Source organism: Butyrivibrio sp. XBB1001 (assembly GCF_000424505.1).
Taxonomy (GTDB): Bacteria; Bacillota; Clostridia; order Lachnospirales; family Lachnospiraceae; genus Butyrivibrio.
In genome coordinates this window covers 288,358-403,700 of the sequence record NZ_AUKA01000002.1, presented here as the reverse complement: position 1 = coordinate 403,700, position 115,343 = coordinate 288,358, and the positions used below count along the sequence as shown (strand labels likewise).

The window sequence follows — 115,343 nt, the reverse complement described above, 5'->3', positions numbered from 1 at the left end:
AAAAGAAATAATGGCCTTTCTAAAGAAAAGTTCCTCTGCCACAGGCTTCATCACTATCATCATAAGTGCATAAAAGAATGTTGGAAGCAGGTCGTTTTTAGTAATGATATTAACTGTTCCATCCCTGACAGTAGAAAAATAGGGCTGAATAAGCTTGTGATTGATATCATTGCACAGCATTAGTCCTATAAAAGTTATAAGTACAGGCAACCAGAATCTCTTTATCCTGGTAAGATTTCGCGCAAATTTGCGAAATGAAAACTGCTTGTGAAAATAATAAAAATATACAAGAAGGCCAAGATAAAACACAAAAAACAGGTGAAATGACTGTTTCGGTAAAATGGTCGTAGCTATTACAAAAAGCAGTTCCCATGCAAGTGGTATATATAAACGTTTCAAAGCAAACTCCTTTTATCTGTGATTCCACACACCCCATTTATTATATAAGTAGGCCTTGGCAAGGTCAAGGTAAACAGCATTTTCTCATAGCTCTTCAAGCTCAGATGAAACCTGCTCCCACTCATCATAAAGGCCAGCGAGCTTATCCTGAATCTCTGTCTGTTCATCACTAAGCTTACGCAGTTTGGCAAGATCGGTACCGATAGAAGGATCTGCAAGGAGCTCGTTTATCTCAGCATCTCTGGATTCACATTTTGCGATGTCTTCCTCGCACTTTTTAAGGGAATTCTCGAGCTTGCGGCGCTTTGCCTGGATTTCCTTCTGGGCTTTCCAGTCGAGAGCCCCCGTATTAGAGGTTTCTGATGCACTTACTGTTTCATCACTAAGTCCGCTAGTGGCACTTTCTGCATACTTGTAGCTTCCATCAGCAAGAGAAGCGTTTCCGACATTGCTGTTCTGGCCAAAGAGGCGCTGCATCTGCTCATCTACATGCTCAATATAATAGTCATAGTTTCCGATGTAGTTAACAAACTGGCCATGAGTAAGATCTAGAATTCTGGTAGCTGTACGATTTATAAAGTAACGATCATGGCTGACATAAAGTACAGTTCCTTCATAGCCTGAGATTGCAGTCTCCAGGATTTCCTTGGAAGTAATATCAAGGTGGTTGGTAGGCTCATCAAGGATAAGGAAGTTAGCATCTGATAGCATGAGCTTGGCAAGAGATACTCTTCCCTTCTCACCACCAGAAAGGTCACCAATTCTCTTAAACACGTCATCTCCAGTAAACAAAAAAGCTGCCAGAGTATTGCGAATCTCAGTATTATTAAGAGTTGGGTAAGCATCTGATATTTCTTCAAATAAGGTCTTCTCATCATGAAGTACATGGTGCTCCTGATCGTAGTATCCTATCTTAACCTTAACTCCAAGTTCAATCTCGCCTGCATCAAGAGATTCCACCCCGTTAATGATCTTAAGAAGGGTTGTCTTACCACTTCCGTTATCTCCTATTATGGCTACGTGCTCGCCCTTTTTAACCTCAAAATCAAGGCCGGAAAAGAGTTTCTCACTTCCAAAAGCTTTGGAAAGACCAGTAGCTGTTAATACGTCATTGCCACTCTCGCAGGAAGGCTTAAGTGAAATCTTCATGCGGTCATCAATGGTTACAGGCTTATCTAATACCTCTATCTTTTCAAGCATCTTCTCGCGGCTCTCAGCCCTCTTTATTGATTTTTCTCTGTTAAAGGACTTAAGCTTTGTGATGACTTCTTCCTGATGTTTTATCTCAGCCTGCTGCTTCATATAGGCTGCCCACTGGGTCTTACGCAGCTGCTCTTTTTTAACAGCATAGGTACTGTAATTTCCGACAAAAGAAGTTACCTTGGTATTTTCTACCTCGACAATTTTGGAAGCTATCTTATCAAGGAAATATCTGTCATGAGATACAATAAGAACTGCTCCCTTGTAGTTTAAAAGATAGTTTTCAAGCCACCTGATTGAATTCATATCAAGGTGGTTAGTAGGCTCATCTAGGATTATAAGATCAGGCTTTTGAAGAAGAAGTTTGCCAAGTGCTACTCTTGTCTTCTGACCTCCAGATAAGGTATTTATCTTCTTGTCAAGTTCCTCATCTAAAAAGCCAAGGCCCTTGGCAACGCCTGTGACTTCACTCTGCCAGGCATATCCAGACTGTCTTGCAAACTCATCATGCATTCTGGTATATCTATCCATGAGGGCATTAAGTTCATCACCAGTTACATGCTTCATCTGCTCTTCTGCCTGCCTGATGCTGTTCTCAAGGTCGATGATATCTCTTTTTACCTCGACAAGTTCTTCATATATAGTCTTCTCTGTATCTATGTTCTGATTCTGGGCAAGATACCCCCAGGTAAGGTCCTTGGAAAAAGTAACTTCTCCGTCATCTGCAGACATTTCACCGATAATGATCTTTAAAAGGGTTGTCTTACCAGCGCCATTAATTCCGACAATAGCTGCCTTCTCATCCTTTTCCATATGGAAGGATGCGCCCTTTAATATATCTTTTCCATCAAATGATTTGGTTATATTGTGAACTGAAAGAATCATAATATCTAACTCCAAAAAAATGTCTTAGTTGCTTAATCAAATAAGCAACTAAGACATTTTAGCATGTTCATAACTTTATGTAAAAAATAAAATTTGCAATATCACAGGGTCTCAAACTCTGCAGCGATTGCATCCAAAAACTCCTCAGATCCAAGCTTGACCGGATCAGGAAGAGATGTGATAAGTGCAAGGTCTCCTGTCATGCGGCCAGACTCTATTACAGAAAGAGTTGCCTTCTCAAGCTTGTTTGCATACTCAACAAGTTCAGCTATGCCATCAAGCTCGCCTCTCTTTCTAAGAGCTCCCGTCCAGGCAAAAATAGTAGCTACAGGGTTAGTTGATGTAGGCTCTCCCTTTAGATACTTGTAATAGTGTCTCTGAACTGTTCCATGAGCTGCCTCATACTCGTAAACCCCAGTTGGAGATACTAAAACGGAAGTCATCATAGCAAGTGAACCAAAGGCTGAGGATACCATATCGCTCATAACGTCGCCGTCGTAGTTCTTGCAGGCCCAGATAAATCCGCCCTTGGACTTCATGACTCTTGCTACTGCATCATCAATAAGTGTATAGAAGTATGTGATTCCGGCTTCCTCAAAGTCTTTCCTGAACTCTTTTTCAAATACTTCATCAAAGATTTCTCTGAATCTTCTGTCATAGGTCTTACTAATAGTGTCCTTGGTTCCAAGCCACAGCTCTTTTTTCTCAGAAAGAGCATACTTAAAGCAGGCTCTTGCAAAGCTCTCAATTGAAGCGTCCTTGTTATGGATACCCTGGATGATACCTGGCTCCTTGAAATCAAAGATTGTCTCTCTTATCTCTTGGCCATCAGCACCTGTAAATAAGAGTTCTGCCTTACCAGGCCCTGGAACTCTTATTTCAACATTTTTGTAAACATCGCCATAGGCATGTCTTGCAAGTGTAATAGGGCTGACCCAGGTTCTGACATTTGGCTCAATACCCTTTACCATGATCGGAGTCCTAAATACAGTTCCGTCAAGAATAGCTCTTATGGTTCCATTTGGACTCTTCCACATCTTCTTAAGTCCATACTCTTCTACACGCTCGTTATTAGGAGTAATGGTAGCACATTTAACTGCTACGCCATATTTAAGAGTTGCATTGGCACTATCTACAGTTACCTGATCATCAGTCTCATCTCTATGCTTAAGACCAAGGTCATAATACTCGCTCTTAAGGTCAACATATGGCAGGATAAGCTTATCCTTGATCATCTGCCACAAAACTCTTGTCATCTCATCCCCATCCATCTCAACAATGGGCGTAGTCATCTGAATCTTACTCATTCCATTCTCCTTAGTCGTTTTATCTATACTCACTCGTACATATCAAGAAGTCCCTGATCTAGCATATTTTCAAAAGCATTTATCATATGCTGATGTGCAAGCTCTTCAGCCTTGTCAGGGTTATTTTCCTTAATAGCCTCCATGATGTACTTGTGCTCTACGTTTGAAACAGCACCACGGCTGCTTGATAAAGTCTTTTTTCTGACTCTCCATACATACTGGTGGTAATCCTTCAAAAGGTGCTCAAGCATCTTGGAATTACATGATTCGTATAATATGGTGTGGAATCTGTTATCAAGTTCAGCCATCTGATTCATATGGCCCCTTGCAGCATGAAACTCAGCAAGATAAAGAGTTTCCTCCATCTCATCAAGCTGCGCCTTTGTTATATTCTCACAGGCCCATCTTGCGCACAGACCTTCAAGTCTTGATCTGATCATGTAGATATCCTTGATATCCTTGACCTTTATGCCTGTAACATAAGCTCCTCTATTGGGAATGATCTGAATAAGTCCCTCAAGTTCAAGCTGTCTGAAAGCCTCTCTTACAGGAGTTCTGCTGACGCCAAGTTCCTCTCCAATGGCAACCTCTCTAAGCTCCTCATGGTCCTTGTATTTGCCATTTAAGATATCATTTCTTATGGTGTGAAATACTCTTCCTCTCAAAGAGTATTTATCCATGGATTCGCCTTTTACGTCGTCTTTAATATCACCTTTGATTTCTTTGTTCTCCATACTTCCTCACAGCCTTATCGGCTTACAATTTCTCCTTCTTTTACAATAATGCCAAGTTCCTCTGAAACCTTGTCTATCTCTCTGACAAGCTCTGCATCAGTCATAACAGTAACTCTTCCGCCATCATATTCTGCATCAACCCACTCTTTTATCTTAGAAACAAGTGGAGATGTCTTAGATAGTGCATGTTCCTCACGGAGTTTGTAGTGAACATTGATCCAGTGAGCAATACCTGCAAGTCCTGATGTATTTGAAACAGCACTTACTGGAGGTCTCTTTAAGAATTTCTCAGTATCAAAAATATTATAGATCTCCTCATTTTTAAGAAGACCATCTGCATGAATACCAGCCCTTGTAACATTAAAGTTCTTGCCTACAAAAGGCGTATTTGCCGGAACTGTAAAGCCTATCTCTTTTTCATAGTACTCAGCAAGATCTGTGATGACTGTGGTGTTCATGCCATTTAAAGTACCCTTAAGCTGGGCATATTCAAATACCATAGCTTCAAGAGGGGTGTTACCTGTTCTCTCGCCAATACCAAATAGTGAAGTATTAACAGAACTGCAGCCATAAATCCAGGCCGTAGTAGAATTGGTAACTGCCTTGTAAAAATCATTATGTCCATGCCACTCGATAAGTTCACTTGGAACACCGGCATTAGTATTTATAGCATAAATGATACCCTGAACGCTTCTGGGAATAACGGCGCCTGAGAAGTTAACGCCATATCCCATGGTATCGCAGGCTCTAACCTTGATAGGAATCTTATATTCATCCTTGAGCTTCATAAGTTCCAAACAGAAAGGAACCACAAAACCAAAAATATCAGCTCTTGTTATGTCCTCAAGATGGCACCTGGGGCTTATACCATTATCAAGGCAGGCTCTTACAATACTAAGATAGTGGTCGAGGGCCTGTCTTCTGGTCATCTTGAGCTTTAAGAAAATATGATAGTCGGAGCAGCTCACAAGGATTCCTGTTTCCTTCATCCCAATTGCCTTAACCAGCTTAAAGTCCTCTTCTGATGCTCTGATCCAGCTGGTAACCTCCGGGAATTCATAGCCTCTTTCCATACATTTAAGAGCAGCATCTCTGTCACTCTTACTATATAAAAAGAACTCACTCTGTCTTATCATTCCATTAGGGCCGCCAAGCTCATGAAGCATATCATAGATATGAACAATCTGATCTGTTGTATATGGTGCTCTGGACTGCTGACCATCTCTGAAGGTTGTATCGGTTATCCATATTTCCTTGGGCATATTGTGGGGCACGATTCTGTCATTAAAAGGAATCTTAGGTACCTCTTCGTAAGGAAACATATTTCTAAATACATTTGGTCTCTCTACGTCATCAAGAATGTACATATGCTCTTCAATCTGTAAAAGATTGTTCTTGTCATTCATGGTGACAGGACGATTCTGGAAAGTATTATTCTCCTGCATAGCAAAATCCCCGCTATTTCGACTAATTGTTCTATTTGTATAATTGTATACAATCATATCATCAATGTCAACGTGACAAAATTAAGCATTTGGCCGCATAGAAAAAAGGTGGGATGCTTAAATTCCCACCTATCTCTGTACTATATTTCAATATTTATTTTTTCTGGAAAAATACTTCTTCATATTTTCTATCGGTTCAGGCTTGGCATAATGATATCCCTGAATATAGTCAAAGCCTCTCTCCATGCTATATTGACTCTGGGACTCATCCTCAACACCCTCAATAAGAGTGACAAATCCATTTTTCTTAAAGACTTCTATCATATAGCTCATGATGTCATCCATTCTATTGTCATCAAGAGACTTATACAAAAGAGCTTTATCAAACTTGATAGTCTTGACCGGGCAATTCATTACTCTCTCAAAAGACGAATAACCAGTACCAAAGTCATCTAAATAGAACTGAATTCCCGAGTTTGTCAGATAATGCATGTTGTCATTTGCCCTGTCAAAATTCTCAAACATAGCAGATTCTGTGATCTCAAACCTTATCTTAGAAACATCAAAGTCATATTTTTCTATGATTTCCATAAGGTCATCGTTTACATTATCCTGGGATATCTCTCTTGAAGAAATGTTTATTGATATAGCATCAAAGTCATAATAATCTGAAAAACTCTCAACAGCTTTACATACCTTATCAAGTACGATACAGGTAATAGCATGTATAGTACCTGAAGCTTCTGCTATAGGAATAAACTTATCAGGACTTATTATCTGATTTCCAATTTTAAGCCTGGTAAGAGCTTCAGCTACCCTGAAACTGCCAGTTTCTACACTGTAGATAGGCTGTGCATATACAAGAACTCTCTCATCTTCAAGATCAAGTCTGTTTCTGATATCCTCCAAAGCTACTGATATCTCATAATTTTCCAGGAAGTCATCATAATCTATTGGTTTTATCACATAGAAATGGCTACTGTTCTGATCCTTAAATCTCCTTGAAACAAATTCAAAAAACTGCCTGCACTTTGTAGGGGTGCCAATATCCTCCGGAACTTCGCCGGATACGATAACATAGTTAAATGGAACATAAAAGTCAGCTTTTGCTCCATCAAGCACCCCTCTTATACTGTTGATCACACTAAGAAACTGTTTCTCATCTCTGGCTTCAATAAGATTTACATACTTGCTCTCTGATACTCTGAATATCTTAAAAGCAGGCTTTATAGCTTCCATAGCCCTGCAAATAGCAATCCCTTTCAGAAAAAGATCATCAACCAAGTCTCCAAAACTCTCTACATTGGGATATTTAAGATCAACATAGCAAATGTACATTTTTCTTTTGCCAATGTGTTTGTCAAGATATGCCACAAGTCCATACACATTTTGACTTCCTGTAGTTTCATCATAAGGATTTGAATGAAACAGAATATACCCTAAGGTAAACACCGGAACATAAGAAAGCGCAGAATAAACAGTATGGAACAGGCCTACACTCAATATCTGACTGGCCAAAAGGACTATTTCTACAGGAACTAGCGTAATAACGCAGTACCAGATAATTCTTGCCACATTGGGTCTGTTGCTGATTGTTGCATTCATGCAGACTATAGCACAAACAATTCCTGCAGCACTATAAAATCTTACAAAGTGAGTAATGTCTATTCCGCCAAGCTCAAGACTATAGAGCCTTGTGGCAGCAATCTCTACAATAACGCCAATAAAATAGATAGCAGACAACAGGCTATACATCATAAGAAATTCCTTGCGCTGCCTTCTGCGTACAATGGACATCATATTCACGTAGGAAAAAATAAAATAAAGAATCCCATTGTATAAAACAAGGAATAACAATAGCTGAAAAATAAACAAGAAGCTGTTGTAATACTCATCTGGATTATTGGCAACAAACAGAATTGATATGTGCACAAGAATAGATACTATAGACAAGATTGTCCCTCTGAAAACATATTTATAAACAAATGTTTTCTTGGGGCTTGTATATAGCATTATCAAAAGAATCAGACCTGCCATGACAAGTCCGGCTATCTCACCTATGTAGTTATAGGGAATAAAAAAATTCTCTTCCATAGGATAATATTATCACAAAACCTTATACCGTATATAAAAATATTATAAAAAGTATTTTTGAAAGTAAGAAAAAAGAGGGCCCGCGTAAAACGCGAAGCCCTCCCAAGTGGGTTCTTAAATTATTCTTCTGAATTAGCTGCAGCAACCTTATCAGCTCTTGCCTCAACCTCTTTAGCCTGAACATCTGAAGGAGCCTGCTCATATCTGTTGAACTGGTATTCAAAGTCACCACTACCACCAGTCATGGAACGAAGCTGTGTACAGTATCCAAAGAGTTCCATCATAGGAACCTCAGCCTCTATAACCTGTTTACCTGTAAGTGAAGGGTTCATTCCAAGAACTCGTCCTCTTCTCTTGTTAAGATCTCCCATTACATCACCAGTGTAAGAATCAGGAACTGTAACTTTCAAAGATACAATAGGCTCAAGAAGAACAGGAGTTGCATCCATAAAGCCCTTCTTGAAGGCATTTGAAGCAGCTACCTTAAAGGCCATTTCTGATGAATCTACAGGATGATAAGATCCATCATACAAAGTTGCCTTAACGCCAACTACAGGATATGCAGCCAGAGGTCCACGCAGAACTGACTCCGCGATGCCCTTTTCTACTGCCGGGAAGAAGTTCTTTGGAACTGCTCCTCCAACTACTTCCTGATCAAACTCATAAGGCTTAGTCACATCACCAAGTGGTGCGAAACGCATCTTAACATGTCCATACTGGCCATGACCACCAGTCTGCTTCTTGTACTTGTACTCTACATCAGAGTTCTTGCGGATTGTCTCTCTAAAGGCAACCTTAGGCTTTGTAAGATCAATAGCTACCTTATATACGTTAAGGAGCTTACTCTGGATAACCTCAAGGTGCATATCGCCCATACCATACAGAAGTGTCTGGCGGTTCTCAGCATCGTTTACAACCTTAAGCGTCTGGTCCTCAGCTGCGAGCTTGGCAAGAGACTGTGCAATCTTATCAATATCGCTCTTGTTCTGAGCGTGATATCTCATGTAAGTATATGGAGTTGAAATATCCATCTTGGCGTAAGTTACAGGATTTGCCTTAGTTGAAAGAGTATCTCCTGTAGCTATATCAAGCTTTTGTAATGCACCAAGGTCTCCGGCATGAAGCTCTGGAACTTCAGTAGCCTTGTTACCCTGAAGGACATAAAGCTTACCAATCTTGACTTCAGCATCCTTGGATGCAACAAACATTACATCATCTGGCTTAATGACACCTGAACGGACCTTGATAAGTGAATACTTACCAATAAATGGATCGATCATTGTCTTAAATACAAAAGCTGTCTTGGGTTTTGAGAAATCAAAGTCAGCCTCAAATATCTCATTAGTGTTAGTATTGATACCAGCCATCTTGCGGTTCTCCGGGCTAGGCATATACTTAACGATATCATCAAGAAGTGTATAAATACCCTGACATAATGTGCTGGATCCCATTTCAATAGGAACGATTGTTCCATCACAAACATTAGAACGTACTGCAGCTCTTATCTCAGCTTCTGAGAAGGTATCGCCATTAAAATATCTGTCCATGAACTCTTCAGATGTTTCAGCAACTGACTCAAGAAGTGTATCTCTGCAAAGCTTTAGGTTTGCCTGGTTATAATCAGGAACCTCGCACTCTACAACCTCTTTGCCTTCCCATCTAAAGCCCTTTTCCTGTATTACGTTAACATAGCCGACAAACTTCTCATTCTCACGGATAGGAAGATTAAATGGAGCCATCTTCTTGCCGTATTTATCGGTCATATCCTGCACAACCTGTCTATAGGAAACATCATCTATATCCATGTCTGCTACAAAAACCATACGTGGTAATTTGTATTTCTCACATAATTCCCATGCTCTTTCGGTACCTACCTCGATACCTGCCTTACCAGATACGACAATGATTGCCGCATCGGCAACACTCATAGCTTCTTCGACTTCACCGACAAAATCAAAGAATCCAGGAGTGTCCAGAAGATTGATCTTGTGGCCATCCCACTCAAGAGGAATAGTTGATGTGCTGATTGAAATATGTCTCTTCTGCTCTTCCTTATCGAAATCACTAAGAGTATTTCCATCCTCAACCTTTCCCATTCTGGATGTAATACCTGCTAAATAAGCCATTGCCTCAGAGAGACTTGTCTTACCTGCTCCGCCATGGCCCAGCAGCACTACGTTTCTAATCTTGTCAGTTGTGTAAACGTTCATATCCTGTCCTCCAGTCGCAATAAATTGGGTATTTAATGAGAATATCGAGACAATAGATGCATAGACAGCCCTCTGCAGAATCAGACCGCTGTTATGCCATTTGAACAATATAGATCCTCGCCCCAAACAAATCTCATAAACATATTTTACTAAATATAGTGCACATATACAAGCTTTTTCAGCTTTTTGCACAAATTATCCCCTGTTTACTGGATTTCTTTTAACACGTTCTCCATTCCTTCATGATCAGAGGCTTCAAAGAGCTCTTTTAATCTCAAAAATCGCTCCTGATGCTCCCCAAGATCATAATCTTCCATTTCCTTAAAAAGTCCCTTTAAATAATTGTCGTTGCCCTGACGAATTCCTTCTTTTATGGCTTCATACATGCTTTTTATCAAAAATTCATTGTAATCAGCCTTCTTGGGCTCTGGCTTTTCATCTTCTTCCATAATATCATCATTATTTGCAGCAAAAATCTCGCCAAGTGGCATTTTGTAGCTTCTTAAAAGATCAAGCACTTCTCCATGATGCTCCTTGATATAAGAAATATTATTTTCTTTTCCAGCCATCTCGAGATTTTTGGCTTTCTCAGAAAGCTCCATGGCTCCAATCAGAGCCGCCGAGCTTTTGAGGGCATGAACCTTTATTGTATAGTTCTCATAATCACCACTATCGTAGTATTGTGACAACTCTTTGTCTCTGTCCTCGAGAGAATCATAGAATATTTTCAAAACGCTCTTAAAAGCTTCCTCAGAGCCACTATGTTCTATAGCTTTTTGGGAATCCAGCCCCGGAATATTGTCATACCACTTGATATCTTCAGAAGAAGTCTCAATAATATTTTCCTCTTCATTGAACTCTGCACGGCTACTTTCCGGCTCGCTTACATCATGGAAAACAAGATATTTTTCCAGGTTATAGGAATAGTCAGTCTTTTTCATGTAAATGATTCCGAAAGCGCCAGATCCGCAAGTTACAGATAATGATGCTGAAGCCTTCTGGAATATGACATTTTTAAATGGTGCGCAGCTTCTGATCTTGGCCTCAATCTTTTCAAGATTTTCATCAGTTACATCTGAATATACGACAATTACTACATCTGTATCCGGCTTTATCCTCCTTGGAATAGCAAAGTCCACATACCTGTCATAGCTGCTTATCTTGCTTCCAAGCTGCATTTTACTTACTTTAAAGACATCATTTTTTATTTCAACAAAAGGTCTTATCCCAACAGATTCCATGAACTCACTGTACTTTTTAGAAATAATCCCTCTCCTGAACAAAACAGCCGGATCATCAGAGACAAAGCTGCATCGCATATTTTTTTTAGCCTTAGATAGTTCAGACAGTATGTTAACAGGACTCATTCCCTGAAAGGCCATATTATGGGCAATTATGGCAAGAATACCCATGGCACTGGAAGTATAGCCGGAATTAAAGACAAATACATTTCCGTAGGCTTTTGATGCCTGTTTGGCCCTTTCAAATTCCTGGCTTATGCCAGGTGTCATGGCTATATAAATAATCTGGTGGGCCTTTTTAAGCTCTCGTGAAAAGAAACGCTCGAACTCCTCGACAGATGGAGGCTCAGTGACAAACTTCTTGCCGGATTTCATATATCTGATTATTTCATCAGCATCCGCTTCTATTCCGTCATAGTACTCTTTTCCTTCAGAAAGAATTTTAAACGGAATAGTATCTACCTGCACTTCCTGCAAAGTTCTCGAAGGAAGGTCACACATACTGCTTGTTGTTATAAGAAGCGGGATTTTTCTGCTGTAGCCCTTGGAAGCATTCATTTTGGTCTTGTTAAATGCTGCTTCCCTGGTCAAAACCACCTTGGATTCCGGAAGATGCGCAAGGAGCATTTCCTCAAAAAGAGCTCCTGAGATAGGCTTTAATAGATATCCGTCAAAACCGCTGGCATTGTAAAGTTCCCTGTTATCACTTCCTGCATTGGCTGTCAGAACAATCACAGGCGCATGGTTATTAAGGCCACCTCGCTGTTTTCTGATTGCCTGAAGGCACTCTATACCATCCATAAGCGGCATCAAATGATCCATGAAAATAACGTCATAGCGAACTGCGGACGTAAGAGAAAGGGCCTTTTCCCCGCTGTCAGCTACATCAACAATTATCTGAGTCTGAGCAAGAAGTTTTTTCTCAACTTCAAGATTCATTTCATTGTCATCTACAATAAGAATCCTTGCATCCGGGGCAGTAAAGCTTGCGTTGTATCTTGCCTTATCCCTCAGACTTCCGTAATTTGTTATATTGATATTTCCAACTACTGCAGGATTACTTACCTTTTGCCAAAGAGTAACTGTAAAGGTAGAGCCTTGAGTATAAACACTATTGACGGCAATTTCGCCCTCCATAAGTTCAACAAGCTGCTTAACAATTGATAGTCCAAGGCCTGTTCCTTCTATCTTGCTGTTTTTCTCTTCATCCATTCTTTGGAATGCATCAAAAAGAAATGGCAAAGACTCCTCCTTGATACCCATTCCAGTGTCTGCTACTGAAAAGACGATCCTAACCTTCTCTTCCTTTATTTCCTCTTTTTCTATATGAAGAGTAACGGTACCTTCGTTTGTGTATTTAACTGCATTATTAAGAAGATTAACCAGAATCTGCTTTATACGGACTTCATCGCCAAATAGTTCTCTAGGAAGAGTAGGATCAACCTCAACCTTAAGTCTAAGCCCCTTTTGTTCAGCTCTTAACCAAACCATGTTTACTATTTCTGAAACAAGGGCAGACACACTGTAATTGACAGGAACAATATCCATTTTCCCGGCTTCTATTTTGGAAATATCAAGAATGTCATTAACAAGTGCCAGCAGCATTTTGCCTGCTCCCTGGATGTTGGCTGCATCTTTTTTTATCTCATCCGATGCATCCTGCTGCCTTAAAATAATCTCATTAAGTCCTAAAATGGTGTTGATAGGTGTTCTGATCTCATGGCTCATGCTGGAAAAGAAACGGTTCTGAGATTTATTGAGTTCCTCAACTTTACTGGTTTCTTCCCTTGCTCTTTTGTTCTCCTCTATAAACATCCACTCCACAAACCAGACCATCAGACAGCAGATAATTCCAAGCACTATAACTGAGACCAGAATATCTATGTACATTACTTCCTGGTTGTGAACAAGTACATGATGAGGGTGGAAATACGAATCTAAAAAGAAAAGAATTGTTTCGATGGTAAGAATTGCCAGGGTTATAGGTCTCCACTTCCCATAAAGTACAAGACCAGTGTAAAGATATGTAAATATGATCCACAAAAAGCCTCCGCCTGTAAGACCACCGCCAAAGAAGAACAAAATAGGCAGAATAATCCCAATAAGGCCTATGACTATAAATCTTACGGCAACCTGGGTCTTATTTTTTCTTACAGATATCAGGGTTACAGCAGGAGCAACGATAACAGTGATAACAAGAACTATTATCTCAACGATATTTTCTCCCACCATTATGTTAAATATAAGAGCAAATAAAATGACAAAATCAGTAAGAAAAGTAAGCGCTATAAAAACCCTTTCTCTAAAACTCTGGGAAGGGTCTCTTAATCTTTCTATAATGCTCTCAAAGAATTTAAAGATCACCTTATACCTCCCTTGCGATTTGTCTTACTGCTCGTAAGTACCTGTCCCATCACTCTCTCAAAATCCACAAGGTTAACAGGCTTTGCGATAAATCCATCAAAGCCCTCACCCAGAAACATTTCTTTTGCTCCGCTTACAGCATTGGCAGTTAGCGCAACTATCTTTACCTTCTTGTCCTCGCGTTCAGCAATCTCCCTGATCCTCTTCATGGCTTCTACGCCATCCATTATTGGCATCATATGATCCATGAAGATAACATCGTAGTCGTTTTTGCCAAATTTATCTATTGCTTCCCTGCCGCTTTCCGCAGTATCAACGATCATGTTATACTCGCCAAAAAGTCCTCGTGCTACAACAAGATTCATCTGCTCATCATCAACAACAAGAGCCTTTATTCCATCAAGAACCGGCTTTTTGTAGTCATCTGTGTATATTTTCTTTATCTCATTTATATCTCCATTTATGATCTGAGCAACCTGAAGACCATAAACAGGCTTATCTACGGTAAAAATGTTTTCTTCATGTATGTCAGGAGAATCCTTGTCCTTTAATACTGCAATTGTTACCTTCTCCCTTGACAGTAGACGTATATAAGATTTATTGTCCCTGTACTCCCTGTAGCCCATAAATACATGCGTAACTTTATTGGTTGCCAGCATCTTCTTGACTTCATCAATACTAGATGCCAGATATAAATTTACCCTAAGGCCTGCTGCCAGATTTCTTGCCATATTCCTATACATCTCGACAACAGCCGGCGTAGTCTGGCTTTCAGAGGTATCAAAAAAGATAACATTTATGAATCTTACAGTTTTAATTCCAAGACAAGGAGCCGGGTCTACTACCTCCTGATAAATACTTACTCTTATTGTTGTTCCCTTGTTTTTCTCACTTTCAATACGAACAAATCCGTCCATGCACCTTACAAGTCCATATACGATTGAAAGTCCAAGGCCTATGCCGCCGGTACTTCTTGTTCTTTTTTTGTTTGCCTGATAGACGCCCTTTTGTACGCTCTCCACGTCTTTTTTAGTCATTCCTATGCCAGTGTCAGTTACTTCAATTATGAGGTTTACACCATACTCTTTCTTTAGAGCAGCTATTCTGAGGCAAACGCCACCTTCCACTGTGAACTTAAAGGCATTATCAAGAAGATGTAATATTATCTTCCTTATCTTTCTGATATCCCCCTTCATTGCAGAGGGAACGCCAGGATCAAGATCAACAATAAATTCCAGGTTCTTTTTGACATCCATGGATTTATAGTTAATTAAAATATCATTGACCACAGAAGTGATCATATATCTTTCATTTTCAAGCCTTATGTCATTTCTCTGGATTTCGCTATAATCCTGAATATCTTCTATCTGTCCCGATATTCTGATCCCTGCATTTCTTATAGATACTATATCTTTTCTATCTTCTTTTCTAAGAATCAGGTCCGTCATGCCGTTTATGACATTTAAAGGTGTTCTAAGCTCATGGGAGATATTTACAAGGAAATCCTCCATATCATGAAGATAGTCCTCTCTTCTGCCTTTTAATCTTTCAATCTCATCATCCTTTTCCCAGCTTCTTTCCATCATCCTTCTAAGCATAATGCAGATGAATACAGCCGAAAATAAGTGAAGCCCAATTCGTAATATGTCAATGATTGCATAGGAAAAAGTATCAGAGTTTACGGCAAGAACTATTTGAACTGCCATTACCAGAAAATATTCAGCAAGGATAATGCGCAAAAAACCTTTTCGTCCAAGCAGGGCTGCAACTCCCATAATAATGGTTGAAATAACATAAATACCAAAGAAATTATTAGCATGAACGCCAAGATAAAAAGCTACGATAAGTGCCATGATCAGATAGTAGTTTTCTCTGTATCTTATGTCAGCATACTGAGTAATATGCATCCACCACATGGCAATTACGCCAACCACGATAAGTGGTGGCATCCAAAATTCCCAATCAAGGATAGCATTTTCCAATATAGCACCCATGCAAAGAGCAGTAAGCACTAAAATAGCCATGATATGGACTCTGTTTCTCTCCTGATGATTATCTTCCACAATCATTCTCCCTTAGCTTTGTCCTGCTTTTCTTTTTCAAGTAACTCATATGCGTGACTTATAACAACGTCAAAATTCATGGTTCCGTTTGAACAATACACCCCTACTACATTTCCCGGACTACCTTCATCCTCTAAAAGTCTTCTTGCCATCTGAACATCATTTTCAAAATAGGTTTCATCGTTTTCAAAACCAAAAGCAGCAAAGATTTCGCCAGACAGCCTGTAAACATTTTCATCCCCAAATACATCCATCAGGTTCTTGGCGGTGATCTTTACAATTTCATCACCAATATCGTGCCCAAGCTTTGCATTAATATCTTTTAACCCATCAATCTCACACAGAACATAGCCAAAGGCCTGGGACTTGTCGAATTTATCCTTTGTAAATTCCTTTAATGCAGTGCGATTTTTGGCTTTTGAGAGATAGTCATGGTAGCTGTAATATATTATTCTGTCCTGCTCTTTTTTCTGGTTTATGAACTGAGTAAAGAAATGAGGCAGGACCTTCATGATTTCATTGACACTTGGAATCCTTTCAGCAGAAATATCTGTTAGTCCGACAAATCCAGCAATCTCATTTCCTGTTCTTAATGGGCTGAACACTGCATTTCCAATATTGTTTCTTTTCATTACCTGATAGGTAAACTGCGAAGTCTCTTTTATCTCTTCAGGATCATTTACAACAAAGCAGAGTCTGTCATCCGAAATGCCAAGCTCCCGTATTTTAGCAAATTCTTTTTCGCTGGCCGCAGCTTTTATTTCCTGAGCCAAAGGTGTAACCCCATCCCTAAACCATTCATAAGTTTCACTGATACGATTTTTTTCATCTAATTCAAATATATATGTTCTTTTGGCATCGAGCTCTTTTCCAAGATATTCAAGAAGAAGCTTTATGCTTTCAACAGGATTTTTGGAAGTAGTAGCAAACTGAAGGGATCTGTTTATAAATCTATCCCTGTCCATGGCAGCCTGGTCCATGGTCCACCAGCTGACGAACTTAAGGATCATTATGATAGTAAGGACCACCATACCAAATCTCATAAATATTCCATAGGTGTCTCTGTAATTACGAGCAAATTCCCATAGAATAATATCTATAAGCGTCAGCACAGCAAATATTGAAAGCCCTATGTTAAGGGCAAAGAAATCCGTCTTTATGCCAAGAGCTTTGCAATGAATCCGGTTTTCTATATATGCGATCATCATTAGTACAATGTCACTCCCCAAAACCACCAAAGCAAAAAATCCAACTGTATTCATCATATCCATGTCAGCCACAAATCTAAGCACAATCATCGTTGCCTCAGCGCCGACTGATACCGCAAAAGCAAGGATTGAATAGATATTCTTTTTAAATTTAGTAAAGGATGTATAGAAAACCACAAAGGGATATCCAATCATTGGAACGATAAGAGTACCAAGAGTTCTCCAGAAATAATAATGTCCAGACACAAGTTGGATAGCATTGGTATTAATAAGGCACCACAGGCCTATTATAAAAGTAGCTACAGCAAGGGAAAACACATCAAATGGCTGACGGGACTTATCAGGAATGCCAAGCCACAAAACAAATAACAATAATCCAAAAAAGACAATGAGAACCGATGCAATAAGAAGTAGTGCCCTATCATGGATAAACCACCTGATATATTCGGCAGGCTGGCCTAAATATACTCTGTAAATATGGGCTGATGAGTTTTTCTCAGTGAGCTGCTGACACTCTATTATAAAGGTCTTTCCTGCATCCTCTCTGGATATTCCAACCTTATGAAAGGCAACGCCATAGCCAATGCCCGTAATATTTTCCTCAGCCAGATATTCATAGACTCTTCTTTTGTTAAGGGACACTTTGATATTTACATTCTTTGACTCAAAGCAAATACACTCGCCATCAAACAAATATATTGGAAGCTTTTTGGACAAAGTAATAACGCCATTCTTATAATCAGAGTTTTTGACCTCAGATAGCTTATAGAGATTGCCCTCTTCATCACACCAACCACTGTCAAAATCAGTCATTTCAGGAAGATACTCTAAGCTAAATGCATCAGAAAAGAACAGTGTTCCAGCAAAAAGAACTACTGCAATTGCTACAAATACAATATTCAATTTCCGGATGGTGCTAAGGCTTTTTTTGTTTTCCTGCATATTTACTCCTAGGCATACTTACCACTATACATAATTTTAACATGTGGTATTGCGTTAAATTATAATTTATATATAAAATATTTATGCACAATTAGCTTGTACAATACATAGATTGACTTTCACACGCCACAGTGTTATAGTCTAAAGAGCATGACTTCTATAAATATGCTTGTTGAGGGGATTTGCACCTATATGAATGATAAAACTTACGGATTTATAGGCCTTGGACTTATAGGCGGATCAATGGCCAGAGCAATAAAGAGTGCTCAGCCTGATTGCACTATTATGGCCTACGCTCCACACAGAACTACAGTTGACGCTGCCAGGGCTGACGGAACAATAGATATAGCTCTTGAGAGAATTGGAGCAGAATTTTCAGACTGTGACTATATCTTTTTATGTGCCCCGGTTGAGATCAATAATGATAATCTTGAACTTCTAATGCCCTATCTAAGTCCAAAAACCACAGTTACTGATATAGGAAGTGTCAAGAACAGCATACATGAAAAGGTCAGAGAACTTGGAATCGAGGATCAATTTATCGGCGGTCACCCTATGACAGGTACAGAGCGCATAGGATACCAGAACTCCAAGGCTGCCCTTTTGGAAAATGCCTACTACATCCTGACCAAAACTGACAAGACCAAGGAGGACAGGTTAAGCGATTACTACCATCTAGTCAAGGACATGGGGGCTATACCTCTTGTGGTTCCTTATCTTCAGCATGACTTTGCCACAGCTGCCATAAGCCATGTTCCACATGTTCTTTCTGCAGCCCTTGTTAATCTGGTCAAGGACAGCGACAACGAAGATGACCTTATGAAGACAATAGCTGCAGGCGGGTTCAAGGATATAACAAGAATCTCATCCTCATCTCCTGTTATGTGGCAGCAGATCTGTAATACCAACTCAGATAATATTTCAGAACTTTTATCAAGCCTTATTGATTCTCTTGTAGATATCAAACTTGCTGTAGATGAGCATGACAGCGACAAGCTTCTTGATTTCTTTACTTCAGCCAGGTCATACAGGGAATCCTTTTCAGACTTTACAAGTGGTCCTATTCAAAAGACCTATGTTCTCCATGTGGAAATCGATGACCAGCCAGGTCGCCTTGCCAAGGTGGCAGTTCTTTTATCTGACCATTCTGTAAACATTAAGAATATTGGAATTGTACATAACAGAGAGTATGAAAGAGGAACTTTAAAAATAGAGTTCCATACCCAGAAGGACCTGGATCAGGCCCTTGACCTTTTGTCCCACAATGGTTACACAGTTGTAACTTATCACGGATGATAAATAATACCTTTGGAGGCAGCAATGATATCACTTGAAAAAGCATCTCACCCACTTAAAGGGGACGTATTTGTCCCAGGCGACAAATCAATATCCCACAGAAGCATCATGTTCGGTGCTCTTGCAGAGGGAACTACTGAAATTACAGGTTTCCTGGAGAGTGCAGATTGCCTTTCAACTATTGATTGTTTCAGAAAGCTTGGAATCATCATTGACCATAGTATGAGACCGACTAATGGCGTCCCAACTATCACAGTTCACGGAAAGGGGCTCCATGGCCTTACAGATACTTCATCTACTCTCTATACCGGAAACAGCGGCACAACTACAAGACTTATGACCGGAATCCTGGCGGCTCAGCCCTTTGACTCTGCTATAACAGGAGATAATTCCATAGAGAAAAGACCCATGAACCGCATCATCAAGCCCCTGACCCAGATGGGTGCTGATGTTTCCTCTATGATGGGAAATGGCTGTGCTCCTCTTATAATAAAGGGCCGCAGAAAGCTCCATGGCATAAACTACAGGAATCCTGTAGCTTCAGCCCAGGTTAAATCCTGTATTCTCCTTGCAGGCCTCTATGCAGATGGCGACACCGTAGTCTATGAGCCTGCCCTATCCAGAAACCATTCAGAGATAATGCTCCAGTCCTTTGGAGCTGACATACACAATGAAATTGCAAGAGATGGCAGCGCAGCTGCTATACTCCACCCTGGCATGCCACTTCATGGCATGAAGATAAATGTGCCAGGAGATATATCTTCAGCAGCATACTTTATCGCTGCTGCTCTTATGGTACCTGGTTCTGAGCTCCTTATCAGAAATGTCGGTATCAATAAGACAAGATGCGGCATCCTTACCGTTCTCAAACAGATGGGTGCTGATATAACTCTTCAGAACGTCAATGAATCAGGCGAGCCAAGAGCCGATATCTTTGTTAAATACAGTGAGCTACATGGCAATCAGAATAACAGATTTGAGATAGGCGGCAAGGATATCCCGACAATGATAGATGAGCTTCCTATGGTGGCTGTTCTTGCAGCTACAGCAAACTTTGATACTATAATCAAGGACGCTGCTGAGCTTAAGGTAAAAGAATCAGACAGAATCGCCACTGTGGTAGATAATCTGACAGCTATGGGCTGCGATATCGAAGCTACCGATGATGGCATGATAATCCATGGAGGAAAGCCGCTTCATGGCACAGATATAAATACTCATAACGACCACCGTCTTGCCATGAGCTTTGCAATAGCTTCTCTGGCAGCTGAAGGCACCACAAGAATACTTGATGATGCCTGTGTAAATATCTCATATCCTAGCTTTTTTACTGATCTTCAGAGGCTTCTGTAAATAATGTAAGTTTCTAGTTAATAACTTGGTGATAAAAAAAGTCAAAAAAATCCGCGGCATTATCTTAAACGCCGCGGATTTTTCTTTATTCCTTTATTCTTTTATTCTTTTACTGAATAGTAAATCTTTCCAGGTTTCCGTTGATGGTGTCAACAGCCTCAGAAACTGACGAAGCCGCGCTTGCCACAAGTTCTGAAGATGATGCAACACCCTTGGCTGCCTCAGTTACTCTTTCAACATTGTCAGCGATTTCCTGAGTCGATGCTGACTGCTCTTCTGATACTGATGCCATGTTTGTAGCGACATCATTAACCTTCTCCATCTGCTCAGCCATGGTAGAAAGTGTATCATTGGCTTCAGATAGCTGCTGCGTGATTTCCTTAAAGGTTGTAGCAGCTGTATTTATAGATTCAGCGCTGTTATTTATAAGCTGTGTATTAGTCTCCGATTTTTCTGACAGCTGCTGAACTCTTACGGACATATCCTTGATAATATCTGCAATCTGTTTGGTAGCATCTGCAGAGTTCTGAGCAAGCTGTCCAATCTCCTGAGCAACAACCGCAAATCCTTTTCCGGCTTCTCCTGCTCTTGCTGCCTCAATGCTGGCATTAAGTGACAAAAGATTTGTCTGAGAAGAAATGGAATTGATAAGATCTACAATCTGATTGATCTTATCTGCAGCTTCATCAACACTTGTTACAGCATCTGCCATATCCTTCATGGAATCTACAATATCATTCATTCCATTAGCAACACCTGCCATCTCATGCTGTCCGGAATCAGCCTTTGAAACAAGCTCATTCATAGTTTCTTCTATCTGCTGTTCCTTATCAGTTACATTTGCAACTGTCTGAGCCAGAACTGTAGCATTTTCAGCTACTTCATTGACAGCCTTGGCCATATTATCGATATTTTCACGTATCTGATTCATGCTGGCTGACTGCTCATTGGCTGCTCCCTCAAGGTCTTCCGCTGTACTCTTTGAAGTCTGCGCATCTCCAAATAATTTTCCTGAAACATCTTTTATCTCGCTAAGGGAAGTCCTCATGCCGGTTACAAAATGTCCCATAGCATTGTTCATATAAGCGATTTCATCATCACCTTTTGAGGATATATCTACAGTAAAGTCACCGCCTGAAATCTTTTCAATATTATCTGTAAGGCTTGTGACAGGATTCTTTATGAGTTTTCTCAAAACTATGTTGATCACTAGGATCACTGTCACTATTGCTGCCAATATAACAACAGCCAGAATAACAAGTAACCTGTAGAGCGCTGCCAGAACTTCGCTCCGCCTTGCATAAGCTACTACAAGCCAGTCAGTTCCATTTACAGGGGAAGCAACAAGGAAATAATTCTCTCCTCCTACATTAGCCTCTGTAACTTCGTGAGTTTCCTTGCCAGTTTCAGCTGCCGCATATTCACCTATAGACTTAAGAAATGGATTATCAGCTATATCGGCCACATTTTGTCCGCAAACTTCCTTATTATCTTTATATGTGAGAAGAAGCCCCTGACTAGTGATCATAAGCACTCCACCTGTATTATAGAGCTGGACGCCATCAAGTTCTTCTTGAATTCCTGACAAGAACATATCTGCAGCAAAGGCGCCCTCTCGCCCATCCTTGAGGTGTACACGCCTGATCACAGACGCACAAAGGTCTCCTGTTACTTTATCAAAATATGGAACATCGTAGTAATTAAACCAGCTATTTGTATAAGTCATAGCCTCCTTGTACATGACATTGTCTGTACAGTCCTCTATGGAGTATGTGGGATCTGCAGGATAAAGAAAGGTCTTATCGCTCAGCATCAAATAAGCTCCGGTTGGGAGAAGTGCATATCTTCCAACTGTTCCAGTAAGATATCCCATCAGAGCCTGATTTGAATCATAATCATTCTGTTCTACAGCATCAGCTACGCCATTCAAATAGTAGAAGGTTGAATTAAGCTCTTTGTTAACTTTGCTGGCATCTGCCGTAACCTCATTTTGCAAAGAGCTGTAAATAAGACTCTTGATCATAGCATAGCCAAGAACATAAGTTATGCCCTCAGCTACCAGAACAGTGATCAACAGCATTGAAACAAACAAAAGAGAAATCCTAGTGCTGACAGCCTTTGGTGATGCGCCAGCTTTCTTTTCCGTTTTATTACCCATGATATACCTCCATATCAATAATTATGGCTAAATGTAATTATTACCATTTGCGCTAACTTTGATTATACACATGAATTATTAATATAATATTAAGTATATATTTATTCGTTATTAAAAATGTCCCCCAAAAACAATACTGCAATAAAAAAACTATCAACCACAAAATGATTGATAGTTCCTACTTTTAACGCATATATCATTCTATCTGCAAGCCATTACTTACGGCTTTTTATAAATTCTATTACTTCTTCTTTTGAGGGCATAACTGAAAGGGCTCCCTTTCTTGTTGTTATGATAGAGGCTGCAGCATTTGCAAAGGTCAGGCACTCATAAAGTCCCTCTTTAGAAAGATCATCAAGGCCGTTTCTGTGTATGTAATCTATTGCACAGGCACAGAATGTATCACCAGCTCCTGTCGTTTCTATAGTATCCGGATTCTTAAATCCATCTCTCTTTACCACCATATCTTTGTACAGAGCTATACTTCCATCAGGGCCAAGAGTTGCAAACACAATAGGAATACTGTACTCTTCCTTTATCTTTTTAGCTCCTTCAAGGATATCCGTGCAGCCAGTAAAAAGCTCTATCTCATTATCTGAAATCTTCAAAATATCGCAGTTCTCAAAGCCATACTTCATAGCCTGAAGCGCAGAGTCAACGCTATCCCACAAAGGCTGCCTGTAATTAGGGTCAAAAGAGATTAAAGCACCGCTATTCTTTGCAATCTCAACTGCTCTTTTTGTTGCCCCTCTTGCAGGCTCATCTGTCATTGAAAGAGTTCCCAGGTGAAATATATCTGCATTTCTTATTAAATCAGCATTTTCATTGACTTCTTCTACAGTCAACATCATATCTGCACCTGGTTTTCTGTAAAAAGAAAAGTCTCTGTCTCCGTTTGGAAGCTTATTAACAAAAGCCAGAGTTGTGTGAACAAGGTCATCCATTACAAGGCCACTGGTATCTACACCTTGTACTTCCACTCTCGTCTTTAACATATTTCCAAAAAAGTCTCTTCCAACCTTGCCGATAAAAGCTGTATTATTGCCAAGATTCTGAAGCATAGAGAGCACATTGCAGGGTGCTCCCCCAGGGTTTGCCTCAAATAGAGGGTTCCCCTGACTACTGTCGCCACTAGCAGTAAAATCTATAAGCAGTTCCCCAAGCGCTGCTACATCTATCTTTTTCATACATTATTTCCTCTCAAGCTCATACATGGTAACATCCATAAGAAGTTCGCCAACAGCCTTAAAGCTGATGCCTTCTGCCTTAACATCTGTAAGTATGACCATGGACATTACTTGTTCCCCATTGTTAATAAAGAGTTCCATGCTGTATCTGTCAAGGACAAGTCTAAGTGATATCTCGCCCTTATTACCCGCTACTCTGCAGCGTCTCTGGTGAACGATTGCTCTTCTACTGCCAGAGTGCTTTCTGTCTATCTTTACAATGTTAAGTTCAGGATCATATTCAATAGTTGAATAAGCCTTCCCATTGTCTGCAAACCTGATCTCAAACTTCTTGTAGGAAAGGTCACTTTCTGTTGATCTGACTCTCACAGTCATATCAACGCATCTTCCCTCGATACTTGAAAGTGAGCAGCTATCTGAGATAAGGACATTTTGCCTGCTGATCCTCTTTCCATAATATTTTTCTATTTCTCTTGCAGGCCACTGAATAAGCCTATTATCTACAATTGAAATCTCCCTAGGAAGGCTCATTTGACCAAACCATGGGAAATCATCGCGTCTTATTCCGCAGGTATCCCAGTTCTGCATCCAGCCAATCATAACTCTGCGGCCGTCCTCTGTGAGTATTGTCTGAGGCGCATAGAAGTCAATTCCGTAGTCCACAGCCTGGCAGTTCTCTTCGCAGAAATCACCATCTTCATCAATGCTTCCGATCACACACAATGTTCCATTTCCGTTGTGGAACTCAAGCTCTTCAGGAAGCATGTCCTGAGGGCTTGTGAGCACAACCTGCTTGCCATCGTGACCAAAATAATCAGGACACTCCCACATAACTCCAAATCTATGATTGTTCCTGATAAGAGTCTTGTCATAGGTCCAATTGATACCATCATCACTTACAAACTGAAGGAGCTGACCATCCTTGTCCTCAGTTTTGTTGCCAACTACAATATAGTATTTACCGTTTTCACGCCACACTTTAGGATCTCTGAAGTCATACTTACCAGCGCCTTCTGGAAGCATAGTGCTGTCAATCACAGGATTCTTTTCGTACTTGTGATAGTTTCTGCCATCTCCAAAAGCAATACACTGAGTCTGATATTCATGGATGTTTCCATCCTCATCTTCCTTTTTCTGAACGCCAGTGTAAACAAGGAGCTGTCTGCCGTCTTCCATCTCTATAGCACTTCCTGAAAAGCAACCATCCTTGTCATATTCCTCATCAGGAGCAATTGCGCAAGGCAGATATTCCCAAGTCATAAGATCCTTACTAACTGCATGTCCCCAGTGCATTGGGCCCCATACAGTATCATAGGGATAATACTGGTAAAAGAGATGATACTCGCCCTTATACATGCTAAAACCATTAGGATCATTCATCCATCCGCATCTTGGTGTCAGATGAAAAAGAGGTCTAAGCTCCGGAGCTATCATCTTCTCCTTTTTTTCTTCATATTCACGTGCTTTGTTTAACTTATCACTCATAATACTCCTCATAAATCTATATTGTAGATTCTAAAAAATAAGGGAGGAGAAATAACCTCCCCCCTCTTTATTCATAGTCAAACTTCTTATTTGTAGAACTCATCAAGGTACTTCTGGTAGATTGATAAGTACTGATCAAGGCCATAAGAGTTAACCTGCTTGAGGTACTCATCCCACTCAGCATCTGTAAGACCATTCATTACGAAGTTACTTCTGCTTGAGTTGATGAAGCTGATAAGGTCTGTCTGGATTGTTGTAAGAGTTTCTGTATCCTCAGCTGTCATAAATACGTTAGGATATACATACTTGCAATTCATATCATCTGTGTAGTACTCTTTGATCCAGTCAAGACGATACTGTGCATCATCTGGGCATGTTACGTATACGCCATAGTACTCATCAAGGATAGCAAGAGGTCCACCAACACACTCAGCCTCACGAACTTCTACAGGTGAAGCTTCTCCAAGAGGAGCATGCTTTAACATCTTGTCACCATTTGAATTTGTTGAAAGCTCGAAGATATCAAACTCGTCATCCTCTCCATATGTTCCCCAGTTGTTCTGTGGTGACTGGAATGGATCATACATAAGATCAAGCCATGAGCAAACAAATGCAGGATTCTCGCACTTAGAAGTTACTACGCATCTGCCGCGGTCAAAACCTGATGTAAATGAGCCGTTCATAGGAGTTACGTTTACAACATCAGCCTTAAGTGCTGCAAGTGGAACGAAATCTTCAAGGTTATCAATGTTAGCAACGTCCCATGTAAAGCAAACACCGTATCTGTGTGACTTACCCTTAGCAACATATGTTGACCAGTCCTGTGTAAAGCACTCAGGGTCGATAAGTCCCTCTTCATAGAGCTTGTGGAGCCACTGCATACCAGACTTAAAGCCTTCCTGTGTTGCTGTGCAGATAACCTTCTTGTCATCTGTAACTGCGATATGCTGTCCTATATCGTTGTCACCATAACCTTCGCCAAAGCCATTGATAAGAAGGCTAGGATCCTGATCATTCATGATGCATGACATAGGAATGATGTCACCCTCAATACCAAACTCAGCCTGAAGTTCAGATGCATGATCCTTGAAAGCCTTAAGTACTTCTTCAAATTCATCAACCGTTGTAGGTGTCTGAAGCCCGAGGAAATCAAGCCACTTCTTGTTGATGTATGTAAAGTTATTACCTACTGTCTGGATTGCTGTCTTGTTAGAACCAAGCTGCTCGATCCAAGGAAGAGCCCAAATATGTCCCTCTGAATCCTCGCACATAGCACGGTACTCAGGATACTTATCAAATACAGCCTTAAGGTTAGGCATGTTGTTGTCGATGTACTCTTCAAGTGGAAGAATAACTCCCTGATCTGAATATCTGATCAGATCTGAGTTGCTAAAGCTTGCGTTGAATACGAAATCTGTAAGAGTATTCTTGTTGGCCATGTTGAGCTGAATCTTGTCACCCCACTGATCACTAGAAATAGCTGTCCAGTCAACATGTACGTTTGTCTCCTCTTCAAGTCTCTTGAAGATAGTTCTGTTGTTAGGTTCTGACTCAGTTCCTGATGGATAGCTGATAGTACCTGTAATAGTAACCTTATTTTCTAATGGGAAACTAAGGTCATCTGCTGAAACAGTTGCTGCCCCACTACCTGTAGCACTCTTACCGCATCCGGTGATCATGCCGGCTGTCATAGTAAGAACAAGTGCTGCTGAAAGTAACTTTGTTGTCTTCTTTTTCATTGTCCCTCTCCTTATAAATAATCTTTATTATCTCCTGTTGCCAGGGGAAGTTCTAATTAACTCTTCTCAGCCCTTAACTGAGCCAACCATAATTCCTGAGTCAAAATACTTCTGGAAGAATGGATACATTACAACAAGCGGCAAGCTTGAAATAATGATGGTTGCATATTTAAGAAGTTCTGCAAGCTGTGCTCTCTGGGCTGTGCTCTGCATATCCGCGATCATTCCAGGATCTGGTTCATTCTGGATAAGGATTGCTCTTAGTACCAGCTGAAGTGGCTGCTTGTCTGCAGAGTTAAGATAGATCATTGCATCAAAATAGCTGTTCCACATTCCTACAAACTGCCATAGTATCAATACTGCTATAAGTGGTGTACATACAGGAAGAAGAATCCTGAAAAAGAACACCAATTCATTGGCACCATCTACATCAGCAGCCTCTCTAAGTTCACTTGGAATCCCCTTAAAGTATGTCCTTGCGATGATCATGTTCCATACGCTAAAGGATCCTGGAAGAATTACTGCCCACATAGTATCAAGAAGTCCCATGTTACTGATAAGAAGGTATGTAGGAATAAGTCCGCCGCCAAAGAACATTGTGATGATAAAGATCGCATTAAAGAACTTTCTGCCCTTAAAATCATCCCTTGACATTGGATAAGCACACAAAAGTGTTATAAATACTGAAAATACTGCAAATAATACAGAGTATATAATTGCGTTTTTAAAACCAATCCATATCTGGGAGTTGGTCATAACTCTCTCATAAGCTGTAAGAGTCCATTTGCTAAAATCAAATACAATTCCCTTGTTCTGAAGAGTTATAGGATCCATAAAAGAAGCTACGATAATGTAAACTACAGGTCCTATGATTGCCATAACGAAGGCAGCAAGCAGAATATATCCAACAAGAAGAAAAATCTTATCTCCAATGGAAGCTCTTGCAAACTCGCTCTTTTTAGCCCTAACTGTTTTCTCCATTTTGCTCTTCTCCTTATAGTCCCTGTCCGTCATTAAGCTTCTCTACAACCTTGTTGACCGCTATCAAAAGAATTACATTGACGATAGTATTAAAAAGGCCTACCGCTGTTGAATAGCTGTAATCGCCATTTAAAAGACCTTTTTTATAAACATAGGTTGCTATGATTTCAGATGAAGCAAGGTTCATATCTGACTGAAGTGCATAAGCCTTCTCAAAACCAATACTCATGATGTTACCTGCCTGAAGGATAAACTGGATAACAACCATATCCTTGATTGCTGGCCATTCAACTGCCTTGATCTGCTGCCAGATATTTGCTCCATCAATCTGTGCCGCCTCTTTCAGTTCCTTGCTGGCATTTGAAAGAGCTGCTGTATACATGATGGATGCCCAGCCTGCGCCCTGCCAGATACCACTTATGATGTAAATTGGTCTGAATGCTGCAGGTATTGTCAGGAAGTTGATATTGGTGCCAAGCATCATGTTGAGTGGACCTGTAACAGATAAAAGGATTCTGACCATACCGCAGAGGACTATGACAGAAATAAAGTTTGGCATATACAGTACAAGCTGGATCTTCTGCTTGATCTTGCTGCTGGCTATTCTATTAAGAAGAAGTGCCAGGATGATCGGCATTGGGAATCCAAATAAGAGTCCGAAAACGCTAAGCTTGAGTGTATTAGCCAGATATTGCATAAAGTCGGGTGATGATAAGAACTGTTTGAAATACTTAAGTCCTACCCATTCACTCCCCAGGATTCCTTTAAATGGGTTGTATTTCTGAAATGCGATAAGAATTCCCCCCATTGGCAAGTACCTGAACACTATCGTAAGAAGAAGTGCAGGTCCCAGGAAGAACACATATAGCTGCCAGTGCTGCTTGACATAAATTAAAGTATTGTGCAGCGAATTATCTTTTGCCTTAGTGTTCATGTAACTCCTCCCAAAGTTTTACATTTGCATCATAATCATTTGCATATGTAAAATATAACACCGAGTTTTTTCGCTGTCAACATAATTATTTTACATTTGCACAATAAGTATTTACATTTGACACTTTAATTTTTACATTTTATAATGATATAGAATTGCGAGAATAACAAAGTTATGGAGCAATTCGTATATCATATATGTATCAAAAGCCATTTTTGACACATTCGAAAGACGGAGACATAATCATGGCAGCAAAGGTCACCTTACAAGATATAGCAGATGCTCTTGGAGTTTCCAGAAATACTGTATCCAAGGCAATCAACAACACAGGCGTTTTGGCAGAAGCCACTAGGCAGAAGGTACTTGAGAAGGCTATAGAGATGGGTTACAAGCAGTTCTCATATGCCAATTCATTAGGAGATATCAAGAATCCTAATATAAGCGGCAAGCCCACTGCTTCTGGTGAGATAGCTCTTTTCTCAGGAAACTTCCTCAACAATTCACACTTTGCTTCTACAATGCTTGATAAATTCCAGCACGAAATATCTCTACTGGGTTATAGCCTGACAATGCACAGAGTAGATTCCAATAATATAGAAACGCACACACTTCCACTTTCCTACAGGCCAGATAATACCAAGGCCATCGTGTGCATCGAGATGTTTGATCACTCCTACTGCGAGATGCTCTGTAATTTAGGCCTCCCTATCCTGATGATCGATGCTCCAGTTGCAAGCTATTGGAAGCCATTAAGTGCGGATGTGCTTCTTATGGACAACTTTTCAAATATCTATACAGTTGTAAATGATATGAGCAAAAAGGGAATCACGAAGATAGGCTTTGTAGGCCAGGTTACTCACTGCCGTTCCTTCTATGAGAGATTTATCGCCTTTAGAGAGGCAATGTACATCAATAATATTCCCTTTGATGAGAAGTACTGCCTCACAGAGATTCATCCCCATGGCACTGAGTATAGAGAGTACTTGTTTGAAGCTCTAAAAGGCCTGAAAGAGCTTCCGGAATTGTTTATTTGTGCTAACGACTTTGTAGCCCTTGACCTTATTTATGGGCTTAAGAGACTTGGAATAGAATGTCCAAGGGACATTAAGATATTTGGCTTTGACGATTCACCTGAATCCAAGATCATGACTCCATCTCTTTCTACAAGCCACATCCACAGCCAGATAATAGGTTACTCCGCCGCAAATCTTGTTATATCAAGAATTGAACAGCCAGATCTTAACTACCGTATCACCTATACCGAGACAGACCTGATATATAGAGAGTCCACTAAGATTGAATAAAAAAGAGGATGCAGCCAAACTAGCTGCATCCCTTTATATCATATCAATTATTCTTGTTGTGAAGCTCATCTTCCACTGTTTCGTATACGCGGATCCTCATCCTGTCTGAATCAGGCATTCCAATGAAAATTCCTCCATAGTGGAATATATCCCCTTCCTTGTTTGCCCTTGTTATCTGAAGGAAAACATGGATCTTGTCTTTGTTCCACAATGTAAGATTTGTCTCATAGTTGCTGCCAATGGTAAGCGCCCTGTCTGTGGTAAAACCAAGACCATCTCTTGAACAGTCCGTAATCTCAATCTGAGCAAGCTCGCCGTCTTCAACGCCGCCAACTTCTTTGATAAGAATCTCACCCTCAAGCTCCAACCTTTTATTTTTTCTTTTATCTTCCATATTCACCCCACTAATATGCAAATAAACTATATTTCGTTATCTATATACATAATAACGCAATATATGCATATCAGCAAGTTTAAATAACATACGAATCCTTGATATGAGTAACATTTTCTATTTATAAATCTCAAATGAGAGATTTACTTGCCGAGTACCTTATTAGTTTGCAAAAAGAGGTGTTGAAAGATATCTGTCTCCTGAATCAGGAAGAAGAACAACGATGTTCTTGCCCTTATTCTCAGGTCTCTGAGCCAGGATTGTTGCTGCCTTTAAAGCTGCACCTGAAGAAATACCAACCAGGATTCCTTCAGAAACTGCGAACTTCTTGCCCTCTGCGAAAGCATCCTCATTCTCAATTGCAATTACTTCATCATAAATCTTTGTATTAAGTGTATCAGGCACGAATCCTGCACCAATTCCCTGGATCTTGTGAGCGCCTGCCTCACCCTTTGAAAGAACAGGGCTTGTTGCTGGCTCAACTGCAACAATCTTAACGTCTGGATTAACCTCTTTTAAGAACTCACCAACACCTGTGATTGTTCCGCCTGTACCAACACCTGCTACAAAGATATCAACCTGTCCGTCTGTCTGCTTCCAGATTTCAGGGCCTGTAGTCTTTCTGTGGATTTCAGGGTTAGCTGGGTTTACGAACTGACCAAGAATGATAGCACCATCTATCTCTTTTTCAAGTTCTTCTGCCTTGGCAATTGCGCCCTTCATTCCCTTAGCGCCTTCTGTAAGAACTATCTCTGCGCCATAAGCCTTAAGAAGATTTCTTCTCTCAACACTCATTGTTTCTGGAAGTGTAAGGATTGCTCTGTAGCCCTTTGCTGCTGCAACAGCTGCAAGTCCGATTCCTGTATTACCTGATGTAGGCTCAATGATTGTAGCTCCAGGCTTAAGTTTGCCGCTCTTTTCAGCATCCTCGATCATGCTAAGTGCTACTCTATCCTTGACTGAACCAGCTGGGTTAAGGTATTCAAGCTTTGCAAGAAGTGTTGCGTCTGTAACCCCTGCTGCCTTTCCATATCCGTTAAGTTTAAGAAGTGGTGTTCCACCTATAAGTTCAAGTGCGCTTTCTTTGATGTCTGCCATTTGTATTTCCTCCCGCGTTTTTATATTTGTAAATGCTTTATGTTTGTTTTGATGTTTAAAATATACCACAGCAAATTCGGAAGCGAAATTAAACAAACCTTATCGGAAGAAATAAGTTTGGCTTATAGGCTTTAATCTACAAGGATTCCCTCTTCATCAAAGGTGTATTTCTTAAGCCACTTGGTAATGGTTCTGCCCTTTACCATCTTGCCTTCGGAGTCAAAGTATCTTGTTCCTTCTTCAAAGTCAACAAACTTGCTATTAACCACAGCGCCTCTGCCGTCTGCATAATATGTATCACCATCTACTGTAAACATGGTGTCATAGGCAACTACTCCCTCTGCATCAGCGTAGTATCTTGTGAGCCACTTCTCAAAGAAGCCAGTCACCATGTGTCCTTCTTTGTTAAAGTAATAGGTCTTATCATCTACAGTGACAAAGCTTGATGTAACCATCTTGCCATTGTCTTTGAAGTAATACTTATGTCCGTCAATTCTGGCAATACCTGTTACCTTTTCTCCGTCCTCAGTTACAAAATAAGTTGATCCCCACTTTGTTTTAAAGCTTCCCTCAAGATCCTTTTCAGGCTCTGGCTGTGGCTCTGGTTCTGGCTCAGGCTCATCAGTTCCAATTCCAAGATACTCAAGTACTGCCTCTTTACTTGCAAAGCTGTCCGTGCTGCTGTAAGTGAAATAGTTCTTTTCAATTGTGATGTCTCTGTTATCTGATAGCTGCGTGCCATTTCCATTGTTAAAGATATATGTAAGAGTTCCAGTTTTCAGGGCATCAGTTGGAACCTTGGCGCTATACCAGTTTGTACCCTCTTCTCTTGTCATGCATGTTCCTGGCCAGCCTCCGACAAGATTGTTGTACTCGCCATTTGGTCCGCCATAGACATAAAGATATACATTCTGCCAGTTTGCATCTTCTGCCATCTCGTTGTAGAAATAAACTGTAGTCTTTTCTACCTGGGCGCTTTCGCCAATTGCCTTAAGTGCCTCTTTCTTGGAGCCATATTTCTGATATGAAATGCCATTATGAAGGAAGAACCTGTTCTTCATATCAGAAACCTTCATATCATTTGTCTGTTTGCCATTATTACCGTTGTTAAAGATAATGTTCAGATCTTCACTTGGGCCTGCTGGAAGAACAACGCTATACCAGCCATCCTCATCCTGTGTAAGCTCTTTTCCTGGCCAATCTCCACAAGATGCTGCTCCCCAAGTGTATACGCAGACCTTATCCCATCCCTCTGTATTATAGAAGTATGCTGTTACGTAAGAGCCTGATACTCCAAGAGCTTTTTCAGCAGATTCCTTATCTTCAAATCTCTTTACTACAACCTGTCCCTCTGAAGCCTCAGCATCAGGGGCAAAAAAGATATCTTTTGACTCAGGAGTTATTCCCTCGATATTAACTGTCTGAGTGCCATTTCCATTGTTAAAGATGACATTGTAAGAAGTGATATCGTCATAGGTCTTGATATCAGCCCTGTACCAGCCGCCATTTTCATTTATAGCTGCGCTTCCTGGCCAGCCTCCAAAGAGCTCCTTGCCGCCATCAAGCCATCCGTAGGCATTTACAGATGCCCAGTTCTCTGTATTAAAGAAGTATACAGAATAGGTCTTAAGACCAATTGAGCTTTCTGCTTCCTCTTTTGAGAAGTAAAGGTCGCTACTCTTTGCTGTAGCGAAGGTTCCGCTCTCTTTAGTTACTTTGTAAACAGGTGAAACTGCGCTGCCATCTGCCTTTTCAAAAGTGATGTCAAACTCATCATCAAGAACAGTTACAAAGAACCAACCGTCTCCTTCGCTTACGGTAGCTGCTGTATCGCCGTTTCCATCAACTCTTGCTACTACGCTGTCCCAATTCTCTGAATTGTAGAAATATACTACCTTACCAGTTCCTTCTTCTTTCTCAGAAAGAACAACTACGCCTTCTCCCTCGATAGAACCGCTGAGCACACCATCCTTTACAAGGAATACATCATCGCTCCCCTCAACCTGGTCGCGATAAATACCATCTGCAAGATGTGTTTCTGCGCTTATGTTATTTCTATTTGTGCTGGCATTTACAAGTACAGCACCTTCCTTATTATCGCCAGATCTCTCAATCATAAGAACCTGATTGTTTCCACCAGGATTTGAAAGATATTCGCCGGCATCCCCCATCTCTTCTCTAAAAAGATTTACCGCCTTAACAATAGGAGCCTTGTAGATTGGGCTTCCTGCTGCGCCTATGATATTGTCTCCGTAAGGATTCTCAGTAGAACTGTTATTTGGTCTTGAGAAAAACAGTGGTGTTCCTGCATCTCTACTTGCTATAATAGCCCAGCCCAGGATCAGCTTGTCATCATCAATTGCTTTCCAGCTGCCCTCGCCATCGTTCATATAGTTATCATGAGACTCAACCCAGGTAACAAGCTTCTCTGTATCAGCTGTATAGGTTCTGCCTGCAACTGTCTCATCATAAATCTGATAATCAAGAACTCTGTTTACTGAAAGGTCTCCTGCAGAAAGAGCTGAACGGATGCTGGAACCATAATTGCTGGCTGTTGTTCCGCCAATATACTCCTGATAAGCTGCAAGTCTGTCATTTGTTCCCTGAAGAACCTCTCCATATACAAAAAGATCGTCGTAGTCCTTACTTCCAACTTCCTCTGAATACTCGTTAATGGCTTCTCTCATGTTAGGATAGAAAGTATTTCTGTCCTCCTGCCCTTCGTATGAAGCTGGTACAGGATCATCTGGAAGTGAAATGTGCTTGGCTGTATCAATTCTAAAGCCATCTGCGCCAAGGTATACACAGTCCTTTAAGAATTCATAGAAATACTGCTGGAAACTGATATTCTCAGTATCAACATCAGGAAGTCCGCCCATTTCATAGTAAGTAAGCTCAAGTCTGTCTGTATATCCGCCTGCAGTCTTGCCTGTCTTGTGATAAAGAGCGTCCTCGCCACCTGCTGCATCAAAGAGATCCTGAGAAATGCTGCTGTAGGTAGGTGTTGTGTGGTTTGGAAGGATGTCAACAATGACAGCAATTCCATACTCATCTGCCACATCACACATGTGCTTGAACTCATCTCTTGTGCCCAGCTGATAGTTTCCAATTACCCAGTCAGTTGGCTGATAATGGTACCACCACATACCATCAGGGCCGTGAAGATTCATGCCTGGATTGGTATCAAGACATTCGTTTATAGGAGATGTCTGGACTGCTGTATAGCCAGCATCTGCTATATCTGCCATGTTGTCTGCTATAGTATTAAAGCTCCAGCAGAAGGCATGAAGGATTGCGCCGTGCTGGATGTGGTCGCGGGTAATAAGACTGTTATCCGCTTCCTTTTGCTGTCTTGGAGCAAGTGCAGTAACTGAGTACTCCTTGGAAGGAGTGCTACTGGTAACGGAATACTCATCGCTAAGAGTATCTGAAGCTCCCGTGCTTGCCTCATCTGCAGATATTTTCTGGTCTTCTTCCGTTCCGGTCTTAGTTTCATCTGCAGCGTCTGATGTTTCTTTTGTCACATCTGTAGATGTGCCTGAACTTGCGCTTGCAGAGGCGTCTAGTTCCGCCTCTTCGCCTTCCTGGGCAGAACTTCCCAAACTTGCCGCTTCAAGTCCTTGATTTTCCTGAGGCTCCATGGCCAGCGCATTGGAAACGTTTCCAAAAGAGCTCAAAAAAATAGACAAGCTTAAACCTGCCGTAGATAGTGCTTTAATCCACAATTTTCCCCTTTTCATACTTTTACCTCCAAAAAAATAATAGCACCGATTAACTATATATCAATTATAGTTAATCGATGCTACTATGGTCAATTGTTGAAAGTCTTATAAATTCCGGAAACGTTTTTGTAAACTTTGTATAGATTATCGTTTTTCCTCAGAAAAACGATAATCGTATTGGACTAGCTCCTCGCCAAGCGAGGAGCGTATCCTGCGAAGCAGGATTCTTGCGGACATTTTCCGCTTTTGTTCGCAAGAAGTCATAGTTAACTTTTCACTTATTAAATAAAGAGACATGCATCTCCGAATGAGAAGAACCTGTATCTCTCTTTAATAGCCTCTTCGTAAGCCCCAAGTACATGCTCTCTTCCAGCAAAGGCAGATACCAGCATAACAAGTGTTGACTCCGGAAGATGGAAGTTAGTAATAAGCCCATCCATAAGCTTAAACTTGTAACCAGGATAGATAAAGATTGAAGTATCTCCGCTTGAAGCCTTAATAGTTCCGTCCTCACTAGCTGCACTCTCTATGGTTCTGCAGCTGGTGGTACCAACACAGATAACGCGATGCCCTGACTCTTTTGCCTTCATGATCTTATCAGCTGCTTCCTGAGTTACCTGATACCACTCAGTATGCATGTGGTGCTCCTTGACATTAGTAACCTTAACCGGTCTGAAGGTTCCAAGTCCAACATGTAGCGTCACAAAGGCCAAGTCCACGCCCTTTTCCCTGATCTTCTCAAGAAGATCATCAGTAAAGTGAAGGCCAGCAGTTGGCGCTGCTGCAGAGCCCTCAAACTTGGCATAAACTGTCTGATACATGTTCTTGTCCTGAAGTTTGTGTGTAATATATGGAGGAAGTGGCATTTCTCCAAGCTTATCAAGAACCTCTTCCCAGATTCCATCATAGTAGAACTTCACAAGGCGGTTTCCCTCATCTACTATGTCCATGATCTCAGCCTTAAGTATTCCATCGCCAAAAGATACCCTTGCCCCTGGGCGAAGCTTCTTGCCTGGCTTAACAAGTGTCTCCCAGACATCAGATTCTTTCCTCTTTAAAAGAAGTATCTCAACAGCAGCTCCTGTCTCTTCCTTGACTCCAAGAAGTCTTGCAGGTATTACCTTGGTATTATTAAGAACAAGACAGTCACCCGGCTCAAGATAGTTTATCACCTCATTAAATACGTGATGCTCCACCTTGCCTGAATTCTTGTCCATAACAAGTAGCTTACACTCATCCCTCTTCTCCATTGGATCCTGAGCTATAAGCTCCTTGGGAAGATCAAAATAATAATCTGCAGTTGAAAGTCCTATTTCTACATTCTCACTCATTTTCTTTGTCCTTAAACTAATATGATACAAAAAAACTGTTATACTCTATTCCACGATTTTTTTTCGCGAAGAAGAGTATAACAGTTTAATAGTTTTAAAGCAAGTTGAGGGAAAATTATAACTTCCTCTCAGTATATTTATCAGAAATAATTGCCAGGGTCGCAGAGATGTCATTAAGGGTCTGGGTCATATTCTGGATCATGAGCTGATTAACCTTGTCATCAGAAAGATCATGATTCTTCATACGTTCCTGCATCTCTTTTATTCTCTGCTGCTGAAGGGCTGTAACCTCTGATACTCTACTCATAAATGCACCACCTTTCTCATACAATTGCACCTGCCAAGGTCCAAATACTGTTAGAAATTATTGACGATAATTCGTTTTCGCATAAACAAATTATAACTCAAATATGAGCACATATGAGTGATTTTCCCTATATTTAATAATGCTTTAATAATTTGCCTGTGGGCCAAGGTAGCTCTCTGGAAGCTGATAATCTTTTTTCTTGACCACAAGCTTTTCTATGATCACACCTGGGTCTTTTGCATAAATTCTAAGCTCATTGCAGCCCTTTTTAAGGCTTACTCTCTGGCAGATACTTCTTCCGCCTCGTAATACTCCCTGAGCCCAGTCCTCATCCTGCCATTCTGTATAGTAATGATCTGATACAGCATGAACAAGCTGCGGCATATTATCTGAAACTCCCAGATAAAAGCTCAGTCTTCCGCCCTTGTGATATGGGTTTCTTGTAAGAAGGTAAAAGACAACGTCATACTCTCCCTCTTCCTCCACATCAAAAACATATGCAACGCTTGGAGCTTTCTGGAAATCTTCAAAGGTCTTCATAGGAGGAAATGCCTTTATAGCTGAGTCTTCTCTTCCAAGGTGCTCCACAACTTCAAAGGAGCCTTCCTCTGAATCTTTTTTATCTGCAAAGTCACTGGCACTTATACAGCAGTAATTGTAATATCCTCCAACTCTGCCAAGTTTCTTGCCTGTGCTGTCCTCTGCATTTTCCGAAGTTGTTGGCAGGAGGCATACAAAGTCCACGTGGGTTTCCTGTCCGTTGTCAAAAGAGATCTTGACTCTTCCCTTGGACTCGAAGATCTCGCCGCTAACATCATTTCTCATAATAGAAACGACGCTTCTTCCTGCCTCTACTCTGCCCCTTAAGTTACTGAACTTAAGGGCCTTATCTTCAGGAATGATCTCGTAGTCAAAAGAGACATCTCCCTTTGTATCTATATCAAGGAATACTCCCTTAGTGCCGGCATTAAGGAAATCATCACATACTATAGGCGCCATATCCTGCCAGTGGGCGCCCAGATGGTATCTGTCATAACCTCTAAAGCTTACAATAGCCTTGGCTCCTGAAATAGGTGATACTTTAACCGGAGCTGGATAGAACCACTCTCTGTCATCCCAGGTCCTAAAGCCTGTGTGGGCTGAGCTAAGGCAATGGTTCCACTTACCATCTGCTATCTGGTGGAACTCTTTTACCAGCTGCTTATCAAGGAATATCCTGCCCTCTATCTCATTTATATAGCTATTTGCATATACTGAGCCTCTCTTTGCCAGGGCATGGTTAAAGCCAGTAAGGATCCAGGCAACGATCAGATTAAGAGAAGCTGTGGCAGCATAGTAAACCATACTCTCGTAGGTAAGAAGCGCTTCACCCGTCAGCTCAGCTTTGAGTCTTCCTGCTGTAGCCAGGATATCTTTTACCTCAAAAAGAACTCTCTCGCTTTCTCTGAAATGAACCGGGTTATAAATAGTCTCATTCATTGTTTCCGGAGTTCTAAGGGCATTGTATCTTGTATAGCCTTCAAGAACTTTGAACATATCCTTTTTCTGGGAATCGCTGAGTCTATTTCCAAACTGCTTGTTTATCCAGAGGTAGACATAGTTATCTATCTTGTTAAGGCCGTTTATGCCCCAGGTCTCATAGTCGTAGGCAAGATCCATGAAAAAGCTAAGTGGATACTCCATCTCTTTTAGGTCGCCCACATTGACGATCCACATCTTGCGAACGCCTGCCTCATAAGCCGTTGTCATCTGCTCCCAGGTCTTAGTAAGGCGGTTGCAGTTAGTCCACTCATAGCTTATAGGCGCTCCGTGGTAGTCGAAGTGGTAGTACATTCCGTATCCACCCGGGTGCTGCCTCTCTTTTTCTGTAGGAAGATTCCTTAAGTTTCCATGGTTGTCATCACTTAGAAGGAAAATAGTATCCTTGAGTTCATCCCAGTCCTTGAGGCCCTGACAGGTCTCATCTCCGTAGTAGTAATCCTCTACTTCCTTGTAGATTGCAAGCATTCTGGGAACATTCTTTAATACTTCCGCATAGTCGGCTTCGTTCTCAGCCGCCTTAGTATAGATATTATTTCCGTCCTTGAACTGGTCAAAAAGAATCTTATCCTGAGCAAGAATTGCCTTTTTTACGACCTCTATGTTATCCTTCATGGTTGCATCTTCTGGAAGAAGCTTGGAATCTGCCTCTCCACGCATACCAATAGTTATAACGCTCTCAAAATCCTTGTTTCTCTTAACACCGTTTTCCCAAAATCTTGTTATAGCATCAGCATTTGATAAAAAGCTCCAGGAATTGTCGTCCCCGTACTCCTTGTACTGCTGCTGCCACTCATTACCTGCCCTGAAAAGTGGCTCGTGGTGGGAGGTTCCCATAATAACCCCAAGAGTATCGGCAAGCCTTGCATTTTCTATGCCAGGACCATCCTCAGAAAAGTTTGAATTCCACATGGCAGGCCACATGTAGTTACCCTTAAGTCGCAGGAGTAGTTCAAAGATTTTTCTGTAGCACTTGGCATTAACGCCACCAAACTTCTCTGTTGCCCAGTTTCCAAAGGCTGGCCACTCATCATTTATAAAGAAGCCTCTATAGTAAACAGAAGGCTCCTTGGAGACATACATATTACTGTATGCGCTGCTTGATGTGCTTGCTACAGCGCCTGTGCCATTATAAGCTGGCTGGCCAACTATCTCGACATCAAGAAATTGCTTCTTTTCTGGAATTGCGTCACCAAAATAAACAAGAGGAGAAACTCCGCACAGCTCTGATAGCTGGAACATTCCATAGATTGTGCCTCTCTTGTCACTTCCTGCAATCACCAGAAGCTGTCTAGCTACATTGTTTGCCTGTACTCCGCCTGAAATTGCCACAGCAGGCATATCAATTATCTTTATCATGAAGACTTCTCTTTTACCTCTAAGTAAAGATAAGTCAATCAGGCCTCTCTGCTCCAGTTCATCAAGATACTGGCTCTTTCCAACAGTACCTATGAAAACAGCCGTATTTCCAGAAGCCTCGCCTACTGTCCCTATAATTCTGGGAGTAATGCCTGTAACCATGCACAGATCCTCAGCTATAGTATTACCAATCTCCTTAACTCCCTCAAATGCGCTCTCTTCAATGACAAGCTCTGCCATTGCGCGTCCGTCAAATATCCTTATCATGTCCACAACTCCCCTATACTTGATTATTGAAAAACATGGATCATTATAAGGATACTTCAAAGTCTGCGCATTTATCTACTTAATGCTTGCTTAAATCTTCCCATTTAGGTTATTGTATTTCTTTTTTTCTCTTATGTTACGATTTATCCTGCTCAGCATTTTGCTATAATTATTCTTGCTTACTTCAAGCAGGAAGGAATGAATTAACAAAAATGGATAGTAAAACTATATACTTAAAAAGACAGTCTTCAGATACAATGCTTGATTTATCGCAAAAGATAATGGATGACATGCACAAAGAAAGCCCTAATGCGGAAGTTGTTGTCTACAACATAGAACATGTGGGAGAAGCAGAAGTTCTGCTTCTTGGTTTTGAAAAATACTATTATAGAATTAAGAGCTGCGCCTCAGTTGTTATCCAATGCATTCATGTTGGTGACAAGCAAGTGGCTACGGTATCTGGCCTTGGTGGCGGTACCGGAAGATTATTGATGAGCTGGGGTGTCAATGAAGACTTCGCCAATATAGCTGCAGAAGTATTAAAAGCTCATGGATTTCACTAAATCCATGAGCTCAGACTTTGTCTACAGTCTGAAAGAAAAATAATTCAAATTATTTTTCTTTTTTTGACTTTATTTCCTTCTAAGCCGCTAATATAATGGTCTCTAGAATTAATCACTTTTTGATAGAGGCATTCAAAATGAAAAAATCTATTTTTTACCTTTTATTTCCATTTATCTTAATTGGAATACAACTAATATCTCTTCTTTGCGCATTTATTGGGTATGAAATACAAAATGTAGATAGTAGTCTGTATTTTTTGGGATTTTTAATTGCTATTTTTATTTTTATGCTGGGCGGAATCATTTCATTAACTGTAAATTTATGCGGATTAGTACATCTTCATAAGCAATCAGCAAAAAATATTTTTGCACCTAAAAAATTCTATGTATTTCAGATTATTGAATTGATCTTCAGTATACTCTGGATCATATTCTCATTTGCTGCATTTTCCAGTAGCATGAGCGTTTAACAGGTTAAATAGTCCGCTCTTAATTGCGTTGTTGTCGTGATCAGCTCCAGTAATCTCGTACCAGATGTGGTCAGTACCATTAGCCTCAAGTAGCTCATGATACTGCTTGGGATAAGTGCCTACAACTGAATCTCTACTTCCACAGCAGACAATGAATACATTCGGCTCTTTAGCACCTTCTTCAAATTTCATTTCATCTTCCTGAATCTGGCCTTCATGGGTCATGAATTTATCCTGAGTAGGTACGATTCCGGGAGCTGGAGAAATCGCGCAGACATATCCAAAAAGCTCCGGCCTTTGAAGGGTTATATAAATTGTCTCCCTTCCGCCCATGGAAAATCCAGCAAGGTAGGTGTTCTCTCTTCCTGTAAGAACTGAATATTCGCTTTCAATATGAGGCATAAGGTCATTTACAAGATCATTTATAAAATTGTCGTAAGGAAGTACGCTTTTGCTGTCAAAGCCAGGCTTCTGGTCTGGATCCGATGTGGCATACATATTAGGGCACACAACGATAGTCTCATCGATATATCCGTCATAAGCCATATTTCCTACTATTTCTCTTATCTTATTGGATTTGTCCTGAGAAAAAGAATATTCGTCACCGAAGATTCCATGTAAAAGATAAAGGACTGGATATTTCTTGTCCTTACTATAGTCTGCAGGCAAGAGGATGCTGTAGCCTCTTTCCATTTTGCAGGTATCAGAATAATAGGTTCCATGCGTAAACTCGCCGTATGAAACGTTGCCCCTTGTAGCTTCAAATATTACGGGACATCGCTCCTTTATTTCATCATCAAGAACAAAGGCTGTAGCCTCAGCGCCTTCCTCTTCTTCTGTCTTAATTCCTGTGGCAAAAGAACTTAAATCTTCACTACTACTTGTTACCATTTCACTCTCCCCTTGTGTACTTGCGCCGCAAGCGCTTAACGCCGTGATCAGAAAGGCCATAAGTACACATATACTTTTTTTCTTCATGTCAATAATCCCCATTTTTAGTGCTTTTACATACTTTAATTTCCGAATCTTTCCATGCTCTCAGGATAATACTTCTGCGCATTATAATCCAAAAGTACTCCGAATTTCTCCTTACCATCAAGAATTTTAATATCAACAGTGTCGTTATTGCAAGCACGATAGTTGCTTGATAATTCCCTAATTTTGCTAATATTTAGTAAGCTTTCATTAAATTCATATAAGCCGGTGTAATAAGATTAACACCGGCCATAAGAAAGAATTTCTTTTCTATAAAACTAAACCTTTTTCTTCATTTCTGATCCATATTCCTGGCTTCTTCTTTAAGAAGTGCAAGTATTTTGGGGTTTTGCATCATCTTTATTGATTCTACTGCGCATCTGTAGATCATAGCCATTTCTCTCTGCGCGCTATCAGAAATATTGCATTTTTTCTCCAGCATTGAAAAATGCTGAATTGCCTTTTCAGCAACAGATTTCGATATAGCCATTCCGTTGCAGTAAAGAGTTCCTGTCTCGGCATCAAAACGAGACTCCTCGTACGAAGTAGAAGCAAATTGTCCCGCTCCCATAGACGCTGCAAGCTGGTTAATTAGATCTGATCTGTCTGCCATAAAAAAAATCCTCCTATATGTTTTAACATTATTGCACGTATTAATTCTACATATTTCGTCTAACAAGGAAGTAAAGTTGAAGTAAAATTTATATAAATTTTGCTTACCGGAATTACTATCCACAATTATTCATTTCTGATTCATCTCGGATTTATTTGGGAGTTATCTCGGATTTATTTTGGATTTATCTCGGATTCATTTTGGATTTATTTCGGATTTTACATCTATATAATTGTTTTTGATAAATGGGATGAGAGCAAATTTTTTCAGTACATCTTTTATTTTCCTTTTTGCAAAAAAGTTGTAGCAATAGTCCGTTATTGCGAAGCTATCAAGGTATTTTGTTACTTAAACAACAACTTTCTTTGCAATCTTGAGTAAAAAGATGTAAGAGTAATTGGATAAACAAGTGTAATATTGAAGACTCAAGCTTTTTGTTACATCCTTTAAAACATAAACCAGATACCAGATGTATTGATAATTTTTTAACGTATCCAGTTTTAAAAGAATAGAAAAATAGCTGTAAATTCAGCTGAACAAGCTTGCCAATCTTGTTCAAGAACATTATTCAAGAATAAAGAGTCGCTAGCGACTCTTTCGCGCCGAGCGCGGTTGCATTTATGCAACATTTACCTATCGCGCGAGTGCGCATCCATAGCGGAGCGTTTTTTTATTGAATAGGAAAGCAATTTCCTATTCAATAAAAAAGCCTGCCTCTGTGAGCTAATCCCCACAAAGGCAGGCTAAAACCGCAGAAAACTGCAATTATTTATTATTTATTCGCTGCGTAAATTAACAGAAAGCACCGCAATTACTTATTACTTATTACTTATTATTCATTACGGAAGTCAACGTTCTGAAGGAATGATACATATCCTCTCTTAGCTTCAAAGAGGTCAGCCTTGTCAATTACTTCCCATGGTGCATGCATGTTAAGAACTGCAACGCCAGAGTCGATAACGTTCATTCCGTAAAGAGCGAGGATGTAAGCGATTGTTCCGCCGCCACCAACATCTACTTTACCAAGTTCTGCTGTCTGGAATACGATTCCATCCTTCTCAAAGGCACGTCTGATCTCAGCGATGTACTCAGCATTAGCATCGTTAGAACCTGACTTTCCTCTTGAACCTGTGAACTTGTTAAATACAAGACCTTCACCGAGGAATGCTGCGTTCTTCTTCTCAAATGCTGATGCATATGTAGGATCAAAGCCGGCACTTACGTCTGATGAAAGCATGCATGAGTTTGCAAGACATCTCTTAAGGAGAAGATCGTTATAGCCTTCTTTTGTAAGGTTCATAAGCTCTGCAACAGCCTTCTCAAAGAACTTACTCTGCATACCTGTAGCACCTACGCTACCAATCTCTTCCTTGTCAACAAGGATGCAACAACCTGTTCTCTTAAGGTTCTTGGCCTCAAGAAGGGCACGCATTGAAGGATATGCACAAACTCTGTCGTCATGGCCATAACCCATGATCATTGATCTATCAAAACCAGCATCTCTTGACTTGCCTGCAGGAACAATTTCAAGCTCAGCAGAGATGAAATCCTCTTCCTCAATTCCATAAAGGTCATTTAAAAGTGCAAGGATTCCGCGACGAACTGCACCTGAAACCTTACCACTCTCAGCCTTTTCTTCCTTCTCAGCCTGAAGAGCATACTTCTGACCAGCTGTAAGCTTAGGATCTGTCTTCTCAGCCTTCTCTTTCTCCTTGCTCTCTACAACAAATGGTCTGTGACCAATGATAAGATCAAGGGCTTCACCCTCTACAGCCTTGGCAGCTGTCTTGGACATCTGGTCAGCAGCAAGGTGAATAAGAAGATCAGAAATGAAGAATACTGGATCATCCTCATCTTCACCAACATTAAGCTGAACTGTAGTGCCATCCTTCTTGCAGAATACACCGTGGATTGCAAGAGGCATTGCAACGAACTGGTACTTCTTGATACCGCCATAGTAGTGTGTATCAAGGTAAGCAAAACCACCATCCTCGTAAAGTGGGTTCTGCTTAACATCGATTCTAGGAGAATCGATGTGTGCGCCCAGGATATTAAGTCCCTGCTCAAGTGGCTCTGAACCAAGCTGGAACATAACGATTGACTTGTTCATCCAAACGCTGTAAACCTTGTCGCCCTTTTTAAGCTTGGTCTTACCACCAATAAGAGTATTGAGCTCTTTGTAGCCTGCTGCCTCGATCTCATTGACGATTGTGTCGATAGCCTCACGCTCTGTCTTGGAGTTGTCAAGGAAGTTCTTGTACTCATCAGCAAACTTATCAACAGCCTTAAGCTGAGTAGCATTGTAAGTAGTCCAAATATTTTTTCTGTTCATATATAAAGCTCCTTTCCATAAGATAGCCATTACTAACTAAAGTAATGGCTATTATAGCACCTATATTAATAATAATCAATTGTGTGCAATTTATTTTATAAAATCTTGATAATTATGATCTGATCTCAATGCCCATAGTAAATGACAGCTTTCTGAGCATCTTATCTACATATCCATTTATTGCATCATCAGTAAGCTCTTCATCCTTAGGAGTGAAGGTGATTGTAAATGCCATACTCTTCTTGGTTGGAGGAATTGGAAGTCCCTCATATACATCAAAGAGCTTAACATCTGTTACATACTTGCAGGAGCCATAGATAGCATCCTCAACTTCTCCGCAGGTAACAGTCTTTTCCATGATAAGAGCAAGGTCACGCTTAACTGTAGCAAACTTTGAAAGTGGCTTGAATGTAGGTGTCTTGCCATACCACTTCTCAAGTACAGAAAGATCGATCTCGCAGATATATGCAGGAATTCTCATATCTGTATCATCCTGGATTTCGTAAGTGATCTGTCCAAGATATCCAACCTCTTCGCCCTCACATGTGATCTTGGCTGCTCTGTAAGGATGGAGGAATGTCTTTGTTGTAGGCTCATACTTGAAGCTTACGTGAAGAGCATCTGCTACGTTCTGGGCAAGTCCCTTAAGTGTAAAGATATCCTCACCTTCTCCAAAGATACCAATGCAAAGAGTAGCCTTCTCATCTGGATAATCTGTAAGTGGAAGAGACTTTGGAATAAATCTGTTTCCAAGTTCAAATAATCTTCCCTCAAGAGTTCCCTTCTTCTGGTTTCTTGCAATTGCATGGATCATCTGAGCTGCAAGTGTAGTTCTCATAAGAGAAAGGTCCTCATTGATCGGGTTAAGGATCCTGATTGCTGTTCTCTCACAAGCATCCTCAGAAAATCTCAAAAGATCAAGGTCACTAGGTGAGAAGAATGAGTAATGCATACACTCATATGCTCCCTGAGCGCAAAGAGCTCTCTTAAGTTTAAGCTCTGTCTTCTGGCGAAGATTTCTGCCGCCCATTGTTACGCCAGCATTCTTGAGGAATGTAGGCTTAACATGGTCATAACCATACATACGGATAAGTTCCTCTGCGATATCAGGATAATCTTCCATATCCTCACGATATGCAGGAATCTTGATAGTAAGCTCATCACCATTTATTACTGGTTCAAAATTAAGGTTTGTGAGGATTCTCTTTATCTCGTCCTCTGGAACCTCTATACCAAGAACACCGTTTACCTTCTTGATAGAAGCTTTCATTTCCTTCTTTTCAAGGCTGTTTCCTGTATTGATATCAACGTGAGTCTTTGAAACCTTACCAGCACCAAGCTGTTCAATAAGGTGAAGAGCTCTCTTCATAGCAATAACAGTTGTGTATTCATAAACACCCTTGGCAAAAGCTGCTGATGAATCAGATGACTGTCCAAGCGCTCTTGAGCTCTTACGGATGTTGTCACGCATGAATTTAGCTGCTTCAAAAGTAACTGTAGTTGTTGTATCACGGATTTCGGAATTAAGGCCGCCCATGATACCTGCAAGAGCTACAGGCTTCTTGCCATCGCAGATAACAAGGTTATCTGTAGTAAGTTCAAACTCATTCTCATCTAGAGTTACAATCTTCTCTCCTGCCTTGGCACGTCTTACAACAATCTTGTTGTCCTCAAGGAAATTGCCATCAAAAGCGTGCATTGGCTGTCCAAGCTCTCTCATGATGTAGTTAGTGATATCTACAATGTTGTTGATAGAGTTGTTGCCTACCATAGCAAGTCTTCTCTTCATCCAGAGTGGGCTCTCTGAAAGCTTTACATCATATACATAGTGGCCAATGTATCTTGGGCAAAGATCTGGGTCTTCAACAGAAACGCTAAAGCCTTCATTCTCAACATCAGTCTCAGTGTAGCTAAGATCAATCTCTTTTAATGGCTTATCAAGAGCTGCTGCTACTTCTCTTGCAAGACCGTAAATGCTCTGACAATCTGGTCTGTTTGCTGTTATAGAAACATCAAAAATCCAGTCATCAAGACCAAGGATAGGCTTTACATCGATACCAACCTCTGTATCTGCAGGGAAAACAAGAAGTCCGTTGTAACCAGCGCCTGGATACATATCTTCAGATACTCCAAGCTCAACGCCAGAGCAGAGCATACCTTCTGAATCGTAGCCGCGAAGCTTGCCCTTTTTGATAGTAGCAACGCCAACAACTGTCACATGATCCTTGGCAGTCTCAATGACTGTAGCTCCGTCAAGTGCCAGAGGATACTTGCCACCAGCCTGAACATTATCAGCGCCGCAGCAAACCTGGAATGTTCCATGCTCGCCTGCGTTTACAGTGCAAACATGAAGGTGAGTATCAGGAATAGGCTCACAGGTTAATACTTCTCCTACTACAACCTTGGAAATGTCTTTACCAACTTCCCAGCACTCTTCAACTTCAAAACCGCAATCGAAAAGCTTTTTCTCAAGCTCCTTGGGTTCAATATCTATATCAACAAAATCTTTTAGCCAACTTAAAGGTACTAACATTTTATCTTCCTCCCGATTTATTCGTAGTGATCGATCTGCTTAAGAACATCAATATCTGACTCATACAAAAGCTTGATATTGTTGATACCATACTTAAGCATAGTTGCACGCTCAATTCCAATACCAAAGGCAAAGCCGCTGTATTCTTCTGAGTCGATTCCGCAGTTCTCTAAAACCTTCTTGTTAACGACACCGGCTCCGAGTACCTCGATCCAGCCTGTACCCTTACAGAGATTGCAGCCCTTACCGCCGCAGGCAAAACAGCTACAGTCAACCTCTACAGAAGGCTCTGTAAATGGGAAGTATGAAGGACGAAGTCTTGTTGTTGTTCCCTCACCAAATATCTTCTGGGCAAAGAGCTCAAGAGATCCCTTAAGGTCGCAAAGTGTGATGTTCTTGTCAACTACAAGTCCTTCCATCTGTGAGAACATTGGTGAATGTGTTGCATCATCATCAGAACGGAAAACCTTACCAGGTGATAAGATTTTGATCGGAGGCTTCTTGTTCTCCATAACATGGATCTGACCTGATGAAGTCTGGGTTCTAAGAAGGAACTCAGGGCTTAAGTAGAAAGTATCCTGCATATCTCTTGCAGGGTGATCCTTGGGAGTGTTAAGGGCAGTGAAATTGTAATAGTCATTTTCAATCTCAGTGCCTTCGTAAATCTCAAATCCCATTCCGGCAAATATATCAATAAGAGTTTCTCTCATCTGTGTTACTGGATGAAGATTACCCTCATAGCGCATCTTGGCAGGCATTGTAACATCCTGTTTCTCACTCTCGTATCTAAGCTGGAGCTCTTTTTCCTTCATCTTCTTGTCCAGCTCCTCAAAGTGCTCAAGTGCCCACTGTTTAAGCTCGTTTACACTCTTTCCGTATTCAGCACGATCCTCAGCAGGAATGTTCTTCATTTCCTTCATAAGGGCACTGATCTTGCCAGTCTTGTTATCCATGAAGCTCTTTCTAAGTTCATAGACAAGTTTAGAGCTGTCAAGCTTCTCAGCATTTGCCTTGATCTCTTCACGGATTGCTTCAATTTTCTGACGTAATGCGTTGTTTTCCAATTTTCCTTCCTCCTATTACTACTATTACCTTATATTGGACTTTTTTGTGTAAAAAGATTTTTCTTATTGCACAAAAAAATCCCATAGCATCAATTTAATGCTATGGGACGAATTATTCCGCGGTACCACCCATGTTCATGTCTCTTAATACCTTAGTACCAAAAGAAACATGCTCTCATTAGTCCGTAACGGGGACCACCGTTCCAATCTACCAGTTAAAGATATCGCCTTCGAAAGGACTGCTCCAGCGCGAAATTTCCGATAAGGGATTACTCATGGAGCTCTCAGCCAGTGACTCCATTTCTCTCAGCAGCATCTTCCTATCATCTCGGGGACATGCCCCACGCCTTCAATGCATTTTCTATATTTACTAAATAATTCTATTTGTCATATTAAAAAAAGTCAACAACTAATTTGTCATATATATTTGCAAGCTGATGATTCTTATCAAGATTAAGGACCTCTTTAAACCACTTTCTTGCTTCATTTGCCCTTCCAAGTCCCATATTGCCAAGTCCCATCAGGTAGTAGCAGTGAACCTTGTTCCTCATGTCCATATCAGCATCAAATACAGACATGTCAGGCATTGAAACAGCAAAATAGTCCATGACAAATTTATCATTTATATGATGCTCACCATAATCAAGAAGCTTATAGAACCTTGTATTGGCGCTGCTAGTATCGCCTAGAGCCTTAAAGGCAAGCCCCTGGAACAGGATCATATCTGCAGGCTGATCATAGTAGTACATGACACCTGCTGGCTCAGACGTTCCAAGAGTTGCAAGTTCAAAGTTCTCCCTTGCTTTTTTATCATCTCCAAGCTTCTGATAACATAGCCCCATCAGATAATAGAGGTTATTGTCCTTGGTTCCCTCAAGTCTTCCTTCTCCAAGATTTTCAGGATATGAAAGGGCCTTATTTATCAGCTCTATGGCCTCTTTAGCCTTGCCATCACTAAACTTCTTTGTAGCCATCATAAAAAGAGATAGCTTAAACTGGGTAGTTATCTTGCCTTCTGCTCCCTCCCAGGTCTGGAAGGAATGGGAACAAATCTTTTCATTGGCAGCACTATACTGGCCTAAAAGGTTTAATAGTGTGACATATTCAGTATAGAGGTCATCTCTTTTTTCTATCAGTCCAATATTTCTGTCAAAATTTGCAAGACGCTCCTCTGCGCAAATTCCAAGCTTTTGATAGAGCTGGTCAAGCTCCAAAAATACCCTTGCATCGCTGGTATCAAGCTCAAAGGCTTTTTCGATGCACTCTTTTGCCCTGTCCTTGTCACCGCGCTTATTGTAGTAAGCAATAGAAAGATTTCTTGTGAGTGTTGCAAAAGACTCATCAATCTCTCTTGACTTCTCCCAAAGCTCAATTGCCTTGTCATAGCCAAGCTTATCATAGTAAAGGCATCCAAGATAGTAGTAGGCCTTGGCGCCATCTGGATTAAGTAAAATACACCTCTCCAGAACCTTTATGTCTTCAAGCTTATTTGGAAAACAGTACTTAAAGGATGCTTTTTCAGCCTCCAAAAGAGATTTCCGTGCTGCCTTACCATCCCCCTGTTTATCAAAATAATATGCCTTATAATAGTATTTAAGCGGGCTCTCCTGACTGCACTTATCAAGGGCGCAAATTGCCTTGTCATATAGTCCAAACTCAGCAAAGTCTCTTGCAGTCTGAAGGAAATTCTCAATATCCCCCGTTACAGCCTCGCCACTATAGTCTTCATCAAGCTCTGACAAAAGAAATCTGCTTACAAAGTCAAAAACATCCACCTTCAGATTTTCCTTAAGATACTCAATAGCCGCATCTCTTTGACCAAGGCTTACCAAAAGAGCTGCCTTAAGGCCCCTTGCCTTTATGTTATGAGCATTCTTTATAAGCCCCCTCTCAACAAGGTCAAGAGTAGCCTGCAGCTGTCCCTTTCTAAAGGCAATCACAGCAAGATAATAAAAAGACATCTCCTGCTGAGCATTTGTCCAGGTTGCCTTATAAAAAGCATCATAGGCCTCATCAAGTCTTTCCTGATAAAAAAGTGAAAGTCCAAGGTTATAGTAAGCCTCGCTGTCATAGGGATTTGGATTAAGCCTTGTCATCCTCTCTATAGCCTTTTTAAAGTACTTCTCAGAAGCTTCAAATTGGCCTCTCCTTAGTAGCAAGAGACCATAAGCATTATTGATGCGGATATCCCCCTCATCTCTTTTAAGTCCCTCAAGATAATATCCATCAGGAAGGTAGGTTGCATGCCTGTACTGCTCAATATGCTGCCCTGTCAAAAAAAGTTCCTCATTAGTCTGGATATTTTTTGGCGCCTCGGCTGCTCTTGCGGGCTCTGCAAGCTTTGGAATTCCATAGTCCTTTTCCTGATATGAAACAAGCTCTTTTCCCTCATGACAAACAGAAACTTTCACCTTATATCTGTCAAGTCCCTCCATAGGGATTTCCTTTTCAAACACGTCCTCTGGAGAAATGGTTGCCTTTTCGCTAAGGATTTCCTGTCCATCATAAGTTACCTTGATATCAGCATCTTCAAACCTCTCTGTGGCATAGACATAGACCTTTACATCCTTTTCATCTACTTCAAGATTCACCATAGCTTCCAGGCTTGCATTTCTAATGTATCCTGCCTTTTTATAGGGCATAAAGTACTGCTTGAACTTCTTTTCCTCATAAGGATGAAGCCAGGTAAAATCAGGCTGATTGTCGCAATAAACGCCTGTCATAAGCTCAATGTACGGGCCGTCCTCATCTGTAAGATTTCTATCCCAGGCTTTTCCAAAGTCTCCGCATCCCCAGGTCCACTGCTTCTTACCAGGTGATATGTGATGATCAGCCACATGAAGGAGTCCCGCCTCCTTGCCATAGTCATAACCTCCAACGAAGTCAAAATCAGACTTCTCAGCCATGTAGGATGTTGGCACAGGAATATTTTTGTATCTGGAAATATCTACACCTGCGCTGTAGTCGTGCTTGTAGTACTCTCCTGTTGCAATTGGAAATCTTGATACAGCTCTTTTTCCATGGTCATAGACGCTGTGAACGTCTGGTGGAAATACTGACTGGGTATTGTCATTTACAGAAACTGCCGGGTTTGCCCACCAGAGGAAGGTCTGTGGAAGAGGTGTTCTGTTATAGAGCTGGCCCTCAATCTCAATGTATGCCTTGTCAGGATAAAGAGTTATTGAAGTAATGACCCTTGTTCCGTACATTCTGTCCACGTCTCCCAAAAGAAGTGACTTGGAGCCATCTTCATTTTCCCTGAGCTGATATTCAACCTTCATGTAGGTTGTTGGCCTGTGGTGCTGAGGCCAGTTAAATTCTATTCCTCCGGAAATCCATGGGCCTGTAAGTCCTACAAGGGCTGGTTTTATCACGCGGTTATAATATACAAAATCATAGCCGTTAGTCTTGTCATAGGCTCTCTGGATCCTGCCTCCCAGTTCAGGCATTACCATGACCTTTATATATCTGTTCTCAAGAAATACGCAGTTCCACTTTTTATCCTTCTTTTCCCTGCTGATGGTGCTGGTTGCAGGATATGGATAAATCTTGCCGCTGCTACCCTGATAAACTCTCTTTTCAAGAAACATCGGATTTACATCCGGCTCTCCAACTTCATATGTAGGAATGCTTACCTCTTCTTCCCAGATTTTCACTTGATCCATAGCTATACTCTCCGTTTATATAAAAAATGACTTATTTAAAACTATGTGCCTTAAATTTACTCACAACTTCTAAGCTTTTTCATAACACACTATATTCTGAGCATAATCCTAAAAAATCCGTACCACAATGAATAATATTGCTCTATAATATAAAAAAATTGCTCTATAGTTTAGGGAGATTTCTATGTACTCAAAAGAAGAATTAGTAGGCAAAAAATCTATATACTACCTGAACACTCCAACCAGGACTGCCAGGGACCTATTTCTGTATCCAACTGCTGTTGGGCGCTTTAAATATCTGCCCGGATACTCTCTTAAAAGAAACCGCTATGATAGCTATCTAATAATTTATATAGAAAGTGGAACTATGGAAATATTGCTCGATGAAAAATACCAGATAGCACAGGAAGGAACAGTTATTTTTATTGACTGTTACAAGCCTCATGCCTACAGAACTCTAGATGGCTGCACGGCCCTTTGGATACACTTTGACGGGAAAATGGCCAGAAACTACTACAAGGAGGTAGTAAAAGAAAAAGGGCATATCATAGCTATGGGAGAAGGAAGTTCTTTTTCCTCAAACCTAAATAAGATCCTTGCATCCTTTGATAATCCCTCCCTTGAAAAAAAGGAGGCTGCTACCAGCATTTTGATAAATAATCTCCTACTTGAGCTATGCCTTTCCGGTCCAAATCCAGAGTCCTCCTCCAAGGACGCCATAAAAAAGGCTACAACTTACATACAGGAGAATTTCGACAGAGAAATTTCTTTAAACGAACTAGCCAGTATTGCAGGCTTTTCGCCTTACTATTTTTCCCGTAAATTTAAAAGAGAAACCGGTCTTACTCCACACCAGTTTCTCTTATCAACGCGTATTGACGCTGCAAAATATAATCTATCTAATTCAAATATGACAATAAAGGAAATCGCATCCTCCTGCGGTTTTGAAGATGAAAGCGCCTTCTGCTACTGCTTCAGAAAAAGAGTAGGCTGCGCTCCCGGTAAATTCAAAAGTAAGTAGCAGAAGTATTTGCAAATACTTTTTTATGAATGTACCTTAAGCTTCTCCACAAAGGCCTGAGCCATTTCGCTTAGCTCCGCACCTTTTCTTGTGATATATCCAAAGGTAAGATTTTCTTCCTCTTCAAGCTTTATAGCCTTGATCTCAGAAGTATTAAGGCTGTCCCCCAACATAGCTGCACCAACAGCATAGCCGTTTAGTCCCAGCATAAGTTCAATTGATGTAGCTCTTTCGTTGGTACTGATCACCTTCTTGTAATCGTAGGTAGCAAGGGCCTCTTCTCTGTAGTAAAAAGAGGTGTTGTCTCCCTGATCAAACACCATGCAAGGGTAGTCCTCAAGCTCTTTTAAGGAAATAATCTCCCTGTCTGCAAGAGGATGGTGCTTACTGAGGTACAGATAGGTATTTCTGGTAAAGAGCTCTGTAAATTCAAGAGAAGCATCAGCAAAAATCTTCTTGAAAGTATTCTTATTAAAGTCAGAAAGGGCGATAACTCCAACTTCACTCTTTAAGGTCTTAACATCCTCGATTACTTCGCTTGTCTGAGTTTCCCTGATGGAAAACTGATATTCCGGATGCTCTATCTCTTTTATCGTATCTATAAAGGCATTTACTGCTATAGTATAGTGCTGCATAGATACTGAGAAGGTTGGCTTATCATTCTTGGAATTAAGATACTTATCTTCAACCTTTTCAAACTGCTCTACCGCGCTTCTTGCATAGGCAATAAAAGATGCTCCAGCAGCAGTTGTCACAACACCGTTATGGACTCTTTCAAAAATCTGTATTCCAAGTTCGTTTTCAAGGTCTCTGACTGCGCTGGAAAGGCCTGGCTGTGAAACATAGAGTCTGTCAGCTGCCTTTCTCATGGAGCATTCTTCATCAATAGCTATAATGTATTTTAGCTGTAGTATTGTCATATCCTTCACCTCACTAAAGAGTTAAATTCAAAAATCATGATAACATACTACAGCTAGAAATTCATAGCATAATATTTAATTTTATATAATGTCAGCACATGTTTGATCTGTCATTAAAATCTCCAAGAATCATCTTTCCATCTATCTTGCTATCATCAGTTGCAAGAAGATTACTTGCTTTTCTGTTCTGGTTCGAGTATACTGCGCTTCCACCCTTTGGACTACTGCCTTTCATAACAAGGTTGGATGCTTTAGCATTCTTCCCTTTACCACCGCTTACATTCTCAAGTAAACTTTCATCAATTTCACTAATGTTCTTTTCCATGGTAGTTCCTCCTTATATAAAATGTAATCTACAACTTTATACGAATGGCAATTATTTCATGGCAATAATTTTTCTGAGTTCCTCTTCAGATATGACTTCCTGTGGTTCAAAGGCGTCACTATCCATATATCTGTATATTGATAACAAAAGAGCTCTTGCCTCCGGATGTTCCAAGAGATCATGAAGTCCCATTGAGGACATTATTAGCTTACCATTATAGGCCTTAACTTCCAATAGCTGTGCCATAGGGCGGAGTCGAACGTAGCAGTCCATTTCAGCCACAATACTCTTCATATACCTTGGAAGGATGAAGGCTCTCTGAGAAGCCATTCTAAACCACTGGAAGTTACTGTGCTCCTCTGTTGGGAAGAAATCAAAAACAGGATGCTCCTTGTCAATAAACTGTCCCATGGCCCCTTCCTGATTTGGGAAGGTTCCAACAGACCAAAAGTCAGTACTAAACTGGGCCTTTACGCTATTGGGAATTGCCTCTTTGGTGGAATGCGGATCAAAAAACACCTTGCCACCATTTTTAAGAACATCTATCGCCTTTTTATCTAAAACTCTTGTCTCATAGACGCCTGTAGGACATTCAGGTACAAGGTCTGGATAAACCCAGATAGGATAAGTTGCCTTAATATCCGTTTTAGCGCATACTCCTAGCCTTTCACTAAATCTGGCAAGCCTGATAATAAGGTCAAATCTAGTTGGATCTTCTATGTTGTCCAGCGGTATTTCTACATTTCCAAGGCTTGTCACTTCTCCTACAGGGCATTCGCTAACCCCTTTCTTGCTGCCAAGGGTATAAAGGCCACCATCAAGATGGGTTCCATGATTTGAGTTTTCATTGACGCAAAGCTCATAACTAAAGCCCCCGGGAAGAGGCTCTTTTCCAAAATTAGCCACCCTGACTTCAGCTCTTATTGTTTCTCCAACCTTGTAAACATACTTATCAAGAAGCACCAAAACTACCTGGGGAGCAAAGAATTCATTAAACCTTTCAGGACTTGCAAAGCTATAGGATTTGGGCTTTAAATGGGAGTTCATCATACCAACAAGAGCTGTTCCCTGCCCGGTAAAATCCTGAAGACCTAAAAGAGATATTCCTGACATTTCCCTGGTTCTAAGCACCGCCTCAACTTCTTCCCTATATGCTAAAAGAGCCAGTTCTCCCGTTGCCTCTACCCTCTTTTCGTACTCTTCATACTCCATGCCTGACTTTTCTATTCTATCCCTGACTATATAGAAGTTATCAGGTCTTGTTACCCCCTTAAACTCATCCAGCTCATGCATATCTGGAAGGACCTCATACTGGCCTACTTCAAAGCTAAATACGGGCTTTTTGAAGTTCTTTCTAAGGACTTCCATGCTATCATCAAAGTTTCTCGTAGAATTTGGAACCTCAGTATTTATGCGTCCTTCATTGCCGGAAACGGCAAGTCTTAAAACGGAAGCTCCAACATTGGATGAAGTATAAAAATCGCTCTCTTTGTCAGTTCCTTTTTCTCCATAAAAATTATTGGAGCCCCAGGCAAAGAGCCTTGTACTGTCCATTTTTTTGGCAATCTCTATGAGCCTGTGCATCTCAGAAATACCGTCATCATCAGTGTGAAGTTCATTTCCAAGTGTCAGCATCACAAAAGAAGGGTGATTTGCATAAGTCTTTATTATCTGCCTCAGCTCGTTTTCATAAAAGTCTCTACACTCTTTTGTAGAAAAGGCATCTCTAGGATTCCAGTTTGGAAGCTCTGGCTGAACCAACATTCCAAGCTCATCTGCTGCGCTAAATGCCGCTTCCGGAGGGCACCAGGAATGGAAACGAACACAATTTACACCGTAAGATGCATAAGTCTTCATGATATCAAGCCAGCTATCCCTGTCCATTGGAGGATGTCCCGTTTCAGGAAATAATCCGCAGTTTGCTTCGCTTCGTAAAAAAATCCTTCTGCCGTTTAGTGTGAGTCTTCCACTACCATCATAGGTAAATTCCCTGATGCCAAAGGATACCTTTTTCTCATCTAAAAGGTCAGCACCCTCATATAGCCTTGCAGTAGCATATAAAAGATTTCCCTCTCCCTCATCCCATTTTTTTTGACTGAACTCTTTTTTAATCGCCACTTTGCTAAAATGGAAGGAGTTGTTTGCATCTGCATATATTGTCACTTCACGCGAAAAAAGCTCTGCGCCTGAATCTTCAAGGCACTCTCCAGAAATAACAAGCCTTACCATTTTATCAGCCTGGTTTCCAGGTGTTTTGCGGCTTTGCCCCTTAGAAAGACTCTTGTAGGACAAAGCAACCTCTCCAAAAACGCTGTCAAAATCCTGCAAATCCGGACAAACACGAAAATCTTCTATGAAAGCTTCACTCTTTTCCTCTATAAAGATCTGACCTACAACACCGTTCCAATTGGTCTGGGTTTCATCTGTTGCCGCAGAAGAACAGGTAATATCCTTGTAAGGAAGCCCCGGATACGAGTTATCTGTAGTGATTTCTATCAAGCTTCCGTCCCTGATAAGTCCTGTAATCTCAAATAAATATGGAGTAGAAAGCCCCTCATAATATGAATGGCCTCCTTCCCAGGATTCAACTACAGGCGCACTTTCCCCATCTATCTTAAGAGACATGGCTCTTGCTCTCTCAGCAAAAAGAAAATATCTCTTATTCTTTTTTATCTCTCCATGAAAGATTCGTGTAAACCTTGCCTTCCCTTCATAGGTATAATTTCTTGTAAGTCTTGTGGCAATTCTGGAATCAGCAGAAAGAAGCTTGTCAATCTCTGTCTCCCTGTTCTCCATGTCAGGATGCCAGGCTCCGGCAATCTTATCCGGGTTCCCCAACCTGTTCTCATCCAAAGTACCAGGAAGAAAGCCTTCCTCTTTGATTGTCCCATCAGAAAGCTCAATCCTCCAGGTGCCACTTAAATCTATTTTCATACGTTTACACTTCCCCCACAATTGTATAATCAAAAGAGATCAGAAAAGCTCTGATCTCCTGCATTTTCAACTAAAAAAAATCTCAAGTCCTATTCCTATAAGAATAAGACCTCCAATTATCTTGGCTCCGCTAGCAAGCTTTGTTCCAAAAACTATTCCAAGTTTAAGGCCAATGTAGCAGATCGCATAGGTTACACCGCCAATTATAAAGGAACTAAGCAGTGTCTGAAGAGTATTGTATCCAGAAATCGTAAATCCAACTGACAAAGCATCAATTGATGTAGCTATTCCCTGCATAATAAGAAGCCTATTGGAAATGCTGCCAGCCTCTGGATCAATACCATATTTCCTGCACTTTTCTATAGTACACTTACTGCAGTTACGCTCATTGGGACAATTCTTCTCAGCTCTTCTGTCAAGAATGCCTTCTATAAGCATCTTTCCACCAATAAACGCTAAAAGGATAAGTGCAATCCAGGGAATAAAAACCTGAAAGCCCTTAAAAAAAGTTGCCACATTGTGGACTAAAAACCATCCAATTACCGGCATCATAAACTGAAAGGCAGCGTAACAAAAAGCTATCTGCACTCTACGCGTGCGGCTCATCTTATGGTCTGCAAAACCATTTGCAAGGGATACTGAAAAAGCATCCATAGCAAGCCCTACGCCTAACATGACACTATTAAAAACAAGTAAAAACATAGTCAAAATCTCCATCCATGATCTGAAACTGATAGGCTAAAAGCCTATGAATCATTTTAACTATACTAGCCTCATAAGGCAAGTTATGTTTTTGTAAAAAAGAGCAATAAAAACGGGCATCCATTGAATCAATGAACACCCGTCTTTATGAATTGTTTTCCAAGGGACTATTCCTCGTCTTTCTGTAACTTTGTAAGCTACCCTTAATTTATATAAATCACATCCTTTAGCGACTCCTTGACATTCCCTGGCTCCGATGAAGCATCGCCACCCTCGCTGTAAATGTCAGCCGCTCCGAAAACCAATGCTCGTCTTCCGTGAAGCTTATGCCACTTGGACTGCTTAGGTTTTATCTACAATGTGATTGTATATATAATATAGCATCTGCAAATACTTTTGTCAACCATCTTAAAGAATAAGATGCTATTTTCAGACAATTCAAACAATTCCAGTATTTATCGGTAATCAATTTAATGGATTTTTATATTTGATACATAAGTTAGATTATTGTATTATTTAATTGATGATTGTTTTTTTAGAAAAGAGGGAAAAAATGAGTAATTTCATTCTTAGTTGCTGCTCGACTGCTGATCTTGATCAGGAAGTATTTAATAGTCGTGACATAAATTATATCTGTTTTCATTTTCAGCTAGATGGCAAGGATTATCCTGATGACCTTGGAAAGTCTATTCCATTTAAGGATTTCTATAACAAAATGTCTGAAGGTCTCATGACACAGACATCTCAGGTAACTATAGGTGAATATCTTGAATACTTTGAAGGCTTTCTAAAAGAGGGTAAGGATGTTTTCCATGTAACCTTAAGCTCTGGTCTGTCAGGTACTCTTAATTCCGCTACTATAGCAAGAGACCAGCTCAAAGAGAAATATCCAGAGAGAAAGCTTTATGTTATAGACTCTCTTGCCGCTTCTTCTGGATACGGACTTTTGATGTACAAACTCGCAGATCTTCGCGACGGCGGAATGGGCATTGATGATCTGTATCAATGGACAATTGACCATAGACTTGAGTGCCAGCACTGGTTTTTCTCAACTACTCTTAAATATTTTGTAAGAGGCGGTCGTATTTCAAAGATTTCCGGAGCTATCGGAAATGCTCTTAATATCTGCCCTCTAATGAACGTAGATTACCAGGGTAAGCTTGTTGTCCGCAGCAAGGTCCGCGGCAAGAATGGTGTCATCAAGGCAATTGTTGAAAAGATGGCTGAGCTTGCTTCAAACGGCACAGACTATAACGGTGACTGCTTCATATCCAATTCTGATTGTCTAGATGACGCTCAGGCAGTAGTTGATCTTATTGAGAAGAAATTCCCTAATATGAAGGGAAAGGTCAAGATCTTTAGTATTGGTACAACCATTGGAAGTCACACAGGCCCAGGCACTGTAGCGCTCTTCTTCTGGGGCAAACAGAGAATTGACTAATATAATAAATATTATTAACGAAAAAAGAGTTTTGCTCATCGAGCAAAACTCTTTTATTACGCATATAAACTCACCATATCAGCCTATAAGCAATTGATGCGTTCCATAGTTTTGGATCAGATCTGTAATCTTCTTGTCATCCCCAATAACTGTCACATCAAGTGGTTTAAATAAATTAAGCGACAGAAGCCCAACAATGGACTTACCATCGATGTAGCTGTGACCATCCTGAACGTCGATTTCACATGAAGACTTTGAGTTCATGTTAATGAACTGGATGATCTGGGACTTGCATCCCAATGAAACCTTCACTTCTTTTTTCATATTCAATTCCCTCTCTCATAAAAACCGCAGGTCTATACCGCGACTAGAATTAAGTTTAACACCATGTGAACAATATGTGAACACTTAAAATATTAAAAAAGTATAAAATATGGAGAAGGAATTTTACAGCTCAGTTTCCTGAAAACGTTTAATCCATCTACTTTTCCGGTTTTTTCTCAATTAATCGTTTCTGAAATTCTGACTCTGGCATAGGGTTGTCATAGAGGAATCCCTGTACAAAATGGCAATCAACTTTTTTCAGTAGTTCGACTTGTTCTACCCTTTCAACTCCCTCAGTCAGAACCTTTATATCAAGCTCTTTTGCAAGATTAATTATATTTCTGAGAACAATCTCATCATTATTGTTGTTCTCAATAGACTCATTACTGATAAATGACCTGTCTATCTTTATCATGGTCACAGGGAAATCTCTCAAGTTTGATAGAGATGAATAGCCAGTTCCAAAATCATCTATGGCAGTATCAATTCCTTTATCCCTAAGTGCCTTTAAAAAGCTTGTCATCAGAAGACGTTCGTCCTCACTTGCCGTTTCTGTAACCTCAATCTGCAAAAGAGATCTGTCCACTCCGCTTTCATCTATGATATTTACTATTTCCTTGGCTAGATTCTTATAGTTTAAATCTCTCCTGGAGAAATTGACTGACACCTGGACCGGCTCAAGCCCCTTATTTTCCCAGTTCTTTATAAACTCGCAGGTCTTGCGCAGAACATAAAGGTCAAGAGATGCCACCATTCCCTCCTGCTCCAGGATAGGAACAAACTCAGTTGGATATAAGACTACACCGTTACAAAACCACCTAGTTAACGATTCCGCACCTACTATCTTTCCTGTAAAAATATCCACCTTGGGCTGCAGATAAATTCTAAACTCATCACTTGAAAGAGCTTCTTCATATCTGTCTTCTATCTGCTTTTGCCTGTATATTCTAGTGCTCATGGCCTTATTAACAAATACATAAGGCTTGTTAGCCACATTTTTAGCATAGCTAAGTGCCATCGCTGCTCTCGATATGAGCTGCCCTGGCTCTTTTAAAGACTCATCAACAGCATAAACACCAGTTACTGCCGCAACCTTTAAATCCTCTTTTCTATCATTTTTCATTCCATATACAGGAACTGCTGAAATATACTTAAGAAAGGCCTTTGTTCTTTCCTTTTTTATGAGGGCAGTATAATTATCTCCGCCAAAATGAGCAACAATCTCATCCTGCTGGCAGAACTCACGAAGCTTTTTAGCATAGCGCTTCATTATCTCATCGCCTTCACTTAGGCCATATCTTCTACTGATCAGACCATAACTTTTTAAATTAAAGAAAAAGGAATCATAATTCATGATCTCCCCACTCTCGCAGAGCCTTGTTGCATAAGCAATAAAGCCGCCAGAATTAGGAAGTCCAGTCAGATATTGCGTCAGGGCACTGTCCTTGACAACCTTGCCCAAAAGGAATCTCTCAGTATGCATCATGAGAACATCTATGACTATGGCAAAAGACTGGTATTCTTCTTCGTTCCAGGTCTTATTATCACGAAGATATACATGGAAAGTCACAGTCTTCCTGCCATTTAAAGTATTCTTGAAAAGATATGCAGGCGGTTCATTCTCTGGGACCGGCCCAAACAAGGGAATAATAACGTCTGGCTCGCTTGAAGAGTCAGAATCCTTAAGACTTGAAACTATACAAACAATAGATCTGAGAGCATACTCCTTGCCTACATCTGCAAGTGCACTGGGAGATATCTCCGGAGTAGTCTCTTCTTCAGATAATATCTGAACAAAGTTCATAAAGCTTCTTTCAAATGTCATATTGACTTCCCTTTCTCAAAAAGAAGTTGCTAGTCTCGCCTACATACCACTATTGTACGAAAAATCGAAGTTTTTTACAACTTAAATAACCGCAATCTATTTTCTTTTTTACATACGAAAAAAGCTACATCCCGTAGGATGTAGCCTTTTGTATTCGTGAAAATTATTTCTTGTTTACAAGATCCTTAAGAGCCTTACCAGCCTTGAACTTAGGTGCTACAGATGCAGGAATCTTGATAGCAGCGCCAGTCTGAGGATTCTTACCTGTTCTAGCAGTTCTCTTTGTTGTCTCGAATGTACCGAAGCCAACAAGCTGAACCTTACCCTTCTTCTTAAGCTCCTTTGTTACTGTGTCTGTGAAAGCATTGAGTGCTGCAGCAGCATCCTTCTTTGAAAGTCCTGCTTCCTTTGCGATTGCATCAATAAGTTCTGTCTTGTTCATTTAATTTTCCCTCCAAAAAGAAATATTTTACTACATTGCCCATTTTACCACCATTTTGTACCACAAACAAGCCATAAATGCCGAAAAATGCGCAAAAATTGAAGATTTTATTCACTTTTTTCGCTTTTTTACTGGATTTGAGCAGTTTTATTGCCAATTTGTGCAGGTAAATCAAGGCAAAAACATTAATCTGATCACAGAATATCCTGGAATCCCGGTCTATAAAGGTGCCTTGGAATACCATCAACCATGATAGGACCAACATCGCCCTGGATCAGAGGTCTTACATAGGTAATAAATTCGTTTGTAACATATGTTCCGTCCTTGGTAATCCACTCTCTAGGTACTGTACGCTCATCGTTTGCAATCTTGTGAACGTCCTTGACCTCTGTTCCTGCCTGATAAGGATCATCTGACAATCTCTCGATAACAACCATCTTGCCGCTATCACCTTCGTCAGCAGCCTTCATAGCAGCACCACCAACCTCATATGCTTCAAGAATATCTACACGGCTTGCGCAGTGGCTTGCAGCTCTCTGAAGAGTTGAAAGCTCGATGGCACGAGTTTTGCATCCACACTCCTTGGAAACCACATCACAGAGATATCTAGCTGTACCTGTAAGCTGCTTGTGTCCAAATGCATCTACATAATCAATATTGTTGCCAAGTTCGCTGACATACTTGCCGTCCTTGGTCCTGATGCCCTCAGAAACTGCAACGACAATTGATGCCTTGTTCTTAAGAAGACCTTTGATCTTCTTGACAAACGCATCCATATCAAATGGAAGCTCTGGAAGATAGATTGCATCAGGTCCATCACAATCCTCGCCTTTGGCAAGTGCTGTAGCGCCTGTAAGCCATCCTGCATTTCTTCCCATTACCTCTACGATGATAACCTGTCCGTGGCTGGTCTCAAGTGACCAGCTGTCCCTGATTATCTCTTTTACAGAGGTTCCAATGTACTTGGCTGCTGAGCCATAGCCTGGAGTATGGTCAGTAAGCGCAAGATCATTATCAATAGTCTTGGGGCATCCGACAAATCTTATGTCAGAGCCGGTTATTATAGCGTAGTCTGAAAGTTTCTTGATGGTGTCCATTGAATCGTTGCCACCAATGTAGATAAAGCAGTCAATCTCGAGTTTAACGAGAATCTCAAAGATCTTCTCGTAGATTTCTTTGCTCTCAAAAATCTCAGGAAGCTTGTATCTGCATGACCCCAAATATGCAGATGGTGTTCTCTTAAGAAGCTCGATATCAAGTCCGCTCTGGATGTGGTCTGCAAGATCCACATATCTGCCTTCCATAAGGCCCTGAACTCCATGGATCATGCCATATACCTTCTGGTATCCACGATCGATAGCAGTTCTGTAAACCCCGGCAAGAGAAGAGTTGATTGCTGCTGTAGGGCCTCCCGATTGCCCAACAATTACATTACGTTTCTTTTTCTGTACCATTAACTCCTGTCCCCTTTCAAGTAGTAAATACCTATAACAAACATTATAGGCGAAAAAACATTCAAGCTCAATCGAAACTTAAACGTTTTCATTCACTTTTTAGTACAAATTTCATCGTTACAGGATTATGATCTGAACACTTAAATCCTGTATCAACTGTCTGCACCTCATTTACAGACACATTATTAGAAACTATGTAGCCATCAAGCATGTAGTATTGGAAATTCTGTGGATCCTTGTCTGCATCTGCATATGCCTTATCCAGAGATCTGCAGGTAGGATTTGTATCATCATAGCAGAAGGTAAAGCGGTCCCCAAAATCCTCAACATTTATAGTACCTGCCTCCCATCTCCCCTCAAGGACAGGATACTTTGAAATATCTATATTTGAGAAAGTCTGATTAAAGTCCCCTGCAACTATTACATAATTGCCCTTATCAGCTTCGCTGTTCATGATATCTTTTAACATATTGGTCTGGGCAATCTTGCCTTCTCCGGAATCGTAGGCTTCCAAATGAAGGTTTATAAGTACAAGCTCTTTGTCAGAGCCTTCCACAGGATGTCTGGTAACAAGAAGACATCTCTTTAAGTTAAAGGTTCTTAGCGGCCATGAAAACGGACATGGAAGTGCAACTCTCTCAGCATCAGAAACCTCATATCCTGAAACAGTAGCAAGGCCTGCATACACCCTTCCAATTGGAGGAACAGGAAGAGGAACAAATGCCACATTAAAGTTAGATGCAAAAGTACTTTGTCTGTTTAAGCTATCTCCATTAAGGGCTCCTAAAATAGTTTCAAGCTCATCTGTGTAATAAGATCTGGAAGAGTTTCTGTCAAGCTCCTGAAAAAGGATAAAATCAGGGTTTTCAGTATTTATTATCTTAGAAATATCGCTAAGGTTAGTTCTTACTCTTTCCTTGTCTGCAGAATAGACCATTTTCCCGCCGTCCATGAAAAAGTCAGCATTGTCTCCAAGGGCTCCATAGCCCACATTCCAGGTCATAAAGGTATATTCAGTGCCAGTCTGTACTGTTGCATCGCATTGACCGGAAATGGGGGTTTTCTCTGTAGCATCAGGCTTGTATTCATCTATAGTCAGATAGCCAACAAGCGCCACAACCACCAATACTACAATTAAAAGAATCGCACCTAAAATCTTAAGTAATTTTTTCATGAATTCCCTCATTCTTTCCAAAAAACGTCAAAAGGCACCCACTAAAAAAGTGGAATGCCTTTAGTTACCATTATCAATATCAGAAATCTTCTTCCTCAAGAGCCACTCTCTTGCCGTGAGCATTGCCAAGTCCATAGGCAACTGCAGCCACAACAATTACTACGCATACAACCGCTGCGCACCCGATGTAGAGCCTCTTCTGATCCTCATCAAAGCTCTCCCAGATATCCATGGCCTTATTGATCTTGTCCTTGCAAAAGTCGATAGCTGTATCTACTACCTTAACAAAATCCATAACCCTATACCCCCTTACTCATTATTATCATGATACCGCTTTAAATGTCTTTCCTCAAGTCTTTTGAGGATATAATCTCTCCAGATGAAATCAATTATGGCTGCAAATGGAATTGCAAGAAGGATTCCTGCTACTCCAAAGAGTCTTCCTCCAAGAACAATTGATATAAGGATCATAAGAGGTGAAACCCCAAGACTCTCTCCAAATAACCTTGGCTTCAAGATATATCCATCCACAGTTTGAAGAACAATTGTAAAAATAATAAATGTCAGCGCAAACCATGGATTAACAAGTACCAGGATAAATGCCCCTATGAGGCAGCCGACGATAGGACCAAAAGTCGGTGCAAGGTTGGTAATACCTACAATAACCGAAATAAGTACCGAATAAGGTATACCCGCAGCCAGCATAAATATCAGATTTACAACTCCTACGATAATACCATCTACGATATCAAAGCTTATATATCTGATAATGATATCATTACATCTTTTTACAAATATGCCTGTATACTTGTGATTTTCAGGCTTCATGATAAGTCCGGTAAATCTCGAAATGCCTTTTATAAGTCTGTTCTTATCCAGTAAAAGATATATAGCAAGGATAAAGGCTATAACTGCATCAAAAACACCCTTACCAATATTGGCCGTAGTGGTTGCTACGCTTCCAATAGTAGATGTTACATTGGCCATATTATTTTCAAAATAGTTGCCTACCTTATCCAGGATATTGTCACCAAAGCTTGCGATCTTGGTGATCTCGCCTCCAAGAAGTCCTGATGGATCTTCCTTTTCAACTTCTCTCAGCACTCCCTGAAGAGTAGCTACATAGCCATCTACATTGTCTGTAAATGTTGTAACACTATCAACCAGCTGAGGAATAAGGGCAACAAATAAAAGAACTACAGCAAGAATGATAACGATCAGAGCGCATGCCACAGATAGTCCCCATTTTGCCTTCTCTTTTTTCATTTTCTTAAAGACTTTATCATTAAAAGCATTGGCAAGTGGATTGAAAATATAGGCAACAATTATTCCACTTACCACAGGCTTTATAAAGGCATAAAATGAGCCTATTCCTGCAAATAAGCTTCCTATGTGAGACAGAATCATATATAAAACAACAGCAGAACAAGTTGCAATAGTATATGAAACCCATCTTTTCTTAGTCCATTTTCCTCCAAGTTTCATAAAGCACCTCCAAAGCAAACTCTATACATATTATATCTCGTTTTTATATTTATACAAAATCGTTCTTTTTCTTAGGCTTCCTAAGTACTTTTGTACTCTTTTTCTTGACGTTTTTCCTGACAGTTTTCCTATGATGATCGTCGTACAAAACTCTTACTGCCGGATGGAAAAAACGATTAATAAATGCTCCAAAAAGAAAAATGTATATACAAAAATATAGCCAGAACATCATAATAACAGGAGTTGCAAGGCTTCCATAAATCGAAGTGTAGGCCCCTGTGTTTTCCACGTAAAGTGAAAATATCCATGAAAAAACATACCATACAACTGCTGATAAAATAGCTCCCGGAAGCTGATATATGAATTTCATCCTGGCACTTGGCACAAAGGTATAGATAAGTGCGAAGGCCAATACAGCTATTCCAATGACCACGACAAATTTAAAATTTTCCAAAAAGGAAACTGCCCTCCAGATATGTGGATATGCGCTCATGATGAAGTGCTTAACAAAATCGCCAAATACCATTATCATCAGCATAATAAGAAGTATGATTATCATAGCAATGGTATAAAGGGCTGCTATAAATCTCAGGTAAAAATAGTTACGTCTCTCATCAACATCATAGATAATATTAAGCCCTCTGATAAGCGCCAGCATTCCCAAAGCCCCCGACCAGATAGTTACAAGAGCCGATATAGAAAAAACAGCAACAGAGGACTGATACGCCTCGCTAATCAGCCTTATCATCACACTATCAGCAAAATCGGGCGTAACCTCTACCATAACTCTGATAAGGTCTTCCTGAGTAAGGGAAGTATAAGGGATTGCAGAAGATAAAAGAATCAACAGAGGGATAAAAGAAAGTATGAAGAAAAAGGCCGTGCTACCTGCGTAAGCCGCCATATTCTTTTTTTGCATTCTGTTTGCAAAATCCTTGGCAAGTGCAATCAGCGCCGCCTTAATATTCATACATCGTTCCTCAAAAATAAAATAATACGAAATGAAAAAGCAGCCATGTAAATGACTGCTTTATTTTCTAAGAAAATCCCAAAATGCCGGTTCCTGTTATTTGACTCCTAGCTAACGCCAGGTGGGTTTCCGCAACCATAATCTCTGCCTTCCTCTCCCGTAGCTGGTCTGCGCATGCGCAGGGCCGAAGGCGTGACATCAAATATGATGATCTAAGAATCCCGTTTAAAGAAATGTAGGTTCAAATTACACAGGAGTTGTCGGACATTCCAGGAGAACTACTAATACTAGGTAGTTCCTTATACCTTTATTATATCCATAGCCTCCCATTTTTCAAGGGGTTTTGGCCGATTTCACACTATTTTAACCATTATAAAGTATCTCTAAATATAGTGCTCAGGATCAGATTGCTCTTGTAGCCTCTTTGAGCCAGTTCTTGATCTCTTCATCCTTGATATAAGGGCTAACCTTCTCATACACTGCCTTGTGGTACTTGTTAAGGAGTTCCACATGCTCAGGTTTCATATAGCGAGTATCAATAGCTTCAAGATCGATAGGCGCATAGGTAAGGTGGTCAAAACCATAGAACTTGCCATACTCATTTTCTGATCTCTTTACAACCTCAACAATATTCTCTATACGGATACCGTGGCTACCTTCAATGTAAACACCAGGCTCATCAGATACGATCATGCCAGGCTCAAGAACAGCTTCACTTGCACCTTCTACATATCTCCATCTAAGACTATGAGGTCCCTCATGAACATTAAGCATATATCCTATACCGTGGCCTGTGCCATGGTTGTAGTCAATTCCGATATCCCATAATGGTCTTCTTGCATATACATCAAGGTTTCTTCCAGTGCAGCCTTCAAGGAAAAGAGCATCTGCCATCTGGAGCATACCTGCTACTGTTGCAGTATAGTGCTTCTTGATTTCGTCTGAAATCTCACCAACTACGATAGTTCTGGTAACATCAGTTGTACCGCCCATGTATGTTCCGCCTGAATCTACAAGGAGCATTCCCTGTGCCTTGACCTCAGCGCAATTATCTTTGGTAGCCTCATAATGAGCCATTGCTGCGTTGGCATTGTATGCGCTGATAGTAGGGAAAGAAAGCTCAATAAAACCAGGGAGCTGTGCTCTCATACTATCAAGCTTCATAGCAGCTGAATACTCAGTCATTTCAATCTTGCCGGCATTCTTCTTGACCCAATAGATGAACTCTGTAAGAGCCGCACTATCCCTGATGTATACCTCTCTGATATTCTTAAGCTCTGTCTCGTTCTTGACAGCCTTCATAAGCTCAGTAGGATCCTTCTCATTTTTCAAAGAAACGCCTGCATCCTCAGCCTTTTTAGAAAGAGTCTTGTATGTAAGGAAGTTAGTATTTCTCTTATCATAGAGAATATTGCCATCAAAAGCTGCTTCTGAAACAAAGTTCATAACCTCAGCATAATCCTTAAGTTCAATACCCACTCTGTCGCAGTAAGCCTTAACTTCCTCTGTTACCTCGTCTGGCTGAACAAATAACACAAATCTGTCGAGAGTAATATATGCATAAGAAAGTGCTACAGGATTACATTCAACATCGTTACCGCGAAGATTTGTAAGCCACATGATATCATCAAGCTTAGATAAAAGATGTGATGATACCCCGGCCTTTTTCATCTTCTCTCTGACATCTGCAAGCTTCTGGGCGAATGATCTTCCGCAGAGTTCATCAGAAAGCACATACATATCGTGGCATGGAAGTGCCGGTCTGTCTGTCCATACTTCCTGTGCAAGATCCTTGTCAATCTTAAGAGATACCTTTTTCTCAGAAAGCTTCTTCTCAAGCTTCTCTCCGATGCTTGTAGATACAACTCTTCCATCGAAGCCAAGAACCTGTCCTTCCTTCATATTCTGAGAAAGATATTCCTCAATAGTTGGAACTCCGGGATTTCCCATTTTAAATAATTCTACAGAAGTACCCTTCATCTGGTTCTCAGCCTGAATGAAGTATCTTCCGTCTGTCCACATTCCAGCGTGATCTGTAGATACAACAAGTGTTCCGTTTGAACCATCAAATCCACAGAAATACTCTCTTACCTTAAAAAAGTCAGCTGAGTACTCAGAGTTGTGGAAATCTGAAGTCGGCATCATATAATAATCGATACCATTTTCTGCCATTTTGGCACGAAGAGCAGCAAGTCTCTCCTTTATTACTGTATTTTCGATAGCCATCTCATAACTCCTTTTTTCATAACAATCAATAAAAATTTTATCACAGTAGTTCTAACTTGCAAGTAAAAAAAGAAGAACCCTTGCGCAGCCTTTGCGCAGAGCCCTTCTTTGTTGTTATCTTATGCTTACAAAAGTAATTCTATCCTGCAAAATATCTTTTGCTTACTTGACTACCTGGAAGTCAACTACCTCGCCACTTACCATCTCGTCGTAAATCTCGTTCATGATGCTGTCATCTGCAACCTGGCCATTTTCATCAGCGCCATCAATGCTTGCAACATCTGAATGAGCATAATAAGTACCATTTCCATCTTCGTCGTACTCTACCCAGGCTTCCTCATCAATTACAAAAATGCTCTCTCCTACAAAGGTATATTTCTTGAAATAGTGATTGCCGCCTACGTAAAGCTTGCCCTCTTTAACAGATAAAGGATATGCTGTCCCGCCAGAAGTAACATATCCGGCATATTCAAGCTTTCCATCCTTGGTGTAGTAATAGACATCAGCATCAATAGCCTCACTCTTACCGGCTTCAGTATCCTCAAAGGTATATTCTGTGACCAAAAGGACATCCACATCTCCAATTGTAACATTGGCATAGCCCTGGTCTTTATTTAGCTTATCTACTATATTGGTAAAGGTATCGCAGCCCGTGATATCCATAGGAACATGAGCATTTTCCTCTACTTCTTCATCTCCAATGCTGTTAGTTACAGGATCATACATCTGTTCAACTACTGCCTGAAGGTCAAAGCCGTCAAGATCAGCTGAATCAGCGCTTATGCTGTAGGCTGCACCATATTCAACATCATAAAAGGTACAAAGATCTATATATTCGTTTTCGCCTATATATCTGTAGAACTTAGCAGGCATCTCTCCTCCTGCCCAGTTAGCAAGTACCCCTTCATCTGTAGCAGTCCACTCATAATATAGTCCTGACAAATCCGCCTCAGAGTCACCTGTTGCCTGCTCTCTTGCAGTAAATGCGACTTCATCAAGAGTGAAAGTAAGCTGAACCAAAGGTCCTGGAAAGCCAGACGGATCAGCAACTGAATCCAAAATACTCCACTGAACATTTGTTGCTCCCTCAGGTGCCTTAAAAAGCCTTGCAACAACTCCGTGTGCCTCTTCTTCGGTTATATCTCTCCAAGGATTAGCAAGTCCAACTTCCTCAGCAGTAGCTGCTATAGTAGAAGTACTCTCTTCCACAGAAACACTGCTTTCCTCAGTTACAAGATCAGAGCCAGTGTCCGCACCACATGCAACATTTAATACTGAAGCAGTCATAACTCCAGCAACAAGACAAGCCACATACCTGCTCTTCATAATACTCCTCCTCACATATTCCATTTTTCAAATTCGAAATTCACTTCTAATGTTAAACCATTTTTTGTACCTCAATTATTAAAAAAACATAAATATTTGCGCAGCCTATTTTCAGACTGTATAATAGTTAAGGTATCAAAAAATTTTGATCACACTTTTTAAGGGAGATTCACAAATGGAAGAAAAAGAAATACTTAAACTTATTGATCACACTCAGCTTCAGGCTAATGCTACATGGGAGGACATCGTATCACTTTGCGACGAGGCTGTTAAGTATGGCACAGCAACAGTCTGCATCCCACAGACATATCTTAAGAGAGTACATGATAAATACGGCGACAACCTCAAGCTCTGCACAGTTATAGGTTTCCCTCTTGGTTACAACAGTGCATCATCCAAGGTTGTAGAAGCCAAGGATTCTATCGCTGATGGCGCTTCTGAGATTGATACAGTAGTTAATATCAGTGATGTCAAGAACCACAGATATGATGAAGTATTAAAAGAAATCAAGATGATCCGTGAGGCATGTGGAGACAAGCTTCTTAAGGTTATCATTGAGACTTGCTATCTTACAGAAGATGAGAAGATCAAGCTCTGCGAGATCGTAACAGAGTCTGGTGCAGAATACATCAAGACTTCTACAGGATTTGGAACAGCTGGTGCTACTCTTGCTGACATCGAGCTTTTCAAAAAGCACATCGGTCCTAATGTTAAGATCAAGGCAGCTGGTGGAATCCGTACTATCGAAGATGCTCTTGCATATGCAGAGGCTGGATGCAGCCGTATCGGTTCCTCTAAGGTAGCTCCACTTATCGCAGCTAAATATAATCTTTGATTTTCATTTAAAAAGCCGCCCACTTGGGCGGCTTTATCTTTTGCTCTTTATGTGCGGTCTGCCATGTCTACATATTCCTTGCGGGGCTCAATAGCCATATAGGCAGGGCGAATGATCTTTCCATTATTGGCAAGCTCTTCCATTCTGTGTGCACTCCAGCCCACTATCCTTGCTATAGCAAAAATTGTTGGATAAAGTTCCTCTGGAAGTTCAAGCATTCTGTATACAAAGCCAGAATAAAAGTCCACATTGGCACTTACACCCTTGTACATAGTCCTCTCACCTGCAATAAGCTCAGGGGCAAGCTTCTCAACAAGCTCATATAGAGCAAGTTCATCCTCTTTGCCCTTTTCTGCTGCAAGCTTTTCTACAAAGCTCTTTAAAATAACTGCACGAGGATCAGACTTGGAATAAATAGCATGTCCTATTCCGTAGATAAGTCCTGCCCCATCAAAGGCTTCTTTGTTGAGGATCTTATCCAGGTAAGCCCTGACTTCTTCCTCATCCTTCCAATTCTTTACATTGGCCTCAATATCATCAAACATGTGCACAACCTTAATATTTGCGCCGCCATGTCTGGGGCCCTTCAAAGAACCTATTGCCGCAGCTATTACAGAGTAGGTATCAGTCATACTGGAACTGACCACATGAGTTGTAAAAGATGAATTATTACCACCGCCATGCTCCATATGAAGCACAAGACAAATATCAAGGAGTTTTGCTTCAAGCTCAGTATACTGACTGTCTGGCCTTAGAAGATACAAGATCATCTCTGCCGTTGACAATTCCTCTTTCGGCGGATGAATGATAAGGGAATTACCCTCATGGTAATGGTTATAGGCATGATACCCATAAATAGCCAAAAGTGGGAACATACTGATCAGCTGCAGAGACTGCCTCAAGACATTAGGAAGTGACACATCATCTGCATGATCATCATAGGAATATAGAGTCAAAACGCTTCTCGCAAGAGTATTCATCATATCCCTACTAGGGGACTTCATGATAACGTCCCTTACAAAGCTGGGTGGAAGACTCTTATAAATTCCAAGAAGCTTTTCAAACTCAAATAGTTCTTTTCCCGTAGGCAGCTTGTCAAAAAGAAGAAGGTAGGCGCACTCTTCGAAGGCAAACCTATTCTCCTTAACTGCCGCCTCTATTAATTCATGAACATCATAACCTCTAAAATATATTTCGCCATCTGCAGGGATTTCTTTTCCGTCGACTTCCTTTTTGGCGATTATCTCGGAAATCCTGGTAAGGCCGGTTAAGACGCCCTTACCATTAAGGTCACGAAGTCCCCTCTTTACATCGTATTTATAAAAAAGATCGTTTTCAATAAGATCAGCTTCCTGAGAAAGCTTGGAAAGTTCAACAATTTCCGGTGTGTTCTGTGAGTAATAGCCCTTGCCTAAATCCATACGCACCTCCTATATAAACGTTTATTTTATTTGTATCAGTGTAAAAAGATTATCACTTTGAAAGGAAATCAAGAACAGCGCTCTGCATCTTGTCCTTATCTACTACTGTCTTGTGTCTGATCTCAGCAGTTCTGATAGATGTCACAGCATCAGGTATCTCGACACCTGAAACTCTTGAAAGCTCATCAGCAAGAGCAAAATCGTCCTTGGAATCATCTGCCTTTCCAAGAGCCGTCATAACGCTTCTTGTAAACTTAAATGGACTTGCTGTAGAAGCAATTACAGAAACTGTCTTATCTCCTGTCTCAGCTACATACTTGCTGTAAACAGAGCTTGCTACAGCAGTATGTGTATCCATAAGATATCCTGTCTTATCAAATACCTTCTTTATAGTGTCAAAGGTCTCTTCCTCTGTAGCAAAACCGCCATAAAAGTCTGTGAGCTTGTCTCTCATCTCGTCAGTGATCTCATACTTACCAGCAGATGATAGCTGTGCCATAAACTCTGCATCCTTCTGAGCATTATCTCCAGCGATGTGATAAATGAGTCTCTCAAGATTAGATGAAATGAGAATATCCATGGAAGGAGACGCTGTTAAAACAAACTCTCTGTTTCTGTCGTACTCACCAGTCTTAAAGAAGTCAAATAAGACCTTGTTGGAGTTGGATGCACAGATAAGCTTGGCAATTGGCACACCCATATTCTTGGCATAATATGCAGCCAGAATATTACCAAAATTACCTGTAGGAACGACTACATTTATAGCATCGCCATCAGCGATCCTGCCCTCTTTAAGGAGCTTTGCATAAGAGTAAACATAATAAACAATCTGAGGAACAAGTCTTCCAATATTGATGGAATTAGCAGAAGAAAACTGGAAGCCCTTGGCATCAAGGTCTGATGCCAGCTCTTTATCTGTAAAGATCTTCTTGACTCCTGTCTGAGCATCATCAAAGTTACCCTCTATACCAATAACGCAGGTGTTATCTCCCTTCTGAGTAACCATCTGCTGCTCCTGTATTGGGCTTACTCCATGTTTAGGGTAAAAGACAATGATCCTTGTTCCAGGAACATCTGCAAAGCCGGCAAGTGCAGCTTTTCCAGTATCGCCGCTGGTGGCAGTAAGAATAACGATCTCATTTTTAACATTATTTTTCTTGGCAGCTGTTGTCATAAGATATGGCAGAATTGAAAGAGCCATATCCTTGAATGCAATTGTAGCTCCGTGATAAAGCTCAAGGTAAAAAGCTCCATCAGCCTCTGAAATAGGAGCAATCTCCTCTGTGTCAAATTTGGAATCATAAGCATTTGTTATGCAGTATCTAAGCTCTTCCTCTGAATAATCAGTCAAAAGAAGCTTCATTACTTCATATGCAGTCTCTTTATAATCAAGCTGCGCGATCTCCCTAAGCTCTTTTTCCAAATGTGGAATATGATCAGGAACGTAAAGACCTCCGTCTGGAGCAAGTCCCCTTAAAATAGCTTCAGATGCCTTTATCTGGCCCAAAGCCCCTCTGGTGCTACTGTACAAAACTTCCTTTGCCATTGCTTTCACTCCTCTTTTATTGGTAAAATATAAATGTATTATCGTTATACCATTACATATTTAATTTGCGAATAACACTGGGAATAAAAAAGAGTAATGATTACCTCTTTGAGTACTCAGTATACCATAAGATAGGTCAATATATCTACACAATATTTTAGCACTTTGAACTATTAAAGTTGTACAATATGTAAAATCAATCCGTTTCCTTTATCTTTGTGTTTTCTATGGAGGGATGATATTGAAAAGAAAAAAATCTGTCGGGGTATATCATACAGTGCTAAAAGATGGGACACCATCCTACAGGGCTTCCATAACCTTTGAGGGCAAGCACATCTCTCTTGGGTCTTTTAGCGAGGAAAAAGAGGCAGCTTTCGTATATAAAGAGGCCTATAAGATTCTGCACTCTGACTCTTTTACATTATCATCTTACAAAGAAAACATGCATATTCCCTTTGATAAGTTCGTTTGTCTCATAAATTTCAGAGATAAAGGAATTTACATTTCAAATCCAATCTACCTTGAAAAAAAATACTTTACCTATCATTTAGAACCAGGTCTTTTTCTGAAATTCGATATTGAAGATCTTTTCTACTATTCATCTCATAAGATAATGAAAAGAGGTTCTCACCTATTTGTAGCAGACTACGGAAGCCAGCTCTCTATTTTGCAGAAATATGGCATTAAGAGCTACGCTGTTGCTGGCCGGGACTACCATTTTGTAAATGATGACCCTACAGATTTCAGGTACGATAATATCGTTATATTAAACAGATACCGTGGTGTTCAACAGTTTGCAGAAAAGGGTTTTATCAAATACAAGACTGTTATCCATGTGCGCAGTAACTATGTTGTTGGGAAATATAACTCCGAAGCTGAAGCGGCCATAGCCTATAATAAAGCCGCGGATATACTAATTAAAAATGGGATAAAGAAAAACTTCCAAATGAACTACGTGGAAGATCTTTCTCCATCCCAATATGCTGACATTTATATGAAATTAAAGGTTTCTCCAAAACTATTTCGTGTCAGAGCAGATCATGTGTAGCTTACAATTCTCTCCATAGGCTTATCTACATCAACATAGTTCTTGGCATAGTTTTCAGGATCAACATATATATCTATGCTATCTCCTATAGTGATGCAATTAGTTATGGAATCATATATGTTTCTGCTCTTAAACTGGTAGATCATACCTGTGCCCGGATCCTGATATGAGCAGTATACAACGCGAGGATGTCTGCCATTAACATGCACGCAAGGGTTAAAATCAATTTCTGTAACTGTTCCATGGATGACTTGTCCGTTTTCCAGAAGCCATTTTGTCTTTCTATTCTTTTTTACTATAAGGGCAACAAAGATGAGTCCTATAGCAAAAAAGAGGAGTCCAATTCCGCCAAAAATTCCAAGGAAAATAAACTCTGACCATCCTGTACCAATCACTTCACCTGGGTTGTTATCATCAATGTAAACGGTGATAGTGTCTCCTTCATGCATGCTGCTTGTATATGTATTCAGACGCACATAGTCATACTGCTGACCTTCAAACTCATAGGATACATATACGTTATGAGAATCGTTTGCGCCTCCACCCATGTAACTTATATCTGTTATGGTAGCCTCAATTTCAATCGCATCTTTCATCTTGCCATGTATAGTCCCAAACACAGTAGCGCCCATGATCATAAAATTTAATCCTATGAAGCAAAACACCAACGCTAAAATAAGATAAACAATGTCTACTGTCTTTTTTCTTTTTTTGACCATTTTCATACCTCCCTGAAACCTTTGCTATTATATATCTATAACAATAAATCTACAATAATTGTTGCGAAAAGAGCACTGTTGAGTTACGATAAACTCTATGCAAATTGTAAGCAATCTAAATTCACCGGAGTGTTAAAATGGCTAACGTTCTATCCAAGAAATACGCAAAAGATATGACTGTAGGAGATCCCAAGGCTCTTATTCTGTCTTTTATGCTTCCCATGATGATGGGTAATATTTTTCAGCAGTTTTACAATATAGTAGACACAATTATTGCGGGAAGATTCATAGACGCCAAGGCTCTAGCAGCAGTTGGCTCAACTGGGCATGTTACAAACCTTTTCTTTGCCCTTGGAAATGGCCTAGCAACCGGAATTGGAATAATAATCTCCCAGTTTTTTGGAGCAGGGGACATGAAGGGAGTTAAAAAAGTAATAACAAATGCCCTTGTCATCGTCAGCGCCACATCTATCTTTGTGGGGCTTCTTGGCTTTTCTTTTTCAAGACTTATCCTTACAAAGGTTATGAATACCCCTGAAGACATTCTCGAAAATGCAATTGCCTACATGTCAATAATATGCGTAGGTTTCATAGGAACAGCTCTTTATAACACTATTTCCTATATCATGAGAGGTATTGGGGATTCGCAGACTCCTCTTTACTTTCTGATTGTTTCAAGCTTTTTGAATGTTGCCATGGATCTTTTGTTTGTAATTGCCTTTGACCTTGGTGTTGCCGGGCTTGCTATAGCAACAGTTACTGCTCAGGCCATTTCTGCTGTAGGCTCTATAACTTATGCTTTTTTCAGAAATCCTATGTTCAAATTAAGCAGCTCCGACTGGCAGATGGATAAAGATATCATCACAAAGTGCTACACAATCGGCGGTTCAATGGCTCTCCAGAGTGGCCTTGTAGCCCTCTCATTCGTAATTCTTCAAAGAGTCATCAACTCTTTTGATTCAACGATAGTAGCTGCCTTTACCACTACCAGCAAGGTAGAAAACCTTGTAAACATGCAGTTTAAGGCTCTGCAGGATTCTCTTTCAACCTTTACAGGCCAGAACATGGGTGCTGGCAAGGGTTCTCGTGTCAAAAAGGGCTTTAAGCTGGGCATGACCATGATGGTAATATATGCGGTCATCATGATCATCCTGATGGGACTTTTTGGCGATGTCTTCGTAAAGATTTTCATCAAGTCAGAAGAAGCCCAAGTCATAGAGTACGGCTCCAGCGCAATGCGCATCCTCTCCTACTTCTATCTTCCACTTGGAATGATCTACGTATGCAGAGGTATCCTTAACGGCGCAGGCGATGCCAAGTTCCCTGCTATTTCCGGAGCTTCTGAGATGATTGGCCGAATAGTATTTCCTACTCTCTTGTGCTCCCTTCCATTTATCGGAGCCTGGGGACTTTGGATCTCAACCGGCATTACCTGGACAATCGTCGGCCTCACAGCTTTCGTCCGCTTCAACATGAAAGACTGGCGCAAAGGGCTGGATTTCTGATTTCTGATATGTGTGTGAAAGGTATTATGGCCTATTCCCTAACTGGCGCCGGGTAATACCTTTCTTGCATGATACGAATATATAAGTATTACTCTTCCGTCTCTGTGTAATACTAACAAGCAATTTTTCTTGTTTTTTGGTATTACATGGCTAGCGCTACATAATACCTTTACTAACAAAATATGCCAGAAAGATATTACTTCTCCAAGATTGCGTAATATCTTTCTGGCATCTATTCTTTATTTTGGTATTACATACCAAGGGCAACGTAATACCTTTTTGCAAGATATTCCAATAATAGTTTGAATCAGATTCTTGTGGTCCACTTGGTGCAGTCCATGACCTGTGTTGCCAGAGACTGGTAGAAGTCTGGTTCGTGGCAGACCATGAGAATACTGCCTTTGTATTCCTTAAGGGCGCGAAGGAGTTCCTCCTTGGCATCTACATCAAGGTGGTTAGTAGGCTCATCCAGAACAAGAAGATTTGACTCCCTGTTTATAAGCTTGCACAGGCGCACTTTGGCCTGCTCACCACCTGAAAGGACCTTGCACTTGCTCTCTATGTGCTTGGTAGTAAGACCGCATTTTGCAAGAGCTGAACGCACCTCATACTGTGAAAAGCCCGGGAACTCATTCCATATTTCCTGCATACAGGTTGTCTCAATATCTGGTGACATTTCCTGCTCAAAGTAACCTATTTCTACGTTTTCTCCAAGCTCCACACTTCCACTAAGTGCAGGGATAAGGCCAAGAATACTCTTTAAAAGAGTTGTCTTACCTATTCCGTTTGCACCTGTAAGAACTATCTTGGATCCTCTCTCCATCGAAATATTAAGAGGTGAGGATAAAGGATCATCATATCCTATAACAAGATCCTTGGTCTCAAATAGGACCTTACCAGGAGTGCGGGCAGTCTTAAAGTTAAACTCTGGCTTAGGCTTTTCCTGAATCTTCTCAATAATATCCATGCTATCAAGCTTTTTCTGACGGGCCATAGCCATGTTTCTTGTAGCAACTCTTGCCTTATTTCTGGCAACGAAATCCTTAAGATCAGCTATTTCCTGCTGTTGTCTGTTGTAAGCCGCTTCTCTCTGGGCCTTCTTCATCTCATAAACTTCCTGGAATTTATCATAGTCTCCAACATAGCGGTCAAGACTGTGAGTCTGTCCATCCATGTGATAAATGATATTGACCACGCTATTAAGGAAAGGAATATCATGAGATATCAATATAAAGGCATTCTCATAATCCTGAAGATATCTTGTAAGCCATACAATATGCTCGGCATCAAGATAGTTAGTAGGCTCATCAAGTAGCAAAATATCTGGCTTTTCCAAAAGGAGCTTAGCCAAAAGAATCTTGGTTCTCTGCCCACCAGAAAGCTCAGTAACATCTCTGTCGAGCCCCAAGTCTAAAAATCCCAAAGCTCTTGATACTTCTTCTATCTTGGAATCTATCAGGTAAAAATCTCTATTTGTCAGAAGATCCTGAATTGTACCAAGTTCTTCCATGTACTCTTCTAGTTCTTTTTCATTAGCCTCTCCCATAGCATCGCAGATTTCGTTCATTCTGCTCTCCATAGCATACAAAGGCTCATAGGCAGATGCCAGTACATCTCTTATTGTCATGCCCTCTTTTAACACAGCATGCTGATCAAGATATCCAACCTTCACATTCTTGGCCCATTCTATCTTGCCTGCATCTGGCATGAGCTTTCCAATTATTATATTCATGAAGGTAGATTTACCCTCTCCATTTGCTCCTACAAGTCCAATATGTTCGCCCTTCAGAAGTCTGAAAGAAACGTCATCAAAAATCGCTCTGTCACCAAAGCCATGTGTTAAGTGCTCTACATTTAAAATACTCATAAAACTCCTTCATAGAATAATCCTAATGATCAATGCTGGATTTCTTACTATTTGTTCTCAAAAGATGCTTTTGACACCTACAACATAATATAGTCTGCTTAATTATAAATCAATGAAAAAATTGGCGAGCTTTGTAGCATAGCAGATTTATTATGATGAAAATATTAGGGTATGCATTATATATGTTATATATCTTTGTATCTTTGATGAGCGCAATGATTGAGTTTATGGCTTTCTGCGTTTTCTATGCCTTTTATGCATCACTTGCCTTAGCCTTTGTCATGCATAATTTAGTTTTTTCAATTTCTTGCATCACTTGCCTTCGCCTTTGTCATGCATAATTTTGTTTTTTCGATTTCTTGCATCACTTGCCTTCGCCCTTGTCATGCAAAACTTTGATCTTTTGGCTTCTTGCATCATTTGCCTTCGCCCTTGTCATACATAATTTAGTTTTTTCGATTTCTTGCATCACTCGCCTTCGCCTTTGTCATGCATAATTTAGTTTTTTTAATTTCTTGCATCACTTGCCTTCGCCTTTGTCATGCATAATTTAGTTTTTTCAATTTCTTGCATCACTTGCCTTCGCCTTTGTCATGCAAAACTTTGATCTTTTGGTTTCTTGCATCACTTGCCTTCTCCTTTGTCATGCAATACAAACTTTATTGGTTTTTTAGCATCAAATGCATCGCTTAATAATGTCCACATATGAAAAAAGAGGCATCCCCTTTTTGCATTGAGGACGCCTCTTATTACTAAATACTTATTATTACTAATTCTTCATCGACATATCTTGATCATTTCAATATATCTTAAACTGGCATAAATCAAGCTTCTGGTGCAAATGATGGCTCGATTGGTCTTCCGGTCATAGGATCATAATTAGCTGATGATACAACGTTAGGTGCAAGCTCCTGTGTAGGATTCTCAGATTCAAAAACCTGATCCTGAACTGGCACTGAATCCTTTAATACAGTCTGAGCCTGTGTCTCTACCTGCTGTACTGGTGTTTCCTGTACTGGAGCCTGTGACTGCGCTTCTGTCTGCTGCATGATAGGCTGACCTGTCATTGGATCAAAATGCATCACTGGCTGTGACTGTGCTACAACTGTTTCCTGTGCTACTGCCTGTGTCTCTACCTGCTGCGCTGATGTTTCCTGCGCTACTGCCTGCTGGAACTGTGGCTGTGCCTGAGCCTGGAACTGTGGCTGCGCTTCTGTCTGCTGCATGATAGGCTGGCCTGTCATTGGATCAAAATGCATTACTGGCTGTGACTGTGCTGCAGCTGTTTCCTGTGCTACTGCCTGTGTCTCTGGCTGCTGCGCTGTTGTTTCCTGCGCTACTGCCTGCTGGAGCTGTGGCTGTGCCTGAGCCTGGAACTGTGACTGAGCCTGGAACTGTGGCTGGGTCTGCTGCATGATTGGCTGGCCTGTCATTGGGTCAAAGCCCATAGGTTGACCTTGCTGTGCCTGCGCCTGGAACTGTGGCTGTGCCTGCTGCATGATTGGCTGGCCTGTCATTGGATCAAAGCCCATCTGCTGACCCTGCTGTGCTGGTGCCTGCTGGAACTGTGGCTGTGTCTGCATCTGTGGCTGTGCCTGGAACTGTGGCTGGGCCTGCATCTGTGGTGCCTGCATAATTGGCTGGCCTGTTACTGGATCAAAGCCCATCTGCTGACTCTGCTGTGCTGGCGCCTGCTGGAATTGTGCCTGGGCCTGCATCTGTGGCTGCGCCTGGAACTGTGGCTGTGCCTGGAACTGCATCTGAGCCTGGAACTGTGGCTGGGCCTGCTGCATGATTGGCTGACCTGTCATTGGATCAAAGCCCATAGGCTGTGGCTGAGCAACGAATATAGGCTGACCTGTCATTGGATCAAATCTAAGTGCTCCCTGATTATACATCTGATAAGCAACCTGTGCTCCAGGATAATATCCCATAGGGAATATAGCTGAGTCAGAAGATGAAAGCTTCTTAACCTTCATGATAGCGTAAATAGTGATAAATATCTCAAATATAAAGAATATTACTATTGCATATGGAATATCACATGACAAGCAGAAGTCATAGAATCCATGGATTATTACAGGAACTACAAGGGCCTTGATAAGGTTAGCCTTTTTGCCCTTCTCATCTCCAATAGCTTCACATCTCTTGGCTGCGCCAAAATAGCTACCCATAAATACTGCATCAATAGCGTGACCTGGAACTGCAAGAATACCACGCATGATAGCTGTGATGATAGGTGCATCAGTAAGGTACATAACGTTCTCTAAAGCAGCAAATCCAAGTGAAGAAAATACTGCATAAACTACTGCATCAAATGTATAGTTAAATGCTGGATCCTTCCAGGCAACTTTCTTGACAACAAAGTACTTGCCAGCTTCCTCAGAGAGGGCAACTACGCAGAACATCATAAGTGCTGTATATGCCAGTCCTCCATATGGGAAGATAAGGCGCAGGATGAGCTCACCAAGAATCTCAAGCACTAACGCGCTCAGTGTTGAAAGAAGACCAAAAAGGAAGAGCTTAACAAGAAGTCCAGCTGGTTCTTTTTCAATCTTGTCTGCCTTGTACACAAAGTACATGAGCAGGGCAGCCGGTAATACGGCCATAAAAAACATAAAAATTGACATTTCCTCATTCTCCCTTAACAATTCTTATTTCATCCGAAAACCTCTCATACTCCGAGCAGACCGTAATGTGATACCCCATATATTCATATTGAGTGAAGAAAATGTCCTCAAGAATTTCACCGTCATAAAAAACTCTGTAGCCATTCTCAAGATCAACAAAAATCTTACGTGGATCCATAGATAAGCCCTTGCCATAATACTTCATTATGCTCTCCTTGATAGTCCACAATTTAGTATACTGGCAATTCTCATCGTTCTGATTCTTCGAACGATATTTAATATACTTTATCTCCTCCGGCTTGTAAACAAAATTTATTAAATTTCTATTAAAAACTTTGGTATGTTCAAGGTCTATTCCTACGCATTTATCAGAAAAAGCGCATACGGCCATATCCCCTGAATGGGACACATTAAACTCCAGGCCATGTGCGCTTTCGATATATGGTTTTTCGTTAGAACCAGTCAGAATATGTTCCCCGTCTACCCCATATTCATCAAGCCCTTGTTTTATAAGAATTCCGGCACCAAGAGATTGTCTCTTGCTGGCCACAGGCTTTATCTTGTCTATCTTGTCCTTCCGATACTGCGGCATTTGCTGGTACCAGAAATCAAAAGAAGATGTATCCTGTAAAAACAAGGTATTAATCAAAAGAACTTCATTAAATATTTTCATCTTCCTCTAGTCGCTCAACTCCATCTTTTGTAAATAAAAGGTGTTCTCCATGCCAGAACTTGTTCTGAAGTTCATTTTTGGTAATTGCAGGGGACAAATAATCACCTTCAGCAAAGTCAATAGGAACTTCACTTATTTTATCATAATATTCCCTGGTGTCTATTCCGGTTATGATGCAGACCTTTCCAAGCTGCTTTATCATGTTGATCCTGTTGGAGAAAACAATCTTGGCATTTTCTTCATTGTCCGCTTCAAACAGACTTCTGATTTCAACGATCACTCCCTCAAGATCATAGCTGGCTATGGTATTAAAACCAAGAAATCCTGCTTCGTAATCACTTATATACATCCTGATGCCATATTCAACAAGCCCATTCATTAGTTCCAAAAGAGTCTCTTTTGCATAAAATGCATAGGACTCCTTCATAACAAATGCTATAAGTGAAGGGTCGACGCCAAAGTGATCAACTATCTCTTTTACCTTCTTAACAAACTCACTTCTAAGGATAGTTGCAGACATTATAGGCACCAGAACAAAATCCATCTGCATGTCCGATTTATCGACACCATTGGACAAAAACCTGCATACTGCTTCCAAAGTTCTGTACTGAATCTCATCTATAAAGCCAGATCCCTCTGCAACCTCCATAAATTCTGAAGGAGGGATTTCTCCAAGCTCAGAGTCATGAAGATTCAGAGTCACATGGGATAGCTTAATGCGCCAGTCCTGACTCCTATATACAGGAGAAAACATTAGCTTAAAAGTCTTTTCACTGATTCCTCTTCCAATTGCCTTTTCAACTTCTATCCTCCTTAGGAGGAAATTAAGGTCTTCGCCGCATAATAGTTTCTTTTCATTGCCCTTCAAGGTAGTTGAATCCATGAGGAAAATATCATTTATATTACTTAGCTGCTGAGGACAATCTGCCACAAGCACAATAGCGTCAAGTTTTATACTGTCAGAGCCGTTATCCCAGGTCTGTTCAAATCTTTTTGCTATATTCTCCGTAATACCCGCAATTTCTCCAGAAACAGCTCCTGTAACAAGCATGTAAAAGACATCACTTCTGGTATGATATACAGTATTCTCCCTTCCATATTCCATAAGATGAGTAGCTATCTGCCTTGTAAGATCTCCAATGCTCTCATAACCGTAAAGCTTTCTATATATTCCAAGATTCTCTATCCTGATACATATTGCCTTGAATTCCCTCTTTAGCTTAAAATACGCGGTAACATCCTGAACAAAGGCATTTCTGTTGTAAGTTCCTGTTGCGACATCTATTTTGTCATCGTCCTTTTCTATCATGATCATAATGCCGCTAAGACCTATTGCTTCGCACAAAAGCTCACATTTCACAGACGGTATCAGCATTTGGACAGCAGTGCCTATAAATGCCAATGCCATAAAATATATCATAGCAACTCTCTTTATCTTGCTTATTGCATACCAGTTTTTTATAAAAAGATATACTCCAAACAAAAAGTAAGCTGCAGCAAACGTGTAAGCTAAGTAAATACCATAGGATCTTCCATATTGATATTTGCCTATGATCTTAAAGACAAATTCTGTAAATGGATTGAGCAAAAGCATGACTTCGAGAATATAAAATGGAAACTTTATGATATTTCTTTTGAAGGCATTAAATTTAAACTCAATGCCGCAAGTGACTATAATATAAAAAACATAAATTGGAATAATACCAAAATGCGTCAAATAATAGATAAGCTGGCAGGAATAACTGGCAACCCACTTAATAACATCAGAAAAAGGCCCATAAATAAACAGATACGCAATAGGCTCAGTAAAACAGTCTATCAGAGTAAAGACCAGAAGCATCATAAACAGCCTGCTTCTTAAGGCATTTCTTTTGCGCATCATTGCCGAATAAAAAAGACAGGTTATGCAGATAATAGCTGCTGCTATCCTATATGTAGTTCTGTCAATAAGTGCCAGATCAAAAGTCATTTATCATTTCCTTTGTCTAAAAAAGTTGCCTAATGTCTCAAGAAGCTTATCCCTGCTGATGCTTTTCAAAAGATAATCCGCAGGCTTAAGGGCAATCACATCAGTGACGCTCTTTCTGTCGCTTTTTCCAGTCAGGAACATTACAGGAGTAGAGCTTGAAAAAGATTCGCTTCTAAGCATCTGAAGGACTGTCGGTCCATCCAGAACAGGCATATCATAATCAAGAAGAATAAGATCCGCCTTGTTGGTTGCCAGCCATGCAACAGCCTGGGTTCCTGAATTGGCCATTCCAACTCTGTAGATATCTTTTAGCCATTCTCTTATCATCTGTATGTAGGTGGGGTCATCATCCACTATCAGGATGCATTTTTTCTTCTGCTGCTCAAATTCGTCATCCGTAACTATTCCAACCTTTTCCATGAGATCAGCCATATCAAGAGGCCTGGTTATTTCATAAGCTATATCCTCTTGCGGAATATAGCGGTGAACCAGGTCAAAAGCTGCCTTATCACCTATCACAATAACGATAAGGTTTTCCTCCATAGAAACATCTTTAAAATAGACCATTGCATCCCTGTGATCTTCAAAGTCCTGGTCAGTATACAGGATAACAAGGTTTACTCCTGACACTTTTCCACTAAGTTCCCCCAGGGAATAGGTCGAATCCTCCACCTGATAGTTATTACTCTTTAGGAGATTTTTGATGGCATTGACCATGAAGGTTTCTTCATTTCTGACAAGCAAGATTTTCTTAAACATGTTCGGCATAGTTTTTGCTCCTAACTATTTAGTCTACTCTCTACTAATTGTGAAATACCGTCCCAATCCAGTTTATAAGACAGGTCGGCGATTTTTTTCATTGCAATGGAATCATCAAAAGGAAGCTCATATTCCTTGATGGAATCCAGAATAAACATCAGTGTGTCATAATCAAGTACCTTACTTACTTCAAGTATACTTGCATAAGCATCCTTGAGCTGAGCCTCTGAAATAGGCTTTTTCTCCTTATCTTCATCATGCTGACCTTTTATCTCAGGAATATGATCAAGTCCTGTTTCAAGTACATAGTACTTATCAAGAAGCTCATCCTGATAGGTTCTGATTGTATCTATGTCATTTTCATTTCCTGCTTTTTCAAGCTTCTCAGCAAGCTTTGACAGACTAATTCCGCCAATAGTCCTGCTGGTGCTCTTTAGAGAATGAACATAACTTGTGTAATCTTTCCAGTTCTCTGTTTCATAACTGTTCTTTATGTTTTCTCTGGTATTGCCTATTGATTCAAAAAATACTTTTAGAATGTTCAGATAGCTCTCTTTACTTCCACAGTTTGAAAGTCCAACACTTACATCAATCTCATCGATAAACGAAAGTGCCGCAAACCAGTCTGACTGAGTATTTTCTGACGCATTTTCTTTTGTATTTTCTTCCTCTGTGACAGTTATAACGACCTTATCTTTGGGAAGGAATCTGATAAGCGCAGCCTCGAGCTTGTCACTCTCAATAGGCTTACTAAGGTAATCATCAAAGCCTATTCTCAGGAAGTTGTCCCTTGCTCCAGTGATTGCATTTGCAGTAAGAACTATTATCGGGGTATCAAGATTAGGACTTTCTTTGTCATCTTTTATCGCGTGGAAAGTCTCAGTACCATCCATCCCCGGCATTCTATAATCCAAAAAGATCAGGTCATATTTCTTTTCATGCTGCTTTTCAAGGCACTCTGCTCCACTTCTTGCAGATTCTATCTGAAGCTTCGTAGGCTTTAAAAGCTCAGTGATGACAACGTGGTTCATAGGTGTATCATCAACAACAAGAATCCTGGCATCTGGAGCTGTAAAGGTCTCCTTATAGGGTTTTCTGTCCTGAGCATTTTGGGATATCCTTTTTCTGAAATCTCCAATCTTAGTATCACCAACAATTCTCTGCGGCAAAAGGATGGAGAAAGTAGAGCCCTTCCCATATTCACTGCTCACAGAAATGCTTCCGCCCATAAGTTCAAGGAGAGAATAAGTAATAGCAAGACCAAGTCCACTTCCTTCCACAGTCCTGTTCTTGTCTATATCCAGTCTCTTAAACTTATCAAACAGAGTTGCAATATCCTCTTCTTTTATGCCCATTCCGGTGTCAGTTATATCAATTTTGAGGGTGATCATATCCACACCCGTTTTCTCACCTGTGGCAGTCAAGGTAACTGTGCCCTTCTGGGTATATTTAACAGCATTGTTAAGGAGGTTGACTATGATCTGCCTAAGTCTTATCTCATCGCCAAACATTGTATCCGGCAGATTCTCATCCACATTAACCTCAAGCTCTAATATCTTTTGCTCTGCCTTAATATGTATCATGTTGTAGATGTCATTAAGAACAGAGCTAAAGTCATACTCCGTCTCATTTATCTCCATGCTGCCAGCTTCAATCTTGGAGAAATCCAGAATATCATTTATCAGAGACAAAAGAGTTTTACCAGCACCTTCAATATTTCTGGCATATTCAAGTATTTTCTCATCCTGACATTCCCTTAAGATAACTTCATTCATGCCAAGAACAGCATTGATAGGAGTTCTGATCTCATGGGACATATTTGCAAGGAAATTACTCTTGGCTTCATTTGCCGCCCTTGCTCTTCTCTCCTCCATCCTGGCCATTTCTGTAGCTTTCAGGATTGTTATAAATTCATTCTTACTAGCTGGAGGTGAAAAATAAGTGCCCTGTATATAATCTGCCTTTATGCCATTTATAGCATCAAAGCATTCCTGGCTATCAACGTTTGAAAGAACTATCTTTTTCCCCATCTGTGCGATCATCTTAAGTCTGTTGTCCAAAATGATCTTACTCTGAGGGTTCACAGCTGCATTCTCTACAAATCTTGCATCAATATTGGCGCCTTCAAAAACCATGGAAATTGAAGATTGCATGTTAAAAAAGCCAGTTCCATATTCATCAAGAAAGAATCTGACGCCAAAGCCGCTAAGTTTCTGCATTACACCTATAAGGACGTTTCGATCCGCTTCTGCAGCGGTTTCTGAAATGTTAAAAACAATTTTCGAAGGAGATGCACCATATTTTTCCCACATCTGCTGCACTCTCTCTGCAAAGTCCGGCTTGATTATCTGAACAGAATTAAGGTTGATACTTATAAAATCTATTCCCATCTCCTCAACAATACCGCCGCCAAGAAAATAGAAAACCTGATCAATGATGAACCATCCAAGCTTTTCGATCATTCCTGTCTGTACTGCTACTGGAATAAATTCGTCCCTGTGAACATGGCCAAGTTGCTTGTCCCTTAGCTGAACATAAGCCTCTGCTGCGCAGATTGCCCTTTCTTCCTTGGTATAGATAGGGTTAAAGTACACCCTGAAATTTCCTTCCTCCAGGCCCCTTCGCACTGCATTTTCAACATCTGCTCGTCTTAAGATAAAATCAAGCTCGTGGCCAGAGAGTACATGGTCAAATTCCTTATCTATGGTGCTTTCAGCCAGAAGTAAAAGATAATCCACATTCCCAAACTGATCTGGAGAATAGGCCATAAATGTCGTAGCCTTTAATAGTACCTCTTTGTCATCTATCTTCCACTCTTCCTGAAATCTCCGAAATATATTAGCAGCTATCTCGTCAGCTTTTCCCTTATCTATGTCAGGACATAATAAATAGAAATCATCAGAACTTATCCTATAGACATCATTCCTGTCTCCAATGTTAACCAGATACTCTATCAGCATTCTAAGGACATTTTCATACTCCTCAAATCCAGTCATTTTCCTGTATATATCAGCATTGGTTATTCTGATACAGATTGTATAAAAATTCCTCTTATACTTAAAATATCCAGTCACATCCCTTATAAAAGCATTCCTGTTATACACTCTCGTTGAAGTGTCTATCCTGTCGTCATCATTTTCAAGCATCATCATAAAGCCCATGAACCCTATTGCTTCGGCCATAAGCTCAGACCTTATCTCAATAATGAACATTTGAATAAGAGTTCCAATGATAACCAGCATAGAAAAATAAAGGAAAGCAATTCTTTTCGACCTGCTAAGATCATTCCAGTAAATAAAGAGTGCCGTCATGGCAAAAAGAATATAAAAAGCACTTATGGCATAAGCCACGTAGACTCCGGCATTTCTATGGAGCACAAGATTCTCGTCATAGTAAAAGACCCAGTTAAAGATTGGAGAAATAATAACCATTAGTTCCAGAAAAACAAAAGGAATACTTACTAACCCTCTGGCAAACCTTGTAAATCTGTACTGAACATTGCACACAAAAATAATATAAAGAGCAAGCATTGGAGCCAGTGCAAAATGAGTAAGATAGTACACAAAGTTGAAGGCTATAAGCAGCGGTAATTTAACTGAATCTGAAAAAAAGGAGACCAGCACTATCTCGCCCAAAATTCCCATTATGGCATCAAGTGCTACAACAGAACATATAGATACAAAGAGCATACTTCTGTTTTTACGTCTGCTCTTCATTATTAGTGTGTAGAATACACAGGTAATGCTGATTATAACTGCAGCAAGGTTGAAAGTTATGCTGCCTATTCCCTTAACATCCAGCATAAATTTACCCCGAAATATTACTTATGAGGAAAAAGATCACGATACCACTTAAGGGAGCTAAGATACGCTTCGTACACCTTATCCATGTCAATATTACCAAGCACCATGAGTCTTGAAACCTCGGTCCAATCCGCATCTTCATATCTCATGATAAAATTAAGCACCTTTGCATACTCACCTTCGTTGTGAAGTATTGCATTCTTAACATGCGTTGAAACCTGTACCATATCAAGGGCTTCTTCCATAGTCTTCCCAAGCATGATGTCAAGAGCAGAAAAAAGTCCCATGATAAAAAGTTCCTGAGATGAAACTGCAAGTTCAAATAACGGAGCAAGGTTCTCTGCAAACTTGGCTCTTATCATAACAAGCCTTGTAATCTCAGAAGGTCTGTCTGCGCAGAGTTCCTTGGTGACTGCTGTGTTTATCCATCTCTTTAGCTCTTTTTGTCCCAGCATTGCTGCCGCATGCCTGATAGACGTGATCTCAGAATTTAAAGACATCCTATTGACCATTTCCAAAAGAGAAATTACAAGAGCAGGGTCTTTTCCAATAACATCAGCAGCATCCTGAAGATCAAAATCAGGAGCGTTAACAACATTTAAAAGCTCAATATAATTAACCTTAAGAGGACTTACATCTGTCTCAGACTCCTTTACAGGCATTCTGAAAAAACTACCCTCGTACAGGTCATATCCACCATCCTTTATAAGTTCCTCATATTCTTCCTTGGTATCTACATTTACAGCACAGAGCTTAATATTTGGATATACATTGCTAAAATAGATCTTGGCTTTGGTGATATCTATCTTGGCATGATTAAGAAGAATATAATCACACAAGCTCAGCACCTCTCTATATGGTTCAAAGCTTGTGATAGGGAGCTTTCTCATAGCCAGCTTGTAGCCTTGTGACTTTAATTCCTTTATTCTTCTTACATGCTGTTCATCAGCTGAAATGGTATTGTCCATAAGAAGAACAACTTTATTGGCAGGAACTGTACATTGAAGGGAAATCTCCGCAAATATTGAGAACTGATTTATTGGCACAAATACCTCTTTGCCACCTGATAAAGTTCCAACACCCATGCTGCTGACAACTTCAAGCTCATGCACTGTTCCTGCACCGTCATACCTGGCGCCTCCCTCTAGAGAAGGGTTAAGGAAATGATTCTCCTTGCGGCCAAAAACAGAATATGCACAGACAGACATGTTGCCATCAAATAGAGGAATTAGTGTTGCTAACATTAACAGCTCCTTTCTGCATGGAAAAGACAAATTCCCATTCACCTATATTCTATCAAATGTGCACAATTAAATATATTATATTTTTATTAAATTCCGTTTATTTCATGTTTGGACCAGCGCATTTTAAGGTGCATCAAAAGAGTTCATGAAAAAAGAGAAGTGGATCTCCACTTGGGAAATCCACTTCAAAAAGTATTATTCTTTTACAATGTATCTCTACGTTTAATGTACTGAGGATGCTCTGCGGTTCCGCGGATATCCTTTACATGTATTATCTTAGCCCATTTATCTACGATGGCATTTTCTACGTGAACTCCCTCCTCGATATCTGCATAGGCAAGGATAATAGAGTTTTTAACGACTGCCCCCTTCTTTATTACAACGCCACGGCCTATAACTGAGTTCTCCACAGTTCCTTCAATAAGACAACCATTTGAAACAAAGGAATTGACAACCTTAGAGGTGTCGTAGTACTGGGTTGGGCAAGAGTCTGTAGTCCTTGTGTAGATTGGCCACTCAGGTCTGAACAATTCGCTTGCTATGTTGTAATCAAGAAGTTCCAAAGATGCTCTGTAATAATCAGACAAACTAAGGAGTGAAGCAAAATATCCCTTGTGCTGATAGCCTCTTATATCAAGATCTCCGCACTTAATATTGATGATATCTGAGAGTGTGTAAATAGATGACATCTCTCTTGCTGCATTTATAAGACTTATAAAGGTTTCCTTACTCATGCAGTAGGTATCCATGCTGATATTTTTTTCCTTGGCTGTTCCAAGGTTCTTTTCAATGGACAGAATACCTTTTTGTCTGTTAATGTTTACAGTTTTGCAGTTCTGGAAATACTCTTTTGCATTATCAACCTTGTGATAGAGCATTGTCACATCTGCACCTGAAGAAATGTGCTCATTTAAAAGTTCGCAGTAATCCTGCTTGTAAACCATATAGCTAGGAGCAATGATCACGTAATCCTGATGCATTCTCTCTATTATGTCCAAATTCTCGCTGTAAGCGCATATGTCATTGTTATAGATTGAATGAACATTGCTGTCCTGTGAAAAGAGAAGCTGCACCTTACCACGTTTTGAGTTGATATTGTAATGTCTTCCTGAACCAATATGCTCAGCAATTGATCTTGGGCGTGAACGAACATAAACCTGAATCCTGTCCATGCCACTATTACTCATATTTGAAAGAGGGAAATCTATAACTCTGAATCGTCCAAGGAATGAAAAAGATCCAATTGGTCTGTAATCATGAAGTCCCTCTACATGTATGCTGTTGTCTGCGGAGGATACAATTCCAAATGCTTTATAAGCTGCCATTATTTTGTACCTCCCTTCACATTTTTAGCTACAAGGGTGATCTCTTCGCTTCCCCTTGAGCCAACCTTTGCCTTTTTGGCAATTCTGACATTTTCTGCAACCAGCGCCCTTGTGACTGTTGCACCATCCTCAACAACTGCCCCCGGCATCAGTACACTATCCGTTACCCTGGCGCCCTTTCCAACAACAGAACCAGTGAAAAGAACTGAATTAGTAACAGTACCTTCTACTCTGACACCCTGAGTGATGTAGGCCCTTTTAACCTTGGCATCCTTGCCGATATACTGTGGCAGAGTTGAGACATCCTCTGTATAAATAAGCCAGGAGGAATCGTTTAAGTTTAGCTCGTTCTTGGGATCAAGAAGATCCATGTTAGCTTCCCAAAGGGAATCTATTGTTCCCACATCCTTCCAGTAACCGCAAAACTCATAAGCAAAAAGATTTCTCCTATCTGCAAGCATCTTTGGAATAATGTCCTTACCAAAATCGTGGTCAGAATTTGGATTCTTCATATCCTCAACCAGCATCTTTCTCATAAGTTTCCAGCTAAAGATATAAATTCCCATGGAAGCAAGATTGCTCTTTGGCTTTGCAGGCTTTTCTTCAAATTCAACGATACGTCCATTACCGTCTGTATTCATGATACCGAATCTGCTGGCTTCCTTCATAGGTACTCCACGAACTGCTATTGTTGCATCAGCTCCCATCTTCTTGTGGTAAGCAAGCATCTTGGCATAATTCATCTTGTAGATATGGTCACCTGAAAGAATCAGAAGGTATTCAGGATTGTAATTATCTATAAAATCGATGTTCTGAGAAATAGCATCAGCTGTTCCTCTGTAAACATCAAGACCCTCGTCAGCCTTCTCTCTTGGTGTGAGAACATAAACTCCACTATCCTTGGAATCCAGTCCCCATCTACCATCCTGAGCAACATAGCTGTTAAGAAGTACAGACTCATACTGAGTCAATACTCCTACTGTATCAATACCGCTATTTGCACAATTACTAAGTGGAAAATCAATGATTCGATATTTGCCGCCATAATATACTGCAGGTTTAGCCACTTTAGTGGTCAGATCTTTAAGTCTGCTACCACGGCCACCCGCCAGGATCATAGCTAGCATCTCGTTTTGAGCCATATTATATCCCCCTATCTTGATCATAAGAAATTTAAAGAACTCCCTCGTCAGAAAATCAGATATTTTCTGACTAATCTCATATTCATAATACCACATCTCTCAAAACTCCGCACCTATAGTGAAGTTTCCCTCCGCCCATTTTCTTACCACCTCCAATCACCGAAGTACACCCTCCGCCCCACCGGGAAAGCGGGAAGCGATATTCATGGAAGTTTTTTTCGTCTGTGTATAGGAGGAATAATTCATGAGGCTCCTGACAGTGCATAAGAATTCTGCTTCGGTTCAACATGTCCGAGCGCCAAGAGGCAGCTTTTTACTCACGCCAGTTCCCGTAGTGCTCGTCACTGACAAATGCAGATTTTCTTAGATGTTTCCGCAGTTTTTCTTTTAATGCGCATGCTGCAGCGTAAACTTGCAGGACGGTGAGCAATATTACAACAGAAAATGCCATAGCCCGCAGAGCGGGCGTTACAAGAAATGAGGAATCAATCCTCTCAAGCTAGCTTGGAGAAGTTGATTCCTCATTTCTTTATGGCGCAAGCGCCAAATGGCATTTTCTTTTTTTAAGATAATTAGCTCCGTCCTGCTTCAGACAACGCTTCGCACGCGCGGGAAAAACTGCTGTGGAAACATTAGAAAATTGCATTTTCCAGATAAGACTCGCATAGGAAACTGGACGCCTCGCAAGCGCTGCCCTGGCGCGAGTTTTGAACCGTAGAATTCTTATGCACCTGTCAGGAGTCCATGAATATCCGAACTGGATCCGACGAAAAAAACTTTCTGAATGAGCGACCCCCCGCTTCACCTGTGGCGTGGCGGAGGGGATGATTGAGTAGAGGGAGGATGTGGCAACAAAATGGGCCGCGGAGGAGTCCGCGGCCCGGTGGGATTGGTGGGTTTATTTGAGTTTGAATTTTCCAACGATTTCTTCGAGAGTTCCTGCAACCTGCTCCTGCTTGTTAGTCATCTCATTTACATTAGATACTACGTCAGCTGCAGCCATTACAGAATCATTAACTCTGCTGGAAAGATCTGCTGTATCCTGGGTTGATTCTGCAATGTTCTGGATTGCCTTACTAACCTCTTCCATTGATGCTCTGATGTTCTCAACCATCTGAGCAATGTTCTCTGAGGAATCTCCGAAGGAACCTGCGTCATCACCATACTGCTTGGCAAGACCTACGAACTTGTCATAATCAGGAGTAACTGTCTCTTTGATAAATGTAAGAAGCTCTCCAGAAGAATTTGACAAAGTACTGAAAGCTTCCTGAACACCATCGATTGTCTCTCTGATCTGCTCTACAGCCTCTGATGTGCTGCTTGCAAGCTTATTGATCTCAGAAGCAACTACTGCAAAGCCCTTGCCGGCATCTCCAGCTCTTGCAGCCTCGATACTTGCATTAAGAGACAAAAGATTGATCTGATCAGCAATCTCTGCAATTGTATCAGCAAGAGTACCAATCTGGTCTACTACCTTAGCCTTCTCATTGGCTTCCTCAAGGTCAGCTTCTCTTTGCTCTGCAATTGAAATAGCATAGTCGTGAGCTTCCGCACTTTCTTTTTCAATACCCTTTGCCCTTGCCTTGATATCAGCAGCATCAGCACTGGTCTTTTCAGTCTCAGCAGCAAGCTGGTGAACAGAAGCATTTACCTCTTCTACAGAAGCATTAACCTGCTCTGTTGCAGCACCAGATGACATCATAGCATCATTAACACCTGAAATATTGCCCTGAATGCTGTTAAACTGATCAGAAAGTTCATTGGCCATACTAGCAAGGCCTGTGGATGTCTCTGTAACCTTTACAGATCCATCTGAAATCTTGGTTATGACATCCTTGTTACTCTCATACATGTTATTGAGGGATTCGCTCATTGCTCCAAGCTCATCGCCTCTCTTATTATTTATCTTATCAACAGTAAAGTCGCCGCTGGCAAGCACACTTGCAAACTGCTTAACGTTATTAATACTCTTTGAAATGCTCATTACGAATATCATAATGATAACTGCACTCACTACAAGAGCAATTACCATTATAGTAGTAAGCACTGTAGTAGCCTTTTTAACAGGAGCTTCAAGCTCTGTAATATCCATTCTGATGATCATCTTCCAGTTAACATCAGGAATATTCATATAGGCTGCAATGATCCTTACACCATTTTCCATGAACGCTCCCATACCAGGAGTCTCACTTGCATTAGCAACTATATTTGAACCTAGTCCTGCCAGTTCTTTATTCTCATCGTCAACAATATTCAAACCACTTTCTACCTTGCTAGGGTCATCGCAATGAATATATACACCAGTTGAAGCCAAAAGCATTGCTCTTCCTGTTGATCCTACCTTAATAGAAGAAACAAGAGCCTGAACATTTGAAAGCTCCATATCAACTGTAACGCAGCCAATATACACGCCATTGTCATAGATTGGCGCTGAGCAGGTACTCATTACAAGTCCTGATGTAGGATCATAATATGGATCTGTGATGGCGGTTGCTCCATTAGCAAGAGCTTTTGCATTAAGATAATACTCCTGGTTGAAGTAATCATATTCAGCATTACTGTAGTCCCAGGTTTCTGAAATCTTGTCGCCATCCTTAAACCAATATGGTCCAACATATTTTTCTTCCTGATTATAAACATTTGGCTCAAACCATAGGCCAGCGCCTAGAATAGAGTCATTGTTAGATATAATCTTGCTCAACATCGCACCATAGCTGTTCATATCCATTGACTTATAGGATGATGATACAGAATCAGATATGTTTACTGCTGTTGTCCTTATGATCTGCAATTTTGCTTCTACAGCAGTTGCAGAATCCTGAACCTGGCTAAACATATTGCTGGTATTAGTTTCCTGCATGTTTGTAGACAGTTCCTGTGCTGCTATGTAGGTCAGGATGATCATGGCTATAGCCATTACCGGAAGAATACATAGAAGCATTTTTGTCTTAAGGCTAAGTTTTTTCATCAGTTGCACCCCTTTACTGTTTTAAGAATATTGCTAACGTTTTTACGTTAATTAAATCCACTATTATTTTACCCCAAGCTTATATATATTTGTTCTAAAAAAAATATTAAGTTAAATTAAGAATAAATAAAGAGCTTATGCCGCTTTACCAAACAATCACAATGCAAATAGTTTATATGTTTTTTATCATTTTTTAAGACCTTATATGTCGTTATTTTGTATATATACGTGATAAAATCAATATGAGTCGTTTTAGTCTATTCATTAAAATGAAAGGAATATATATTATGAACGCTGAACAGTATCGTAGAGCCAATAACGCAAGCTTTGTTGCCACCTGTGCGATTCTCATATGCGGAGTTGCCCTAACAATATGGAAGGGAGTTCAAGCAGGATTTTCTGCTTCCAGCAATATTCTTATAGTTGCCGCAGTTGTAGGCTTTATCCTGACATGCTTTGGAAACTTTAAGTTTTCAACCGTAAAAATGGGATCAATCCTTATAATGGGCGGGGCTACAATTTTCTATTTTGTGCTTCTTATTGCAGAGACAAATCTTATTTATTTTGCCTTTGGATTGCCAATCCTGATCATAAGTATCATCTATCTGAATTCAAGATTGTGTAAGGCAGGAATGTCAGTAATTATAGTTTCCTTCTTTATCACCTGCTTAAAATCCTATATCAGTGCTGGAGCTTTAGATCTCGACCACGTTCCTGCATTTATAACTCTTGGCCTTGCATTTGTAGCTACTATCACTACTGTTTCGCTTCTATGTAAGTTCAATGATGAAAATAATGACAGGATCACCAAAGACGCAGAAAAAAGCCTTGAAACCAGTAACAACATGGCTGATATAGCAAATACAATTACAGACCTGTTCAACAACTCTCAGCAGAACATGGTTGACCTTCAAAATATCATAGAAGCTCAGCGTTCCGGCATGAAGGATATAGCAAGTAGTATGGAGAGCACAGCTCAAGCCATTACTTCTCAGGCTCAGAGAGTTCAGCAGATACAGGAAGAAACAGCTACAACAGAGCAGCATAGAAAAGATATGACTAAGGCATCAGAAAGTGCTCAGACAGCAGTTCAGGATGGTGTTAAGGTCATCGGCGAATTAAAGGAAAAATCTCACAATGTTGCTCAGCAGAGCCAGGTTACTGTTGAAGCCACTCAGGCCGTAATAAACAAGGTTGCAGAAGTAACCAAGATTGTCGGATCTATCATGTCTATTTCAAAGCAGACAAACCTCCTTGCACTTAACGCAAGTATCGAGGCCGCAAGAGCTGGTGAAGCAGGAAAAGGCTTTGCTGTCGTTGCTAATGATGTCCGTGAACTTGCAGAAGAAACAAATACCGCTTCAAATGAGATCACAAGCATCATCAATGAGCTTAACGAAGACGTTCAAAAGGCAATGGCAAGTATTGACGATACAGTAGCTTCTGTTTCAGAACAGAATGAGATGATTGAATCCGTTGGCGAAAACTTTGACAGCATTAACGATAATGTTTCAGAGATGCTATCCCGCTTTGCAGAAATTGGCGAAGGAATGAAATCAATTGCAAGCTCAACCACAGAAATTAACGACAGTATTTCAAATCTGTCTGCAACAAGCCAGGAAGTTGCTTCCCTTTCTAACGAAGGTGCCAACGCCTCCGAAGAAGCTGCATCCAAGTTTGATGATTTCAAGGTCATCCTTGGAGATATCTTCCAGCAGGCTAATAAGTTAAAAGATATGCAGCAGAATTAAGCGTTTCATAAACCACGATACTTTTAAGTGCGATATATAAAGGGCTTTGAGGATTCCAAACCTTCAAAGCCCTTAAATTTTAGGGAATTTTTATAAATTTTGTGCCAAAAAGCTTAACTTTTAGTGCAAAAATACGATATAATAATAGAAAGGCACATAGATACTAGCCTTAAATCTTTACACAATTTACGAAAGGAGGAAACGAGTGTATGACAGCTACATTGGATGCCAAAATGGAAGTAATGGACTGCATCAGAAAGGATTGTGAAGATGAATACTATCCAGATCCAGAGAAAGTAGCCCATATTACTGGATTACCATTGGGGGTTGTTTTTGATTTACTGATAGAACTCAAAAACCAGGGTTGTCTTGGCAAGAGATGATCTATTGTTCAAAAATGGAGAAAACAATGGACGAACAGCAAAGTTAAAGGCTCTATGCAAATAAGTGCATAGAGCCTTTATTATTTCTCTTTTTATATATCGTATTACTAGTTTCCTTTATAAGTGCATGTTTTACAGAAGCTCTACAGGTTCATGAGTAAAATCAGCCTTTCCATCCTGATATAATCTGGTCACAAAATCAATTGCCTTTTGTCCAGACTCTTCTATCGGCACGTTCTGGCTATAAATGTACTTGATCTTATCACCACTAACAAGCGAAAAATCTATCTGAGTTCCTGAAATCTGTCCATCCCCAAAGTCCAAAGGCTTAACCTCTACTGACTCTACTTCTTTCACCACTCCAGCCTCAAAAAGTACTCTCATTTATAACCCTCCTTGATTTGGTTTATAGAAATACGCATACTATATTTTATCACCTTTTAATTGTAATTGCGATACCCTTTGGATAATTGGCCAGTCTGTGCTATACTAAATAAATGTATTACAAAAAACGTAACAAAGCATGGGGGCTTTTATGAATATAAATATTAAAAAACTTACAGGGCTGACTATGGCTGCCCTTATTTCTATATCATCTCTAACAGGTTGTACTTCTCAGGACAAGCAGTCAGTTAATGACTGTGCTACCACATTTCTTGCAATTGTTGCCTCTGATTCAGAGGAAGATATCAGCAAATATGCTACTTCTGAAGTTGCAGCTGGTGATTTTGTTCAGCTCTTTGACGCAGAATATCTTTCTGGCAAATTTATTTCCGACACAGAGAACATTGAACTTACAGAAGAATCCAAGAATAAACTTGATGAATTCTGTGGCCTATTTTCTGACATGATACAAGACTACTCAGTTTCCAATGTTGAAATTACCAAAGGTGAGACAACTACTGCAACCTGCACTGCTACAGTTAAGACATCCTTTGCAGTTGATGTGATAAGTAGCGACAAGGTATCTGCTGAGATTGAGAAGGCCAAGGACAGCTACGCCACAGACCACGCAGAAGAAATCCAGACCCTCTCAGACGAGGATGCGGCTGCTGCCAATAATAAGGTCTATAATGACATGCTAATGCTGATCTTGCAGATTTATGAAGATGAGATTGCAAATTCTCAGGAAATGACCTATGCCATGGTCCTTACATTAGAAAAAAATACTGAAACAGACTCATGGATAGTAACAAATGTTGAATCCTATGATGATTCCAACGGAAACTAAATAAAATAATAATTTCCAAAAATATAGAGGCGCATGTGACTTTGCTCACAGCGCCTCTTTTATTGTCTTAATTCCGCTTTTTATCATATATGCAGAGACAAGTACCGACCCCAAAATATCAAAGTAATGAGAAACAAGAGATCCAGGCCAAATGGCTACCACAAAAAGCGTCAATGTAACGCAGGTATCAACAATAGACTTGGCTCCATAGAGTCTTGCCTGAACTCCTAAAATGGTGTTTTTCTGCTCTGCATAAAGCCTTGAATATTTTCTCCAGAAAAGTGTATTGGCTATTACTCCGAACAGGGCAATTACAAAGGCTGGAAGGACATTTCCCTTGTCTTCTGTTCCAGATGCAAAAGCCATGATGATCATACTGATGCCACTAATACACATAATGATTCCCACAAAGATATTGCTCTTTTTCTCGAGTTTTTTCTTCCTGTCTTCATCAAAACCATCTCTGTTAGTAATAAGATAAACCACAAAAGCTGCAATTATCGCAAGAAGCTCTGCACTTCTCCTTGTAAAGTCAGAGACCTGGGTGGAACTCCTGCCAATTGTAAGTCCAATTCCCAATATTAAAGGTCCGGGTGAGCTTAATATAACCGATAAAAGGAGCGTTCTAAATCCGCTCTTGGTGTTCTGTTTATTGTCAGACTTCTGCATTATCTGATCCGTCTCCTATCTCAGAATAAGTTCCCCTATAAAAAGAACTATCATAGCCGCAACAGGGCAATAAAAGGTATCATAGCCTCTTGTATCAAAGAGCTCTGCCAGAGTGCTTGCAACGGCAGTAATAAGCGATACTATCACCGTCGCCAAAAGAGAATACTTATCATAAACTATAAGGGTAATAAGGACCGATAGAAAGCTAAAAAGAAACATAGCCATACTGCCTTCTAAGGATTTCTTTTTATCTTTTCTTATCTTGTGCCTTCCAAAGGCTTTTCCAATAAGGGCTGCTGCCGCATCTCCAGGCCCCCAGGCAACTATACAGGCTATGGCAAGGAGTCTTTCTCCCAAAAAGCCCCAGCACACACTGCAAACAATCGCATACATTATTGCAAGAGCCATCATAGAATAACTAAATTCGCCCTTTTTCCTGGCATTAAAGAAAGCTGATGCCCCGGGAATCTTAGATAAAAGATACACAAGTGGAAATAAAATAAGTACGGCAAGCAAAAACACCACAGCACTATAGCGCCAATCATCATAATAATGAGACCAGGCTATAATTCCAGCCAAAACCAGCATATGTAGTGTTTTTCTAAAAACTTCTTTGCCGTACTTATATTTATTCATAAATTTCTTATTCTACTGAATTGATCAGTGCAAATATTTCTTCCTTGATCTTCTTGTTAGTCTCAAGAGCGTTCTCTCTGCTATCTCTGTTGGAGTAGAAATAGAATTTGATCTTAGGCTCTGTACCAGATGGTCTTACAGCAAACCATGAACCATTATCAAGGAAAAGTCTGATGGCGTTCTGAGGTGGAATATCCTCATAACCATTGATATAATCAATGACTTTCTCAACCTTGGCACCAGCAACCTGTGTAGGAAGGTTTTCTCTAAACCACTTCATCATGCGCTGAATACGCTGTGCTCCAGGAATACCCTCGAGGACCATATTAGGTTCATCCTCTGCAAAAAATCCATATTTAGCATAGATTTCCTGAAGAACATCCCACAAAGTCTTGCCCTGCTTGCGGTAGTAAGCTGCTGCCTCTGCAACAAGCATACCTGCAGAAATACCATCCTTGTCACGAATGTCCTCACATACCGCATATCCAACTGATTCTTCATATCCAAAGAGATATGTGTAGCCATTTTCGTGAAGATAAGGGATCTTACCACAAATATTCTTAAATCCTGTAAGAGTTTCAAACATCTCAACGCCATAAGCCTTTGCCATGATAGTTGAAAGAGTTGAAGTTACAATAGACTTGACCATTGCTCCCTTAGCAGGAAGTGTTCCAGCATCCTTACGTCCCTCAAGTACATAGTTAACAAGAAGATATCCTGTCTGGTTACCGTTAAGTGGAATGTAATTGCCGTTGTCATCTCTTATCTCAATGGCAAATCTGTCAGAGTCGGGATCTGTCGCCATTAAAAGCTCAGCTCCAAACTCTCTTCCGTACTGCTCACTAAGCTTAAATGCCTTAGTATCCTCTGGGTTAGGATATCCAACTGTTGTAAAGTCAGGATCAGGATTCTCCTGCTCTGGAACTATCTTCCAGTTAGTGAATCCTCTATCTGTCAGCATCTGTCTAAATGGAATTGAACCGCATCCATTAAGAGGTGTGTATACAAGAGGAATTGTAAGGTCAAGTTCATCGCCCTCATGGATAGCCATTCCCTCAATCTTATCAAGATATTCTCTATCATACTCAGGTCCTAGAACTGTGATCTTGCCAGCCTTAACACCTTCCTCAAAGTCAGATGTCTTGATGCCTGACCAGATATCTACAGCATTGATCTTCTCTGTCATTCCATCGGCTACATCAGCAGAAACCTGACATCCGTCATCCCAGTAAGCCTTATAGCCATTGTACTCTCTTGGATTGTGAGATGCTGTGATATTGATACCAGAAACTGTTCCCAGTCTTCTGATCATAAAAGCAAGCTCAGGTGTAGGACGAAGATCAGGGAATGTATAAACCTTGATCCCGTTTGCCGCAAAAATACCAGCTGCAAGCTGTGAAAACTCCTTAGAGAAATGTCTTGGATCATGAGCAATGATAACACCCTTCTCACAAGCCTCTTTACCCTTGGAAACGATATAGTCAGCTACGCCCTGAGAAGCCTTACCTACTGTCAGGAAGTTCATTCTGTTAGTACCTGCGCCAACCTTGCCGCGAAGACCAGCAGTACCAAAAGAAAGATCCTGATAGAATCTATCCTCTATTTCCTTGTCATTACCCTTAATAGACTCAAGTTCAGCCTTAAGTGGGTCAGAATCTGATAGTTTCTCAAGCCACTCATTGTACCTAGCCATATAATCCATTTTTTGTACCTCCATTACTTTCCGCCAGTGATCTTATTGATGACGATCTTGCCGGCTCTCTTAACTGCATATGGACCAACCTTGGAGAATTTGTCCTCAGCCCTTACCATTGTGCTGGCTGCTGGCATATCTCTTGTAAGGTGAATCGCGTCAAATTCACACTTCGTTGTGCAGAGTCCGCAACCGATACAACGGTTCTCATCAACTGTTGTAGCGCCGCAGCCAAGGCATCTTGCTGCCTCAGTCTTGACCTGCTCCTCTGTAAGTGTAAGTCTGAGATCCTCGAAAGTATCCTTGGCTACTCCAGCCTTCTTACCTGGGATCTGTCTCTGTGCATTGTCAAAATTCTCTACCTTGATATCATCCTTGTCAAGTTCGATGAACTCTCTTCTGTCTCTAGCAAGGTCGAGTCTGTTTCCTTTGTGGACGAAACGGTTGATAGAAACATATCCTTCTCTACCGCCTGCAATAGCATCAATAGCAAATCTTGCACCAGTAAATACATCACCACCTACAAAGATATCAGGCTCTGCAGTCTGTCTTGTAAGTGCATCTGCGATAGCTGTGCCGTTTCTGTTAAGTTCAACCTTGGTTCCATCAAGAAGGTTACCCCACTGTACTGACTGTCCGATTGAGAGAAGAAGATTCTCACAAGGAATCTCTATTGTCTCATTCTCATCGTACTTAGGACTAAACCTGTGCTGCTCATCAAATACGCTTACACACTTTTTGAAAATAACAGCCTTTACGCGGCCCTTGTCAGTAACAACTTCCTTGGGTCCCCAACCGTTCATTACTTCTATGCCTTCTTCCTTGGCTTCTGCTACTTCATCCTTGGCAGCTGGCATTTCTGCTGCACTCTCAAGACACAGCATAGTAACCTTGGAAGCTCCGGCTCTTACAGCAGTCCTTGCTACGTCAATAGCAACGTTACCACCGCCGACAACTACTGTAGCGCCATTTAATTTGATTGAATGATCCTGGTTGATATTGCGAAGGAAGTCAACACCTGTCTGAACGCCCTCAGCTGTCTCTCCAGGGATACCTGCAAGTCTTCCGCCCTGCATACCGATAGCGATGAAGAATGCCTTGTAGCCTTCTTTTCTAAGGCTCTGGATAGTAACGTCCTTGCCCACTTCTACGCCGCACTTAAATTCAACGCCCATCTGTCTGATAACATCAATCTCGGCATCAATTATATCTTTTTCAAGACGATAGCTTGGAATACCATTCATAAGCATTCCGCCTGGTCTCTTCTCTTTTTCAAATACTGTTACAGGATATCCGTTAAGTCTCAGATAATAAGCTGCAGAAAGACCTGCTGGGCCAGCTCCGATAACTGCTACCTTGTACTCGTCGCTCCACATTCCACCATCATGCTTCTCACAAAGAGGAATGTATCTCTTATCTGCCTTGAGCTCAAGAGAAGCGATGAACTTCTTGATCTCGTCAATTGCAAGTGGCTGATCCACTGTACCTCTTGTACATGCATCCTCACAACGTCTGTTACATACAGCGCCACAGATATATGGGAATGGGTTATCCTGCTTGATAAGCTTAAGAGCGTCCTCATATCTGCCCTCAGCTGCCATCTTGATATAACCCTGTACAGAAAGGTGTACTGGGCAAGCTGTCTTACAAGGTGCTGTACCAGTCTCATAGCAGTTAATCTTAGCATCATCTCTATAGTTGTAGTTCCACTTCTCAGGTCCCCACTTCTTATTATCAGGAAGCTCTGTCTTAGGATATTTAACCTCTGCGCCATTCTTCTTGCAAAGTTTCTGTCCAAGCTTGGCAGCTCCTACAGGACATACCTCTACGCACTTACCGCAGGCAACACACTTATCCTTCTCAACGTGTGCTCTGTAAGCAGATGCAGACATATTAGGTGTGTTAAAGAGCTGTGAAGTTCTAAGAGCATTACATACACCAGGAGCACAGTTACAAATAGCAACGATCTTGCCCTCGCCATCAATATTAGTGATCTGGTGAACATAGCCATGTCTCTCAGCACGCTCAAGGATCTCATATACTTCTTCCTTGGAAATGTAGTGACCAATTCCACGGTCGTCCATGTACTCAGCCATGTCACCCATACCGATACAATAATCGCCACGAATTTCACCTGAACCCTCACCACGCATAGCCTGCTGCTTACGACAAGAGCACTCTGAGATACCATACTTGTCATACATGTCGATCCAACGTGATAAGTGCTCAACAGGCACTGACTGATTCTCAAGTGAGATAGCCTTCTCAACTGGAATAACGTGCATACCAACGCCAGCACCTCCTGGAGGAACCATCTGTGTGATACCAGCAAGTGGAAGCTGTGTCATAAGGTTAAAGAATGTAGCAAGCTGAGGGAACTCATCTGTGAGCTTCTCCTGCATCATCATAAACTCTGCTGAACCTGGTACAAAAATAGGAAGTTCATACTGCAGATGCTTGTCAGGAGTCTTGGCCCTGTTCTGCTCAATGATTCCTATCCATCTAAGTCTCTCAACCATCTCTTTTGTCTTATCAACAGTCATGTTGTTCATCTGAGCCAGTTCCTCAATTGAATATGGAACTCTGGTCTTCTTGAAATTCAAAAGGAACTTAACCTGTTCCTTGTTAAGGATAAGATCAAGCATCCAGTACTCTGGGTCTCTATTGTTGATCTTGTTCGTAAACTTCTTTACATATCTATCTGTAATAAGTGTTGCCAACTTAAGAACAAGCTTCTCTTTTTCAGGATCCTCTGCCTTGTAATTCGGATCCTGCCAATAATCATTCTCATTGATCATTGGATCCCCAATCTTCCAATTAGCCTCCATCATAGTCTTTTTTGCCATAAAACCTCCTACCTATGAGCATCCTAATGCCCCAAAATAATAATAAAAAAGTAGCTGTCATTTACACTGACAACGCGCATTTTTGTATATTATATTATACTTGAAAACGGCCTATTTTACTAGTTAAAAAAACTGGAATCAAAGATTCCAGTTTCCAAACTTCACAGGTGTAGGTTCATCTATATGTGGCCCTAGCATCTTCTCCATCCAGATCATGTCATACCAGGTGCCAAATTTGTAGCCACAGTCATGGAAGGTTCCCACAAGCTTGTAGCCCTGTCTTTCATGGAAGTGCATGCTGTCATTGGTCAGATGCTCATCTATCCTTCCTTCTCTAAGATAAGAAATGCAGGCATTAACATTTATTATTCCCATTCCCTTGAGGGATTTCTCTAATGCTTCATAAAGCTTTGTTCCGTAGCCTTTTCGCTTACAGTCTTGTTTCAGATAAATTGTAGTCTCAACAGACCAGTCATAGGCGCTTCGCCCTTTAAAAGTTCCAGCATAGGCATAGCCGACTATCTGGCCGTCATCATCCACAGCCTTGATATAGGGGAATTTAGCAGAAATATTTTTTATCCGATTCTCAAATTCCTCCAATGATGGAACTTCATACTCAAAAGTAATTGCCGTGTCAGTAACATAAGGAGCATATATATCAAGCAGCTCTCTGGCATCACTTACAGTAACTCTTTCGATTTTCATAACTTTTCTCCTCGATACTTTTACAAATATTATCCAATATCAAAAGAAATACCCCGGCTCCTTATGATCAAAGATTAACCTTGGGAAGATTCCAAAGAAAATGCCTTGCAAGCCATCTCATGACCAAAACAAGCGTAAAGGCGCTTATCATGGCTGCGTTCCAGGTTCCCATAATTTCATGCATGATCACCATAAGGATTCCTCCAATAATAACAGGAAGAGCATATACATGCTTGACAAAGATAGCTGGCATCTGGATTGACAATACGTCTCTTAAAACGCCTCCGCCAACTCCAGTTATAAAGCCTAGAAATACAAGAAGAAACAAGTTATCCTCGTATCCAAAATTGGCCCCTAGCATAACTCCGTCAACCATGAAGGCTGCAAGCCCAAGAGTATCAAAAACAAATAAGCCCCTGTCATAGAGGCCAGCAAATTTCTGGGGAATTCCCTTATGAAAATACATGATTCCAAAAACTATGTTGGCTACAATAGCAGCAACCAGCACATAGAACGGATTTATGAACATCTGGGGCGGAAAGCTTCCCATGATGATGTCTCTAAGGACACCACCTCCACAGGCAGTTACAATAGCAAGGATATTAACTCCAAAAATATCCATTCTCTTCTGTATGCCGGTAATGGCGCCTGATATGGCAAACGCAACCGTTCCTATAAAATCAAAAAGTACTAGTAAACTAAGTGACAATGTCTTTACACTCCAATAAAAAATATGATGATATATGTTTGACCTTAGACACATATATCATCATATACTATAAGCCTAAACTATCTTATTGTGAACAGATTTTATTTTTTCCTGTCCTCTTTGCTTCATAGAGGGCTTCGTCTGCTCTTCCAAAGACGTCATCAGCCGTATCATCATTTTTAAATTCAGTAAGGCCGATACTCACTGTGCAGTGCCCAGCATCACCAAATACCGTGGCCTCTATTTCTTTTCTCACCTTATCCATATAGGAAATGCCTTCAGCTACTGACATTCTAGGGATGACAAAAAGAAATTCCTCTCCGCCCCAGCGACCTATAATAGCCTTATTCTGAGAAGCCACATGGTTTCTTAACATATCGCTGATTCCAACTAAAACCTTATCTCCCTCAGCATGTCCATAGGTATCATTTATGACCTTAAAATCATCTATATCAATAATTCCCAGCACAACATCAAAGTCAAAAGATACAAAGTGAGAAACAGCCTCTCTTATGATGGTATCTACAACTCGTCTGTTATAAAGACCTGTCAGAGCATCAGTATCTGCCATCTGCTGAAGTTCATCATTGGCTGCACGGAGCTCTGCCGCCGTAACATTTATAAAGTTGGCAAGCCTTCTGACCATAGAAATCTGACCATGGATCTTCTGTTCCTCGCTCATCTCTATATGCCTGTCGCCATCGCCTGTAGGCTGAGCCTTGGCACGGCCCCCCTCTCGCATACTGATAGCAATAAGGGTAACATGGTGCTCTATGAGATAATCATCCATCCTCATGATCTCACCGCTTGAGTAAAAGCCGCTGACTGGGGCAATCTGGCTAAAGGGTCCAGTTTCTTTATTTATCAGATACTTCCAGTAGAGCCTTCTTACTCCGCAGGAATAAAGGAAAATAGCCTGTGGAGCAAAATTTCTTACATGCTGTGTCAGTTCTGCAACATCACCCTTTATAACGTCCGGGTCGCCATAGGAAAGATTAACCTTGGTACCCTTGTCTATATCTGCCGCCAGATTTATAGACCCATCGGATGATTCACAGGAAAACGGAAGTCTTAGCACGTGTTTGCCATGCTGAGTTGTCATGATAGGAAACTCCAGCATATTGGAAAAGAAATCATCATCTGCATGAATATCAAGATACTTGCTGTAAATATCTGCTGCAGGAACATCATCAAGCTCATAGAGCCTCTTGCCATCTATCTTGGTAACTGTAAGATCCTTTCCAAGGGGCTTCCATCCTATGGCATGCCTTATATCAACGCACAACTCATCTCCTGCGTAGGTAACAAAAAGTACTCCCGCGTGACAGACCTTATCCTCATTCATAACACAGGTGTCAGTACCTGATATTACCTTATCAGCACTTCCACCGCCAAATATCTTAACATCTTTCCTGCACTTTTCTACAGTGTTAAGGATAATATGAGAGTTTATGCTCTTTAAAGTGATCAGGATTTCCGCTGCCTTTATATTCTCGGTGGCATCAATTATCTCTTTTACCTTCTCGCCAACTAAAGCCTCACCATTTTCAGGGCACTCAAGGAGGTAAACTTCCGTATCTGTACTCTCAAATACAGACACAGCCATTACCATTCCATAATCAGCAAGATGTCCGTCGCATATATCTCCATTAGAGCTGGTTCCACCAATGCAGGCATTTGGATACATCTCCAGTATTGCATCCTGTACTTGTCTTATCTTTTCATCGTCAAAATATATCGAATACAGATGAAACAATATAGATCTGTAAGGATTTTTTATTGTATAGTTAAAGACCTGTCCAAGTGCCTTGGAGACTTCATCTACGCTGGTAAACTCATAGTTAAACTGCTTCATTTATACCTCACCCCGAAAAAAATTAAAGCGCTATTTGATAAATTCCATTATAGCATTCTTTAAGCTTTCTGAAAGGTCTGCAGTATAAATCCAGTCATAAAAGGCATCCCTGGATAGATTATTCAATTTGTCATAGACCATTTCTTTGTCAGTTGTGGCTATCCACGCTCTTTCAAGGATTTCAAAGACCAGGGCTTTATAGTCATTTTGTAAAAGATATACATTTTTAAGTTCAAATACTGTATCAGAGTTTACATCAGCGCCTGAAACCTCAACAATGGTCCTTCCTTTGCCAAAAGAAAAGCCCTCCGCCCTGACACCATATATCTCAAAGCGGTAATTTCTTTTTGCAGGAATGAGGCTTGTATCTCCCCTGGCCTTTAAAACGCGAAGGCTTATGGTCTTATTTTCAAGGTCATGTTCAAAAGAAATCTCAGTCTCTGCAAAGACTCCCTTTTCAAAGTCCATGCTGCTTCCGTCATCCTCATAAAGGGTGTAGCTTCCACTTTTGCCGCCACCAATTAAGACCTTTAAGTCAGCAGGATTATCTGTTGTATTTTTTGTAAGGTCACCTGCTGCCAGTGGGACAATTCCTCCTTCTGGCATAAGAACCGGAATCTGCGAAAGTTCTCTATAGAGCTTTTGAAGCCTCTCTCCCTTATATATAACGCCTGTAAAAATGTCATACCAGCGCCCCTTAGGAATAAGGGCCCTGACGCTACCAAGTCTAAGTTCCTGATCCTGAGGCCTTGTTACTGCACACACAAGGAGGTTATCTCCAAAGCCATACTGATTTCGTACCTCATAGCTTTCAGGGCTGTCTTGATAATCGTAGTACATTGGCCTTATAAGAGGCTTTGACTCCTCATAGGCCCTATGATTTTCTGTATAGATATATGGGATCAGGGCATGCCTTAGCTGCATGAAGTCCCTGACAATGCTCCTGTAGGGTTCTGGAAGAAGCCAGGGTTCCTTGTTAAAGAAAGGACTACAGCTGGAATGGATCCTCATTATAGGAGAAAAAACTCCAAACTCGATCCATCTTATAAGTCTGTCAAGGTCCTTGTCCCCCAGCATATGTCCGCCAATATCATGACTCCAGGTTCCAAAGGCTATATTACTTGCTGTACTTGTAAAGAAGGGCTGGAAATCAAGGCTTTTCCAGGTAGTATGAGAATCTCCAGAAAATCCAACAGGATATCTGTGGCTTCCAGGACCAGCATACCTTGAAAAGATCATGGGCCTTTTATTTCTATTTTCCTGATCCTTATAGTGATAGTGGTTTAAAAGAAGAAGTGGATCCACATCATCTTTCTTTTTGCCTGTGCCCTGCTGCCAGTCAATCCACCAAAAATCAACACCATCAGCTTCATAAGGATGCATTACCTTCTTAAAATATGCATCCCTGTACTTTTTATCTCCAAAATCAAATTCGCAAGGTTTGCCACTTTCCGGATCAATAGAAAGCTCTTTTGCCACATCCTCATACATGTCCTCAAAAGCCCTTATGCCATCTGCCGGATGAAGATTTAAAGTAACAGAAAGCCCGTTTTCATGGAGCTTTTTAAGAAACCTCCTATAATCCGGGAAAAGATCCTTATTCCAGGAATACCCAGTCCAGCCAGAGCCGTATTTAGGGTCAACCTCTGTCACATGCCAGTCCATGTCAATAACCGCCACAGAAAGAGGAATCTTTTCTTTTGCAAAGTTATTTACAACCTCCATGTAACTATCTTCTGAGTACCTGTAATACCTGCTCCACCAGTTGCCAAGGGCATATCTGGGAATCATTGGAATCTTACCGCAGAGCCTTGTAAAATCCCTAAGCCCTGCGTAATAATCTGTGCCATAGCCAAAGAAGTATATATCGATGTTATCCCCTGTTCTGCTTACAAATTCTCCCTTTTCAAAAATAGGAGACTTGCTATCATCAAGAACAGAATAGCCGTTTTTGCCAAATATCCCCTTTTCAAGCGGAACTCTCCCATCTGCATCGTCAAGAGTTCTGGCCGTTCCTCCAAGATTTGAAAAATCACCATAAAGCTCGCCAAAGTTCCATTTTTTACCGGTTTCCTTTATCTCGACAATAAGACCGTAGGAGGAAAAGGGCTCTTTATCATAGTTTATGAGTAGAGCACCCGTGTCTATCAAAAGACTATCCTCCCCGTCTTGCACTGCCAGACTGATATCCGGAAAATCCCTGTTTACAACCATGAAGGATTTCCTGTCTTCAAAAACCCCCGTTTTGCTATATTCAAATCTCACCAGTCTGTCTGTCAGAACTGTAATACGATAATTGTCCCCTGTGATCATTTAACTGTCCTCATTTTAAGTAATAGCGAAGTACCGCCGCAGATATTAAGTTCATACCTTCCATCTAAAAGACATTTGCCGTCAAAAGAGATACCAAATTCATCAAGGTTTCCCTCGGGCTCTATGGCTCCTACAAGATTTACAGGAAGTGCGATCTTTACGTCTTCCTCTTCCATGGAGATTACTCCTATATAAACTTCATCCTCCATAAACCTTGCAATTGCAATGATCCTGCCCTCTGCATAGAGGATCTTTCTTCCGCCCTCAGCGAAGGCTCTTTTTTCCTTGCGAAGATGAGCTATCTTCTGATAAGTCTTAAAGAAATCAGAAGACTTACGGCTTTCTTCCTCTTCCCAAGGCATGTTATATCTAAAGCCGCTATCGTGTTCTATGTATCCGTCAATGCCAAGCTCATCTCCATAGTAGATGCAGGGTATTCCTGTAAAAAGAAGCTGGGAAATAGCTATGCTCTTCCATCTATCTGAATCTATCTCAGAGTTATTATGAACTCTGGAAACATCATGGGAATCGAATAGATTCATGCTGCAATCAGCTACCACCTGTGGGAGTCTTGTGTAATACTCATCACTTCTTGCTGCCACATCTTTTGCAGTCATCTTGTAATCAACCGCCTTTAGAGTCTCATTTCTCTCAAGGAAAAGATCTTTTAGTCCTGCAAACTGTCTCATGATCCTGCCAAAACCAAAGTAATTCATAGGTGCATTCCAGAGATTTCCCTGCAAATATTCATTGCAATCTCCCCAATGCTCACCTATTATCATTGCATCTTCTTTTTCTTCTCTTATTGCCCCGCAGACTTCTCTCCAGAGCTGATCTGCCATCTGAAGGTCATCATTTCTTCCAAACACGTCAGCTACGTCAAAGCGCCAGCCATCCACGTCATAGGGAGGACGCAGCCATTTTCTAAGGACTGAGTCCTTATTTCTGTATATAAGGTCTCTAAGCTCCTCGTTTCTATAGTCAAGTACAGGAAGTCCCTTAAAGCCAGCCCAGCCCTTTAAAGAGCCGTCATCTTCCTTAAAATAAAAGTGCCTTTTTTCCTTGACCCATGTATGCTCAAGTCCTGTATGATTTATGGAAATATCAAGAATTATGCGCATTCCATTTTCGTGAAGAGCCTTGGAGAGCGCTTCAAGAGCCTTATCTCCTCCAAGTGTCTCATCCACATGGAAATAATCAGCACAGTCGTACTTGTGCGGACTTGGGGCTGTAAATATTGGATTTAAGTAAACGGCTGTTACGCCAAGCTCCTTTAAATATGGAATTTTTTCTATAACTCCGTATAAAGAGTGATCCTTAAAGCTTGTGGGGAAAATCTGGTAATATACCGCCCCCTTAACCCATTCCGGTTCCTTGTAAACAGAGCTTGATAGTAAGATAAAATTGTGGCTGTCATCAGGCACATAGGTTGATACCCCAGCCTGAGTGTAAAAGTAGATCACATCTTTGCAGGCAAGGACAAAATAGTAAGAAAGCCTTGGCTCGTTCATGTCAGTTTCTGCCACATAATAACTTAGGCCTGAAACAGACTTTTCTTTTGCCATCTCTATGTACTCTTCTGCCCCATTTCTGATCCTGCGGACAAATATCTTTTCTACAGGACTGTTGTTAAGTAGTCTTAACCTTAACTTTATCTTTTCCCCAAGAGCCGGAGTTTTGCTGCTTACAAATCCTAAAGTTCCATCGCTATATATACTGTCTAAAAAACTACTCATATCTTTCCTTTCAAAAATCATCCCTTAACTGAACCTGACAAGCCCTCAACATAAAATCTCTGAAGCCAGATAAACAGGATCACAATAGGAAGGGCAACAACCACTGCTCCTGCCGCAAACTGTGTATAGTAGGTGTCAATTCTCTTAAAGTCTGTAAGCCAGAAAAGACCTACGGCTACTGTGTAAGAACTCTGTTTGTCACCAAAGAGCATGCTTGGGAAAATGTAGTCAGACCATGCTCCCAAAAATCCGCCCAGAACTGTGTACACGATGATTGACTTCGAAAGTGGCAAAGTCACATGTAAAAAGATCTGCAGTCTTGATGCTCCGTCGATGATTGCAGCCTCGTCGATTGCCTTTGGAATAGTGTCAAAAAAGCCCTTGCTGACGTGATAGCCCATGGCTGCTCCAGCTGCACTAACAACGATCAGCGCCATAAGAGACTGATTAAGTCCAAGGCCTTTTAAGATGTTGTAAACGGCAATAAGTGACATAAAGCCAGGGAACATACCAATTATCATAAGGATATTCATGAAGGCTTTTCTTCCGGCAAATCTTGTTCTACTAAGAACGTAAGAGGTTCCAAGCACAATAAGTGTGTTTATAACGCAGCTGCAGGTTGCAACAATAAGAGTGTTGAGCCACCATCTTCCAAAGGGAAGTACGCTGTTATTTGTAAAAAGGTTTATAAAATTGTCAAAGGTAAATCCATGTGGGATAAAGTATCCTACATAATAGCCCTGCTCTGCTCTAAAGGCTGTCAGCACAATCCAGAGAATTGGAAAGAGCCAGATAACTCCAAGAACTGTAAGTGCAATGTATCCTCTGTTTGTCCTTGTAACCTTCATAACAAGCAAAAGAGCCACGAAGGAAAAGACAAATCCAAGCCAATAGCCGTATCCCAGATTCTTATTAAGAAAGTTTCCTGAAATGCCTGCTGCCTTGCAGATTGTCCTTGTTGAGAACATTAAAAGTCCCCAGAACACTGTAGAAATAGCCTGAAGGCACTGCCATATCTTTACTAAAGCTACAGTTGTCTTAAAGAAGCTGACTACAGCCATTACTGCCGAAACTGCGGCAAAAAACACTGTCATATACACAAAAAGATATGATCTTGAAAAAGTATCCTGACCTGCAAGCTCCATGCAGGCTGCAACTAGGGATTTCTTTTCCCCTTCAAGTGAAATGTAGGGCAGGAAAAGAGAAAGCGCTGAAAGGATGGCTGCAATAACTCCATACAGGTGCTTATCAAGGTTTAAGCCTATAACTATCTTATTTTGTCTGTTCATTACTGGAAGCCCTCCTCATTCTTCATTGCGCCTGACCTTGAGAAAGAAATAAGAGTAAACACAGCTGAGATCACAAAGATAATGATGCCTATTGTTGCTGCAAGATTGTAATCATTACTATCCTTGGTCAGCTTGTAAAGCCAGGTAACAAGAAGATCTGTCTTGCCTGCGCCCTTGAAGTAATCAAGAGTAAGCGGCTCTCCTCCTGTCAGGAAGTATATTGGGTTAAAGTTGTTAAAGTTACTGATAAGGTTAGCGATAATGTAAGGAGTTGTCACAAACCACATGTACGGAAATGTGATCTTTCTAAACATAGTCACCGGCCCTGCTCCGTCAATCTTGGCACTTTCATAGAGTTCTCCCGGGATATTCATAAGGATTCCGGAAACCATCAGCATAGTTACAGGAACGCCGATCCAGAAGTTAACTACGATAACTGATACTCTGGCCCAGGTCACACTTGTAAGGAATGGAAGTGCAGCTTCTGTAAAGCCCCACTGCTGCAAGAGGACATTTATGATTCCCCTTTCTCCCAGCATTGTTGAAACCACTCTAAGTGAGATGAATCCAGGTATAGCCATGGTTATAACAAAAACGGTGCGCCAGAATTTTTTATATTTAATTCCTTTGGAATTTATTATCATTGCTAAGATCATTCCGCCAAAATAGCAGGAAAAGGTGGCTGCAAAGCCCCAGATAAGGGTCCATCCCAGCACAGGCCAGAAAGTGTTTGAAAGCCTGTC

79 protein-coding genes and 1 other RNA gene (2 of these 80 only partly in view) are annotated in these 115,343 nt (G+C 40.7%); 12 read left to right on the top strand and 68 right to left on the bottom strand.

Annotated features, from left to right (window positions below; all coding sequences use genetic code 11):
- From G631_RS0104575 to G631_RS0104530, 10 genes are all read right to left on the bottom strand, one after another.
- Positions 1 to 399 carry the 5' portion of a CPBP family intramembrane glutamic endopeptidase gene (locus G631_RS0104575; protein ID WP_026488451.1) on the bottom strand. 234 nt of this gene lie to the left of the window's left edge, so the window shows 399 of its 633 coding nt (coding positions 1–399); its start codon is at positions 397 to 399; the stop codon falls past the left edge of the window.
- An 84-nt stretch (positions 400 to 483) separates the two neighbouring features.
- Positions 484 to 2,484, bottom strand: a complete 2,001-nt coding sequence (locus G631_RS0104570) for an ABC-F family ATP-binding cassette domain-containing protein (protein WP_026488450.1) — start codon at positions 2,482 to 2,484, stop codon at positions 484 to 486.
- 101 nt (positions 2,485 to 2,585) lie between these two features.
- Positions 2,586 to 3,791 (bottom strand): NADP-dependent isocitrate dehydrogenase, encoded by a 1,206-nt coding sequence (locus tag G631_RS0104565; RefSeq protein ID WP_026488449.1) that lies wholly within the window; start codon positions 3,789 to 3,791, stop codon positions 2,586 to 2,588.
- 29 nt (positions 3,792 to 3,820) lie between these two features.
- Positions 3,821 to 4,525 carry a GntR family transcriptional regulator gene (locus tag G631_RS0104560; RefSeq protein ID WP_051196835.1) on the bottom strand — a complete coding sequence of 235 codons (705 nt, stop codon included), beginning with the start codon at positions 4,523 to 4,525 and terminating at the stop codon, positions 3,821 to 3,823.
- A 14-nt stretch (positions 4,526 to 4,539) separates the two neighbouring features.
- On the bottom strand, positions 4,540 to 5,970 hold the full coding sequence (locus tag G631_RS0104555; RefSeq protein ID WP_026488447.1) for a 2-isopropylmalate synthase: 1,431 nt from the start codon (positions 5,968 to 5,970) through the stop codon (positions 4,540 to 4,542).
- A 147-nt stretch (positions 5,971 to 6,117) separates the two neighbouring features.
- Positions 6,118 to 8,064 carry an EAL domain-containing protein gene (locus G631_RS0104550; protein ID WP_026488446.1) on the bottom strand — a complete coding sequence of 649 codons (1,947 nt, stop codon included), beginning with the start codon at positions 8,062 to 8,064 and terminating at the stop codon, positions 6,118 to 6,120.
- 119 nt (positions 8,065 to 8,183) lie between these two features.
- Positions 8,184 to 10,274, bottom strand: coding sequence for an elongation factor G (fusA, locus tag G631_RS0104545; protein ID WP_026488445.1), 2,091 nt, complete (start codon positions 10,272 to 10,274; stop codon positions 8,184 to 8,186).
- A gap of 206 nt (positions 10,275 to 10,480) precedes the next feature.
- On the bottom strand, positions 10,481 to 13,879 hold the full coding sequence (locus G631_RS17985) for a DegV family protein (RefSeq protein ID WP_051196833.1): 3,399 nt from the start codon (positions 13,877 to 13,879) through the stop codon (positions 10,481 to 10,483).
- Positions 13,876 to 15,942, bottom strand: a complete 2,067-nt coding sequence (locus G631_RS0104535) for a hybrid sensor histidine kinase/response regulator (protein WP_035789309.1) — start codon at positions 15,940 to 15,942, stop codon at positions 13,876 to 13,878. Before G631_RS0104535 ends, G631_RS17985 begins: the two co-directional genes overlap by 4 nt.
- Before the next feature lie 2 nt (positions 15,943 to 15,944).
- A complete protein-coding gene (locus tag G631_RS0104530; RefSeq protein WP_026488443.1) occupies positions 15,945 to 18,092 on the bottom strand; it encodes a GGDEF domain-containing protein in 2,148 nt (715 codons plus the stop codon).
- A 192-nt stretch (positions 18,093 to 18,284) separates the two neighbouring features.
- Between G631_RS0104530 and G631_RS0104525 the strand changes: the two genes are divergently transcribed.
- Positions 18,285 to 19,388, top strand: coding sequence for a prephenate dehydrogenase/arogenate dehydrogenase family protein (locus tag G631_RS0104525; protein WP_026488442.1), 1,104 nt, complete (start codon positions 18,285 to 18,287; stop codon positions 19,386 to 19,388).
- Positions 19,389 to 19,412: 24 nt separating this feature from the next.
- Positions 19,413 to 20,741: a 3-phosphoshikimate 1-carboxyvinyltransferase gene (aroA, locus tag G631_RS0104520; protein ID WP_026488441.1), complete on the top strand. Its 1,329-nt coding sequence runs from the start codon at positions 19,413 to 19,415 to the stop codon at positions 20,739 to 20,741.
- Positions 20,742 to 20,850: 109 nt separating this feature from the next.
- Here aroA and G631_RS0104515 read toward each other — a convergent pair whose 3' ends face one another.
- The 6 genes from G631_RS0104515 to G631_RS0104490 all read right to left on the bottom strand — a co-directional run bounded on the left by G631_RS0104515 (position 20,851) and on the right by G631_RS0104490 (position 29,225).
- Entirely contained in the window at positions 20,851 to 22,899 is a 2,049-nt protein-coding gene (locus G631_RS0104515) for a methyl-accepting chemotaxis protein (protein ID WP_035789308.1), read from the bottom strand.
- 215 nt (positions 22,900 to 23,114) lie between these two features.
- Positions 23,115 to 24,086 (bottom strand): carbohydrate kinase family protein, encoded by a 972-nt coding sequence (locus tag G631_RS0104510; RefSeq protein ID WP_026488439.1) that lies wholly within the window; start codon positions 24,084 to 24,086, stop codon positions 23,115 to 23,117.
- 3 nt (positions 24,087 to 24,089) lie between these two features.
- Positions 24,090 to 25,571 (bottom strand): glycoside hydrolase family 32 protein, encoded by a 1,482-nt coding sequence (locus G631_RS0104505; RefSeq protein WP_035789307.1) that lies wholly within the window; start codon positions 25,569 to 25,571, stop codon positions 24,090 to 24,092.
- An 86-nt stretch (positions 25,572 to 25,657) separates the two neighbouring features.
- Positions 25,658 to 27,310, bottom strand: coding sequence for an ABC transporter substrate-binding protein (locus G631_RS0104500; RefSeq protein WP_026488437.1), 1,653 nt, complete (start codon positions 27,308 to 27,310; stop codon positions 25,658 to 25,660).
- 66 nt (positions 27,311 to 27,376) lie between these two features.
- Positions 27,377 to 28,291 (bottom strand): carbohydrate ABC transporter permease, encoded by a 915-nt coding sequence (locus G631_RS0104495; protein WP_026488436.1) that lies wholly within the window; start codon positions 28,289 to 28,291, stop codon positions 27,377 to 27,379.
- Between the two features lie 13 nt (positions 28,292 to 28,304).
- Positions 28,305 to 29,225 (bottom strand): ABC transporter permease, encoded by a 921-nt coding sequence (locus tag G631_RS0104490; protein ID WP_026488435.1) that lies wholly within the window; start codon positions 29,223 to 29,225, stop codon positions 28,305 to 28,307.
- 245 nt (positions 29,226 to 29,470) lie between these two features.
- On the opposite strand from G631_RS0104490, the gene G631_RS0104485 reads away from it, so the two are divergent.
- Positions 29,471 to 30,529: a LacI family DNA-binding transcriptional regulator gene (locus tag G631_RS0104485; RefSeq protein ID WP_026488434.1), complete on the top strand. Its 1,059-nt coding sequence runs from the start codon at positions 29,471 to 29,473 to the stop codon at positions 30,527 to 30,529.
- 43 nt (positions 30,530 to 30,572) lie between these two features.
- Here G631_RS0104485 and G631_RS0104480 read toward each other — a convergent pair whose 3' ends face one another.
- The 6 genes from G631_RS0104480 to G631_RS17975 all read right to left on the bottom strand — a co-directional run bounded on the left by G631_RS0104480 (position 30,573) and on the right by G631_RS17975 (position 40,546).
- Entirely contained in the window at positions 30,573 to 30,923 is a 351-nt protein-coding gene (locus G631_RS0104480; RefSeq protein ID WP_026488433.1) for a PilZ domain-containing protein, read from the bottom strand.
- Between the two features lie 162 nt (positions 30,924 to 31,085).
- A complete protein-coding gene (gene cysK / locus G631_RS0104475) occupies positions 31,086 to 32,021 on the bottom strand; it encodes a cysteine synthase A (RefSeq protein WP_026488432.1) in 936 nt (311 codons plus the stop codon).
- A gap of 131 nt (positions 32,022 to 32,152) precedes the next feature.
- Positions 32,153 to 35,761 (bottom strand): starch-binding protein, encoded by a 3,609-nt coding sequence (locus G631_RS19935; RefSeq protein ID WP_051196831.1) that lies wholly within the window; start codon positions 35,759 to 35,761, stop codon positions 32,153 to 32,155.
- Positions 35,762 to 36,024: 263 nt separating this feature from the next.
- Entirely contained in the window at positions 36,025 to 37,074 is a 1,050-nt protein-coding gene (gene queA / locus G631_RS0104465) for a tRNA preQ1(34) S-adenosylmethionine ribosyltransferase-isomerase QueA (RefSeq protein WP_035789306.1), read from the bottom strand.
- Between the two features lie 115 nt (positions 37,075 to 37,189).
- Positions 37,190 to 37,381 (bottom strand): hypothetical protein, encoded by a 192-nt coding sequence (locus G631_RS0104460; RefSeq protein WP_026488430.1) that lies wholly within the window; start codon positions 37,379 to 37,381, stop codon positions 37,190 to 37,192.
- Positions 37,382 to 37,525: 144 nt separating this feature from the next.
- Entirely contained in the window at positions 37,526 to 40,546 is a 3,021-nt protein-coding gene (locus G631_RS17975) for a glycosyl hydrolase 115 family protein (protein WP_051196829.1), read from the bottom strand.
- Positions 40,547 to 40,758: 212 nt separating this feature from the next.
- On the opposite strand from G631_RS17975, the gene G631_RS0104450 reads away from it, so the two are divergent.
- Positions 40,759 to 41,109 carry a DUF6054 family protein gene (locus G631_RS0104450; RefSeq protein ID WP_026488429.1) on the top strand — a complete coding sequence of 117 codons (351 nt, stop codon included), beginning with the start codon at positions 40,759 to 40,761 and terminating at the stop codon, positions 41,107 to 41,109.
- 434 nt (positions 41,110 to 41,543) lie between these two features.
- Here the strand turns inward: G631_RS0104450 and G631_RS17970 are convergent, their stop codons facing one another.
- The 6 genes from G631_RS17970 to G631_RS0104415 form a co-directional block, all read right to left on the bottom strand.
- Positions 41,544 to 42,557 carry an alpha/beta hydrolase gene (locus tag G631_RS17970; protein ID WP_196803814.1) on the bottom strand — a complete coding sequence of 338 codons (1,014 nt, stop codon included), beginning with the start codon at positions 42,555 to 42,557 and terminating at the stop codon, positions 41,544 to 41,546.
- A gap of 289 nt (positions 42,558 to 42,846) precedes the next feature.
- On the bottom strand, positions 42,847 to 43,167 hold the full coding sequence (locus G631_RS0104435; protein ID WP_026488427.1) for a hypothetical protein: 321 nt from the start codon (positions 43,165 to 43,167) through the stop codon (positions 42,847 to 42,849).
- Positions 43,168 to 43,999: 832 nt separating this feature from the next.
- Entirely contained in the window at positions 44,000 to 45,499 is a 1,500-nt protein-coding gene (locus tag G631_RS0104430) for an aminopeptidase (protein WP_026488426.1), read from the bottom strand.
- 112 nt (positions 45,500 to 45,611) lie between these two features.
- Positions 45,612 to 48,032: a phenylalanine--tRNA ligase subunit beta gene (gene pheT / locus G631_RS0104425; protein WP_026488425.1), complete on the bottom strand. Its 2,421-nt coding sequence runs from the start codon at positions 48,030 to 48,032 to the stop codon at positions 45,612 to 45,614.
- Positions 48,033 to 48,049: 17 nt separating this feature from the next.
- Entirely contained in the window at positions 48,050 to 49,096 is a 1,047-nt protein-coding gene (gene pheS, locus G631_RS0104420) for a phenylalanine--tRNA ligase subunit alpha (protein WP_196803813.1), read from the bottom strand.
- A 392-nt stretch (positions 49,097 to 49,488) separates the two neighbouring features.
- On the bottom strand, positions 49,489 to 52,761 hold the full coding sequence (locus G631_RS0104415) for a DUF5107 domain-containing protein (RefSeq protein ID WP_026488423.1): 3,273 nt from the start codon (positions 52,759 to 52,761) through the stop codon (positions 49,489 to 49,491).
- A gap of 184 nt (positions 52,762 to 52,945) precedes the next feature.
- Here G631_RS0104415 and G631_RS0104410 point away from each other — a divergent pair, with 184 nt between their 5' ends.
- Entirely contained in the window at positions 52,946 to 53,782 is an 837-nt protein-coding gene (locus G631_RS0104410; RefSeq protein WP_026488422.1) for an AraC family transcriptional regulator, read from the top strand.
- Positions 53,783 to 53,805: 23 nt separating this feature from the next.
- On the opposite strand, the gene G631_RS0104405 is transcribed toward G631_RS0104410, so the two are convergent.
- The 4 genes from G631_RS0104405 to G631_RS0104390 form a co-directional block, all read right to left on the bottom strand.
- Positions 53,806 to 54,702, bottom strand: a complete 897-nt coding sequence (locus tag G631_RS0104405; protein WP_026488421.1) for a LysR family transcriptional regulator — start codon at positions 54,700 to 54,702, stop codon at positions 53,806 to 53,808.
- Positions 54,703 to 54,793: 91 nt separating this feature from the next.
- Positions 54,794 to 55,027, bottom strand: a complete 234-nt coding sequence (locus G631_RS0104400) for a hypothetical protein (protein WP_026488420.1) — start codon at positions 55,025 to 55,027, stop codon at positions 54,794 to 54,796.
- A 51-nt stretch (positions 55,028 to 55,078) separates the two neighbouring features.
- Positions 55,079 to 57,961 (bottom strand): glycoside hydrolase family 2 TIM barrel-domain containing protein, encoded by a 2,883-nt coding sequence (locus G631_RS0104395; protein ID WP_026488419.1) that lies wholly within the window; start codon positions 57,959 to 57,961, stop codon positions 55,079 to 55,081.
- A gap of 66 nt (positions 57,962 to 58,027) precedes the next feature.
- Complete coding sequence (locus tag G631_RS0104390) at positions 58,028 to 58,663, bottom strand: manganese efflux pump MntP (RefSeq protein WP_242829059.1); 636 nt, start codon at positions 58,661 to 58,663, stop codon at positions 58,028 to 58,030.
- Between the two features lie 553 nt (positions 58,664 to 59,216).
- Between G631_RS0104390 and G631_RS0104385 the strand changes: the two genes are divergently transcribed.
- Positions 59,217 to 60,104, top strand: coding sequence for a DegV family protein (locus G631_RS0104385; RefSeq protein WP_026488417.1), 888 nt, complete (start codon positions 59,217 to 59,219; stop codon positions 60,102 to 60,104).
- A gap of 78 nt (positions 60,105 to 60,182) precedes the next feature.
- On the opposite strand, the gene G631_RS0104380 is transcribed toward G631_RS0104385, so the two are convergent.
- The 11 genes from G631_RS0104380 to G631_RS0104335 all read right to left on the bottom strand — a co-directional run bounded on the left by G631_RS0104380 (position 60,183) and on the right by G631_RS0104335 (position 71,330).
- Positions 60,183 to 60,428, bottom strand: a complete 246-nt coding sequence (locus tag G631_RS0104380) for an HPr family phosphocarrier protein (RefSeq protein ID WP_051196825.1) — start codon at positions 60,426 to 60,428, stop codon at positions 60,183 to 60,185.
- A 157-nt stretch (positions 60,429 to 60,585) separates the two neighbouring features.
- Positions 60,586 to 62,253 (bottom strand): GGDEF domain-containing phosphodiesterase, encoded by a 1,668-nt coding sequence (locus G631_RS0104375; RefSeq protein WP_026488415.1) that lies wholly within the window; start codon positions 62,251 to 62,253, stop codon positions 60,586 to 60,588.
- Between the two features lie 163 nt (positions 62,254 to 62,416).
- Positions 62,417 to 62,695, bottom strand: coding sequence for an HU family DNA-binding protein (locus G631_RS0104370; RefSeq protein WP_026488414.1), 279 nt, complete (start codon positions 62,693 to 62,695; stop codon positions 62,417 to 62,419).
- A gap of 194 nt (positions 62,696 to 62,889) precedes the next feature.
- Positions 62,890 to 64,149 carry a 6-phosphofructokinase gene (locus G631_RS0104365; protein ID WP_026488413.1) on the bottom strand — a complete coding sequence of 420 codons (1,260 nt, stop codon included), beginning with the start codon at positions 64,147 to 64,149 and terminating at the stop codon, positions 62,890 to 62,892.
- Positions 64,150 to 64,237: 88 nt separating this feature from the next.
- The gene (locus G631_RS0104360; RefSeq protein WP_035789303.1) at positions 64,238 to 65,323 is read right to left on the bottom strand and encodes an endonuclease/exonuclease/phosphatase family protein; all 1,086 of its coding nucleotides are present in this window, start codon (positions 65,321 to 65,323) and stop codon (positions 64,238 to 64,240) included.
- 79 nt (positions 65,324 to 65,402) lie between these two features.
- A complete protein-coding gene (locus G631_RS0104355; protein WP_026488411.1) occupies positions 65,403 to 65,618 on the bottom strand; it encodes a hypothetical protein in 216 nt (71 codons plus the stop codon).
- A 14-nt stretch (positions 65,619 to 65,632) separates the two neighbouring features.
- On the bottom strand, positions 65,633 to 66,808 hold the full coding sequence (locus tag G631_RS0104350) for an AI-2E family transporter (RefSeq protein WP_026488410.1): 1,176 nt from the start codon (positions 66,806 to 66,808) through the stop codon (positions 65,633 to 65,635).
- A 49-nt stretch (positions 66,809 to 66,857) separates the two neighbouring features.
- Positions 66,858 to 67,778, bottom strand: coding sequence for a YihY/virulence factor BrkB family protein (locus G631_RS0104345; protein ID WP_081671234.1), 921 nt, complete (start codon positions 67,776 to 67,778; stop codon positions 66,858 to 66,860).
- 71 nt (positions 67,779 to 67,849) lie between these two features.
- Positions 67,850 to 68,057, bottom strand: a non-coding RNA gene (gene ssrS / locus G631_RS20610) — 6S RNA.
- A gap of 123 nt (positions 68,058 to 68,180) precedes the next feature.
- Positions 68,181 to 70,004: an aminopeptidase P family protein gene (locus G631_RS0104340; RefSeq protein ID WP_026488408.1), complete on the bottom strand. Its 1,824-nt coding sequence runs from the start codon at positions 70,002 to 70,004 to the stop codon at positions 68,181 to 68,183.
- 162 nt (positions 70,005 to 70,166) lie between these two features.
- Complete coding sequence (locus G631_RS0104335) at positions 70,167 to 71,330, bottom strand: hypothetical protein (protein ID WP_026488407.1); 1,164 nt, start codon at positions 71,328 to 71,330, stop codon at positions 70,167 to 70,169.
- A gap of 175 nt (positions 71,331 to 71,505) precedes the next feature.
- Here G631_RS0104335 and deoC point away from each other — a divergent pair, with 175 nt between their 5' ends.
- On the top strand, positions 71,506 to 72,165 hold the full coding sequence (deoC, locus tag G631_RS0104330) for a deoxyribose-phosphate aldolase (RefSeq protein ID WP_026488406.1): 660 nt from the start codon (positions 71,506 to 71,508) through the stop codon (positions 72,163 to 72,165).
- 47 nt (positions 72,166 to 72,212) lie between these two features.
- Here the strand turns inward: deoC and G631_RS0104325 are convergent, their stop codons facing one another.
- Together G631_RS0104325 and thrC are read right to left on the bottom strand one after the other, a co-directional pair.
- Positions 72,213 to 73,586 (bottom strand): citrate/2-methylcitrate synthase, encoded by a 1,374-nt coding sequence (locus G631_RS0104325; protein ID WP_026488405.1) that lies wholly within the window; start codon positions 73,584 to 73,586, stop codon positions 72,213 to 72,215.
- Positions 73,587 to 73,638: 52 nt separating this feature from the next.
- Complete coding sequence (gene thrC, locus G631_RS0104320; RefSeq protein ID WP_026488404.1) at positions 73,639 to 75,132, bottom strand: threonine synthase; 1,494 nt, start codon at positions 75,130 to 75,132, stop codon at positions 73,639 to 73,641.
- A gap of 241 nt (positions 75,133 to 75,373) precedes the next feature.
- On the opposite strand from thrC, the gene G631_RS0104315 reads away from it, so the two are divergent.
- Positions 75,374 to 76,180, top strand: a complete 807-nt coding sequence (locus G631_RS0104315; protein ID WP_026488403.1) for a hypothetical protein — start codon at positions 75,374 to 75,376, stop codon at positions 76,178 to 76,180.
- Here the strand turns inward: G631_RS0104315 and G631_RS0104310 are convergent.
- Positions 76,171 to 76,899: a DUF3592 domain-containing protein gene (locus G631_RS0104310; protein WP_026488402.1), complete on the bottom strand. Its 729-nt coding sequence runs from the start codon at positions 76,897 to 76,899 to the stop codon at positions 76,171 to 76,173. The genes G631_RS0104315 and G631_RS0104310 overlap by 10 nt on opposite strands.
- 137 nt (positions 76,900 to 77,036) lie before the next feature.
- On the opposite strand from G631_RS0104310, the gene G631_RS0104305 reads away from it, so the two are divergent.
- Positions 77,037 to 78,404, top strand: coding sequence for an MATE family efflux transporter (locus tag G631_RS0104305; RefSeq protein WP_035789301.1), 1,368 nt, complete (start codon positions 77,037 to 77,039; stop codon positions 78,402 to 78,404).
- A gap of 307 nt (positions 78,405 to 78,711) precedes the next feature.
- On the opposite strand, the gene abc-f is transcribed toward G631_RS0104305, so the two are convergent.
- The 10 genes from abc-f to G631_RS0104250 form a co-directional block, all read right to left on the bottom strand.
- Positions 78,712 to 80,271: a ribosomal protection-like ABC-F family protein gene (gene abc-f / locus G631_RS0104300; RefSeq protein ID WP_026488400.1), complete on the bottom strand. Its 1,560-nt coding sequence runs from the start codon at positions 80,269 to 80,271 to the stop codon at positions 78,712 to 78,714.
- 824 nt (positions 80,272 to 81,095) lie between these two features.
- Entirely contained in the window at positions 81,096 to 82,901 is a 1,806-nt protein-coding gene (locus G631_RS0104290) for a PrsW family glutamic-type intramembrane protease (RefSeq protein ID WP_026488399.1), read from the bottom strand.
- A 4-nt stretch (positions 82,902 to 82,905) separates the two neighbouring features.
- Positions 82,906 to 83,574: a 4'-phosphopantetheinyl transferase family protein gene (locus G631_RS0104285; protein ID WP_026488398.1), complete on the bottom strand. Its 669-nt coding sequence runs from the start codon at positions 83,572 to 83,574 to the stop codon at positions 82,906 to 82,908.
- Positions 83,561 to 85,543 (bottom strand): EAL domain-containing protein, encoded by a 1,983-nt coding sequence (locus tag G631_RS0104280; protein ID WP_026488397.1) that lies wholly within the window; start codon positions 85,541 to 85,543, stop codon positions 83,561 to 83,563. The genes G631_RS0104285 and G631_RS0104280 overlap by 14 nt, the downstream gene beginning before the upstream one ends.
- Positions 85,544 to 85,546: 3 nt before the next feature.
- Complete coding sequence (locus G631_RS19930; protein ID WP_051196823.1) at positions 85,547 to 86,311, bottom strand: response regulator; 765 nt, start codon at positions 86,309 to 86,311, stop codon at positions 85,547 to 85,549.
- 11 nt (positions 86,312 to 86,322) lie between these two features.
- Complete coding sequence (locus G631_RS19925; RefSeq protein WP_051196821.1) at positions 86,323 to 90,105, bottom strand: EAL domain-containing protein; 3,783 nt, start codon at positions 90,103 to 90,105, stop codon at positions 86,323 to 86,325.
- Between the two features lie 17 nt (positions 90,106 to 90,122).
- Complete coding sequence (locus G631_RS0104265) at positions 90,123 to 91,349, bottom strand: EAL and HDOD domain-containing protein (RefSeq protein WP_026488396.1); 1,227 nt, start codon at positions 91,347 to 91,349, stop codon at positions 90,123 to 90,125.
- A gap of 203 nt (positions 91,350 to 91,552) precedes the next feature.
- Complete coding sequence (glgD, locus tag G631_RS0104260) at positions 91,553 to 92,674, bottom strand: glucose-1-phosphate adenylyltransferase subunit GlgD (protein WP_035789300.1); 1,122 nt, start codon at positions 92,672 to 92,674, stop codon at positions 91,553 to 91,555.
- Positions 92,674 to 93,816, bottom strand: coding sequence for a glucose-1-phosphate adenylyltransferase (locus G631_RS0104255; RefSeq protein WP_026488394.1), 1,143 nt, complete (start codon positions 93,814 to 93,816; stop codon positions 92,674 to 92,676). Before G631_RS0104255 ends, glgD begins: the two co-directional genes overlap by 1 nt.
- A gap of 898 nt (positions 93,817 to 94,714) precedes the next feature.
- A complete protein-coding gene (locus G631_RS0104250) occupies positions 94,715 to 96,784 on the bottom strand; it encodes a methyl-accepting chemotaxis protein (RefSeq protein WP_026488393.1) in 2,070 nt (689 codons plus the stop codon).
- A gap of 287 nt (positions 96,785 to 97,071) precedes the next feature.
- Here G631_RS0104250 and G631_RS0104245 point away from each other — a divergent pair, with 287 nt between their 5' ends.
- Entirely contained in the window at positions 97,072 to 98,535 is a 1,464-nt protein-coding gene (locus G631_RS0104245) for a methyl-accepting chemotaxis protein (RefSeq protein ID WP_026488392.1), read from the top strand.
- Positions 98,536 to 98,744: 209 nt separating this feature from the next.
- Positions 98,745 to 98,918 (top strand): hypothetical protein, encoded by a 174-nt coding sequence (locus G631_RS20885; RefSeq protein ID WP_013280440.1) that lies wholly within the window; start codon positions 98,745 to 98,747, stop codon positions 98,916 to 98,918.
- Positions 98,919 to 99,050: 132 nt separating this feature from the next.
- On the opposite strand, the gene G631_RS0104235 is transcribed toward G631_RS20885, so the two are convergent.
- A complete protein-coding gene (locus tag G631_RS0104235; protein WP_026488391.1) occupies positions 99,051 to 99,302 on the bottom strand; it encodes a hypothetical protein in 252 nt (83 codons plus the stop codon).
- Between the two features lie 151 nt (positions 99,303 to 99,453).
- On the opposite strand from G631_RS0104235, the gene G631_RS0104230 reads away from it, so the two are divergent.
- A complete protein-coding gene (locus G631_RS0104230; RefSeq protein ID WP_026488390.1) occupies positions 99,454 to 100,149 on the top strand; it encodes a hypothetical protein in 696 nt (231 codons plus the stop codon).
- A 45-nt stretch (positions 100,150 to 100,194) separates the two neighbouring features.
- Here the strand turns inward: G631_RS0104230 and G631_RS0104225 are convergent, their stop codons facing one another.
- From G631_RS0104225 to G631_RS0104175, 11 genes are all read right to left on the bottom strand, one after another.
- The gene (locus G631_RS0104225) at positions 100,195 to 100,818 is read right to left on the bottom strand and encodes a cation transporter (protein WP_035789299.1); all 624 of its coding nucleotides are present in this window, start codon (positions 100,816 to 100,818) and stop codon (positions 100,195 to 100,197) included.
- 15 nt (positions 100,819 to 100,833) lie between these two features.
- Complete coding sequence (locus tag G631_RS17955; protein WP_051196820.1) at positions 100,834 to 101,454, bottom strand: diacylglycerol/polyprenol kinase family protein; 621 nt, start codon at positions 101,452 to 101,454, stop codon at positions 100,834 to 100,836.
- 7 nt (positions 101,455 to 101,461) lie between these two features.
- Entirely contained in the window at positions 101,462 to 103,156 is a 1,695-nt protein-coding gene (locus tag G631_RS0104215) for a phospho-sugar mutase (protein ID WP_026488388.1), read from the bottom strand.
- 14 nt (positions 103,157 to 103,170) lie between these two features.
- Positions 103,171 to 105,945 carry an FAD-dependent oxidoreductase gene (locus G631_RS0104210; protein WP_051196858.1) on the bottom strand — a complete coding sequence of 925 codons (2,775 nt, stop codon included), beginning with the start codon at positions 105,943 to 105,945 and terminating at the stop codon, positions 103,171 to 103,173.
- A gap of 186 nt (positions 105,946 to 106,131) precedes the next feature.
- Positions 106,132 to 106,698 (bottom strand): GNAT family N-acetyltransferase, encoded by a 567-nt coding sequence (locus G631_RS0104205; RefSeq protein ID WP_026488386.1) that lies wholly within the window; start codon positions 106,696 to 106,698, stop codon positions 106,132 to 106,134.
- 67 nt (positions 106,699 to 106,765) lie between these two features.
- Positions 106,766 to 107,407 carry a trimeric intracellular cation channel family protein gene (locus tag G631_RS0104200; protein ID WP_026488385.1) on the bottom strand — a complete coding sequence of 214 codons (642 nt, stop codon included), beginning with the start codon at positions 107,405 to 107,407 and terminating at the stop codon, positions 106,766 to 106,768.
- An 85-nt stretch (positions 107,408 to 107,492) separates the two neighbouring features.
- Positions 107,493 to 109,262 carry a sensor domain-containing diguanylate cyclase gene (locus G631_RS0104195; RefSeq protein WP_026488384.1) on the bottom strand — a complete coding sequence of 590 codons (1,770 nt, stop codon included), beginning with the start codon at positions 109,260 to 109,262 and terminating at the stop codon, positions 107,493 to 107,495.
- A gap of 30 nt (positions 109,263 to 109,292) precedes the next feature.
- Positions 109,293 to 111,575: a glycoside hydrolase family 31 protein gene (locus G631_RS17950; RefSeq protein WP_035789298.1), complete on the bottom strand. Its 2,283-nt coding sequence runs from the start codon at positions 111,573 to 111,575 to the stop codon at positions 109,293 to 109,295.
- The gene (locus tag G631_RS0104185) at positions 111,572 to 113,311 is read right to left on the bottom strand and encodes an alpha-amylase family glycosyl hydrolase (protein ID WP_196803812.1); all 1,740 of its coding nucleotides are present in this window, start codon (positions 113,309 to 113,311) and stop codon (positions 111,572 to 111,574) included. The genes G631_RS17950 and G631_RS0104185 overlap by 4 nt, the downstream gene beginning before the upstream one ends.
- Positions 113,312 to 113,328: 17 nt before the next feature.
- Positions 113,329 to 114,600: a sugar ABC transporter permease gene (locus G631_RS0104180; protein ID WP_081671230.1), complete on the bottom strand. Its 1,272-nt coding sequence runs from the start codon at positions 114,598 to 114,600 to the stop codon at positions 113,329 to 113,331.
- Positions 114,600 to 115,343: the 3' portion of a carbohydrate ABC transporter permease gene (locus G631_RS0104175; RefSeq protein ID WP_051196818.1), read on the bottom strand. Its footprint extends 615 nt past the window's final position; 744 of the gene's 1,359 nt are visible here — the last part of the coding sequence; the start codon falls outside the window, past its right edge; its stop codon occupies positions 114,600 to 114,602. The genes G631_RS0104180 and G631_RS0104175 overlap by 1 nt, the downstream gene beginning before the upstream one ends.

Bases quoted from the DNA above. Each gene is read 5' to 3' on its own strand.
- G631_RS0104570 (WP_026488450.1), bottom strand. From the start codon at position 2,484: ATGATTCTTTCAGTTCACAATATAACCAAATCATTTGATGGAAAAGAT.
- G631_RS0104565 (WP_026488449.1), bottom strand. From the start codon at position 3,791: ATGAGTAAGATTCAGATGACTACGCCCATTGTTGAGATGGATGGGGAT.
- G631_RS0104560 (WP_051196835.1), bottom strand. From the start codon at position 4,525: ATGGAGAACAAAGAAATCAAAGGTGATATTAAAGACGACGTAAAAGGC.
- G631_RS0104555 (WP_026488447.1), bottom strand. From the start codon at position 5,970: ATGCAGGAGAATAATACTTTCCAGAATCGTCCTGTCACCATGAATGAC.
- G631_RS0104550 (WP_026488446.1), bottom strand. From the start codon at position 8,064: ATGGAAGAGAATTTTTTTATTCCCTATAACTACATAGGTGAGATAGCC.
- fusA (WP_026488445.1), bottom strand. From the start codon at position 10,274: ATGAACGTTTACACAACTGACAAGATTAGAAACGTAGTGCTGCTGGGC.
- G631_RS0104530 (WP_026488443.1), bottom strand. From the start codon at position 18,092: ATGCAGGAAAACAAAAAAAGCCTTAGCACCATCCGGAAATTGAATATT.
- G631_RS0104525 (WP_026488442.1), top strand. From the start codon at position 18,285: ATGAATGATAAAACTTACGGATTTATAGGCCTTGGACTTATAGGCGGA.
- aroA (WP_026488441.1), top strand. From the start codon at position 19,413: ATGATATCACTTGAAAAAGCATCTCACCCACTTAAAGGGGACGTATTT.
- G631_RS0104515 (WP_035789308.1), bottom strand. From the start codon at position 22,899: ATGGGTAATAAAACGGAAAAGAAAGCTGGCGCATCACCAAAGGCTGTC.
- G631_RS0104510 (WP_026488439.1), bottom strand. From the start codon at position 24,086: ATGAAAAAGATAGATGTAGCAGCGCTTGGGGAACTGCTTATAGATTTT.
- G631_RS0104505 (WP_035789307.1), bottom strand. From the start codon at position 25,571: ATGAGTGATAAGTTAAACAAAGCACGTGAATATGAAGAAAAAAAGGAG.
- G631_RS0104500 (WP_026488437.1), bottom strand. From the start codon at position 27,310: ATGAAAAAGAAGACAACAAAGTTACTTTCAGCAGCACTTGTTCTTACT.
- G631_RS0104495 (WP_026488436.1), bottom strand. From the start codon at position 28,291: ATGGAGAAAACAGTTAGGGCTAAAAAGAGCGAGTTTGCAAGAGCTTCC.
- G631_RS0104490 (WP_026488435.1), bottom strand. From the start codon at position 29,225: ATGAACACTAAGGCAAAAGATAATTCGCTGCACAATACTTTAATTTAT.
- G631_RS0104485 (WP_026488434.1), top strand. From the start codon at position 29,471: ATGGCAGCAAAGGTCACCTTACAAGATATAGCAGATGCTCTTGGAGTT.
- G631_RS0104480 (WP_026488433.1), bottom strand. From the start codon at position 30,923: ATGGAAGATAAAAGAAAAAATAAAAGGTTGGAGCTTGAGGGTGAGATT.
- cysK (WP_026488432.1), bottom strand. From the start codon at position 32,021: ATGGCAGACATCAAAGAAAGCGCACTTGAACTTATAGGTGGAACACCA.
- G631_RS19935 (WP_051196831.1), bottom strand. From the start codon at position 35,761: ATGAAAAGGGGAAAATTGTGGATTAAAGCACTATCTACGGCAGGTTTA.
- queA (WP_035789306.1), bottom strand. From the start codon at position 37,074: ATGAGTGAGAATGTAGAAATAGGACTTTCAACTGCAGATTATTATTTT.
- G631_RS0104460 (WP_026488430.1), bottom strand. From the start codon at position 37,381: ATGAGTAGAGTATCAGAGGTTACAGCCCTTCAGCAGCAGAGAATAAAA.
- G631_RS17975 (WP_051196829.1), bottom strand. From the start codon at position 40,546: ATGATAAGGATATTTGACGGACGCGCAATGGCAGAGCTTGTCATTGAA.
- G631_RS0104450 (WP_026488429.1), top strand. From the start codon at position 40,759: ATGGATAGTAAAACTATATACTTAAAAAGACAGTCTTCAGATACAATG.
- G631_RS17970 (WP_196803814.1), bottom strand. From the start codon at position 42,557: ATGAAGAAAAAAAGTATATGTGTACTTATGGCCTTTCTGATCACGGCG.
- G631_RS0104435 (WP_026488427.1), bottom strand. From the start codon at position 43,167: ATGGCAGACAGATCAGATCTAATTAACCAGCTTGCAGCGTCTATGGGA.
- G631_RS0104430 (WP_026488426.1), bottom strand. From the start codon at position 45,499: ATGAACAGAAAAAATATTTGGACTACTTACAATGCTACTCAGCTTAAG.
- pheT (WP_026488425.1), bottom strand. From the start codon at position 48,032: ATGTTAGTACCTTTAAGTTGGCTAAAAGATTTTGTTGATATAGATATT.
- G631_RS0104415 (WP_026488423.1), bottom strand. From the start codon at position 52,761: ATGGATCAAGTGAAAATCTGGGAAGAAGAGGTAAGCATTCCTACATAT.
- G631_RS0104410 (WP_026488422.1), top strand. From the start codon at position 52,946: ATGTACTCAAAAGAAGAATTAGTAGGCAAAAAATCTATATACTACCTG.
- G631_RS0104405 (WP_026488421.1), bottom strand. From the start codon at position 54,702: ATGACAATACTACAGCTAAAATACATTATAGCTATTGATGAAGAATGC.
- G631_RS0104400 (WP_026488420.1), bottom strand. From the start codon at position 55,027: ATGGAAAAGAACATTAGTGAAATTGATGAAAGTTTACTTGAGAATGTA.
- G631_RS0104395 (WP_026488419.1), bottom strand. From the start codon at position 57,961: ATGAAAATAGATTTAAGTGGCACCTGGAGGATTGAGCTTTCTGATGGG.
- G631_RS0104390 (WP_242829059.1), bottom strand. From the start codon at position 58,663: ATGTTTTTACTTGTTTTTAATAGTGTCATGTTAGGCGTAGGGCTTGCT.
- G631_RS0104385 (WP_026488417.1), top strand. From the start codon at position 59,217: ATGAGTAATTTCATTCTTAGTTGCTGCTCGACTGCTGATCTTGATCAG.
- G631_RS0104380 (WP_051196825.1), bottom strand. From the start codon at position 60,428: ATGAAAAAAGAAGTGAAGGTTTCATTGGGATGCAAGTCCCAGATCATC.
- G631_RS0104375 (WP_026488415.1), bottom strand. From the start codon at position 62,253: ATGACATTTGAAAGAAGCTTTATGAACTTTGTTCAGATATTATCTGAA.
- G631_RS0104370 (WP_026488414.1), bottom strand. From the start codon at position 62,695: ATGAACAAGACAGAACTTATTGATGCAATCGCAAAGGAAGCAGGACTT.
- G631_RS0104365 (WP_026488413.1), bottom strand. From the start codon at position 64,149: ATGGTACAGAAAAAGAAACGTAATGTAATTGTTGGGCAATCGGGAGGC.
- G631_RS0104360 (WP_035789303.1), bottom strand. From the start codon at position 65,323: ATGAAAAAATTACTTAAGATTTTAGGTGCGATTCTTTTAATTGTAGTA.
- G631_RS0104355 (WP_026488411.1), bottom strand. From the start codon at position 65,618: ATGGATTTTGTTAAGGTAGTAGATACAGCTATCGACTTTTGCAAGGAC.
- G631_RS0104350 (WP_026488410.1), bottom strand. From the start codon at position 66,808: ATGAAACTTGGAGGAAAATGGACTAAGAAAAGATGGGTTTCATATACT.
- G631_RS0104345 (WP_081671234.1), bottom strand. From the start codon at position 67,778: ATGAATATTAAGGCGGCGCTGATTGCACTTGCCAAGGATTTTGCAAAC.
- G631_RS0104340 (WP_026488408.1), bottom strand. From the start codon at position 70,004: ATGGCTATCGAAAATACAGTAATAAAGGAGAGACTTGCTGCTCTTCGT.
- G631_RS0104335 (WP_026488407.1), bottom strand. From the start codon at position 71,330: ATGAAGAGCAGGTATGTGGCTTGTCTTGTTGCTGGAGTTATGACTGCT.
- deoC (WP_026488406.1), top strand. From the start codon at position 71,506: ATGGAAGAAAAAGAAATACTTAAACTTATTGATCACACTCAGCTTCAG.
- G631_RS0104325 (WP_026488405.1), bottom strand. From the start codon at position 73,586: ATGGATTTAGGCAAGGGCTATTACTCACAGAACACACCGGAAATTGTT.
- thrC (WP_026488404.1), bottom strand. From the start codon at position 75,132: ATGGCAAAGGAAGTTTTGTACAGTAGCACCAGAGGGGCTTTGGGCCAG.
- G631_RS0104310 (WP_026488402.1), bottom strand. From the start codon at position 76,899: ATGGTCAAAAAAAGAAAAAAGACAGTAGACATTGTTTATCTTATTTTA.
- G631_RS0104305 (WP_035789301.1), top strand. From the start codon at position 77,037: ATGGCTAACGTTCTATCCAAGAAATACGCAAAAGATATGACTGTAGGA.
- abc-f (WP_026488400.1), bottom strand. From the start codon at position 80,271: ATGAGTATTTTAAATGTAGAGCACTTAACACATGGCTTTGGTGACAGA.
- G631_RS0104290 (WP_026488399.1), bottom strand. From the start codon at position 82,901: ATGTCAATTTTTATGTTTTTTATGGCCGTATTACCGGCTGCCCTGCTC.
- G631_RS0104285 (WP_026488398.1), bottom strand. From the start codon at position 83,574: ATGAAAATATTTAATGAAGTTCTTTTGATTAATACCTTGTTTTTACAG.
- G631_RS0104280 (WP_026488397.1), bottom strand. From the start codon at position 85,543: ATGACTTTTGATCTGGCACTTATTGACAGAACTACATATAGGATAGCA.
- G631_RS19930 (WP_051196823.1), bottom strand. From the start codon at position 86,311: ATGCCGAACATGTTTAAGAAAATCTTGCTTGTCAGAAATGAAGAAACC.
- G631_RS19925 (WP_051196821.1), bottom strand. From the start codon at position 90,105: ATGCTGGATGTTAAGGGAATAGGCAGCATAACTTTCAACCTTGCTGCA.
- G631_RS0104265 (WP_026488396.1), bottom strand. From the start codon at position 91,349: ATGTTAGCAACACTAATTCCTCTATTTGATGGCAACATGTCTGTCTGT.
- glgD (WP_035789300.1), bottom strand. From the start codon at position 92,674: ATGGCAGCTTATAAAGCATTTGGAATTGTATCCTCCGCAGACAACAGC.
- G631_RS0104255 (WP_026488394.1), bottom strand. From the start codon at position 93,816: ATGGCTCAAAACGAGATGCTAGCTATGATCCTGGCGGGTGGCCGTGGT.
- G631_RS0104250 (WP_026488393.1), bottom strand. From the start codon at position 96,784: ATGAAAAAACTTAGCCTTAAGACAAAAATGCTTCTATGTATTCTTCCG.
- G631_RS0104245 (WP_026488392.1), top strand. From the start codon at position 97,072: ATGAACGCTGAACAGTATCGTAGAGCCAATAACGCAAGCTTTGTTGCC.
- G631_RS20885 (WP_013280440.1), top strand. From the start codon at position 98,745: ATGACAGCTACATTGGATGCCAAAATGGAAGTAATGGACTGCATCAGA.
- G631_RS0104235 (WP_026488391.1), bottom strand. From the start codon at position 99,302: ATGAGAGTACTTTTTGAGGCTGGAGTGGTGAAAGAAGTAGAGTCAGTA.
- G631_RS0104230 (WP_026488390.1), top strand. From the start codon at position 99,454: ATGAATATAAATATTAAAAAACTTACAGGGCTGACTATGGCTGCCCTT.
- G631_RS0104225 (WP_035789299.1), bottom strand. From the start codon at position 100,818: ATGCAGAAGTCTGACAATAAACAGAACACCAAGAGCGGATTTAGAACG.
- G631_RS17955 (WP_051196820.1), bottom strand. From the start codon at position 101,454: ATGAATAAATATAAGTACGGCAAAGAAGTTTTTAGAAAAACACTACAT.
- G631_RS0104215 (WP_026488388.1), bottom strand. From the start codon at position 103,156: ATGGATTATATGGCTAGGTACAATGAGTGGCTTGAGAAACTATCAGAT.
- G631_RS0104210 (WP_051196858.1), bottom strand. From the start codon at position 105,945: ATGATCAATGAGAATGATTATTGGCAGGATCCGAATTACAAGGCAGAG.
- G631_RS0104205 (WP_026488386.1), bottom strand. From the start codon at position 106,698: ATGAAAATCGAAAGAGTTACTGTAAGTGATGCCAGAGAGCTGCTTGAT.
- G631_RS0104195 (WP_026488384.1), bottom strand. From the start codon at position 109,262: ATGAAGCAGTTTAACTATGAGTTTACCAGCGTAGATGAAGTCTCCAAG.
- G631_RS17950 (WP_035789298.1), bottom strand. From the start codon at position 111,575: ATGATCACAGGGGACAATTATCGTATTACAGTTCTGACAGACAGACTG.
- G631_RS0104185 (WP_196803812.1), bottom strand. From the start codon at position 113,311: ATGAGTAGTTTTTTAGACAGTATATATAGCGATGGAACTTTAGGATTT.
- G631_RS0104180 (WP_081671230.1), bottom strand. From the start codon at position 114,600: ATGAACAGACAAAATAAGATAGTTATAGGCTTAAACCTTGATAAGCAC.